The following is a 115,343-nucleotide window of genomic DNA, read 5'->3' as shown; positions in this document are numbered from 1 at the left end:
TCTGCTATTTCTGTAAATGTAGCAATACCATTAAATACTGTTGCATCTGACCATCTTTTTGAGGGATTTATTCTATGAATCTTCATTTGAATCCTTTTAAATATATCTGTATTTATTAAAAAAGATTCTATCTAATAAAAGGTTTAAGTATACTACAAAACTAAATAAAATATAAGTTTATAACTTACACTTATTTTTTTAGTGCATCATCTAAGTTGTCTAAAGCTATAACTTCACTAGGAAGTAAATTTTCAATATGTATATCTCCTATACGAACTCTAACCAATCTTAATGTAGGAAAACCAACTGCTGCTGTCATCTTTCTTACTTGACGAAATTTTCCTTCAGTTATAGTAATAGACAGCCATGAAGTTGGTCCATGCTTTGATTTTCGTATATTTCGACCACGAGAAGGAAGTGATGGTTCATCTTCTATTTTAAAAGCTTTACAAGGAAGTGTTTTATAAACTTTCCCATTTGTACTTATCTCAACACCTTTTTGTAACATAGATATTGACTCATCATTAATCAAACCATCCACTTGAACATAGTACTCTTTTTCAATACTTTTATCTCTCACTTTGTAACTAGTCATACCATCTGTTGTAAGTAAAAGTAAGCCTTCGGAGTCCATATCCAATCTACCAATAGCCATAGTATCCTCAGGGAAATCATAATGGTCACCAAGTAAAGTCTTACTCTTTTTTGGCTTTGGTTTAAACTGGCTTACACAACCATAAGGCTTGAACATTTTGAAGTGATGGTGGATTTGAGATGTCATTAAGTATAACCTATTTTAAGATGTGTGATTTTAACAATTTTTTTATAAAAGTAAAAATTAATTTTAAATAAAGAAACAAAAGAAACAAGTTTAGATGAGTTAATAAATGAACTTTAAACTTATAACCACTCCACAATTTGTAAAATCTGTTAAAAAACTTTCTAAAAATATCAACAAATAAAAATGAAAACTTAATTGATTTAAATTAAGACTTGCAGACTCATTTATTCCTACTGGTAAAAGTAAAGATTTTTAATTTACTATAAAAAATAGAAGATAAAATCTATCTTTTAGAAATTTACTCTAAAACAGAATTGGAAAATATTGATAATTCCAAAATCATTGAGATATTGAAGGATAATGATTTGTAAAAGTTGAAAGTAAACATCTGCCCCATAATTCTTTTAATAATCCTTTATTTCAATAATTAATACATCTAAACCTAAATCCTTGTTAGAAAATCTATATTCATATGTTGAAATATCAATAGGAAATTCTTTTAAATTTTCTTCATAAACTTCAATTAATTTTTCTTTTGACATAGACTTTAAAGGATATTTATCTTTTATATATTTAGGGTTTAAAGAAGAATTAGAAATTGGATTTGATTTATTAAAAAAATGTATAATATACTTTTTACACTTGTCCAATTCTTTTATCTTTAAAGTCGTTTTTATTTGTTCTGAAGCCTTTTTTGAAGAAAACTTACTAGATGAATAATCTGTAGATAAAGTACATTTAAACTCAATTGCCATTAACTCTTTACCATTATTAAATGCTAACATATCAATTTCATGATTAGCAACTCTTTTATCCATTACATAAGAATAGTTTTCATCTAAATTCTCAAAACACATTCCTAAAAAAGATTTAAGTACTTTTTCAACATTTCCATTCATTAATAAATATTTAACTGAATAATTTTCAAATATATTTTCAATTTTTTTTAAAGAATTAATAATTATTTTATTAGTCATTATATTTTCCTTTTTAAATTATTGTAACATATTAATTTAATAAATAAAATATTTTATATTTAAACTAAAAAAAGTAAAATCATTTATAAAAAATAAATACTAAGTTCATTATTTAAGTACTTTACTTACTCTTATTATTTCTTCTTCTTTCATATTAGATATAATATTCTCAATAACATCATCTGTAAATGAAAATTTATCTTTATAGTGTTTATAGTATAAATCTAATTCATTATCAACTTGAGTTGACTTGTCTATAAATTCAGAAAAAAAGTTTAACATTTCTTTTTGTCCAGTTTCAGTAAAAAACTTTTGTATATTTTCTTTAAAATATTTATGAACTAAATAATTTCTTGTGTTTAATACCTTAGACAAATCTTCTTCTAAACTATTAGGAAAATTATATTCAATCTTTATCTCTTGTATTAATTTACCCATAGTTTTTTTTGAACTAGAAGATATTTCTTTATCAATATCCTCTAAAGATGTAAGAGTTTTATTATAAGTACGATGAAGTAATAACATATTAGAAAAGGTTTCTTCTAAGCATTGACTTTTATATATGGCAAGTCCAAAATATGCATAAATTAATTTATGTTTGCCATTATCATCTTCATTTAAATACTCTTCAATTGCTATTTCATAAATCATAAACTACTCTTTGTGTAAACTATAAATTTTGTCGGAAGTTGGTGTAGATTTTAAAGAAGGCGAACAAAGGCGTACTAAAGTACGTCGAAGTTCGTATTCTTTGAAAGATGCGCCGAAATTACGGCAAAAATATTATTCCCACTCGATAGTTGCAGGAGGCTTAGAAGAAATATCATAAACAACTCTATTGATTCCATCAACTTCGTTGATGATTCTTCTTGAGATTGTTTCTAATACATCATGAGGGATATGAGCAAATGTAGCAGTCATACCATCAGTTGCTTCTACGATTCTAACACAAACAGTGTTATCGTAAGTTCTGTTATCACCCATAACACCTACAGATTTTACATTTAGAAGTACTGTAAATGCTTGCCATGTTTTGTCGTATAATCCAGTTGCATGTAATACATCTAACATAATAGTATCAGCTTTTCTTAAAAGCTCTAAGTCAGGCTTATTTACATCTCCCATAACTCTAATAGCTAATCCTGGTCCAGGGAAAGGATGTCTACCAATCATATCTTTTGGAAGTCCTAACTCTAATCCTAAAGCTCTTACTTCATCTTTAAAGATTTCTCTTAATGGCTCGATTAACTCAAAAGTCATCCAATCAGGTAATCCACCTACATTGTGGTGAGATTTGATAGTCTTAGATGGTCCTTTTACAGAAACTGATTCAATAACGTCAGTATATAAAGTACCTTGAGCTAAGAACTCAATACCATCGTGTTTTTTAGCTTCAATATCAAATACTTCGATAAATGTTTCACCGATGATTTTTCTTTTTGTTTCAGGGTCAGTAACACCTGCAAGTCTTTCTAAGAAAGTTTCAGAAGCATCAACAGTAATTAAATCAACACCTCTCATTTTGAACATAGCTTCAACTTGTTCTCTTTCATTTGCTCTTAATAAACCATTATCAACAAATACAGGTACTAATTGGTCTCCAATAGCTTCTGCTAATAATGTAGCAACAACAGATGAGTCAACCCCACCAGATACACCACATAATACTTTTTTACTTCCTACTGTGTCTTGAATCTTTTGAATTTGCTCTTTAGCAAATGAACCCATATTCCAAGTAGACTCACAACCACAAATGTGTTTTGCAAAGTTTTTAAGAAGTTTAGAACCCTCTTCTGAGTGGTATACTTCTGGGTGGAATTGGAATGCATAAATTAATCTATCCATGTCAGCAATTGCTGCGTAAGGAGAGTTTTCAGATGTAGCGATTTTTTCAAATCCTGCAGGAATGTTTTCAACTCTATCTCCGTGAGACATCCATACGATTTGTCCATCAGTTGTATCTTTGAAAATTTCAGACTCTTTTTCAAATTTTAACTTAGCTTTTCCATACTCATGATGATCAGCTGGGATTACTGAACCACCAAAGTGTTGAGAGATTAATTGCATACCATAACAAATACCTAGAATTGGAAGTCCAAGTTCAAATACTGTTGCATCTGGGTGATATGAATCTTCTGCATATACTGAAGCTGGTCCACCAGAAAGGATGATTCCTTTAGGAGTTCTTGCCATAATATCTTCGATACTCTCGCTATAAGGTACTATCTCAGAATATACACCAGATTCTCTAAGCTTTCTAGCGATGATTTGTGTATATTGACTACCAAAATCTAAAACTACTATTGGTACATGTTTCATATTTTTATATCCTCTATGTGATTAAATAAAATCATTAATAAGAGCGGATTATATCCAAAAAGTTGTAAAAGTATAGTTAAGTGAATTTTTAAAGCAAAAAAAAAGCTACCAAGATAAAATCTTGATAGCCTTTTAAAAAGTTTAGAAGTAGGACTAAATTAAGCACCTATTCCTAAGATTTGGAATTGAATATACCATACTAAACAAGATACGATGTATCCTACTAAAATAGTCCAAGCATATTTCATATGTGCACCGAATGTGTAAATTCCGTGTAATTTACCCATTACCCCAACACCTGCTGCAGAACCAAATGAAATTAAAGAACCACCAACACCAGCTGTTAATACAACTAGCATCCATTGTGAGTGATCCATTGGTGGGTTTGCTTTTAATACAGCAGACATTACAGGGATGTTATCTACGATAGCAGATAAGAATCCTACACCGATATTAGACCAAGTTGGACCTAATACATTTGGATCATATACAACTGCTGCTAACGCTAACCAACCAATAAAGTATAAAGCACCAACTGCTGCTAAGATACCAAAGAAGAACATTAATGTATTATTTTCAATTTTTGCAATTGAATGGAAAATATTAAAGTGTTCAGAACCGTATTTCTTTTTTAATCCATAAGAGTAAACTTTTAAAACAGCAAGACCGAACATCATACCCCACATTGCTGGTAAGTGTAACACTTGGTGAGATAATACAGCTGTTGCAATTGTAAAGATACCTAATACCATTACAACTTTAGCACCCTCAGCCATCTCTGGTTTCTTTTCATTTTCTGCATCAAAAAATGGTACTTCTTCTGGTACAAATCTTGATAAGATAAACGCCGTGATTAAGTAACCAAGTAAAGCTGCTGGTAATAAGAATAAGAAGTCTGCAAAAGTACCTTTTCCAGCTGTCCATGCCATAAGTGTAGTAATATCACCAAATGGAGACCATGCACCCCCTGCATTAGCCGCAACAACGATATTAATTGCACCAGGAACTAAGAAGTCTTTTCTCTCTCTTTCAATAGTGATTAAAACAGTAGCTAAGATTAGAGCTGTTGTTAAGTTATCAGCGATTGGTGAAAGGAAAAATGCGATAAAACCAGTTACCCAAAATAGTTTTCGGTATGTATACCCTTTAGTTACAAGATTGTATTTAAGTCTATCAAACACCCCCATGTGAATTAAAGACTCAATATATGTCATTGCAACAAATAAGAAGAAGAAAATACCTGCAATCTCTAAGATTAAGTGATTCACTTCATTGTGTAATAACCCGATATCTAAACCGTTTAACGCATAATAAATAGCAATTAAAATAAACATAAATGTACCAATAAATAAAGCAGGTTTTGCCTTATCAATTTCGTACTTCTCTTCAGCAGCTACAAAATAATAACCTACTGCAAAGATAAATAAACATGCAAATCCAACCCATGTCATTGTTAGATCTGGTGTTTCTGCTGTACTAGTTGCACCACCTGCAGCAAACAATGCTACTGATGATAAAAGTAAAGTCAGTAAAACTTTCAACATTAATTCTCCTTGATATAGTGTGCTCCAAGAGATTTCTCTCTATTTAAAGCAGATGTTAAAATAGATTTTGCCGTAAGCAACCTTAAAAAAAGCAGTCTACCTACATCCTGCTGTAGATATTTTTCAACCTGTGCTAGGGTTTCTTTTATTTTTTTAGGGTTTCTTACAATTGATGCACTATCCCACATCGATTTTCGTAAACAATTCTTGATTTCTTTATCAATAGTCTTGTTTCTTGTATAAGATTTTATATCTTTCGTATAATTTTTATATGATATTTTAAAATTATTTTTTAATGAATCCTCAACAGCAATTGATGAAAATACAACACCTTCAAGTAAAGAATTTGAAGCTAATCTATTTGCACCATGCACCCCCGTACAAGCTGCCTCACCAATAGCATAAAGATTTTTCATTCCCTTAACTTTTGCATCCAGTGTTGTCTCAATACCACCCATACTATAATGGAAAGCAGGGGAAATTGGCACTTTATCATAAGGTAAATCATAACCTAACTCTTTTAAATTTGCACAAATATTTGGGAACCTTTTTCTAAAAGCTTCTTTTTCAAAATTTTCAAAAGAAAGATATATTTTAGAACCAGTCTTTTTATGATAATCAAAGATTGATCTACTTACAACATCTCTTGGAGCCAATTCTCCATCTTTATGATAAGTAAATAAAAATCTATTTCCTTGTTCATCAACTATAAAAGCACCCTCACCTCTCAATGCTTCACTTAAAAGTGGTTTTCTAGCGAAATGTGTTCCTTTTACAACTGTTGGATGAAATTGCATCATTTCCATATCTTTTAAAGAAAGACCTTTTTCTAAAATAATACCTTGAATCTCTCCTGCAATTGCCGTTGAGTTTGTATGGTATCTATAAATAGAACCTACTCCACCACTTGCAATAATTGTATTATTTGCATAAGCTACTTTTTGTTCAGTTTCACTAACAAAGTATTGAACTCCATAACAAATACCATCTTCAATCAGTAAATCATTTACCACAGTATTGTTTACTATTTCATGTTTACATTGACTAAGTAAAAATGCATGAATCATTCTACCAGTTGCATCACCATCTGCATGTAAAATTCTACTTCTACTATGAGCAGCCTCTTTCGTATAAGCTAATTCGCCTTTTGCATTTAAGTCAAATTGTAAACCTGCATTTATAAGACTTTTTACAGCCTCTTGTGATTTTTTACTTAAAAGTTCTACTGCATTTTTGTCATTGTGATTTACACCTGCTGTAAGAGTATCTTGAATATGGTCTTTAATATCATCATCATTTACAGCACTTGCTATACCACCTTGAGCCCAATAAGTGTTACAATCAATTGGCTCTTTTTTACATAGAATTAGTACTTTTTTATCTTCTGGAATTAATCTAGCTGCATTTAAACCAGCAATTCCACTCCCTATAATTATATAATCATATACCATTAGTTTTTTTCTTCTTTTAAATTCTGAGTTTTAACTTCATCTTTTACATAAATTGGATCACCTTTATATCCACATCCATTAAAAGATAATATAAATCCTGCTATAATAAAGTAAATTAAATATTTCATATTTTTTTGTTACATCCTGTGTACAATATAATTTGCTTAATGCTACTAAAGAAATACTAATAAAAACCTTACTAAAGGGATATTCACTTATGCAAAATGAAGAAGTTTTGACATTTAAACAAGAGTTAAAAAAGAGTTTTTTTACTTTTGAGGACAAAAAAGTAAAAAGAGATATACCAAATTATAGTACTTTTAAAACAACAAATAACGTATTAACAAATCTTGCAAATAAAAAAGAGTTTTCTGAAGTTAGGAAAAGATATAGAGTTCATAATTTCTTGGAGAAAATACTTATCAAAAAGATATTAAATTATGTACTTTTTGCATTTTATAGAAATGATAAACTTTCAATAGCAGTACTTCACCCAGTTGCACAAAGTGAACTTAACTATCAAAAGAGAATGATAATGGACTATGCAAAAATGGTTCCCGACTTTAAAGATATAAAAGAAGTTGCTGTTTTTAGATACGATAAACTCTATTCATTTAGTAAAAATTTTGACAAAAAAAGTTTTGATGACTTTACTTCACCTTTTAAAACAGAAGAAAAAACAGAAACAAAACCTTTTTATAATGAAAGAGCCCATGGAATTTTTCAAAATAGTATAAAAGATGAAAAACTACATGAAAAGCTTGAAGAGATTAGAGAGCTTATAAGAAACTCTTAAGTAAAGCCTCTCTTCTTTTATAATCAGGACAATACTTCAAAACTAAATCCCAAAATTTTTTCGAGTGATTTTTATGTTTTATGTGAGCTAATTCATGTATTACAACATACTCCATCACTTCAAGGGGAAATTTACAAAGCATTGTATTAAAATTTAAACCATTTTTATAATTACAAGAACCCCAAGTATTCTTATTTTTTCTATATTTTATTGAAGTAGGAAAAAGATTCATTCTTTTTGAATGTTTATCAACTAGATATGGTATATACTCTTTTGCAAGTTTTTTATAGAATTCATCTACATTTTCAACTTGATAATCAGACTTTTTTTGAACTTTACCAAAATATAAAAATTCATCTTCACTTAAACTATTTTTCTTTACTTTTTTTAAACCTTGAACTATCCAGTCTTTCTTCCTTTCAATCAAATCTAAAGCATCAAATTTTGTAAAATAAGTATTGGCTTTTATTTGTATGGTATCAGAAGAAATCACTCTTAAATAGCAATGTTTCATTCTTTTTTTATTTAATAGTTCTACATTTAGGGATAAAGAATCAATATTTATTTGAAAAGTCACACTATACCTTAAGTATTATTTTTGTATAATCTGCGAATTATATCATAAAAATATAATGTAAATTATATGCGAGGAAGAAGATTTATGAAAATTGCAAAGAGAATGGAGAACCTGTCTCCATCGGTTACTATGGCAATTACTGCCTTAGGAAGAGAGCTTAAAGCTCAAGGTAAAGATATATTAAGTTTTAGTGCAGGAGAACCAGACTTTAATACTCCTGATATTATTAAACAATCAGCAATTAAAGCTATTGAAGATGGACACACTAAATACACTGCAGTAGAAGGAATTATCGAAACCAAACAAGCAATTATTAATAAACTTAAAAGAGACCATAACTTAGAGTATAAACAAGAAGACATCATTATTAGTAATGGTGCTAAACACTCTTTATTTAACCTTTTCCAAGTTTTAATTGAGGAAGGTGATGAAGTTATTATTCCTGCTCCATATTGGGTTACTTACCCTGAGCAAGTAAAGTTCTCTGATGGTGTTCCAGTATTTATTGATACAGATGATACAACTTCATTTAAAGTAACAGCTGAACAAGTTAAAGCAGCTATTACAGATAAAACAAAAGTATTATTACTTAACTCACCTTCAAATCCAACAGGTGCTGTTTATACTAAAGAAGAGTTATTAGCTATCGGTGAAGTTTTAAAAGGAACTGATATTTTAGTATTCTCTGATGAGATGTATGAAAAAATCATGTACAATGGTGAAGAGTTCACAGCAGCTGCAAGCGTTAGTGAAGACATGTTCCAAAGAACTGTTACAATCAATGGATTAAGTAAATCTGTTGCAATGACAGGTTGGAGATTTGGATATGTTGCAACTCCAAAAACTGAACTTGTAAAAGCTATGATTAAATTACAAGGTCAAGTAACATCAAATGTTAACTCAGTTACTCAATATGCTGCAATCACTGCACTTGAAGGTGAAGCAGATGCTGATATCGAAATGATGAGAAAAGCGTTTGAAGAAAGAAAAAATATTGCAGTAAAATCTTTCAATGATATTAAAGGTATTACTTGTATTGAACCTCAAGGTGCATTTTACTTATTTGTAAATATCAAAGAGGTTTCTGATAGCTCTATGAAATTTTGTGAAGAGCTTTTAGAGAAAAAAGGTGTAGCAGTTGTTCCTGGACTTGCTTTTGGTACTGAGGGTTACTTTAGATTCTCATTTGCTACTGATTTAGCAAGTATTGAAGAAGGAATTAGAAGAATCAAAGATTTTGTAGAAAATAAATAATATTATGACTCTACAAAAAAAAGCAACAGTAGTTTCAACTTCTGTTGCGGCACTTCTTACACTTATGAAGCTTGTGATTGGTATCGCAAGTGGTTCTGTAGCAGTATTGGCTTCTGCTGTAGATTCTGTTTTAGATATGTTCGTATCGATTTTCAACTATTTTGCAATTTCAAATTCAGAAAAACCTGCTGACAAAACTTTTAACTATGGAAGAGGAAAAGTTGAGGCTTTAGCTTCTGTAATTGAAGGTACAATTATTACAATATCTGGTCTTTTCTTACTTTATCAAGCAGGAAAGAAAGCTATTGAAGGTTCTGTATCTCAATATATGGATATTTCTATTATTGTAATGATTTTATCGATGATTATTACAATTTTCTTAGTTTTATTCTTAAATAAAATTGCTAAAAAAACAAACTCTATGGTTATCAAAGCAGATGCCCTACACTATAAAACAGATGTTTATTCAAACGCTGCTGTTTTAATTTCACTTTTATTAGTAAATTTTACAGGTCTTGAAATAATTGATGTAGTTGTGGGTGGTGCAATTGCACTATTTATTATCTACTCTGCCTATGAGCTTATCCATGATGGTGTTCTAGTTTTATTAGATAGAGCTGTTGATGATGAAATAGTTTTAGGTATTGAAAAGATTATTAGAAATAATAATAGAGTTAATACTTATCATTTACTAAAAACTAGAGAAGCTGGACATCAAACATTTGTTGAAGTTCATTTAGTTTTTGACTGTATCATAACACTTATGGATGCCCATCGAGCTAGTGATGATATCGAAAGAAGAATCAAACAACTTGATGAAAAAAGAGATTGGGTGATAAATATTCATATGGACCCATATGATGATTTTGAGATCAATGACAAATAGTATAAAAGTCATGTTAGGTATTTTACTTAGCATGACTTTTTTATTTTCACAAGAAATAAACTACCAAACTGCAAAACTTTATAAAGATGATATAAGTTCAAAAAAAGCTTATGAAATGCAACAAAATGGTGCTCTTTTAATTGATGTAAGAACAAAAGCAGAATTCAATGAATCAAGAGCAAAAGACTCATATAATATTCCTATTTTTTATGAAAAAAATAAACAAAGAGTTTTTAACAAAAACTTTCTAAAAGAGATTTATCTTTATTCAAATAAAAATTTAAATAGACAAATCATTCTAATCTGTAGAAGTGGTTCAAGAACTAAGCTTGCTTCTAACTTACTTGCAAGCCAAGGCTTTAAAAATATATATAATGTGAAATATGGTTTTGTTTATGATTGGTTGAAGGTAAATCTTCCTATTTCAAAATAGTATTATCAAAAAAAGATATAATATAAAATAACATGAAAATAAAGGACTTTTGTGAATTTTATAAATATTTTAGGGGCTAGTGGTAGTAAAACAAAAGATACGGGTACAACTTCATTTCAAATATTTACCGATATTTTAATAGATGCAGGAAATGTTATTAATGTTTTAGGTGAAAAAACTATTAAAATCAATCATATTTTTTTAACACATTCCCACTCTGATCATATTTTAGACCTACCTTTTATTATAGAAAGTTTCTTTGAAAGTAGAAAAGAAACCTTATATATTTATGCCTCAAAAGAGACTATAGAATCTCTTGAAAAACATACATTTAATGACTCAATATGGCCTGACTTTTCTAAAATCAATCTATTAAATAGTGATAAAAAAGCACTTGAGTTTGTTGAAATCAAACCAAACCAAACACTTATATTTGGTTCTTACCAAATCACTGCTTTTAATGCAAATCATATTGCTGGGGCTTTTGGATATGAAGTGATAAAAGACAATAGTATTGGTTATATAATTAGTGGAGATACATACGAAAATCCTGAATTAATAAACAGGATAGATAACAATGACAAAATTAAAGCAATTTTAATTGAGTGTTCTTTTCCAAATCATATGGATAAGTTAGCTTATGATAGTAAACACCTAACACCAAACCTTGTATCTAAGATATTAGGTCAACTTAAAAGAGATGATATTCAAGTATTTTTATATCACTTAAAACCTCTTTACTTTAATCAAATGGCAAAGGAAATTGAAGAGTTAGAGATTCTTAAAAATGGTGGTAAGATATTACAAGAAGGTGATGTAATTCATGTTGATAAAGGTAAATTTGAAAGAGATTTAATAAGCCAAAATAAATTTGAAAGAATTATGGAAGTAAATTTAGAACTTTCAAGCGAGATAGACAAAGATAAACTATTTGAAATGATTTTGACTCTTACTAGAGAATTGACTCATGCAGAAGCTGGTACTTTATATATTCTATCAAAAGACAAAAAACACTTGGATTTTAAGGTAATCCAAAATGACCCTCTTAAAATATTTATGGGTGGAACGAAAGATGAAATACAATGGGATGCTATTCCTTTATACTTAGAAGATGGTTCTAAAAATACAAAAATGGTAGCTACAACTTGTGCCTTAGAAAATAAAATCGTTAATATTCCTGATGTTTATGATGAAAATAAATATGACTTTCAAGGAACTAAAAAATTTGATGAAAACACAGGTTATCGTTCAAAATCTATGTTAGTTATACCTTTAGAAAATCATGAAAAAGATGTAATTGGTGTTTTACAACTTATAAATAAGACTGAATCTTTAGAAAACATAATCGCCTTTACTAAAGAAGATGAAAAAATCATTAAAGCTTTAGCCTCTCAAGCTGCTATGGCTTTAACAAATAGTTGGCTTATAAATTCACTAGAAGAGTTTTTAAATAGTTTTATCACAACAATAGGTCATGCAATAGATGCAAAATCACACCATACTATGAATCATATTGCAAATGTAGAAAAAATCTCTTTACTTTTAGCCCAAGCAATCAATGATGATCAAACAATCTATAAAGATGTAAAGTATTCAAAAAATGACTTTAAACAAATTAAAATAGCTGCTTGGATGCATGACATAGGTAAAATCTCAATGCCTGAGTCAATTATTGATAAAGCAACTAAACTCTATGCTATAACAGATAGAATTAAATTAGTTAAGGAAAGATTTGAAATTTTAAAAAGAGATAAGCAAATTGCCTACTTAAAAAAAGAAATCACAAAAGAGACTTATGAAAAACAAATCAAACAATATGAAGAAGACTATTTGTTTTTAGAAGAAGCCAATATTGGTGGAGAGTTTATGGATGATGATAAGATAAAAAGAATTGAAGATATTTCAAAGTACACATATATCAAAGATGGAATAGAACAAGAAATATTAAATGAAAATGAAAAATACAATCTTTCTATTAGAAAAGGTACTTTAACTAAAGAAGAAAAAGATATTATGAATAATCATGCAAAACTATCTTTAGAAATGCTATTAAAACTTCCTTTCCCTAAAAAATACAATAGAGTCTTAGATATAGCAGCTAATCATCATGAAAAACTAAATGGAAAAGGTTACCCAAGAGGTTTAAGTGATAAAGACCTTACTTTAGAAGATAGGATTATGATTTTATCTGATATTTTTGAAGCCTTAACATCTAGTGACAGACCATATAAGGATGCAAAAAAACTATCAGAGGTATTTAAAATATTATCATTTATGGTAAAAGATTATGAAATTGATGGAGAACTTCTTAAATTTTTCCATGACCATGAAGTCTTAAAAAAATATGCTAATGAAAACTTAAAGCCTTCTCAAATAGATAAAACTGAACTTTTATTCTAAAATGAAAAAGTCAGATTTAAAAAAACTATTTATATATATAAATGTAGCGCTAATACTTTTTGTAGTGCTTTCATCTATATATATTTTTTTTCCAAAACTTCCAGACTCAATTGATAATAGATTAAGAGATTATCTCTTTACAATAAGAGGAGAAATTCCAACTTCTCAAAATGTAGTTATTGTAGATATTGATGAAAAATCTTTACAAGAGTTAGGACAATGGCCTTGGTCTAGAAATAAAGTTTCTCACATACTTAAAAATCTTACAGATGCCCAAGTAGCAATAATAGGATTTGATGTTGTTTTTGCAGAAGAAGATAGCAGTTCACCCCACAAAGTACTAAATGAACTAAATATCAAAAGAGAAAATATTCCAAACTATGATTTAGAGTTTGCTAAAACAGTTGCTTCAACTCCAACTATTTTAGGTTACTTGTTTGAACTTCAAGATAAAAAATACATAAAAAAAGAAGCACCTAAAATACCTGCTATTTATATAGAAAAAAATAAAAAACTTGGGGATGATTATCTTATAAATGCAAAAGGGGTTGTTATGAATATTCCACTTGTTCAAGACAACTCATACTCTAGTGGTTTTTTCAATAACATTCCTGATGAAGCAGGAATAATAAGAAGTGTTCCTTTAGTAATTTCATATGATGATATGATATATCCATCTTTAAGTTTAGAGCTTCTTAGAATCTTACTTGATACAAACAAAGTTTTTATTAATTATGATGAACAAGGTGTTTCATCTATAACAGTAAATGATATACAAATTCCTACAGATAGGCATGGAAGGCTGTTAGTTAACTTTAGAGGTAAAGAAAAAACCTTTAAATATATATCTGCAAATGATATATATAATAATACCTTTGATAAAAAAGATATTGAAGGAAAAATTGTACTAATAGGAACTTCAGCAGCAGGTTTACTTGATCTTAGAGCAACTCCTTTTGAGTCTGTGTTTCCAGGGGTAGAAGTTCATGCAAATGTAATTGACAATATCATTCAAGGAGATTTTTTATATAAAGCTTCTTGGGTTGATGGTGCAAATATATTTATCATTTTTACTTTGTCTATTTTAATAGTACTTTTAATCAAATATACTCCTTTTTGGATGAATCCTATAATATCAATCCTATTTCTAACTATTACAACTTATGTTTTATATGAAGTATTATTTACCTATGGAATAGTTTTAAATATTTTCTTTCCACTTCTTACTATAGTTTTAGGAGCTATTTTAGCCACACTTTTTGACTATTTTTATGAGATAAAACAAGAAGAAGCAATAAAGAAAAAATTTGCTTCAAAAGTATCAAAAGAAGTAATGGAAAGTCTTTTAAAAAATGTACATAGCAATGAATTTGAAGCTATGGAAAAAGAAGTTACTGTATTTTTTAGTGATGTTAGAAACTTTACTAAAATCTCTGAAAAAATGGGAAATGCTAAAAAACTAATTGAGTATTTAAATCAATATATGGAACCTATGAGTAATATTATTATTAAATATGAAGGGACTATTGATAAATATATTGGTGATGCTATTATGGCTTACTGGAATGCTCCTGCTGATGTAAAAAAACATGCAGATAAAGCTTTACTAGCTTCCATTGAGCAAATTGAGTCACTTAAAACTCTAAATGAAAAACTAGAAAAACAAAATAAACCTTTGATTGATATAGGTATAGGTTTAAATACTGGACTTGCAGTTGTTGGGGAAATGGGAAGTAGTGGTAGAAGTGATTATACAGTAATTGGTGATGCCATTAACTTAGGTGCAAGATTAGAATCTTTGTGTAAGTTTTATGACTCAAAGATAAATATATCTAACTTTACAAAAGAGAGATTAAAAGAAGAGTATATTTTTAGATTTCTTGATTTAGTAAAAGTAAAAGGGAAAGAAGAACCTGTACAAATTTGGCAAGTTCATGGTAAAGGAAAAGCTTCAAAGCAAATGCAAGAAGAATTAGATACTTATAATAAAGCTATAGAACTATATCAAAACTCTATGTTTTTAGAAGCACTTGAAATATTTAAAAACTTAGATAAAAAAGAAGATAAAACAAATAGAAAGATTTATAAAATATATATAAAAAGATGTGAGGAGTTTATAAAAACTCCTCCTTCAAATTTTAATGGTATATATGAGCACTCTACAAAAGCTTAGAGTGCTATTTAGTCAAGACTTCCATTCCAAATAAGATTTAGTTTTAAAACATATTTATCATATTCTGAAGATGCATGATTTGAATCTTTTTTTGTATATGTTCCTCCAAGATTTAAATGTAAATCTTTTTTTATTGGTTTTATAATAGCAATAGAAGCATCCATCTTTTTATCTCTTTTTCTTGATTGAAAGTTTATATCTCTATCAGAGAATAAAGACTCTTTATAATTTACAGATGATTGCAATAAATAATTAGATGATAGTTCATAAATATTATTGATATAAGTTGAATAGTACTCATGTTCAACATCTGTTCTTTGAGTTCTTACTTCAAACTCTTTTCCTAAATTCAATCCAAAACTAAATAATCCATAATCTGAAGAAGCATACTTAAGTGAGTTTTCTAACTCAAGCATATTTGAATCTCTTTCATCATCCTTTACAAAAGATATTCTTCCTGCTTTAAAACCTAAAGTATAAAGAATATCTGTATTTAAAACTGTAGTATATTTAGGATTTAAATAAATATTATTTTGATAAGATTCATGTCCTAGGTTGATTTTATCAAACAAAATAGGTAATTCAAGTTTATACTCTTTTGATAAGTATGTTGGAGAGATATTTAAAGATAAAGCATGAATATCTTTTTCTTTATGATTGTTATATTTCATTAAAACTGCTGTTGCAGAACTATTTAAAATAAAGTTATCACTAAATTTATATTTATTATTTAACTGCCCTATTGTTTGATAAATTGATGCTGATTTGTCTTCACTATTATTTGACACATTTACAATACTATTTATTGTAGGGCTGTATATATCAAAAGAACCAGAAGAAGGAGTAGAGTTTATATTTGAGTCATACAAAATACCTGCAATAGCTGTTGCATTAAAAAAGCTCTTCTTTTGTAGTTTTTTTATATACTCTACTTTTTCATTTACTCTTTTTTGAACTACAAGAGGTAAGTTTTTATCTTCTAAAACCGTATTAAACTCTTTTAGTGATTGAGTAAATAACTTCATTTTAAAATAAGTTTGAGCCATTTCAAGTCTTGCTCTTGAGTTATTTGGATTTACGATAAGTATTCTATCGTATGCACTTAATGCAAACTCATACTTACCAAGTTCATATGCACTACGCCCTAAATAAAAGTTATATAAAGTATCTTGCATATTTGTTAAAAAAAGTGAATTAAACTGTTCATAAGCCTTTTGATAATTTTTCTGCCTAAAATTTTCTAAAGCAGTATTATAAAGCTTTTTTTCATTTGCAACTATAACTTGCGAAGACTCTTTTTTATTAAAAACACTTTCATTTGCAAAAGAAGACAAACAAATAAAAGGTACTAAACTATAAATAACTACTGATTTTTTCATTTTTTTATTGCCTTGAATACACCTTGTGCTTTATGTGTTACACTATCATCAGCTCCAGGGTTTTGAGTTAAACTTGAATTAAAACTTCCACCTACACTTTTAATACTATCACTTCCATAAAACTTACCTTCTAAGTTTCCTGAAATATCAGTACCTGATAAGTTTGCTTTAAATCCTGTATTTGAGATTTCAGAACTTCTATTAATATTCATATTCCATTGAGTATTTTTAGAAGAAAAGTTCATTACTCCACTACTTAAAGAGTTATCTCCAGCTCCCAAATCAAAGTTTAATGTAACTTTATTTGTAGTTGAACCATCTAAAATAATCGATTCTAATGTTCCATTATTTCCATTTAATACACTACCTATTACAGCACCTTCAAAAGTATATCTCGTATTTGAATTTGCATTTAAAACTTGATCTACAACCGATGTTGGTGTCTCAACACCTGCTACCCAAGTAGCAAAAGGAGATACAAAAAACTGACTTCCTGATGTTGAACCATCACTAAACTTTGCAGTCCAATATCCCCATGAACTATCATCATCACTTGTTAAAGGATTATCATTTGTATCAAAGATTTTAAATTCATTTTTTACAATTGCTCCATCAGGAACAGCTATTAGATATCCTGTATTATCATCTAAATCATACTCATCATTTCCAGCTTTGTATGTGCTATCACCTTTTTTTGCCATCACTCCAAAAATATCGTCATTTATATAGTATGATGTGTTACTAGCAACTTCACCATTGAAACTCATAGAAACTGTATTATCTACATCACCTACTTTGTTATCAACAGAGCCACTTCCTGTGATATTTCCTGTTTGAGCATTTACATTTAATGACAGATTATTACTAGCTTTTCTCATATGAGTATCAAAACTACTAGTACCATAAGTATCTGCAGTTATATAACCTTTTAGTGTTGAAGAACCACTTATTTTCGCATCTACTATTTTATCTTTTTGTAAAAAAGAAATACCATTTGTTTGTCCTGTAGTTGTAGTTGAACTAGTACTATTTCCATAAGTATTTGTTGTTTCACTATTTGATAAACTATAGTTTAAAGCTTGTATATCTGAACCTAAAAAATTAAGTTCAGCACTATTACTAGCAGTTATATACGAGCTTAAATTTGTTGAAGAAGAGTAAGTAAAATTATATTTATTTCTATATGATTTTACTTTTTCATTATTTCCTACAATAAATTCTTGAGCACCATTTAAATAATAGCTTTTATTTAAGTGAGTAAGAGATTTTAGATGAGAATTATAATACTCAAATCCTACAGTACTCGTATCAAGTTTTGTTTCTGTATAGTGATTTGATGAATTCTTTTTGAAACTCATACTTGCAAAATCTTTATAAACATATATTTTTGTTTTATCTTCATTCTCAACAGAACCTTTTTTACCAAAAACTATTAGTTCATTATATTCTCCTTGCCCCTGTAAAACATCAAAAACATCTCCATCATAGTAAAAAGCAAAAACTTCACCCATATTATCAGCTTGAACATTGTAATTTCCATTTATTGTTCCGCTATTTGTAGTATAAGTAAAAGAAATAGGATTACTATTATCAGTTATATTAGAATGTCCTGTATATCCTCCATCTTTAGGAGTACCTAGAGTAAATGTCTTTTCTAGTTCTTTAGAAAATGTTGTATTTTCTGTATTTGGTAATATTTTTGTAAGTGTTTCATTGAATGATATTTTAGAATCTACTCTTTTTGCAGTAAAATCACCAATAGTACCATCAGTATCTGTTTCATCTTGATAGTTAAAACCATTAGTTCTGGCATCAGAAGTTTGACTTTCCATATATGCACCTAAAGCCTTACCAGATAAATCAAAGCTTATTGTTTCATCTTTTGCTTCAACTTCAGTTTTTGTACTATCTTCTATAACTTCATCAACTTTATTACTCAATGAAGAGGAACTATTTTCAGTTGTATCAGCTTGGTTATCTAAAGTCTCTAAGTTTTCACTTGACGTTCCAGTATTTGAAAGAGAACTATCTTTTGTTGTTTCTGATTGATTATCAGTAGTATCATCACTTGTTGAATTATTAGTTGATGTAGTTATATTACTTTCTTCTTTTTTTTCAGAAGAATTATTATTTTCTGGTTCTAACTGATTTGATAAGTTATTTAAAGTCTCTTGATTATATACTACAGGTTTTGATAAGCTTCCATCATCTTGAATTATTGTCATTTGATTTTGAGGAACAATAACTTGTTGATTTTGTGCATCAACACTAATCTCACCACTTAAACAAGCAATTGTAGTTTGATTTGCTAAAATAACAGTACCTCTAATACCAATAGTAGAACTCTTTGTTCTTAATTTAAACTTTTCTTTATTAATTTTACCAATATTTCCAGTTATGGCTTTAAATGCACCTTTAAAAAAGTTCAAGTTTGCTTTTGAATTTTTTGGTGTATTAATATCATAAAGATACTCACTAACATCTAAAGCAGAATTTTTACCAAGAGTAATAACTGTATTATCCTTGAATATCAACTGTAACTTGGAATTACTACTAGTATTTATGACATCTTTTTCATAAATATCTAAACCTACATTTGCAATAATCTTTTGCTCACCTCTTAGAACAGAAGCTTCACCAACTACCGTAGAGATCTTTGCAATACTTGCAAAAGACATTGAAACAAAAAAGAAAAAAAGTAAAAAATGCTTCATGAAACAACTCTTTATTTTGATTTAATAATTATTTAGTGTACACAATATCTAAATAATATCTAATTACTTATTAAATAACATATTTTTATTTTTATTATAAGTAAAATAAAAGTTAGAACTTTTTTCCATGACACCTAGCTTATTTTTAACTATTAATTCTCTTTAACTTCTTCTAAAAATGCTATTACTTTTTCTCTTCTTTTTTCTTTTGCTATATCAAAGGCTGTTTTGCCTTCATTGTTTTTTGCATATAAGTCTACATCATACATATACAATAACCAACAAATATCAACTCTATTGCTAGATACTGCTAACATAAGAGGTGTTTCACCTTTGTTATTTGCTAAATTTACATCTGCTTTATTTTCAAGAAGAAAAGATACAACTGACAGCTGGTTTCCTCCATAAATAATAGTCCAACCTAAGGCTGTTTGTGCATCTTCACTTGAAGATAAATTATTTATATCTGCTCCTGATTTAACTAGTTGATAAATAGGAATCATTCCACAATTTATTGAAGAGAATTAATAATATGAACATAGAAAAAATTCATGAATTAGCTAATATATTTGACAAAAAAATTAATATTTTTAAAGAAGCATGTGACTTTATTTTGAAATCTGATGCAAAGCATAGTGAAGAATTATTTTTACTTTTATTAAGTATTTCAGATTCATTAAGCACACTATCTATTTTAAGTAAGATAAATAAAATGAGAGATTGCTATGCAATTTCAAGAATGATATATGAAACAAGTATTAATGTTTTATATATTGCTGCAACTGAATTTGAAGCAATGGAAGAAATAATAAAATACACAGAAGAAAAATCTAAACATGAAGCTACTCGTTCTATTTCAATTGATAAGGAAACAGTTTTTTCTGCATATGATAAAGAAAAAGGTCATGTAATTGGGTTCACTAAAAATAATCCTTTTAAAATAAAAGGAGACCCTCGAACTTGGACTAATGTTAATATTGAAAGAAGAATCAATACTATAAACAAAAAGTATGGAGACAAAGTCTCAAGATTCTTACAACTATCTCATTTAACAATTTACAGAACTTCATCAGATATTATTCATGGAACACTTTATGGTGCAAGACACATGCTTGGAATGGTTAATAAAACTGATAATACGTTCAGTATAGAAGGAATGATGGAGCATGGTTTTAATGTAATAATAACATTGATGCTAAGTATATCTCAATGTACTTATTCTATTCTATATGCATTTAGTAAAGAAATTGATGGTATGGAAAAATTTGAAAAAGAATATTCAAAACTTTTAGAAGAATATTTAAAAGTTGGTCAAAGAAATTAAAAGCCGTATATAACCAATTTTTAGATAATATATTTGCTTTAAAAATACAAAACATGTTTAGATATGTAAAGTATGTTACTACTCAAAAAAAATATATCATAGTATGATATATTAAAAAAAGTATGCTAAATTTCAAAAAACACTAAGTATTTTACTTATCTAAACAAAGTGGGGCTAAAGCCCCTATAAAATAGGACTTTAATGGCACTAATAGACTTACAAAACATAAACAAACAATACGATATAAAAACTATTTTGAAAGATGCAAACTTTACACTAACACAAGGGCAGAGAATTGCAGTTATTGGTCAAAATGGACAAGGAAAATCTACACTTTTTAAAATTATCATGGGAGATACAGAACCAGATAGTGGAGAGATTTCAATTGATAAATCTTTAAAAATCGAGATGCTTGACCAACAACCAAAGTTTAAATCAGGAATAAATGTAAGACAAGCAATCGAAGAGCAATTAACGCAGATAAAAGAAGCTAAAAAAGAGTATGAAGATATTACTTTAAAAGTTGCTTCCGATTATGAAAATCAAGAACTATTAAAAAGACAAAGTGAATTAGCAACTTTTATTGACTTTCACAATGCTTGGGATTTAGACAACACTATAGAAAGAGTATTAAAAGAGTTCCAGCTAAAACAGTATGAATTTAAAGATGTTAATCTTTTAAGTGGTGGAGAACAAAGAAGAGTTAGTCTTGCAGGACTATTACTTAAAAAGCCTGATGTACTTTTACTTGATGAGCCTACAAACCACCTTGATGTATATATGGTTGAGTTTTTAGAAAGCTTACTTTTAAAAAACAACTTCACATTACTTTTTATCTCACACGATAGATATTTTATTGATAATATTGCTACTTCAATTGTAGAGGTTGAAGGAGGAACACTTAAAAGATTTAATGGTGGGTACTCTTCTTATTTAGAGCAAAAACAACAAATGCTTGAAAATATGCAAAAAGACCATGAAAACCTTTTAAGATTAGTTAAAAGAGAAGCTCATTGGATGCAAAGAGGTGTTACTGCTAGAAGAAAAAGAAATGAAAGAAGAAAAGCAGAATATTTTGATTTAAAGAAAAAAGCAAAATCAAACCCAGCAGCTATTAGAAAAATGAGTATAGAACTACAAAGGGAACAAAAATCTTTTAATAGTGAAGAGAAGCAACAAAACAGAAAAAAGATGCTTTACGAATTAGATGATATTTGTAAAAAACTTGGAGATAAAGAGCTTATTAGAGATTTTACAACTAGAATCTTACAAAAAGACACTATAGCTATTGTAGGACCTAATGGAAGTGGTAAATCAACCCTACTTAAAATCTTTATGGAAAAAATGAATGTAGATAGTGGTAGATTTAAAAAAGGTGATTTCAACATAGGTTACTTTGATCAACAAAGAGAAATGCTTGATGATAATAAAAATCTAATGGAAACATTCTGTCCAAATGGTGGAGATAGAGTTGTTTTAGATGATGGAAGAAATCTTCATGTATATGGTTACTTAAAGAACTTTTTATTTCCTAGAGAATACTTAGACAAAAAAATTGGTGTTTTAAGTGGAGGAGAAAAAAACAGAGTTGCCCTAGCCTTACTTTTTACAAGAAAAGTTGATTGTCTTATTTTAGATGAGCCAACAAATGATTTAGATATTCCTACTATTAATATTTTAGAAGAGTATTTACAAAATTTCCAAGGTGCTTTAATATTTGTAAGTCATGATAGATACTTCGTAGATAAAATTGCAAAAAAATTATTTGTATTTAAAGGTGAAGGAAAAGTAGAAGAAAGCTTCCAACCTTATACAGAATACTTAGAGATTGAAAAAGAGTTAAAAGAGTTAGATGAATTAGAAAAAAGTAGTGAAAAAACAACTACTGCAAAACCTAAAAATTCACAAAAAAAACAGACTAAACTTTCATATAAAGACCAAAGGGATTATGATAGTTTACCTCAAGAAATAGAAGAGCTTGAAGCAAAAATAGAAGAGATAAACAATTGCCTTGCAAACCCAGCTTGTTATGAACAAAAAGGTATTGTTGCTGTTTCTAAAGAACTGGAAGAAACAGAAGCTATTTATGAAGAAAAAGTTGAAAGATTTTTAGAGATTGAAGAGTTAATTGAAAGCTTTAATTCATAAAAAGATATAATTATTAAATTTTTGATTATTAAAAAATAAAGGAATGTGATGAGTTTAAAACAGCAGTTAAAAGATGATGTAAAAACAGCAATGAGAGAGAAAAATATTGTTAAAAGAGACTCAATTAGAGCTATTAATACAATGATTAAACAAATTGAAGTTGATGAAAGAAAAGAATTAAGTGATGAAGAAGTTATCAAATTAATTCAAAAAGGTATCAAACAAAGAGAAGAAGCTGTAACTCAATACAAAGATGCAAATAGAGAAGACTTAGTAGCAAAAGAGCAAGAACAAATTGATGTTTTCAAAGTTTATTTACCAAAACAGCTAACTGATGAAGAGTTAGAAGCAGGTTTAAAAGAAATTATTGAAGAAGTAGGCGCAACATCAATGAAAGATATTGGAAAAATCATGGGACAAGCTAGCAAAAAATTTGCTGGTGTTGCAGATGGAAAAAGAATAAACGAAACTACAAAAAAACTTTTATCATAGATTATAAATAATAAGGCGAATATATGGAAATTAATGATTTTTTAGATGATTTAACTGAAAGAGAACAAAGTGAAGTTAAATTAAACAATATAGATACATTTCCAAAACTAGTATCCCTACTTCTAAGAAGAGTCTCTAAAGAGAATTTAGCACCTTTAGCTACTCTTCTTAAACAATCAGTTCTTCCTTCAATTTGTATTGAAATTGATGATGAAATAGAACATCTTTTTATAGAGATTGATGCTAATCCAGAGATTCTTTTCAAAACTGAAGTTCAAGAAAAGATTGAGGACTTTATTTATAAAAGATTTGAAGCAGATAAAAGACTTGTAGTTGAAAAAACTTCAGATATTTCTCAAGTAGTTACCCTAATGAGTCAATATCTAAATGATGCTATTTCAAGTAGTGGCAATGGTTCTAAAACAGTTGTAACAATCAAAGAAAAGATTGAAGCAATTGACCTTTCAAAAAATGGTATCACTGAATTAGCTGAACTACAAAAACAATTAGTAAGTGCTGCAAACTCAATTGAGAGTGAAATGAATAATGTTAGTACTAAATTAAAATCAGGGAAAACAAAAGTTCAAGAACTAGAAGAAAAGATCATCACTCTTGAAGAAGAACTAAAAAAATCTAGAAATGAAAGTATGAAAGACCACCTAACAGGTCTGCTTACAAGAAGAGCTTATGAAGAAGAAGTAAAAAGAATTGATAGTAATCACAAACGCAATGGAAGTGAGTATGCTGTCATATTCTTTGATATAGATCACTTCAAGAAAATCAATGACACTTATGGTCATGATTGTGGAGATGTAATTTTAAAAACATTCGCAAAAATTTTAGAAAAAGCCACAAGAGATCATGATGTTGTTGCAAGATATGGTGGAGAAGAGTTTGTAGCCTTAGTTCACTTTAATTTAACAAGAGAACTATTACAGTACTTAAAAAGAGTAAAACAAATAGTTACATCAAATAACTTTGTTTATAAAGAGCATAAAATAAAAGTTACATTCTCTGCAGGAGTTACTTTTAGAAGTAGCTATTCATGCTATGAAAATGCTATACAAAAAGCGGATATGCTACTTTATCAAGCAAAAGAAAATGGTAGAAATCAAATAAAATTAGAAGATGGGAAGACTCTAAAATAAGAAGATATTATTTTTATAATTTAGTTTTCATATAATAAAATAACCTAAAGCTTAAGTTTTTCAACTTAAGCTTTTTTTATAACAAGCTCTCACACTTATTTATTAGTTCATTGAGTAACCAATGTTAGAATGATTTTTAATTAAATCGTAGTAAGTTTTATCTCTTAAAGTTTTTACTTTATTTCTTAATGTAAATCTTGTCATGTTTTTACCTTTCCAAGCAACATTATGAATTGTATCGATAGGAACAATTTCTCCTCTATTTTCTAATAATAGAGAGAATAAAGCCTCTTCAATTCTAGTAAGCTTAACTTCATCATTAAAACTGTTGAATAATTTTGAATTAGCTTTGTTGTAGTAAAAACCATTGTCTAATTGAACAATACTATTAATATCTTTATCAATTAGTCTACTTACATACTCATCTAAAGAGACATCTAACTTTTGGATTTTGCTCTTTAACTTTTCATTATTTTCATCTGTGATAGAGATGCTGATGTTTAAATTTTCCATACATTATCCTTTATCTTTATTTTTTCTAAAATAATAATAACATTTTTCTGTGTAGTACTTATGTATAGAGCATTATATATTAATAAAAAAATAAATATATGATATTTTTTAAATAATTTAAAGGAAATTAGCATATTTTTACTAGCAAATACATGTAATTTCTATACATTTTCTACGAAAAATGCTCATAAAATAGCTATTAATAATTAAAAAACTTATATTATTTAACTTTTGTAACTTTATGAAACAAAAGTAGCATTTATAGCTATTTTTTTAGAAGTATAGCTTTTTTTGCTATAAATCTTACTAAAGAAATACAGTATTTATTGTTTTTTTATAAATTTTTATAAAAAAATTGTTCTTTTATTATGTTTACCACTTTTTAGATTATTTTATATGAAAATATATACTTATACCTCATATACTAAAAAATATAAGCCCATATTTTTCTTATATAAATCATAAAGGCTATTATTAATATACTATCTTTATCTGATTTTTTATATATTAAAACATTTTCAACTTAACTTTATTTATATTAGTATTACAAAAAAGCTATTTTAAGAGTTAGGCTAATATTTCAAGATTAAAAAGGTTTGTTTTATTTCATTTTATAGATTATTCTATTACTAGGATAAATAAAATAATTGAAGTTAAAGTAGAAGGGTTTATAATTTAGTTTTTATCTTTGTATTAAAAGCTTATATAGAAGCTTTTAATTCTTTATGTAACTCTTGTAAGTCTTTATATTCATGAGCATCATACATTTCCCTATTATAGTTTTCATCATCAGTTGTTTGTAAATGTATAGGTAAAATTCCTGCACTATGTGCACCTTTTATATCTGTTTCATAAGTATCGCCAATCATTGCAATAAACTCTCTAGGGATATTTAACTTTTTGATAGCATACTCAAAAGAGAAGTTTGAAGGTTTACCTATTATTAAAGGCTCTTCTTTTAAATGTGGTCTAAATAATTCAACCATAACCCCACACTCAAACTCAAAACCATTTATACTTGGACTATAATAATCTGGATTTGTAAATACTACTTTTTTACCATCTTGAATATGCTTCCTTATAGAAGATAAATCTGCAATTGAGATTTTAGGATCCATTCCTATTACAACAACATCTACTTCACTAACCCCTACTCTATACTCTTCATGTATAAAACTTTTTAATGCTTTTGAGCCAAAGACTTTTATATTTGCATTAGGATAGTTAGTTTTTAGATAATCTCTAACAAGAATAGAGGATGTGATAATTTGTTCTTTATCAACATAAATACCAGCACTCATAAGAATACTATGTATTTCACCAGGTGTTTTAGTAGTTAAGTTTGATAAAAATACAAAAGGAATACCTTTACTTTTTAAAATCTCTATAATCTCTTTTCCACCAGGTAAAAGATGATAGTCTTTAAAAAATACTCCTTCTAAATCAAATATATAACCACTTATGTTTTTCAAAACCAAAACAATACACCTCAAAATTTTTTGGAATTATAACAAAAAAATTAAATTTTAAAAGGGTGTTTTTGTAACCATAATGTAACTATTATGGCTACAAAAAAATTAGTTAGATAAAAGCTTAGAATATAAAGTCTGTAGTGCTGCATTTGCAACATTTTGAGAAACACCTATATGTAAAGATACTTTAGAAGGACTCATATCAAACATATCAAAAGAGATATTATTCTCTTTTAATGCTGTGATTGCATCAACAATAGCAAAAGTATTCTCTTTTAAACCAATACCAACAAGAGTAATCACAGACAAGTTATATGTAACATATATATTTCTTGTTTTTAATCTTCTTTCAATCTCTCTTCTTAGATTGTTGATATTACCTTTTAAATCTTCTTGATCAACCAAAATTGCAATATCATCTTTATCTGTAGGATAATGATAAGTATTTAATCCAAACTCGCTAAATATTTTAAGTAGTTCTGCTGTAAAACCTATCTCATCTGCAAGCATATCTTTTTGAAGATGAATTGAAGCCATATTGTCTAGTTTTGCAATACCAACTAAATCTTCCATTGGAACTCTTTCATTTAAAATAAGTGTTCCCTCATGTTCTGGATTGTTTGTATTTCTAATATTAATTGGTATTTTACTTTTCTTACAATTTAACATTGCATCAAAATGAAATACATTAAATCCTTTTGAACTTAAAAGTCTTAACTCTTTAAAAGTAAGTCTTGGAATTACATTTGCATCACTAATAACTCTAGGGTCAACTTCATAAACACCATTTGTATCAGTCCAATTTTCATAAATATCAGCATCTAAAGCATAAGCAAGCTCTCCACCAGTCAGGTCAGAACCACCCCTACTCATAACTGCTATTTCTTTTTCTTTTGTTATTCCATAAAAACCTGGAACTAAATACATTTCATCTTTTTCAAACTTAAACTTATTTGCAATATTACAATGCGTTTGTTTTTGAACTTTTCCATTTGTATAATCACTACTTAAAATAAAACCAAAATCTTCTGGAAGCATTAGTTTTACATTTAAACCATTATTCTTCATAAATTCAGTAATAATCTTTGCATTGTAGTGTTCACCTCTTGATAAAAAGAAAGCTTCTCTTTTTTTATCTTTGAAGTTATTGCTTATTAAATCTTTTTCTAAATCTTTTAAAATCTCTTTATTATTTACATTTAAATCATCACATAGTTTTTCAAACTTTGTTAATATTGCAGATAAACTCTGTTCAGTTGAAATCTCTATTTTTTGCTCACAAAAATGCTTACCATTTGTTGCAAGGTTTAGTAAATGGTCAGTAATTTTTTCATTATATTCATCATCTCTACCTGGGGCTGATACAACTACTACTCTTCTATTTTTATCACTTTTGACAATATCAAAAACTTTTTTTATCTGGGAGGAGTCTTTTACTGAGCTTCCTCCAAACTTACAAACTTTAATATTCATTTTTACCTTTCCTACTTGAAAGTTATCAACTTTATCAAACTACTTGATAACCTCTATGTCTTATTGTGCTTATAAAATTATCTTGAAAAGTTGTTCTTATACCTTTTCTAATTATATTTATATTTACTTCCACAACATTTTTTACAACCCACTCAGGGTCATCCCAAATCACATCTAAAATCTCGTCTTTTGAAATAGATGATCTATGTCTATTTTTTATTAGATACATTAAAATACTAAAAGGCTTACCTTTCATAATTAACTTATTATTGTTATGGTCAGTCACAGAGTTTTCTAAAGTATTTATCAAATACTTATCTTTAAATACAAATTTACTTTGAAAGTTTTCTCTATGTATTGATTCTAATTTTGCCAATACAAGTTCATTACAAGCTGGCTCTTTTATAATCGATAAAGCCCCACACCTAAGTAGATTTAATTCAAACTCTTTTTCATGGTTGTTTGTGATTACTACAACAGCAGTTAGTCTTGGATTTACAAATCTTAATAATCGTTTTAAAGTAGTAAAAGAATCACTTCTTACTATAATCAAATTGTAATATCTAACCTCACAATGATATATAGCATCTTCAATATCACTTGCTTTGTCGCATATGTATAATTCTTCGTTTTCAAGTTTAGTTATTAAACTATTATTAACATTCAATGATAATAAACGCATGACTTATAAATAAATCCTTTTTTTATTGTTTTCATCAAATACCAATGTTAAAACTTCACTATCTAAAAGCAATGATTGTAGTTTTTTTACATCTATTTGAGTCTCTTTTTTAAAGTACTCTTTTATTTGATTTAATGCCATATCGATATTAGAGTCATCACAAAACTCTAATATCAATGAATTGTCACTTAAAACTACTTTTTGATTTTCTAATCTACATTTTTTAAGACTACTTACAAATTTGAAAAAAAGAAGCTTTGATTCTCTTGGTATTTTTAAATAGTTTTTTATGTATATAAAACGCATGATTAATCCTCTAAAGGATATACTCCATTTTCATCATGGTGCTCTGTTCCCTTAATAGGAGGATTAAATACACAAATTAATCTCATATCTTCAGTTCCTCCATAAAGGTTATGGTCATCATGATTATTTAAAGCATACATAACTCCATCATAAATCTCATGAACTTCACCCGTTGCTAAATCTTCAATCTTTCCATTTCCAGCTACACAATATACAGCTTCTAAATGGTTTTGATAATGAATGTGTGTTTTTGTATTTGCTTTAATAATTGTTTCGTGAAAAGAGAATCCCATTCCTTCATCTTTTAAAAGCATTCTTCTACTAACCCATTGTCCACCTTCAGCAAATACTTCTCTCTCAGTACCCATTACGTCTTTTTTTATATCTTTTACTATCATACTATTAAAACTCCTGTGATAATTTAGTTTTTTTATCTTCAAACAGTTTATCAATTGCTGTTTCTAATCTATCTAGACCTTTATTTAATGTATCTTCATCAATAATTAATGGTGGTAGAAATTTAACAATTTGGTCTTCACTACCACAAGTCTCTACAATTAGATTTTCTTTAAATGCATAAGATGAAATATCACCAGCAATAGAGTTGTCATTTTTAAACTCTAATCCATAAGCAAGACCTCTACCTCTTACTTCAATATCATTATCAACACCATGTTTTTGAGCAATTTTTTCTAATCTCTCTTTTAAGATTTTCTCTTTATAAAATACTGCATTTGTAAGCTCTTCACCTTGCCAGTAGTTCTCTAAAGCAGTTTTAGAAGCAACAAAGGCTAAGTTATTTCCTCTAAATGTTCCTGTGTGCTCACCTGGCTTCCATTGGTCTAAATCTGGTTTGAATAATAATAATGACATTGGTAATCCACCACCAATTGATTTAGAAAGTGTTACCATATCCGGGTTAATCCCTGCAAACTCAAATGAGAAGAATTCACCACTTCTTCCATTACCAACTTGAATATCATCAATAATTAGTAAAATATCATACTCTCTACATAAAGACTCTAACTCTTGTAACCACTCTTTTGAAGCAACATTTATCCCACCTTCACCTTGAATAGTCTCTAAAATTACAGCAGCTGGGATATCAACACCACTACTACTATCTTCTAAAAACTTTCTAAAGTATGTTAATGTATTAAAATCGCCAAAATAACCATCAAAAGGCATAAATGTTGCATTTGATCTACTGATATAACTTTCATCTCTATACTCATTATTTCCAGTAACAGCTAATGCTCCTTGCGATAATCCATGATAACCATTTGTAAAAGCAACAATATTACTTCTACCTTTTACTAATCTTGCAAGCTTTAAAGCAGTTTCTACTACGTTTGCACCTGTTGGTCCAGTAAACTGTAACTTATAGTCTAAGTTTCTTGGCTTTAAAATAAGACTTTCAAAAGTCTCAATAAACTCTTTTTTTGCAGTAGTTGCCATGTCTAAACCATGTACAACTCCATTTCCTTGAAGGTACTGTATTAACGCATTTGTAATATGCTCATTATTATGTCCATAATTTAAAGTCCCAGCACCTGCAAAGAAATCTATATACTCTTCACCTTGTTCATCTGTTAGTATACATCCTTTACTTGACTTAAATATGGTCGGGAAACTTCTAATATAACCTCTTACCTCTGACTCTAAATTTTCAAAAATTCTCATTGTGTTTTTTTCCTTAATTTTTTTATTCATATTATTTAAATGGTCCTATTTTATATAGTACTTCTTCTTCGTGTTCATTAGCAAAATCATTTGCGACAAAAAACTGTGCACTTTGCATATTTGTTTGAAAGTGTTGTGCAACTTTTTCAAATACTCTAATTGAAGCATTATTACTTGGAGAAACAGTTGTATGTAAATAATTTATATTCAACTCTTCTCTATTTATAATTTCCATAATAAGTCTTCTTGCAAGATCATTTCCTCTAAAGTTATCATCAACTGCAACTTGCCAAATAAATAGTGTATTAGGCTCATTTGGTATCATATAACCAGAAACAAAGCCAATAACTTTATCCTCATATGTAGCAACTGAACATAAATCTTGAAAATGAGTAGATTGTAATAAATATAAATACTCAGAATTTACATCTAAAACCTTTGTACTCTTCACAAGACCATGAATCTTTTTGCCATCACTTTTTCTTGGTTTTCTCAATATTATGTTACTTTTATCCAAAAGTTTTCCTTTTAGACTTTATGCTTGGAATAAATTTTTACACTAAAAATGTAAATATTTTACATAAAGTATGTATATTTATAACATATGAAACTTAATTAATTCTTAGAATTTAATATTTTACTTGCTATTTTTGAGTAAAATTTGGGAGTTTTTACATGACATGTGTTAATTTTTTACATATTTTGTGTTTTATTTTAATATGATTTATTGATTATAAAAGTAGATACAAGGTACAAAGGTACCTTGTAAAAAAAGTATTATATTTTAGAAGCTCTCGCCAATATCTTCATTTTTAAGTAGTTCTGTTGAAAATTTAACAACTCTATTTCTTCCAGTTTGTTTAGCTTCATATAAACACATATCTGCAAACTTGATACATTTCCAGATACTATCGCTATCTTTTGGGAACATAGAACATCCAACACTTAAGGTTTTAGAGAAAGTCTCTCCATTTGCTGAGATTTTCTCTTTTGCAAATGCTTTTCTAATATTTTCTGCAATTTTTAAAACATGGCTTTCTTCACAGTTATATAAAAGAACTAAAAACTCTTCACCACCATATCTAATAGCAATATCTGATTTTCTAATATTATTTTTGATTACACCTGATACGATTCTTATAGCATCATCACCAACATCATGACCATATGTATCATTTATCATTTTAAAGTAATCAATATCAATCATCAACACAGAATAACTAACTTTTGCCCGAACTGCTTGAGGTATAGATACATCTACAAATTCATCTAAAAATTTTCTGTTATACATACCAGTTAACTGATCAACTCTTGCCATTAAGTTTAACATTTGCATTAATTTCTTACTAACGATTGCTGGTCTAGCTGTTGTTATATAATCTTCAATATCAGTGATAATCTCTCTTACTTTTTTAGTTTCTGTTTCTGATTTTGTAACTATTGTTAAAACTAAAGTTAATTCATTTGAAATAGTATAAGGAATACAAATATAATCTTCACCATCTTTATGATTGTATAAAGAACAAGATTTAGCAAAAATATTAGAATCCACATTTGCATGAGTTCTATTTGCTCTACACTCTCCTTCTAAAATCCTACAATGACAATCATTTTTACTATAAACAATCTTTTTTGTTTTTGAGTTATTGTCTATTTCTGTTAAAGTAAAATCATCCAACATAAAGTTATGCTCTAATACATAAGCAATTCGATTATATATATCTTCAAGCTCTTTATCATTTTCGATTGTTTGTTTAAACTTATAAATATCAGATAATCTATCTATTGTATTATTTACATTTTTTAAAGGATCAGGTTCTTTTACATAGTTCTTATTTTTTATAAAAATATATACTTTTCTATCTAATTCCTCTAAAGTATGTTGTAGTTTTTCTAAAAGAGTATTCAATAAATCAGATACATTTTTACTCTCTGGATTACTATAAGTTTTAACTCTTTGTGAATAATCACCCCTATATGCAGCTTTCATAACATCTTGTATTGAATAAAAAATACTAACATATGGTTTAATAAATCTATTTATTAAAAGGAATATCAAACTTATTAATATCAAAGTCAAAACTATGTTATACATCAATGTTTTAAAACTACTAGTTCTTACATCTGTAATATCCATAACCATACTAACTGTTCCTAATACTTCTCCCTCTTTAGCATTATGACAGTTCATACAATTTGGGTTACCAAAAGAAGAAGCTTCAAAAGGAATAGTAACTCGCATAAGACTCTTTTGTGCAGTCTCAGTTATTTTAGTTATTTCTTTTCCTGTTTTTAGAACATCCCTATCGATTTTATCCCTTGGAATCTCATTATTAAACCCTTCTCCATACTGTTTAATAACTGTTGGTGACCTAGATAACCAAAGCTGATTTATATTTTCAGCTTGTTCTATTTGCTTTAAAAAAAACTCTCGCTCATTCATCATTCCATTTACCATATGAGCTGTAAGACCAGATTTTATAACTTCAGCTGTCAAATGCGCTTTTTTTTCTGCTGATTTAAGCCCGTATTCACGGAAGTTATAAAGAGTACTTATACTCATAGCAATAAAGAATGAAACCAGTAATACAATAAGTGAGATTATCACTTTTTGCTTTGAATTCATTTATTTCCCCTACTATATAAATAATTTGACAAAATAATATCAGAATTAAGATTTTATGTAAAATAACTAAAAATACTCCTAAAATAAACTTTTTCTTATAATTCATAATTTAATTACAAAATCATTACCATTAGTTATAACTTTTATATGTTTGTAACCTTTTGTGTTATATTATATTTAAAACCAATATTAAAGTAGTCTATCATGAAACAAAAATACTACATTCTAACTCTTGTAGCTATATTTTTCTCTATTATTTATATAGCTTTTTCGCCTGTTGTAAAAAATAAAGCTCAAACAAATAAAGAAGAAAAACTCCAAGCAAAAGATGACACTATCTATCTAAGATTTGGCCACAACATACCAACATCAAGTGTTTTACATAAAGCAAGTACTCTTTATGCACAAAAAGTGGAAGAAAAAACCAAGGGAAAAGTAAAAATTGAAGTTTTTCCTGCACAAAAACTTGGGAATGACCATCAAATGGTAGAGTTAGCTAGAGAGGGAAAACTTGATATTATTTTGACACCTACTGCTAAACTAAGTGTTGCTATGCCATCTATGCAATATGCTGATTTACCTTTTTATTTTCCGACAAAAGAGGATTTGTACACTCTATTAGATGGAAAACCAGGTCAAATATTATTAGAGAATCTAACTAAAATTGACTTAATAGGTGTGACTTTTTGGGAAAATGGATTTAAACATTTTACTGCAAATAGTAAACTTGAAAGACTTGAAGATTTTAAAGATAAAAAGTTCAGAATAATGAAAAGTAAACTTATCAAAGACCAGTTCACTGCTCTTGAAGCCACTGCTATTCCTATTGATTTTCATTCAACAAAAAAAGCTTTAGAAAATGGGGTAGTTCATGGTCAAGAAAATCCTTTAATTGCTATTACAAGTATGAAGTTCCATGAAGTTCAATCGAATCTTACATTAACTAACCATGCATATTTAGGATATGTTTTTTCAATTAGTGCAAAAGTTTTTAAAACTCTTCCTAGTGAGATACAAGATATCCTAATAAATACAGCAAAAGAAATTACAAACTATGAAAGAGAAGAAACAGCAAAAAAAGAAAAAGAACTTTTAAAAATTATTGAAGATGCAAAACTTGATATTCATACATTAACAGATTATGAGAAAGATAGAATTGCTAATAAAATGAAAAATATTGCAAAATCATATGAGGAGATAATTGGTACAGATGTTATATCAAAAACTGAAGAGTATCTAATAGAAAAATATAAAAGCGATGACAACTACATAATTTTAGGACTTGACGCTGATTTATCTATGGCAGCTAAAGTTTCAGGATTAGCTATAAAAAGAGGTATTGAGTTAGCAATAGAAGATATAAACAAAAATGGTGGTCTTTTAGGAAAAGAAGTTGTTTTACTTGCTAGAGACCATAGTGCAAGAGCTTCTAAAAGTTTAAATAATATTGAATATTTTGAACAAAAAAATAATCTAGTTGGATTAATCGGTGGTTTACATAGTGCAGTAATTTCAAGTAATCTTGAAAAAATAAAAGAGACAAATTTACCATACTTAATACCTTGGGCAGCAGCTCCAACTCTTACAGAAAGTACAGATAATAATATCTTTAGAGTCTCTGCAAATGATAAATATGCTTCTACTTATATCTTAAAAGAGGCATTAAAAAAATTTAAAAATCCTGCTATTTTAGTTGAAAACTCAATATGGGGTAGAAGTAGTTTAGAGATTATGAAAAATGGATTAAATAAAAAGTCTAAACATTTTGCCAAAATTATAAATTTTAATAGGGGTGAAAAAAACTTTACAGATGAAATAAATGAAATCGTAAAATCAAATGCTGATGGAATAATTATGGTTGCGAACCCAATTGAAGGTGGAAAAATATTAGAAGCAGTTTACAAAACAAAAAAACTTCCTATTGTATCTCACTGGGGAATATTAGGTGGTAACTTCTATGAGAATCAAAAAGAGAGATTAAAAGAGATTGATTTGAGTTTTATTCAAAGCTTTTCTTTTATTAATAATAAAAGAGTTCAAGCAAAAAACTTAGCATTAAAATATATGTCAAAATATAATATAGCAACAATTGAAAAAATCAAAGCACCAGCAGGAGTAGCACAAGCTTATGATGCAACAATGATTTTAGCAAAAGCAATAAAAAATGCAAATAGTCTAAAAAAAGAAGATATCAAAAATTCACTAGAGAATATAAGTGAGTATAAAGGTGTAATAAAAGACTATATTAATATATTTAATAGCAAAAATCATGATGCTTTAGAAAAAAATGACTTTTTTATGGCAAAATACAACAAAGATGGACTTATTATCAAAGTAGGAAAATAGTATATGAATTTAAGAAAAATTTTTGCTCCTTTTGATAAAAGTATAAAAACTAGAGTTGTTATACAAGTATCGGGGCTAATTGCAACTGCTATTATATTAATAATTTTAATGATCAGTTTTATGATGGTAAATAATATCAATACAGAACTTGATAAATTACTAGAAAATAAAACACTGGATTCACAAAAAAGATTAGAACAAAGACTATCATACCTTATTGAAAGCTCTATAATTCTTTCTAAAAATGAACTTATTATAAACTCTTTGATAGACAAACAAACAAAAGAAAGAGTACTTGATATACTAGTTAGAAACTATATGCAAGATAAAAGTGTAGTATCTTTAAGTGTAGTTGATTTTGATGGAAATGCCATATTTAAAACTCAAAATAAAATACCTAAATACAATTCTTCATCAAAATTAAGAGCTAGTTTAGCTTTAGGTCAAACAACTACTTATCTTCAAGAATCAACAAATAATATTATTGTGATTGCTCCAATTACATACTATGATACAACACAAGGTGCATTAATATCTGTATTTGATATAAATCACTTGGGAGAAAATATACTTCTTGAAAACAATGAATATGACTATCTAAAACTAACAAATCAAGAAAAAGTAATTTTTTCTACAAACTTTGATAAGAACAAAAAATACTACAGTTACAAAACTAGTTCTTTTAATAAAAATACTTATATTGAAAAACTTGGTATTCATGTAGAAGTAGGAACTCTTAGTTTAAAATATGAAGAACCAATAAAAGATGCACTTATAAGACTTATTTTTATTGGTATATTATTTATTTTTGCTGGGTTGATTATTTCTCAACTTTTAGCAAAAGAGATAACTCAACCAATTTTAAAACTTTATGATAGAGTAAAATCTTCAAATAAAGATATTTTATGTTCACCAATTGGTACAAATGATGAGTTAGAACAATTAGCCCAAGCCTTTGATGAAAAGTCTTTAAAACTTCAATATCAAGTGGAACATGATAGTCTAACAGACCTTCCAAATCGACTACTTTTACATGATAGAATAAATCAAGCCATAATACATGCTAAAAATATCAATAGAAGATTTGTTGTATTTTTTATTGATTTAGACCACTTTAAAGAGATTAATGACTCTTTAGGACACTCTGTTGGTGATGCTTTATTAAAAAAAGTATCTATACTTTTATCAAATGCCACAAAAAACCACCTAAGTACAGTTGCAAGACTAGGAGGTGATGAGTTTATAATCTTTATTGAAGATATAGAAAGAAATGAACAAATTATTGATATAGCAGAAAAAATAATGGGATGTTTTTCTAATTCACAAGAAGTAAAATATTACGAACTTTTTGTGTCTTGTAGTATTGGTGTTAGTATTTTCCCAGAAGATGGTCAAACAACAGAAGAGCTAATCAAAAATGCAGATGCTGCTATGTATAAAGCAAAAGAGCTTGGAAGAAACAATTATCAATTCTACTCAAAAGAAATGACACAAAAAGCTATTGAAAGAATAGAAATAGAAAAAGAGCTTAGAAATGCTATTTCAAATGAAGAGTTTGAAGTATTTTTTCAACCACAAGTTGAGATTAAAAGTTCAAAAATTATTGGGGTTGAAGCTTTAGTTAGATGGTATCACCCAACAAAAGGGATTATCTCTCCTGCTTTATTTATTCCTTTAGCTGAAGAGATAGGTTTAATTGAATCTATTGATAAAATTGTGATGAAAAAAGCTATGAATAATTTTGTTGAAATACAAAACGAAGGTTTTGATTTAGGTACTTTATCTTTAAATGTATCAATGCTTCAAATAAACAAAGACAATAGTTTTATAAAAGACCTTAAAATAATTATAGAAGAATCAAAGATTGATATTACAAAAATTATAATAGAAATCACAGAAACTCAAGTAATGAAAGATATAAGTAAGACAATACATATTTTAGAAGAGATTAGAAATCTAGGAATGAAAATTGCTGTTGATGATTTTGGAACAGGACAATCATCTCTTTCTTACTTAAAAAAACTTCCTATTAATAAAATAAAAATTGACCAATCTTTCATTAGAGATTTACCACAAGATAAAGGTGATTTTGAGCTAACAAAAGCAATTATTGCTATTTCAAAAAGTATGCATATGAATTTAATTGCTGAGGGAGTTGAAACAAAAGAACAAGCAAAACTTCTTTTAGAAGAAGGATGCTTTGAAGCACAAGGGTATTACTACTATAAACCTTTAGATATTAACAGTTTAAAAGAAGTTATTAAAGACATAAAAAAAGCCTAGTGAAAACACTAGGCTTTTTTATTTTTATAAAACTCAAATATTACTTTAGTTTTTCTGCCACTAATTGATTTACAATTTGCGGATTTGCTTTTCCGCCTGTTGCTTTTAGAACTTGTCCTACAAAGAAACCTAAAAGCTTATTATTTCCTGCTTTAAATTTTTCTACATTATCAGGATTTTTAGAGATAACCTCATCAATAATAGGTATTATTACATCTGGGTCGCTTATTTGAATTAAGCCTTTATCTTCTACTATTTGTTTAGGTTCATTTCCTGTTTTTGCCATTTCTTCAAATACTTGTTTTGCAATCTTAGAAGAAATAGTTTCATCATCAAGCATAGCCACTAAAGAAGCAACTTGTTTAGCATCAAACTTCACTTCACTTGCATCTTTCTCTTTTAATACTCTTGCAACTTCTGTTACAACAATATTTGCTAAACTGATTTTACTATTTGGTATTTGCTCTAAAGCACTTTCATAAAAAGATGAAAGTTTTTCATCTCTTGCTAAAGTATTTGCAACTGCATTATTTAAACCATAACTAGTAGTGTACTTTTCATAAAGTGCTTTTTGCTCATCAGTCATAGGAGCTTCAACTCCGTCAATCTGTACTTTCTTCTCTTGTACTTTAGGTTTTACTTGTTCTTGTGGTTTTTCTTTTTGCGTTTTTTTACCCCAAGAGTCTTTTAATCCTACGATTTTATTAAATACAGGTTTTTCATCTGTATAGTCAATAGGATCAGCATAGAAATAACCTTGTCTTTCAAACTGGAATCTCTCATCTGGTTTATCAGTAATTACAGCAGGTTCAACTAAAGCATTTTTTATAATCTTTAATGAATTAGGATTTAAATCATCTAAGCTTTCTGGTGCTTCATTTTGATAAAGTCTATCATAAAGTCTTACTTCAACTCTCGCTGCTTCTTTTGCACTTACCCATTGAATTGCACTTTTTACTTTTATACCACTTGTATCGCTTCCACTTTTTGAGTTAGGATAATATTGAGCTTTTATTTCTACAATATTACCTTGCTCATCTTTTATAACTTCTTTACAAGAGATAATATATCCATGTCTTAATCTTACAGGTTGTTCAGGTGTTAATCTATAGAAACCCTTTGGAGGATTTTCACTAAAATCTTCTCTTTCTATATAAAGTTCACTACTAAAAGGAATTTTTCTAGTTCCTTCTTTTGGTACATCATGAGGATAATATGAAGCTTCAAGCTCTTCACTTCCTTCATAGTTTTCAATAGTTACTTTTATAGGGTCAAGTACAGCCATAACTCTTGGAACTTTTGTATTTAAATCATCTCTAATTGAAAACTCTAATTGAGCTACATCTACCATAGAGTTTGCTTTAGCAATACCTATTTGATCACAGAAGTTGATAATAGACTCTTTTGTATACCCTCTTCTTTTGTATCCAGCAATAGTTGGCATTCTTGGGTCATCCCAACCACTTACATATCCACCATCAACTAACTCTAAAAGTTTTCTTTTACTCATAACAGTATAGTTTATACCAAGTCTTGCAAACTCATGTTGATATGGTCTTGGAGGCGTAAGTTCTAAAGTATCTAAAACCCAATCATAAATATCTCTATTATTTTCAAACTCTAAAGTACAAATAGAGTGAGTAATACCTTCAATATAATCAGATAAACAATGAGCAAAATCATACATAGGATAAATACACCACTCATCACCTGTTCTAAAGTGATGTGCATGTCTAATTCTATAAAGAAGTGGGTCTCTAAGCTTCATATTAGCAGCACCCATATCAATCTTAGCTCTTAATACGTGTTCACCATCTTTGAACTCACCATTTTTCATTCTCTCAAAAAGGTCTAAATTTTCTTCAATACTTCTATTAGCATATTCACTTCTTTTTCCAGCTTCTGTAACAGTTCCTCTAAGCTCTCTCATTTGCTCTTCATCTATACTATCAACATAAGCCTTACCCATTTTGATAAGTTGTACTGCATAATCATATATCTTTGGGAAATAATCAGAAGTAAAATATACACTTTTCCCCCAATCAAAACCAAGCCATTGTACTGCATCTTTTAATGCTTCAACATATTTAGTATCTTCTTTTGTTGGGTTTGTATCATCCATTCTTAGGTTACAATGACCTTCATAGTCATTTGCAATACCAAAATTGATACAGATTGATTTAGCGTGTCCTATATGTGGGAAACCATTTGGCTCAGGAGGGAATCTTGTAACTACCTTATCATATTTGCCATTTTTTAAGTCTTCTTCTACTATAACACGTAAAAAATCTTTGCTTTCACTCATTATTATTAAACCTTTTGATTTTGTAACTTTTATAAGGGATGTATTCTAGCAAATTTGTGCTTATAGCATCTTGGTTTAGATTATTGTTTTTGCTGTTCTTTTTTAAACTCTAAAGGAGTCTTCTTTTCAAACTTTTTGAAAAACTTTATTAAGTTAGTTATTTCATCAAACTCTAATTTATTTGCTATTTCTTGCAAAGTAAGACATTCATCTAAAAGATACCTTTTTATCTTAATCAATAAAAACTCATCAAGATAGGCTTTTGTAGTTCTATTTGTATATTTTGTCAAAACTCTTGTCAAGGTTTTACTTGAAATATCAAGTTTTCTTGCATAATCCTCAACTCTTAAAGTGTATTTATGTGTGTTTCTTAGCATATATGTAAAATCATTATAAAGTTTTTCATCTTTTGATTTTATAGTAATTGAACCTTTTACTCTTTGTCGTTTTAACTGAATAAGTAAAGATTGAAATAATGATTGTATGATAGCTTTTTTATACTCATCAGTTGGTTGCTGCAACTGATGAGTTAGAAGCTTGATATTACTAATAATTGCGTCAAATGTCACTTCGTCTAACTGTAGAGTAGGAGAATACCTCATATAGTCAAACATATCAGTGATTGTTTCTTTTATCACGCTACATAAAAAACCTTCTGTAAACTCCAAAATATAACAATTCATATTTGGATTTAATTTAAAAGAGCTTACTTGATTTTTGGCTATAAATAAAACTGTTCTTTTTTTATAAGACCATGTTTTAAAATCAATATTATGTTCACCCTGCCCTTGGGTAATAATCATAATAGAATTGAACTTAATTCGATGATAGTTTTCAAGTTGCTCGTAAAACTTAGTTGTATTTAGAAGCTCTTTCATGTCTAATATTTGAAACTCTAAATGTTCATCATTAAGTTTTTGAAAAGGTATCTCTATAAGTTCATTTTTCTCTTTCATTTTTTCTTCTTTGTTTTAAGCTTTTAAAACTGTAACATAAGACTCTTTATTTTTAAACATAACTACTAATATTAAAAGTAAAATAACTAAAGAACCACCAATACCAGCTGGGTCTAAAAATAAGTGAGCTAACATGGCATTTAACATAACTGGCACAATAACAATTGCCATTAAAGGAACAAATCTATTTAAGACAAAAGATAAACCAGCTATAAACTGAATAGCTCCAACTAAAGTAAACATATATCCTGTTTTTCCTAATGCTTGCATAAACATTCCCATTTCTTGAGAAACCTCTGGATTTGGCATAAAGTGTAAGAATTTGTTTAAACCAAATACTATTAAACCTATACCTACAAGTATTTGAACTGCTAATAAAATTTTTGTTTGAATTGAATTTTTTTCCATTTTTTTAACCTTTTTTGTTTTTGTTAATTCTAACAATTCGTCCAATATTTATAAAGGTAAAAAACGGACTATTTAAAGTAAAAAATGGACAATTATAGTTTTACTTGTTTATTCATAATTTTAAGTACTAATTTTCTCAAGCTTTTAATAAAAGGATAAACAATACTCCTAAAAAAATAGTTATCCCAAAAGAAAACTCTGTTTTGACTTAAGTCATTTAAAAACAGTATAGCATCCACACCTTGATAAATATCACTATTTTCTACTCTGATTATATAACCATCATTTATATCAAAACCTAAACTTTTAAAAGTCTCAATTTGCTCTTGATTTTCTCTTGCATTTAAAAGTATAAGTTCATGTTTGTTTTTTAATTTTATGTAGTTTGCATATGAGTTACAAAAAGGACACTCTTTATCATAAAACATTTCTATTTTCATATAAGTCCTTTCTGTTTTTGTCTTTTTTATATATCAAAAAGTAGTTTTTCTATTTGTTTATTTTCTTTAGTTTTTCCATTTGCAATATCAAAACATTTGTCCTTATTATCAATTGCTATTTGAACTATATCCTTATCAACCTTACCAATATCTGCAAATTCATTTAGTATCTCAAGAATTTTTTCTAGACTCATTCCTTTTCTATATGGTCTATCTTGAGCTAAGGCTTGAAAAATATCCGCAACAGCAATAATTCTTGCTTCTATTGAAAGTTCATTTTCATTTGGTTGAAAGGGATAACCACTTCTATCTAAATGTTCATGATGATAAGCAGCCCAAACAGCAATATCTTCTAAACCTTGAATATGTCTTAGAATTTGAAAAGTCTCAAAACTATGTTGGTTCATAACACTTCTTTCAAAATCAGTAAGTTTTCCTTTTTTTTCTAAAATATAATCAGGAGTATGAAGCTTTCCAATATCATGTAAAAAACCTGCTATTTGTATTTTTTGGCATTGAAGAGTTGATAGGTTTATTTTTTGGGCTAAATAGTAAGCTAAACAACCTACTCGTGTTGAATGTTGAGCGGTAAATGGACTTTTTTGGTCAACAATATAAGATAGAATCAATGATAACTGTTTTATTTGTTCAATAGTCAAATTTAAATTGTTTTTATATCTTCCCATATCCCAAGTGTATCTTGTAATATGTCTATCTTCTAAGGAAATCCAAAAAGCTTCTGATTTTTGAACTTCATAAAAAGCTTCTACAAATGTAGGATTAAAAAAACTATCTTTACATCGAAGAATGTTTTCAACTATTTCTTGTTTTGCAAATAAAATATCATTTTCATAATGAAGAGCTGACAAAATATCAATTCTATCTGCTAGAAAAATAAGATTTGCCATCATCTTATCTTTTTGTTCAAGCTGTAAATCTTTTAATTCCTCATATTTTGTATGATGATGAAAGATAGGCATTGCAAACTTTTTTAAAGGTTCAAAACTACTTAATAATTTATAGCCTATTTCACAGTGAATATGGGCATCTTCCCAGTCAAAGTGATTTACTAAACTACTATGCATTTGTTCTGTTGAAACTCCACAGTCATGCAATAATCCTAATTCAAATACAAAATGAATATCATCTTCACACCAATTTAAAGCATTTGCAATTTGTGTAGCAATAAAAGCAACTCTTTTCCCATGATTTGTGTCATTCATTCCCACTAAATCAACTGTTGTTTCTATGGCTAATATCATTTGTTTTAAATCAACATGAAAGTTTGAATCAGTTTGCATTGATTTATCCTTTTGGTAATAATTATTTTATGTTCTTATTATAGACAAAAATAATACCATAATTGTATTGTTATTAAAAGAAAAAATATATGGTTTATATAATTGGATTTATAAATATCTAACTGTCTATATCATATAATCCCATTCTTAAAAAACTGCAAAAAAGAGAATTATGATTGAATTAATAAATATATCGAAAAGTTACCCAACAGGTGAGTTATATAGTGACTTAAATTTAAGACTAAATCAAGGAAATAAAGTAGGACTAGTAGGAAGAAATGGTACTGGTAAATCAACTTTATTTAAATTAATCTTAGGAGAAGAACAATACGACTCTGGTGAGATTAAATTTCCAAAAGGTTATAGGATTGGTGCTTTAAAACAGTATTTTGATTTTACTGAGAAAAAACTAATAGATGAAACAGCCTTAGCTTTAAGTGAAGATGATAAATATGATATTTATAAAGCTGAAAAAATGCTATTTGGTTTAGGATTTTCAGAAGATGATTTACAAAAAGACCCTAAATCATTCTCTGGTGGTTATCAAATTAGAATAAACCTTGCAAAACTTTTACTTACTGAACCAAATATGCTTTTACTAGATGAGCCTACAAACTACTTAGATATTTTATCTATTAGATGGCTAAAAGCTTTCTTAAAGTCATTTCAAGGAGAAGTTATTCTAATCACTCACGATAGAGAGTTTATGGATAGCGTTTGTACTCATACTTTAGGTATTGTAAGAAAAAGTGCTTTTATGATTCAAGGTGGTACTAGAAAGTTTTATGAGCAAATTTTAGCAAATGAAGAACATCATGAGAAACAAAAAATTGCACAAGAGAAAAAAATCAAAGATTTAGAAGAGTTTATTGCTAAAAACAAAGCAAGAGCAGCTACAGCAACACTGGCTCAATCAAAAATAAAAATCTTGGAGAAAATGGAAATTCTAGAAGATTTAGATTATGATGCTAACTTAAAATTTGATTTTAACTATAAAGATACAGCAGCTAAATTCTTACTTGAAGTAAAAGATTTAAGTTTTGGATATACTCCTGATAATATACTATTCAAAAATATAACTTTTGCACTAAATAGAGGTGAAACAATAGGTATCATAGGTAAAAATGGTAAGGGTAAATCAACTTTATTAAATACAATTGCAGGTGAACTTGAAGCTTTAAGTGGAAGTGTAAACTATCATCCTTCATGTGTTTTTGGACACTTTGGACAAACAAATATCTCTCACCTAAACAAAAAAAATACAATTATGGATGAAATATATAGTGTTAACCATAAACTTCCTGAAGCAGTTATCAGAAGTATTTGTGGACTTATGATGTTTAGTGGAGATAATGCAAAGAAAAAAATCTCACTTCTTTCAGGTGGTGAAAAATCAAGAGTTATGCTTGGGAAAATCATCGCACAAGATGTAAACTTACTTTTCCTAGATGAGCCTACAAACCACTTAGATATTGACTCTATTGATGCTCTTACAAATGCTATTAAAGCTTTTGAAGGGTCTTGTATGATTGTAACTCACTCAGAAGAGTTACTAAGAGCTGTATGTGATAGACTTATTATCTTTACAAATGATGGAGCTGATTACTTCAACGGAACATATGATGAGTTCTTAGAAAAAGGTGGTTGGGATGATGGTCAAGATGAACCAAAGAAAAAAGTTGCAAAACCTAAAAGAAATAAAAAAGAGATTAGAAAACTAAGATCTATTATCGTAGCTGAAAAAAGTAAAGTTACAAAACCAATTAAACTTGAAATTGAAGAAATTGAAGCTTTAGATGGAGTTGAAAAACAAAAAAAACAAGCAAGACTAATTGAACTTCAAAATGAACTTGATAGACTAAATGCCGAGTTTGAAAAAAGAATGGATGAAGTCTAATAACTAAAAAATAATAAAATTATTTGTCATATTGTATATTTCTTATTCTTCAATTTTTCTGATATAATAGGAGATATACTATGACAAAGAATAAATATGAAAACTATATCTTCAAACTTTAAAATAATTTTTGCATATGCATTATTTGGCTCTTTATGGATTTTTTATTCTGATAAAATCTTAGCTAATCTTGTAAATGATATTGATACTTTAAACTCTATTCAATCATATAAAGGTTGGTTTTTTATATTTATTACTTCTTTACTTTTATACTATCTTGTAAACCGTTATGAAAAGCAAAGAAACAAGATAGAAAAAGAGTTGAGAGAAAAAGATATTTTACTTATACAACAATCAAAAATGGCTGCAATGGGAGAAATGATAGATAATATCGCTCATCAATGGAAGCAACCTTTAAATACTATCTCAACTACAGCATCAGGAATAAAACTTCAAGAAGAACTAGATATTTTAAATAATAAAACTTTAGTAAAAGAAATGGATAACATAACAACTTCAACTAAGTTCTTATCTGAAACGATAGATGACTTTAGAAATTTTTTTAATACAAATAAAACAAAGAGAGAATTTTCTTTAGAAAACTGTATAAATAAAGTTTTATTACTTGTAAACTCAAAACTAAGAAATAGATACATAGAAGTAATAAAAGATATAAATGAGTATAAGGTTACTGGTGTTGAAAACGAGATAGTTCAAATACTTATGAATATAGTAAATAATGCAATTGATGCTCTTGATGACTCAATAAATGATAATAAATATATTTTTATAGATACAAAAATAGAAGAAGATAAAATCTATATTACGATAAAAGATAATGCAGGTGGTATAGACAAAAATATAATAAATAAAATATTTGAATCAAGATTTACTACAAAAAAAGAAGGAAAAGGAACAGGAATAGGACTTTATATGAGCAAGATTATTATCAACTCATATAAAGGCTCTATATCTGCTAAAAACTCTAAATTTAAATATAAAAATAAAGAGTATATAGGTGCAGAGTTTGAAGTTTGTATACCTATAAAATAAGAAGTTTTTTTAGCTATTTATTTCAAAACTACTTTAAAACAAATATTACTTATATTCAACCCTATTTCTTCCTTTTTCTTTTGCTTTATATAACAATTCATCTGCTTCTTTATAAATGCTATCATCATCTTTAATTTTTGATGCATTTTTACAAACAAGTCCTATAGATGCTGTTATATATTTACTTGCACTATTACTTGTATGCTCAATTTGAAGGTTTTCTATATTTTGTCTAATCGTATTTGCAAACTGTATTGCTTTTTCTTTATTATCAGCTTTAAATATTACCCCAAACTCTTCTCCGCCAAGTCTAAAACAATAGTCATCTGCTCTATGTAGTGAATCTTTAATACAAGTAGCTACACTTTTAAGTACAGTATCGCCCTTTTGATGACCATAAGTATCGTTGCATTTTTTAAAGTAATCTATATCGATTATAACAAATGACAACAACTCATTTTTTCTTTTTGCTGAGTTTATAATCTTGGGAAACAATTCATTAAAATATCTTCTATTGTAGATATTTGTAAGTCCATCTGTAATTGAAATTTGTTTAAGTTGAGTATTTAGTTTATTAATATAATATTGTCTATATAACAAAATGGCAATTATCACTGTTGATCCAATTAAGACATACCATAATAGTGTATAATCCACAGCTCTATCATATTTTACAGAAACCCATTTGTTTAATATTTCATTACGAGTCTCTTGGGTTAATGAATTTATAGCTTTTTGCAAAATATTGAGTAAAACCTCATCATCATTTCTAACACCAATACCTAGTTCCCAATTATCTTTTACTTTACCTGTGATTTTAAGTTCCCCTAGATATTCTTTCTGGATGACTTGACCAATACTAGTTAAAGTACCTATATAGGCATCATATTTATTTTCACTAAGCCCTTTTAAACCTTCATGAATATTCTCTACATCTATAATTTGAATTTTAGGATACTTATTTCTTGTAAGCTCAGCGAAGGCATACCCTTTTGGTATAGCAACTCTCTTACCCGTGAGTTCATTTATATCATTTATAAACGTTACATCAAATTTTGTAGCAACTACCAAAGGAATACTTAAATATGGAGCTGTAAAATTAAGATACTTACTTCTATCAGGAGTTTGCATAACTAAAGATAGAATATCGCATTGTCTATTTTGTGCAAAATCTAAAGACTGTGTCCATGTATCAGACTTAATAACTTTAAAGTTTACTCCCAAACGACTAGAAATTACTTTATAATAGTCTGCTGTCATACCTATATGCTTACCTGTTTTGTCAAAAGCTTCTAAAGGCATCCAATTTGGGTCAATACACATAGTTATTACATTGTTTTTACTTTGTAGATAGTTTTGTTCATCTTTAGTAAGCAATAGTTTTGAATTTGTATTTATTTGATCAATGGAAGTTTTTACATTTATCCAACGATTTAACATTTCAATTTTTTCACTTTCATTTATAGATGCAAGTGCTTTTTTGATGATAGTATAAAGTATTGGCTTTTGTGGATTTACTCCAAAGTGTAGGTCATTTTTAGATATATTTGGTAAAAGAAGTTCATCTACAAGCTTTATATTAGAATACAAATTTTTTTTAATAATATCATTCATAGTAGTAAGTGAACCAATTGTTGCATCTATTTGATTGAAAACAAGTGCTTTAGCAAGGTCTACTTCAGATTTATATTCAATGATATTTAAATAGCCGAATTTTCTTAGCTCCTCTTCATAAAAAACATCTTGTACAATTCCAACTTTTTTTCCTTTTAGACTTTGAATTCCTTTATAGTTTTTGAAATCATCTCTTACAAATATAACATTTGGTATTTCATAATAACTATCTGTAAAAAGGGTAAAATCCTCTCTTTCTTTTTTGTATGAAATTGAACTAATCATATCAACTTTTTTAGATTTAAAACTATCTAGATTGTCACTCCAATTTCCAGAGATTATTTTAAACTCTAAGCCAGATTTTTGTGAGATGAGATTTAATAAATCGATTTCATAACCAATGTTTTTTCCATTTTCCTCAAAAGAAAAAGGTGGAAATTTAATCATTTGAGCGATTGTAACTGTTGGATTATCTTTAAGCCATTGTTTCTCTTTTTTTGTAAGATTTATGAGTGCGTTTTGTATTACTTTTTTTTGAGGAGCAAAATATTTATTTATAAGTTGAAGTTTTTCTGAGGGAGTGATTAAAGCTGTTGCTTTTTGTATAATTGAATATAAAATAGTATTTTCTTTAGTGATACCTAAACGCAAATCTTCCTTTTTAATAATATTTTCACTAATCTCATCTAATATTTCAAGATTAGTGTATGCACCTTGTAAGATATATTTCTGACCACTTGTAAGGTTATTAAATGCTGCGTCTATATTTCCAAAAGCAAGTGCTTTTATTTTTTCTCTTGAATTTTCAAATGCTACTAATTCAAAAAGATCTAAATTTTTAATATTTTCATAGTAATAGATCCCTTTTGTTATACCTATTTTTTTGCCTTTAAGTGACTCTAAACCTTTATAGTTTTTAATACTATCTTTTTGAGCAAATATTACATTGGGAATACTAAAATAAGGCTCTGTAAAAGTTGTAAAAGCTTCTCTTTCTTTTGTATATGATATAGCATCAATAATATCTGTTTTTTTATTTTTAAAATTTTCAAGAGTTGTTGACCAATTATTTATATCTATCTCATATTTTAAATTTACTTTTGAAGCGAGTAATTTAAAATACTCATAAGAAAAGCCATTGATTTTACCATTTTGTTTAAAACTAAAAGGATAATACTCTTTTACCATTCCTATTTTAATAGTATTATTTTTTATATACTCTTTTTCTGTAGTTGTTAGTTTTTGGGCATTTAATGCATACATGCAAGTTATTAATAATAAAAATAGTTTAATTATAGACTTCATTGTTATCCATTTTTAGCTAGTTATTAAATTTTATCAAAATAAATGTTTTATTAGTGTTAATTTATATATACATATTAGTCCTAAACTCAGTATTGATACGATAAAAGCCTATATTAAGATTCAAACTAGTTTTTCTTGCCCAATTCTATAGGATCAAAATTCATGAAAATAGTTTTAAAGTTTAAAACCATATACGAAAAACTTTTAGTTAGCTATTTTCGTACAAAGAAGTTTTCCGACATTACTTTTTGTATATTTATCAGGATATTACAACACTATTTTAAAAAGTGTCGGAAAACAGATGTTTTTCATATATTTATATTTTTTAGATGTTAAAATTCAAAAGCAGTTAAAGTCAAAATGTAAAATTTTTGCATCTGTATAGATACTTATTAAAATCATATTATAATTTAATTACTGATTCTTATTTGAAGAATGTTCCAAATGTTACAGGTTTTTGAAAAGTACTGTCACATCAATAACTAATTAAATATATTCTCCTTTAAACTGTGCGATATATGTACAATTCAATTGAGAATATACCTTTTTATAAACTTTATGTAATTTATCCTCTTTTTATTCAAAAATATAATTTATTTCAATTAAGCTATTGCAATTTCAAAATATATATTGTATTATTTGTTATCTTTTTAAGATTTGCACAAACTAGAGTGCAAAAGTTAATTGTGTGAGGAACTCTCCTTTTTAACTTAAAGTACAAGGCTGATAGTTAGCTTTTTATATCTTAACATTTGAAAATGATAAGTAATACTTTAAGTGAATACAAAATAAAAATCTCTTCGTTTAAATCATTACTTATTTTTTGATATTTAAAGGATAAAAAATGATTAATAAAAAAATAGCTGTTTTCTTTGATTGTGAGAATATTAGTTATAAATATCTTGATGAGATATTTGATGAATTAGCAAAAATAGGTGAAGTTAGTATAAATAAAGCTTACCATGATTGGAGTAATGAAGACTCTAATCAATGGAAAGAAAAATTAAGTGAGTATGCAATTGAACCCATAACAATCTTTAGAAGTACTTCAGGTAAAAACTCAGCTGATATTAAAATAGCAATTGATGTTACTAATACTACACATATATCTAATATTGATATTATAGTTTTAGTATCAAGTGATAGTGATTTTACAAACCTTGCTATTGACATCAAATCAAAAGGTATAATTAGTATTGGTTTCGGAGAAGAAAAAACACCTAATAAATTAAGAAAGGCATTTTCAGAGTTTTTTGAGTTACCAAGATTAAGACAAAAACAAAAGCCTATAAATATAATATTAAAAGAAGCAATTAATAATACAATGTATGATGATGGATTTGCAAATGTTGCAGTAATCTCACAATATTTAAAAAATAAAGACTCATCTTTAATTCCTCAAAACTATGGATATGAAAGATGGAGTGATATTTTTAAAGAGGAAACTAACTACTTTATTACTGATTACAGAAAAGATAAAAGTATGTTGGTAGTTAAAATTAAAGATTAAATCTATTAATTATTTTTTAGCCTTTTTCTTTTTTTATTAATATTATAAAATCAATTGGAAAAGGCTACTTCTAGAGCAGTTTTTGATAATAAAAATTTTTTCTCAAAAAGACTTGAGATTTGGAATATGTTCAAAAGTACAGGTTGTTGAACTTATTTTCAAACTCATAATTATAATAGTTTGTCTATTATCTTTTGAGTCCTATTTAATGTTGACAGATCAAACTTCTAGTGTATCATTTGCATATAGTGAAGTTGTTATTAGTGTTAAATATAGAAATATTATTTTAGTTGTCATTATATATCCTAATTAAATATATAAATTATACTTAATTTATTTAATAATATTATTATGTTAATTAATAAAACAATTAATTATTATAAAATAGGTTTGACTTTAGTTAATAATTGTGGTCTATTTTTTATAATACTATGTTTATAAGCTTAGATGCTTCTTTCATAGTTAATCCAGATTTTGAACAAGCATCTTCAAGCTTTTCTTTTTTCTTTAGTAGTTTTAAAAAAACTATATATTTATATTCCATTGTTAGTATGGTCAATTTTATCCTTTATTGTATTTGTGGATAGAACCTTTGAATTCTTTATCAGAATATTTCAATGTATCTATCTTTTTATATTTAAACCCAAAATTTATCATCTCTTTTTTAAATTTTGAATGATTACCTCTACTTGGGTCAACAATTATTACTTCACATTTATTATTTGCATATTGATTAATAAAATGAGAAAGTAACTCTCCATGATTTTGTTCGTAAAGTAAATCACTTCCTATTATTAAATCAAATTTTCCAATTTTTGTTAAAAATTTATCTTCCCAGTCTAGTCTATGAAAAGGAATATCTGTATCATTATTTAAATTTGAGTTATTTACAAGAAAAGCTTCTACTTCTGGATGATAATCGGTTGCTGTAATGTCTTGATGTAAATGATTTAAAAGTAAACTACTTAAACCAATACCACATCCAACTTCAAGAATTCTTTTTGAAGTAGTATCAGATTGATAAATATAGTTAGCTAAAATGTGACTTGAAGGCCATAATACTCCAAACAAAGACCAAGACGAAGAATTTATCCCTAAGTCTTGAGCTTCATTGTTTTTATCATAGAATTGCTGAGTATTTTTAAGTGTTTTTAAATGTATATCAACATTATCAAATACTATTGTTTGATATTTATATCGTATATTAGACAAAACATTTATAGAGTTTCTACACTCGTTGCATGTTCACCTTTTTGATTTACACCAATATTAAAAGTAACTTTTTGTCCATCTTTTAAAGAAGTTCTTCCATAACCTCTATTATTAATCTCATTATGGTGAACAAATATATCTTTGCTATTATCTTCTAATTGGATAAATCCAAAACCTTTTTCATCATTGAACCATTTTACAGTTCCATTGTATCTATTTGACATAGAAATCCTTTTATATATATTACTTCATTTAAGAAGTTTTAGTAAAGTTAAATCAGGGTTTTAAATTTTAGAGAGATAAGTGTTGACATTGAAGTCAATAAAAAGCAAACAATAAATAAGTACTAATTTTTTCTTTAAGTACCACACTATATCTGAAATAAATAAAAATAGCAAGTTTTTATTCATAAAGTTTGAAATAGTTCTAATTAACAATTGATTCTCAAAAATTTTAAGTGATAGCATAAAACTAATTTTATATATTTATTACAAGTATCTGCATTTCAAAGTAAGATTTAAAATTGAAATTAGTAGATGAATATCTTGTTGTCTATATTTGTATTCTTAAGCCTCAAATAAGTATTTAAACTACTGAAAATATTTGAATAAATATAAGTACTAAATTTACAATTATTCCAAGTGTAGGTATCCAAAAAGGAATATTGATAATACCTTCAGGTGTAGGACTTTTAAGTTTGATTTTAATTAATGCAAGATTTATTAATGTAAATACTATAAATATAAAAAAATTTGTTAGATTAGCTAGAATTAAAATTGGAAGCTATAAAGTAAAAATTGTTGGAAATTTTACTGATTTCCAAATTCCTAGTATTGCAACAACTGTTAAAACAATTAGTAGTAGAGTCGCTGTTAATGTGGAATGTAAATTAAAATAATTAGAGATGTATCCATTGAACTCCTAAATAATTATTTCACTTGATAATAGTAAACTATCTTTATAGTTTTGTTTGAAAATATTCATTAAATAAGTTATACTCTAATATGAAACATCGAATTGAAAACAAATTATTCTCTGTTATTAATACTATACCAAACCCTATCATTATAATAAGTAGTGATAAATTACAAAGTGTTAATAATGCTTTTTTAAATTTTTTCAATGTTAAATCTATTGAAGAATTTACTAAGATTAATGGCTGTATTGCTAAGCTTTTTATACAAAACAATGGGTTTTTTACACTGTCAGATGTAAAGGATAATAGCTACTGGAGTGATTATTTGTTTTTTCATACTGAAATAAATCGTATTGTTTCTATTCAAAATCAAGATAATAAAATATTTGATTTTGAGCTTACTATAAAAAAGATAGAAAATGATTCAGAATATATTATTGTATTTAATGATATTACTAAATATATTGCAGAAAAAAATGAATATAAATATTTTGCTTATCATGATCATTTAACTAAAATATATAATAGGCAAAAGTTTGATGAATTATTTTTAAAAGAAATTGAAAATAAAGAAAGATATAAAGATCATATATCTTTACTTTTAATAGATATTGATCACTTTAAAGTTGTAAATGATACTTATGGTCATTATATAGGAGATTTGACACTTATAGCATTAACTAAACTTATTAGTAAAGATCTTCGTATTAATGATATTTTTGCACGTTGGGGTGGTGAAGAGTTTATTATCTTACTTCCAAGAACAGATATTGATGCAGCATATATTAAAGCTCAAGAAATACGTTCTTTAGTTGAATCTCATGTAGATAAAGAACTTCCTTCGATTACAATAAGTATCGGTGTTACTGAAATGAACAATTCTGATACAACTAATACATGCTTACAACGTGTTGACAAAGCTCTATATCTATCAAAAGAAAAACGTAATGATGTAGTAAAGGTAATTTAATTATTGATTCATAAAATCTGTTTTTCAAAACCTCTTACTTATTGAGCAGTTTTTATAAAATAAAGCCTGTTCCAAAAAAAGTTGAATTTTTGAACAGATGAAGTAGTCAAATTGACTACTTCTTTTTAGCTATATCTTTAATTGCTCTATAGATAGTATTACGTGCTACATGAAAAAGTTTAGATAATAAAGAAACAGACTTTCCTTTTTCATGTTGCTTATATATAATATTCTTTTGTTTTGTACTTAGTATAGCTTTTCTACCAAACTGAACACCTTTTTTCTTTGCAGCTTCAATTCCTTCTCTAACACGTTCATTTATCAAATCACGTTCAAACTCTGCAATAGCACCTAACATTGTAAATAACAGTCTACCTGCTGGAGATGTTGTATCAATATTTTGATGTAATACTTTTAGGTTTACCTCTTTATTTTGTAAAAACTTTGCAATATTATGAAGATCTATTACAGACCTTGCTAATCTGTCAAGTTTTGTAATATAAAGTACATCACCTTCTCTTATAAAATCCATCATTATCTTAAACTGTTCACGATTTGATTCATTCTTTCCTGACTTTTTTTCTGAGAAAATCTTTTCACATCCAGCATTTTTGAGTTGATCAATTTGATTCTCAAGATTTTGGCTTGAAGTTGAAACTCTTACATAACCTACATTCATAATAAATCCTTTGTATTGAACTTACTATTTATCTCATATATTAGAATGATTGTAAAGTAATGTCTATTTTCCTAAAAGAACAGGTTGTTGAACTTTTTTTATTAATCATCTTTATAACAATTCTTTACCCACATTTCATCTCCCAATATATTAACATTTTGCAGGTTTATCATGATATCACCCTAATATACATATATTAAAACTATAGTGAAAGATTAAAATTGCTTGAAATAATATTTTTTACTAAAAAGTTTTACATCTACCTTATCTAAGGTGATTATTGGTGTTTTAATACATAATTTTTTTATATGTTATTTATTAATTTTTAGGCCATGTTGTATATAATGCATATTTAATAAATAGTTATAGGAAATGTAAAAGTAGATACTTTAGATGTAATATTAGAACGGAAAAGAAAACATGCAATTAAAATTAAAAATATGAGATATAAAGATGCTGATGAAGGTAATCTTAAAAACTGAAGAAAAATTATGTGTGACATCATTTTACTAAAGCTAAATAAAGGATAAAGAATGAATAAGTTTAAGAAGGGAAGTATAACTATTATTTTATTATTTATTGTCTTGAATATATGGATATATTCAGTAACATATAAAGATTATGTGATTAAAGCACCTGAAGTCTTAAAGGAGGCAAGAAAAGATTTTGTAAGTGCTTATGTTATACACATATATTATGCTTTTTTTGTAAAAAGTTTAGGGATAGATTTTCAGAGTAAATTATTATCTCCCATAAAAGAATCAAGAGATTATTTCTATCATAAAGCTTTAAAGAAACTCCCTAAAAATGAATCAGAAGCAGCAGTATGGTTCTCTTTATTTGAGGCAAATTTATATAATTTTTCTATGAGAGGTGTTTATGGTAGACTTGCTAAAAAATATGGAAAAGATTTTGCAGAACAATTTATTGAGAAATTGTATAAAAATATTGAATTATTCTCTCTTAATAATTTTAATGATAGAGATTCCAAGTTAAATAAAAACATACTAGAAGAGTATTTAAATTTTATATATATTTACACAGGTGATTTTCATTTAAATGAAAAAAAATTACTTTTCTCAAAAGAAAATATGAAGAAAGTTAGTACTAATAAAAAATTACATGAAAGATTTATAAATATATATAAATGGTATGAACAAATACTTAACTATTATAAAGTTGATCATTCTGTTGAATATGAAAGAATAATAAGTAGCCATAATTGGAATACCCCTTACATGAGAAATAAACAAAATATTTCTTATATAGCATCTTTTATACTATTTTATAAAATAACAAATAATATATTTGATTGTGAAAAAGATAAAATTTATCTAAATAAAATTGATGAGTTGCAAACGGAACTTTTAAATCATACAAAAAAATATAAAATAACAAAAAAACAAATGAATTCTTTAAAATATACTATTTCTTATACTTTAATTAAGAATACTAAAAAAGAACAAAAATTTAAATCTAATAATCCATTAAATCTAACTATAAATTGTGAGTAAATTTTAATTAAAAGGAGTTAAAATGTCAAGATTACATAGAACATTAGATGCTATTGAAAGAATGGCTGTTTTAAAAAAAGATTAGAAGAACAATCTTTTGAGGGTACAGCAGAACTATCTATTCCAACAAATTTAAAATCATCATTATCATATGAATCCAAAGTTATCAACGAAGTTAGGCTATCGAGGTAGCTTTTACAATTTCTCCTGCTAAAGTTGATGTCCCAACTCTTTTTATATTAATACTTGCATTTAAATCTCTATCTAAAATATTATCACAAGTATCACATTCAAATATTCTTATATTTAGAACACGAAGTACTGAAGTGAGTTTTTCGTATTCCACAAAGTGTTCAAAAAATAAAAACTGCAAAGTTCCACAAACCTTATGGGATTAAGGAACAAAAAAAATACACTTTAAATTATATATTTAAATTATCATCCAATTATATTTACTAATCTTCATAAAGTTAAATCACGTAATTCATTTAGTAAAAATATAAGCGAATAGATTTAAATAAAAAGACAATTGATTTTACAAAAAAATAGAATTTAAAACCATGACAGAATAAAATAAGTGAACTTAATATTTCAAGGACTTTTTAAGGACTTAGTAAAATCATGAATATGCATATTCATCTAAGTTTATATACTATATCGATGTTTATAAATGATTTGCTCAAAAAATAAATGAGACACCTAATCCCAATAGTAATATTATACATTAAGATTAATTTTTCATACAAAGTGTGCCTAAAGTGTGCTTTTATGAAAACACAAAATTGACAAAGCCCTTATTATAAGGCTATACAAGTTTTTCTTGTCCAATTCTATATAGTGCAAAATCATACTTTATAGGGTCTTTCATATCAAAATCTTTTAGTTTCTCTGTTATCAGTAAAGCCGATTTCAAATCATAAGTTTTTCTATCAAGTAAGCCTAGTTTTTGTGATACTTTAAAAGTATGAGTATCAAGAGGAAGGATTAAATCTTTTTTATTTATACTTTTCCACAATCCCATATCAAGTTCATCACTTCTTACCATCCATCTAAGATACATATTCCATCTTTTATATGGTGCATTTCCGATTTCTTTTATATTTCCTTGTTTATCTCTTTTAAAAGGACTTGAAACTAAAAAAGTAAAACCTTGAGATTTATAATTAGCTGTTTCATGGATTTTTGTAATTAGATTATCTAATCCCTCAAGTACACTATTTTGTTTTTTATAACCTTCATAAAAAATGTTTTCTAAGCTATTTTCTTGTCTTAATCTTCTAAAAGTTTTAAAGATAGTTTTTACATCTTCACTATTTTGAAATCTATAATAAAACCCATCTAAAGCTTTGTCTATTTCTTCTTCACTTTTATCTAGAAGTGAAAAATCAAGGGAATCCAAAAACTTAACTATTAATCTTGCATTTCCATATGCAAAAAGTGCGCATAAAAGTATTATATATTCATCATCATATCTACTTGCCACTAGTAATGGATCTGGTTTATCATATGAAAGTTCACAATCACTGTTTCTTTGGCATACTTCTTTATCTAAAAGCTCTTTTATATCTTGCATAATCCTACCTATTTTTTTCATTTGGTATAATATCAAGAAATTAAAAAAAAGAGTTTAAAAAATGAACTACCAAGAATTAAAAACTTTAATCCAAAATGCAAGAACTACAAGAAGATTTATAAAAAACAAAAAGGTAACTATTGAAGATTTAAAAGAGCTTATAGATTTAGCTCGTATTACTTCAAGTGCTAAAAATATGCAACCTATAAAATATATCTTAGTTACAAAAGAAGATGATGTTCTAAAGTTAGCAAGAAGTGCTTCATGGGCAAGTCATTTAGAAGACTGGACACAAGGCGAAGAGGAAAGACCTAGTGCTTTTATCTTGATGTTAAATGACCAAATGATAGATGGTTTTCCTATGTTTGATGCTGGTGCTTCTTTTACAGCTATTAGTTTAGCTGCAAAAGCAAAAGGTTTAGCTACTGCACCTCTTGCTTCTATAGATAAAGAGTTATGTCGTAAACTTTTTGTTATTCCAGACTGTTATGATGTGATGATAGGTATAGCAGTAGGAGTAAGTGATGAAAAAATCAAACTAGTTGACACTAGTAACTTTGATACAAGTTATTACAGAGAATTAGATGAAACACATTGTGTTCCTAAAAGAGCTTTAGAACAAATCATTGCAGGGGAGTATTAAATCTCCCCATTTTTTATAAAATTTTCTATATCTTCTTCTATTTTTTTATAAGCTGTATTTGCATCTTCATAATAGATTTTAGTAAAACAATCCTCTACAATAGCTTCACTTTTTTCCAAATTATTTAAAATTGCAAAATCAGCATACTGAGTTAAAAAGCTAACATCAATTACATAACCACTAGTACCTATTACAACTAAAAGTCCACATCCATTTAAAGCTTCATACATTTTTTGATACATAGGAGCACTCTCACCAAAAAAAACTATATTTGGTCGCATTTTATTTCCACAAGATTTACAAGTACTATTTGATTCATCTTGGTTTTCATACTCTATATTTACTACTTCATCACAGTTCATACATCTAAGTTCTTTTAGGTATCCATGCAAATGCTTTACATCTTTACATTGGGCTTTTTCAAGTAAATCATCAACATTTTGAGTAATTATTTCTATTTTATCACTATACTTTTCTTTAAGCCTTGCACACATTTTATGAGCATTATTAGGAAGTTTATCTTTTATATCTTCTCTTCTTAAGTTATAAAATTTTATTGTATTATCATAATTCCAATCTAGACATCCAACATTACAAATATCTTTTATATCATGTTTTTCCCAAAGTCCATCTTCATCTCTAAAAGTAGATATTCCACTACTTGCACTAAGACCTGCTCCACTTAAAATCACTACTTTTTCATCCATATCAACTCTTTTTTCCATGTAAAATATTCTTAAAATAAGTATTATAATTGTATTATAAAGTATATTTTAAAAAGATAGGAGAAGTATTATGAAATCTATTTTTTCACACATTTTTTTATTACTTCTTTTTTCATATAGTTTAAATGCAACAGAGTTTAGAATTCTTACAAATGAAGAACCGCCAACAAACTATCTTGATAAAAACAATAAACTTACAGGTATTACAGTTGATGTAGTACAAGAGTTACTAAAAGAGTTAAATATCAAAACTGATATTGAGTTTATGACATGGGCAAGAGCTTTTACAATAGCTCAAAAAAATCCAAATATTGCACTATTTACTGCAGGAAAAACATCATATAGAATGCAGCAAGGTTTCTATTTTATTGGACCTGTTATTACAAAGAAACATATGCTTTACTCAAAAACTTCAAGAGATATAAATATAAATTCTTCACTTGATATAAAAACGAAAAATCTAAAAATTGCAGCAATGAGAGGAGACTGGAGAGCTAGGTATTTTAAAGATAAAGGTTTTGAAGTTTATGAAACTGCAAACCATGTACAAAATATAAAAAAACTTATGCTAGATAGAGTTGACTTATGGACTTCTTCTAATATTGAAGCTGCTTTTATTGCAAGAAAAGCAAATATCAATAGTAAAGATATAAAAGCTTCATATGAATTCCAAGAGATTCCTAGTTATATAATGCTTTCAAAACATACTTCAAAAGAGGATATAAGAAAGTGGGAAAAAGCCTTTTCCGATTTACAAAAAACAGACTTTTTTGAAAAGACTGCAAAAAAATGGAGTATGATTCTAAATATAGATTTAGAGTACTCAAAAAGCAAAGGTTTTTATAAAAAACAATAAAATTTTTATTTTGATATAATGTCCACTTTAAAATTGAATAGATTATAAAATAGGACAATAAATGCAAAATATTTTAATAACTGGCTGTTCTACTGGTATAGGGCTACAAACAGCAAAAACCTTAAAAGATAATGGATACAAAGTCTATGCAAGTGCTAGAAGTATTGAAGATGTGAATATATTAAAAAACTTAGGTTTTGATGCACTTAAAATAGATGTTACTAAAAAAGAAGAAATCACACAAGCTTTTGAATATATCATGCAAAAAGATAAAAAACTAGATGCAGTGTTTAACAACGCAGGTTATGGTCAACCAGGAGCAGTAGAAGATGTAAGTGTTGAAGCACTAAAAGAACAATTTGAGACAAACTTCTTTGGACTACATGAAGTTACTCTTCAAGCTATGAAGATTTTTAGAACTCAAGGATATGGAAAAGTTATTCAGCACTCATCAGTTTTAGGAATAATCTCACTAAAATTTAGAGGGGCTTACAATGCTTCAAAATATGCTATTGAAGGTTTAGCTGATACGATGAGACAAGAGGTTATGGGAACTGATATCTTTATTTCATCTATAAATACAGGTCCCGTTACTTCAAAGTTTAGAGAAAATGCTCTTAAAAAATTTAATAAAAATATAGATATAGAAAATAGTTTTTTCAAAGATACATACAAAAAAGAGTTAAAAGCTAGACTTGAAAATGATAAAGATAATACACCTTTTAATCTACCTGCTACATCAGTTGCAAATGTGATTTTAGAAATTATGAAAAGTAAAAATCCAAAGCCAAGATATTATGTAACAAAAGCTACATACATATTAGGCTTCTTCAAAAGAGTTTTATCTACAAGACTTTTAGATAAGCTTTTAAATAGAATCTAAAAGAAGAAAACTCTTCTTTTAGTTTGTGATATAAGGTTTCCCGTAAAATCTTATCACTAAGAATACTACAATCAATCCAAGAGGTAGTAAGTAGTATACTGGTACTCCAAACGCTGCTGGAATATATCCACAAATAACTGCAACAGAACCTACAAATAATGCGTACGGTAACTGTGTTGAGATGTGATCCATATGATTACAAGATGATGCCATTGACGATAAAATAGATGTATCAGAAATAGGAGAACAATGATCTCCAAAGATAGCACCTGTTAATACAGCCCCTACATTTAATACAATATAGTTATGTAACTCAGTTCCTTCTAAACCTGTATGAATACCAACTGCATTTGCTAAAGGAATAGTTAAAGGCATTAAAATTCCCATTGTTCCATAAGAAGTTCCCGTTGAAAAAGATATGATAGAACCCAAGATAAAAATCACCGTAGGTAAGATAAACTGAGGTGTACTATTTGATAAAAGTGTTACTAGATATTGTGCAGTTCCTAACTCTTTCATAACAGAAGATAAAGACCAAGCAAGTATTAAAATTACAGCTGTAATAACTAAAGCTTTAACACCATATACCCAAGTCTCAATTGCTTCATGTAATGAGAAGATCTTTTGTTGTAAACCCATACCAATAGCAACAAGTGAAGCCAATAAGGCAGCTTCAAAGATTACGATAGAAGCATCAGCAGCACCAAAAGCCTCTCTAATTGATGCAAAAGAGTACGGATTTGCTTCAACAGCTTTTAAAGTTTCACCTTCTAAACCTGAAACACCATTTATATAAAATCCTACAATAGAAACTACAATTAGCACAAAAATAGGAATAATTGCATTATAAATAGAGTAAGTAACTCCTTCTTTTGGCATCATAAATGAATTTTCTTGATTCATTAAAGTACTATCTGTTTTAGGATTTGTTAATTCACCTTTTTCATATGCTCTTTTTGAAGCTTTATACATAGGTCCAAAATCTCTAAGTGTAAAAGCAGTAAAGAAAACAAAAGCAAGCATTAAGATGTTATAAAATCTATAAGGAAGTGTTTCAACAAAAATTGCAAAGGCATTTACTTCTGGCTGTCCAATAGCCACATAAGCATCCTTAATAAGTGATAATTCATACCCAACCCAAGTAGAAATAAGTGCAAGACCAGCAATAGGTGCGGCAGTTGAGTCAATAATAAAGGCTAATTTTTCTCTAGCAACTTTTAGTTTATCAGTAACAGGTCTCATAATAGGACCAACAACTAGAGAGTTTGCATAGTCATCAAAAAAGATAAAAAATCCCATTACCCAAGTATAAAGTTGTGCAGTAGCTGGAGTTTTTGCTTTAGAAGCAAGTTTTATAGCAATAGCTCTTGGCCCTCCCATTTTTGTAATAACTGCAATCATACCACCAATTGTTAGAACTTGAAGAACAATACCTGCATTCCATGAATCAGCAAGCGAACCAACCATTTTTGATGACATATCAACTAAAGCATTAAAGAAAGTTGCGAAAATATTCGCTCCTGTAATATTTACCATAAAAGTTCCAGTAAATATTCCCATAAATAAAGAAAAGATTACATTTCTTGTTACAAATGCTAATATAATAGCAACTAACGGAGGAAGTAAGGTTAGAGCTCCAAATGTAACAGAATTATCTTTTGTATCTGCTAGTAAAGCTATAGGAAGAATAGCTACTAGTAAAAAAGTTTTTAAAAAACTAGTCAAAATAATCCTTTAATAAAAAATCAAAGCAAATATTATACTCTTAAATTTCTTTAAAGTTACAAAATAGTTACAATAAATTAGTTTTTTATAGTCTTTATTGTTGTTTCATACTTTCAATATGTTTGGAGATTAGGTTATTAATAGAACTATTTAAAAGTTCTAAAAATTTTGTTTTATTAATAAAAATATCTGTTAATCTATAAGTTTTTAAAGACACGTTTGTTTCATTTACTAAATCTTTTGAGTATAACTCTTCTCCATTTGTATTTACAATTCTAACTTGCATATAGATTTTCATATAAGCATCCTTTGTAAAAAAGCTCTCATCTATCTCATATCTTTTTACATAAAGATTTATAATTGTGTTAGCTCCAAAAGGAACATATCTGTGTTTGTAAAAACTATCTTGCTTTAATTGAGTTTTAAACCCTTCTTTTATAACTTCATCTAAAGAAATGTCAAACTTTTCTAATGCCATCTTAAAGTTTAAACCTTCACTATTTTTAATATCTGGTCTAACACTACTTCCAACATGAACACCTACATGCTTAGATACATATCCTCCAAACCCAAGATTTAAGGATACAGGAGATTTAACAGTTTTTGGTGGATTTGAAATCACTACATAGTCATTTAAAGATATTGATTTGATTTGTTTATTAAAACTTACTTGATTTTTTGATGAACAAGCTGTAAAAAAAGTAATTGTTAGTATTAAAATAGAGTATTTAAAAAAAGTCATAATAATCCTTATATTTATTTTTCATATTTTATCATAATAAATAAAAAGGATTATAAAGTATTAAAAGAAGAGAATTCTCTTCTTTTAAGTTTATCTGAAAACGTCAGCCATTTGGTTTTGATACCAAGCTACAGCATATTCTGCTTCTAAATTTCTAAAAGACATATCTGCATTACTTGGACTTAAACCACCAGCCCCTTCAACTTTTTCAATTTTATCTTCATGTGCTTCATAAACAGCAGCAACTGAGATACCATATTTTGGTCCTACTAAACTATAACAAGTATTTGCAAGTTTTGGAGGATTTACTACAGCTTGTTTTCTAAGAAGTCTTGAAATCTGTAAAGCTGCAATTTTTGCTTGTGAATTTGCTGAGAATCCAGATTTTGGCATTTTTGTAGCAATTGAAGCATCACCTATTACATGAACATTTTTAACAAGTCTTGATTCAAATGTCTTAGTATTTACAGGACACCAATCACCTTTTGTTAAACCAGAATCAAATGCTAACTGTCCTGCTTTTTGTGATGGAATATAGTTTAAAACATCTGCTTTAACTACTTCATCTTCTGTAGTAATCTCAAGTTTTTCTGGATTTACTTTTAGAACTTTACCACCAAATTCTGCACTTCTCCACTCAATCATATCACCATAAAGTCTTTCCCAACCCTCTTGAAATAAACCTTGTTTTGAGAATTTATTTTTTTGATCTAAAATTATAATCTTAGAGTTTGGTTTATGAGTTTTTAAATAGTGAGCAACTAATGAAATTCTTTCATATGGTCCAGGAGGACATCTAAATGGATTAGCAGGAGCTACCATAACATAAGTCCCACCATCTTGCATACCTTCAAGTTGTTGTCTTAAAAGTGTCGTTTGAGGTCCAGCTTTATATGCATGAGGTGCATACATTTCAGAACCTTCAACATAACCTTTTTCATATTTGAAGTCAATTCCTGGAGAAACAACTGCTCTATGATAAGGTATTACATCTCCATTTTCAAGTATTACACTATTAGTTGCACCATCAACTTTTTTAACTTTTGCATGGATAACTTTAATTTGATATTTACTCTCTAAAGTTTTATAATCATGCTTAATATACTCAATATCATTTAAACCTGCAATTACAGTATTCCCAAATGGACAAGTATAATAATCTTTATTTTGCTCAATTAAAATAACTTCAGTTTCAGGGCTAAATCTTTTTAGATATTTCGCAGCAGTAGCACCACCAAAACCACCACCTACAACAACAACTCTTTTTCTATCTTTTGGTAAAGAAACACTTGTTAAACTACTACAAGCAGTAAAAGAAAGTGCAATTGAACCAATAAGTAATTTATTAAAATTTCTTCTATTCATCATAACTTATCCTTTATCTCTTTACTTTTGAAAAATAGTAAGCTATTTGTTCTAGTTCAGCATCAGTAAAACCTTTAACATGCTTCTGCATCATAGTACCTTCTTTTTTACCATACTTGTAATCAAGTAAAGTTTGGTACATACTAGTTTTACCCATACCAGCAATATAAGGTGTAATCATTTTAGATTTACCATCTGTTCCATGACATGATGCACATGACAGTGACAACATTTTCCCTTGTAGTTCATCATACTCCACTCCAAATGATAAACTATAAAGAGACACAAGAATAACTGCTATCCTTTTCATCTTAACCCCTTTGTGCTTTTTATTTTGTTGAGTTTTTCACTCAACAATTAAATTATAAAATATAAACATAACAAAAAAATAGCATTTAACTATGTTTTTTGAATTTCTTTTTGATTTGCTTTTGATTGAAGATAATCAGAGATTTGCATTAGGCAAAAAGTGATTATAAAAATCATAAGACCTGGGAAGAAACTAACCCACCATGCGATATCTATAACAGCCTTCCCATCGCTAAGTAATGACCCCCAAGACATATCAGGTGGATTTATTCCTAAACCTAAAAAAGAAAGCCCTGATTCTGCTAATATAGACCCACCTACTCCAAAGGTAAATGAGATTAAAAATATTGGTGCTAATAATGGAGCAAAATATTTAAAAATAATTTTAAAAGTAGATACATTTGCAAGCTTTAATATCTTTATGAAAGGTCTATTGCTTATTGCAAAACTTTCACTTCTAATAAGTCTAGCCATTCCCATCCAACCTGTAATTGATATTACAATTATCAAAATAAGTGCAGATGCTTGAATATAAGAAACTAATGCCAAAAGTAAAAAGAAAGTTGGAAATGTTAGGAATAAATCAATTATTATTGTGATAGATTTATCAATATTTCCTTTAAAGTACCCTGCATTTATTCCAATAAAAAGACCTATTAAAGATGAAATTCCAGCTGCTAAAAAGCCAATAATTAATGAAGTTTGACCACCTTCTAAAACTCTTGCTAAAACATCTCTTCCTAATCTATCTGTACCAAAAAGATGTTCTAAAGAAGGGCCTTGAAGAATTTTATCAGGATTTAATTCATAAGGAGAAACAGTATAAATAAAAGGCAATAAAAATACTAATAGAATAGTTAAAATTAGTAAATATAAAGCCCCTTTAAACATATCTTAATTCTCATCCTTATATGAATAGTATGAAAGTGAACTTTTACCAAATTTCTTAGTTTTATTTAAAGCAAATTTACCTAAAACTTCTGGTATTTCTAAAGTTGAAACATGTTCTATTATAACAATATAAATATTGTCATTTTCAATCTCTTCAATCATTTTAAATGATTTTTTATAAATATCTTCCATCCCATCTCTATAATCAAATGGAGGATCAACATATAAAATAATCTCATCTTCTGAGTTTTTTAAACTATTTAAAATAGTTGGTGTTTGAACAAAAGTATCACCTTGCATTGTTTGACATGAGTTCATATCAAGTGATTTACAGTTTCTAACTAAAATATTATAAGAATTTTTATTCATCTCAACAAAATATGCTCTTTTTGCTTCTCTACTTAAAGCTTCTAAACCAATAGAACCTGAACCAGCAAATGATTCAACAAAAATTTTATCTATAATATCAAATTGTAAAACATTAAATAATGACTCTTTTAATCTAGCTTTTGAACTTCTTGTTACTTCTAATGAAGGAAGTTCTAAAGCTTTACCTTTATATTTTCCTGCAATAATTTTAGTTGTTGGTTTACTATTTTTCATTTTCTCTTTTTATTTTAAAATTTATCTAGCGTAAGATTCAGCTCTAATTTCTCTAATTACATTAACTTTAATTTCACCTGGATATTGAACTTTTTCTTCAATCTCTTGGGCAATTTCAGTTGCTAAAATCACAGCTTCATCATCATTTACAAGCTCTGCTTGAACTATAACTCTTACTTCTCTACCCGCATTAATTGCATAAGCATTTAATACACCAGTTTTTGAAGTTGATATTTTTTCAACCTCTTCTACTCTTTTTAGGAAGCTCTCTAAAACTTCTCTTCTTGCACCTGGTCTTGCTGCACTTAAAGCATCAGCAGCACATACAGCAGCACTTTCCACATTTATAGGCTCTTCATGTCCATGGTGAGCATAGATTGCATTTATAACTGTATCACACTCATCATATCTTTTACAAATTTCAGCACCTAAATGTACATGAGATCCAGGCATTTCATGAGTTAATGCTTTTCCAATATCATGTAAAAGACCTGCACGTCTAGCTAAAATAGCATCTCCACCCATTTGAGCTGCTAATAAACCAGAAAGGTGTGCTACTTCTAAAGTATGAGCTAAAGCATTTTGACCATAAGAAGCTCTATATCTTAACTTACCTACAAGTTTTATAAGCTCAGGATGCATTGATTTAATACCAAGTTCGATAACTACATCTTCACCCTCTTTTTGGATGTTTCTATCAAATTCAGCTTTTACATTTTTATAAACTTCTTCAATTCTTGCAGGCTGAATTCTTCCATCTTCTAATAACTCTTTGATAGTTTTTGTAGCAACTGCTCTTCTGTAAAGATTAAAAGAAGAAATAGTAATAGTATTTGGAGTATCATCAATGATAATATCAACCCCCATTAACATTTCAAGGGCTTTGATATTTCTTCCTTCTTTACCAATAATCTTTCCTTTTGTTTCTTCATCACTTAAAGGAATATTATTAATAAGTCTTTCAGCTGCAAATTCACCTGCATATCTTGTAACAGCATGAGATAACATATTGTTAATTTCATTTTTACAGTTTTGTTCTGCAAGTTTATATTTTTTTCTAAAGATAGAAGCAATTTTAGCTCTTGAATCTTCTTTTACTTTTTTTATCATTAAATCAGTAGCTTCATCTTCTGTAAGCCCAGAAGCATTTTCTAAAATCTTAATAGCTTCAGCTGTTTTTTCTTCATAAGTTTTCTTTTGCTTTTGAAGACCTTCTTTTAAAGTACTAAGTTTATTATTTTTCTCAACAATTTGAGCTTTTTCTTCTTTTATAGCATTTAACTCTTTTTCTAAATGCTCGTTTAATTCTTTCTCTTTTTTCTCAATTTTTGAAAGCATTGCATCATAATCTTTTTTTGCATTTTTAAACTCTCTATCACAATCATTTTTTGCTTTTAACTGTGCTTCTTTTAATGCAACTTCCGCTTCATGTTCAATCACTTTTGCTTTTGCTTTTGCTTGTTCAATAAAAACTTGAAGTTTAGCCTTATCAATTTTTCTTACTACAAAAGTACTTATAGCAGAACTAATAACAGCTACAACTCCCCCTACGATAATATATTCCATTTTTTAAACCTTAACTAGTAATTATATAATCTGCTTGAATATCGTGGTCTTCTGAGAGTATTTTATCGCTTTTACAAAGTGTCAATTGAGTAAAGACTATTGTTGGTTTGTATCCCAATCTATCAAAAAATCTATCATACATTCCTTTACCAAATCCAATACGCTTACCTATAGAATCAACCCCTACAACTGGAACTATAGCCATATCAATTTTTTGTGCTTTGAAAAAAGAATTATTTGGTTCTTTTATTCCAAACTTTTTTCCATGTAAAGGTAATCTATATTTAACAATTTTAAAACTATCTTCATGCATATATGGAACATAAATATTCTTATTTATATCTTTTCTTAATCTATTTATTAAAGGTTTTGTATCAACCTCTGTTCCTAAAGGTATATACAATAATATATTCTTTGCTTTACTCTTATCAATTAAGTTTTCTAACTTTCTAATAATTATTTTGTCTTTATAAAACTTTGAAAAACGACTCGAAAACTCTAATCTTTTAATACACGATTTTCTAAAATCACTTTTGTGATTTACATTCATATTTAAGCCTCACTTGGGTAAAATTCCAACCCAACAAATAATTTTACCCAAAGGAATTAAAATGCAGTTTAAAACCTTGGCATTTTTGTCTATTTTATCTATTTTATTCTTTACTGGTTGTAGTTCTGAAGAGAAAAAAACATCTGAAGTTACGCAAAAAGAAACAGTTAGTAAAAAGTCAAATACGATTAACCTTACGACAATTGATAATAAAACAATAACAATTTTAGATGAACAAAATAGTTACAAAATCAAAGAGTATCCTAATCAAATTGTACTATTAAACTTCTTTGCAACTTGGTGTCCACCATGTAAAGCAGAGATTCCAAATTTAATTACATTACAAGAAAAATACCAAGGTCAGTTCAAAGTTATTTCTGTTTTACTAGAAAAAGATAAAACAAATGAAGAAATATCTAAATTTGCAAAAGAGTTTAACATAAACTATGATGTTACAAACTCAACTGAAAACTTTAAACTGTCAGATAAAATAGGTCCTATAAAGTCTATTCCTACTATGTTTATGCTAGATAAAAATGGCGAAGTTTTTCAAAAATATGTGGGTATTGTTCCAGTTGAAATGATGGAACTTGATATAAATAAATTATTAAAGAAATAAAAAGGTAACTAATGTTTAGTTTTTTTAAAAAGAAGAAAAAAGAAGAACCTAAAAAAGAAGAAGAGCAACAACTTCAAGAAGTTCAAGAAAAAGAAGAAGCTCAAGAAGTAAAAGAAGAACAAACTGAGATTATTGAAAATGCAACTTCTAAAGAGGATGAAATAGTAAAAGATGAAACTATTGAAGAAAAAATAGTTGAATCTGTTCAAGAGATTCAAGAAGTTGAAGAAATAAAAGAAGAGCCTATTAAAGAGGAACCTAAGAAAGAAGAAAAGAAAAGCTTCTTTTCAAGAGCATTAGAAAAAACATTTGGAAATATCAAATCAGTAATTCCTCAAAAACAAGAAAAAATTGCATTTGAAGATATCGAAGAGATGCTTATTGAAGCAGATATGGAATACGAAATCATTGAAAAAGCAATGGATGGATTACCAGAAGAAATTACTAGAAAACAACTAAGACATAGATTAGTAATGTTATTTGAACACGCACCTGATGTTGATTTATCTAATCTTCCAAGACCATTTACAAGACTTATTATTGGAGTGAATGGTGCAGGTAAAACTACAACAATTGCAAAACTTGCAAATAGAGCTAAAAAGCAAGGTGAATCTGTAATTTTAGGAGCAGGAGATACATTTAGAGCTGCTGCTATTGAGCAACTTGCAACTTGGGCAGGAAAATTAGATGTACCGATTATTAAAACAAAACAAGGTCATGATTCATCTGCTGTTGCCTATGATACAATCTCATCTGCTGTTGCAAAAGGTATTGATAATGTAATTATTGATACAGCAGGTAGACTTCAAACACAAACAAACCTAAATAATGAGCTTAAAAAAATTGTAAAAGTTTGTGGCAAAGCACTAGATGGTGCACCTCATCAAAAACTTATGATTTTAGATGGTACACAAGGTAATACAGCAATTGCTCAAGCAAAAGCCTTCAATGAAATTGTTGGTATTGATGGAATTATTGTAACTAAACTTGATGGTACTGCAAAAGGTGGTGCATTGTTCTCTATCTCAAATCAACTTGAATTACCTATTTTCTTTGTTGGTATTGGTGAGAAACAAGATGACTTAATCGAATTTAGCCCTGATGCTTTTGTAGATAGTCTTTTAGATGAAATCTACACTCCAGAAGATAATTAAAGAGAAACTTCTCTTTAATTATTAAAAAAGCTATCTATTTTTCTAAAATATCTTTCAATTCCCTCAAAAGAGTGATTTCCACCCTCTTCTATTTCTAAATTTGTTTCTTCTAATTTAGAAGCAGCCTCTTCATAATCTAAAACTTCATCTTCCATTTGTAATAAAGTCATAAAATTTGTTGGATTATCTAAATATGAAACATCATAATTTTCAAGAGACATTATATGTTCATGAGTAAATTCAAATCGACTATTATCATAATAGTTCTCAACCATTTCTACTTCTTCATATCTATTTAAAGTTTCCATTGGATTTACTGCTGGATTTATCAAAACAGCTTTTAAATTATATTTATTTGCTAAGTATATTGAATAAAAACCTCCTAAAGAAGATCCTATTAAACTAACTTTTTCTCCTTTGTTTAAAAAAGCTTCTATTAGCTGTTCTAAGGTATTAATAGCTAAATTTGGGATATTAGATAAACTTGGTGTTATTATATCTTCTTCAAAATACTCAACAAACTTCTGTGCTTTTGAACCAAACCCACTACTTGCAAATCCATGTATATAAATAATCATTTATTTTCTCCTTTAATATACTCTCTTAAAGCTTTTCTTGAACTTTTGTCTACAAGATTAAAAGCTTTATCAATTTCATCTTTTTTACTTGATTTTTTATGACCTTCGACTTTGATAAACTCTATATTATTTTTATCTAGCATTGAATAAAATTCTTTATATAAAATTCTATTATTAACTATTTTATTTGTAGCTGTTTTAAAATCATTTTTTTCAAGCTTATCTCTTCTTTTTAATAAACTCAAAATATTTTGACAATCCGTATAAACTTTAATTGGATTATCTTTTATATTTTCATCTTTTAAAGCCCATAACAAAACTTCTAATTCTAGTTTTGTTGATGATGTATCTTCAAATTTTTTTATTTTAATATCTTGAATAGAACTTGCCTCATCTAAAATAAAATAAGCCCCAAAGCCTATTTTCATTTGAGGATTAACACTACCATCACAAAAAAGTTCCAAAACAAGCCTTTTTACTAAAATCAAATGGGATTTTATCATAATTTATTACATTCTGATATATTTTTTTATATCTTAAATTTTTTTGATTATAATTGCATTAATATTTAAATAGGAAAAAATATGGCTAAAAAGAAAAAAACACTATTTGAGTGCCAACACTGTGGAGAACAATCAACAAAATGGTTAGGAAAATGTCCTAATTGTGGAGGTTGGGATAGCTTTATAGAGTTGAATCAAGAACAGCAAGAGGTTATAAAGCAAACTTCAAAAGTAATAAATACGGCTTCAAAAGCAAAGCCAATTACAGAGATTGTTCAAGATGATGTTACAAGATTTAGTTCATATAATGAAGAGTTTGATTTAGTTTTAGGTGGAGGTATTGTTCCTGGAAGTTTAACATTAATTGGTGGAAGCCCAGGAGTAGGAAAATCTACTTTACTTTTAAAGGTTGCAGGAAGTATCGCTTCGTCTGGGAAAAAAGTTTTATATGTTTCAGGAGAAGAGAGTGCTGGTCAAATAAAACTTCGAGCTAATAGACTTGAAGCTAATAATGCCAATATGTTTTTACTAAGTGAAATCAAACTTGAAGAGATACAAGATGAACTTCTTAGACAAGATTATGAAGTATGTATTATTGACTCTATTCAAACTATTTATTCATCAAACCTAACATCAGCCCCAGGAAGTGTAAGTCAAGTTAGAGAGATTACTTTTGAACTTATGAGAAAGGCAAAAGAGTCTGATATAGCTATGTTTATTATTGGACATATTACAAAAGATGGAAGTATTGCAGGACCTAGAGTATTAGAGCATATGGTTGATACAGTTTTATATTTTGAAGGAGAGGCTTCAAAAGAGCTTAGAATGCTAAGAGGTTTTAAAAATAGATTTGGTTCAACTTCTGAAATTGGTATTTTTGAGATGACACAAGAAGGACTAGTTAGTGCAAAAGATATTGCCTCAAAATTCTTTGATAAAACAAAAGCCCAAAGTGGTTCAGCCCTAACTGTCTCAATGGAAGGCTCTCGTGCTTTAATTCTTGAAGTTCAAGCATTAGTTACAGAATCAACATACCCAAATCCAAAAAGAAGTGCAACTGGTTTTGATGTAAATAGATTAAATATGCTTTTAGCCCTACTTGAAAAGAAAATTGATTTACCATTAAATCATTATGATGTATTTATAAATATAAGTGGTGGTATTAAAATCAAAGAAAGCTCTGCTGATTTAGCAGTTGTTGCAGCTATTATTTCCTCTTTTAGAGATAGACCTATTTCAAAAGAGTCTGTATTTATTGGAGAAGTTTCACTTACTGGTGAAATCAAAGATGTATACTCTATGGATATGAGACTAAAAGAAGCCCAAGCCCAAGGTATTAAAAAAGCTGTAATCTCCCAAAAACCTAACTTAGCTTTAAAACTAAAATGCTTCCCTGTTGATGAAGTACCAAAAATGATAGAACTATTTTAAACTAATTTTTTTCTTTTATCTTTTAATTTGCAAAACTTAGATACAATCGCGCAAATTAAAAGGGAAAAGAATGATAGATATTGAAAACAACTCCTCTTTAGAGTTTGACTTATCAAAACTTGAAGAGATAGCCTCATGTGTAACATCAAAAGACATTGAACTAATTATTACAAACAATGATGAGATTCAAGAGCTAAATAATGAACATAGAAATATAAATAAACCAACAGATGTATTAAGTTTCCCTTTAGAGTTTGATATGCCTAATATGCCAGTTGGTTCTATTGTTATTTCAGAAGAGTTTGTTATAGATAAAGCTAATGAATATGGTCATACAAAAGAAGAAGAGTTTTTCCTTCTTTTTATTCATGGATTACTACATTTAGTTGGATTTGACCATGAAGTTGATAATGGTGAGCATAGAGATAAAGAAGAGGAACTGATTAATAAATTTAATCTACCAAAAAGTTTAATAGTAAGGAATTCATAAATGGATTTTATAATTTTTACAGTAGCAATGGCTGCACTTATTTATGGTGCTGATTTTATTATCGAACAAAGTGAAAAGATTGCACTTCATTATAATATTTCACACTTTGTAATTGGTGCAACTTTAATTGCACTTGGAACATCACTACCTGAAATGGCAGTATCTATGTCAGCATCTATGAAAGGAAGTGCAGATATTGCAGTTGCAAATGTAATTGGAAGTACAATTTTTAATATTGCTTTAGTTTTAGGAGCAGTATTTTTACTTGCCAAAAAAATCTCACCGGAAAGAGACCTTTTTGCAAAAGATTCAGCATGGGCTTTATTCCCAATATTAGTGTTTATTCTTATGGGATTAGATGGTCAAATAAATATTGTTGATGGTGTTTTATTCTTATTATTAATGGCTGCATATTTAATCTTCCTAATTAGTTCAAATCAAGTAGAAGAGATTGATGAAGAGTTAGCAAAAGAGAAATTTGCATGGGGAAAAACATCTGCATTACTTCTTGTAGGATTTGTATTTGTAGTTGGTGGTGCTGATTTTGCAATTGACAGTGCAGGAAATATTGCAAGAGAGTTTGGAATAAGTGAATGGATTATTGGACTATTCCTTGTAGCATTTGGTACATCGTTACCAGAACTTACTATTTCTATTAAGTCAGCTATGAATAATAATGCTGATTTAGCAATTGGTAATATTATTGGATCAAATGTTGCTAACTTTACAATGGTGTTAGGACTAGCTTCAATTTTAAACCCTTTAAATGTAGATTTAAATTTAAACTTCTTTGATATAGCAGCAGCAGTTATATTATCTTTAATGTTAGTATTTATTACAGCAAATAAACTTTATAATAAAAGTGCAGGAATTGTTTTACTAGTTGTATTAGGATTAGTAATCCAAAATAGTTTAGCTTAAGCTAAACTATTTTGAACATTTTGGACAAAGTCCACTTAGCACTATTTCAGCGCTTTGAATTTTAAAATTACTCTTTACAGTAGCTTCTTCTAAAATATTAGAGCTATTTACTATCACATCTTCTATATGACCACATGATGAACAAACCATATGGGCATGTTCTTCTTTAACTAATTCATAAACTGATTTAGCATTTGGTATTTTTACTTCTGAAAGAAATACTTTTTCAACCATTGCATTAATATTTTTATAAATAGTTGCTAGAGATATAGATGGAAATTTTTCTAATAGTTTTTTATATAAATCATCAATATTCATATGACCATTCATATATAGTTCTTCCACTATAGCTACTCTTTGAGGAGTAACTTTTAAATCATAATCTTTTAATAAACTTGTATAATTTGTCATAGTTTCTCTTCCTTTCGTGAAATAATACAATATATATCATTTAATTTCACATAATTTACATATATAATCTTGTCAAAACTATATACATATTTTTTATTAAAGAAATTATATCATAAAATTTATTAAACGAGAATAATTTTCCTTTAAGGTTAATTGTACTATAATTTCTTCAACGGAAAAAAATTTTCCATAGAAAAATTATATTAACTAAAGGATTTAAATTATGAGACAATACGAAACTTACAAATGTAACACATGTGGATGTGAAGTAGAAGTACAAGAAACAGGAACAAATGCAAAATTATCTTGCTGTGGAACTGAAATGGAAATGATTACAGAAAATTTAACAGCTGTTAACTTAATGAAAGCTTTTGCTGGAGAATCACAAGCTAGAAATAAATATGAATTTTTTGCCGAAGTTGCATTTGAAGAAGGATTACATAGAATTGCAAGATTCTTCCAAGAAGCTGCTGATAATGAAAAGTACCATGCAATGGCAGAATTTAAAGCATATAATAAATTAGTAAATAATGTAGAATTAGATTCAACAAAGAAAAACATTCAATATGCAGCAGATGGTGAAAAATACGAGCATGAAGAGATGTACCCTAACTTTGAATCAATTGCAAAAGAAGAAGGATTAAAAGAGATTGCTAGAATGTTTAAAGCTATTGGAAAAGTAGAAGTTGAACATGAAAATGAATACTTAGAGTTAAAACAAGCTTTAATTGATGAAGGTTTCTTAGAATCAGATACTGAAGAAGAATGGGTATGTGAAGTTTGTGGTCATGTTCATAGAGGGAAAAAACCTCCAGGTGCTTGTCCATTATGTAGAGTTGAAAAAGAGTATTTCAAAAAAAGAAATAAAGACGTAACTGTAGGATAAAAACTCTTTTAGTTAATAACAAATTAAATTTTAAATGTTAGAATAATACCAATTAAAATTTCAAGGAGATACAAATGAGACAATATGAAAGTTATAAATGTAGTGTATGTGGCAATGAGGTTGAATTATCAAAAGTTGGTGGAGGAGAACTTCACTGCTGTGGTAAAAAAATGGACTGTATTACAGAGGACTTAACTTCTGTTGTCTTAATGAAAGCTTTTGCTGGTGAGTCAATGGCAAGAAATAAGTATGAATATTTTGCAAAAATTGCTCAGAAAGAAGGTTATAGAGATATTGCTGAACACTTCCAAAGAGCAGCTAATAATGAGAAAAAACATGCTCAACTAGAATTAAAAGCTTATAATGTTCTAAACTATGACAAAGAGTTTGGAGATACAGTTGAGAATCTTCAAATTGCAATAGATGGTGAAAGCTATGAAAACATTACTATGTATCCAGACTTTGCAAAAGTTGCAAAAGAAGAAGGTCATAAAGACATTTCAAGAATGTTAGATATGATTGGAAAAATTGAAATTGAACATGAAAACATGTATAGAAGACTAAAAGATAGACTTGAAAGTGGCAAAGAGTTTGAAAGTGAAGAGGAAGAAGAGTGGATCTGTGAAGTGTGTGGTCATGTTCACAGAGGTAAAAAAGCCCTAAAAACATGTCCTGTTTGTAAACATCCTCAAGAGTATCAATCAAGACTTAACTCTCAAAAATAAGTAAAAAGAAGCAATTTATCATTGCTTCTTTTAGTTTTACCTCTTAAACATAATATATTTGATAATATTATAAAAAATATTGGAGATTATATTTGTTTAAGATTTTTTTTCTTTTCTTTTTAACATTTGGCATTTTTTTAAATGCAAAAGAGTTTTGTGTTGCTTCTTATAATGTAGAAAATCTATTTGATTTAGAGTATCAAAAAACAGAATACAAAGAGTATATACCTTTTAAAAACAACAACTGGAATAAAAAAGTTTTTAATACAAAACTTAATAACACCATAAATGTAATCAAAGATATTGATTGTGAAATTATAGCCTTACAAGAAATAGAAAATAAAAAAATATTAGAACTACTAATAAAAAAAATTCCTTCTTACAAATATTACTCTTTTTCAAAATACAAAAACTCGGCAGTTGGACTTGGTTTTATCTCAAAAATAAAAATAACAGATTCAAAAGAGATTAATGTAAAGTTTTCAAATAAAACTTTCAGACCCATTTTAGAGACTACTTTTAATATAGAAAATCATGAATTTAAGATTTTTAATAATCACTGGCCTTCAAAAAGAGTAAAAGAGTCTTATAGAATCAAATTTGCAAAAAAACTTTTTGATAGTGTAAAAGAGCTTCCAAGGGATTATGATTATATTTTACTTGGAGATTTTAATTCAAACTATAATGAAGAACAATCATTTAAATTTGATAAAAAACTAAATGATACCTATGGAATTACAGGGATAAATCAAGTTTTAAATACAAAAACTCAAAAAGAGTTTAATACATATGATGATTTAATGGAAAAAGAAAAAACTGTGCATTATAACTTATGGTTAGATTTACACAATCATGAACGATTTTCAAATAAGTTTAGAAAGCAAAATCAAACTCCAGATAATATAATTCTACCCCAAGCACTGTTTGATAATAAAAAAATTTCATACATTCCTTACTCTTTTAATGTTTATAAACCCTCATATTTATACAAAAACAAAAATATTTTAAGATGGCAAGTTAAAAATGGCGTACATTTAGGAAAAGGTTATTCAGACCACCTTCCTATAATTGCAAAATTTAGTACAAAAAAGGAATTAAGAAACAGTTTATCAAAAAATAAAATAGTAAATAAAGAGCATGAAAAAATCTCATATTTATATAAAAAAGAGCAACTAAAAGAACCCATCATTTTAAAAGATGTACTAGTTATCTATAAAAATAGAGATAGTGCTATTTTAAAACAAGAAAATGATAAAGCCATACTCTTTTATAAAAATGCAAAAAATTTAGATTTAGGTTTTGTATATGACTTAAAAATAATGAAAACTGAAAACTTTCATGGACTAAAAGAAGTAAAAGAGTTTGAGTTAATTAAAAAGAAAAAATATCTCAGTTCCTATAAAGAGTTTTACATAGATGCAAATAAAATCGATATTTTGAATCCGACATATCAAAATGAAATAATTACTAATCTAAAAGGTTTTGTAAAAAATAATAGGTTATACTTTCAAAATCAGGAAATAAGACTGTATAGTCAAAATAAAAATATATTACCTCCAAATAACCATAAAATAGAGATACTTTCAGGTCATCTATCAACTTTTAAGGGTAATATTCAAATTAATATCCACAAAAAATCAGATTACAAAGTAGAGTTTTAATGTTAATAAAATCAATTTTTACAAATAGTACAGGTATTCTAACCTCAAGAATTTTAGGTTTTTTAAGAGACCTTTTAACTGCTTCAATTTTAGGAGCAAATATATATTCGGATATTTTCTTCGTTGCATTTAAACTACCAAATTTATTTAGAAGAGTTTTTGCAGAAGGAGCATTTACTCAAGCTTTTATTCCTGCATATGCAAAATCAAAACATAAAATTAGATTTTCTTCAGTTGTATTTTTACAACTATTTGGTTTTTTGATTATACTATCATTACTTGTAACTGCATTTTCTCATCTTGTAGCAAAAGCAATTGCAATAGGTTTTGATGATAAAACTATAGATTTAGCTGCACCCTTATTTGCTATAAATTTCTATTATTTACCTATGATATTTATAGTTACGTTTATGGCAGCTCTTTTACAATATAAAAACCATTTTGCGACAACTGCTTATGCAACAGCACTACTTAATTTAGGGATGATTGGTGCTTTATTAATTGCACAAGATATGGAAAAGTATGATATTACTTTTTATTTATCTTATGGTGTTTTAGTTGGTGGACTTTTACAAATAATAGTTCATTTAATAGCTATAAAAAGACTTAATTTATGTAAAATATTTCATTTTAAAAAACATGAGAAAAAAGAAGAAAACAAATTTTATAAAAATTTCTTTTCTGCAACACTTGGTTCTTCAACGGCACATATTTCTGCATTTTTAGATACTTGGTTAGCTTCATTTTTAGTGTCTGGTTCTATTTCATATTTATATTATGGAAATAGAGTTTTTCAGCTTCCCTTAGCTTTATTTGCAATAGCTACATCAATAGCACTATTTCCTATGATTGCAAGGGCAATAAAAAATAAAGATGAAGATAAAGCATTAAAGCTTATGAAAAAATCTTCTTTAATTTTATTTGCTTTGCTTAGTGTAGCAACTTTTATAGGAATAGTATTTGATGAGTTTATTATTTGGCTTTTATTTGAAAGAGGTGCTTTTAATCAAGAAGATACTATAAATACTGCTTTAATTTTAACAATGTACTTAATAGGATTACTTCCTTATGGTATTGCAAAAATCTTCTCACTTTGGTTATATGCAAAAGAACAACAGTTTTTAGCCGCAAAAATTGCAATGAAAAGTTTAGGATTTAATATAGTTTTTTCACTACTTTTAATACAACCATATGGTGCTGCTGGACTTGCATTTGCTTCAACACTTAGTGGTTTCATTCTATTTTATTTAACATTAAAAGAGTTCGGTTTCAATAAGTTTTATCTTATGTTTAAAAAGCCTATTTAGCTATTAAATATCTTTTAGATATAATAATAGCTTATTTATAAAAAACTAGGATAATAATGAGAGAGTTTTACAGACACTATTTACCTTATATAAAAAACTATAAACTAAAATTCTTTTTTGCTGTAATTGGTATGATTATGGTAGCAGGAGGAACTGCTGGAACTGTTTATATAATAGAACCATTACTTGATGATATTTTTATAAACAAAGATAAAAACTTATTATATATTATGCCTTTTATTGTTGTAGGTATTTATGCTATTAAAGGTATTGGTGGATATATCCAAAAATACTATATATCATATATTGGTCAAGATATTGTAAGAATTATTAGAGATAAACTTCTAAAACATATGTTAGAGCTTGACATGTCTTTTTTCCAAAAAAAGCATGGTGGTGAGTTAATCTCAAGAATTACAAATGATATCAATAGAATTCAGCAAGCAGTATCAAACTTTGTTGCTGATATGATTAGAGAAATCTTAACTATAGTTGGACTAGTTGCAGTTGCAATTTATCAAAGTGCTGAACTTGCATTTTATGGATTAGTAGTACTTCCAATAGCTATTATTCCTTTATCAAAACTTGCAAAAAAGATGAAAAAATTATCTTTTAGATCGCAAGAATCGATTTCAGATATCACTTCTCACTTGAGTGAGACATTTAACAATGTAGAATTAATTAAAGCAAATTCAACAAATAAAATTGAACTTGATAGTTTCAAAGAACATAATCTAAATTTTTTTAAAGTTACAATTAAAACAGTTAAAACAAATGCTTTAGTATCTCCTATTATGGAAATTATTGGCTCTATTGGTTTTGCTGTAGTTATTATTGTAGGAGGAAGTCAAGTTATTAGTGGAGAACTTACTACTGGTTCTTTTTTATCATTTACAACAGCCCTTTTCTCTTTATATACACCAATTAAAAGACTTTCATCTTTATATAACCAAATGCAAGATGCAATAGCTGCGGATATTAGAATAAAACAAATATTTGCCCATGAAGCTGAAATTAAAAGTGGTGTTAAAACTTTCCCTTCACAAATAGAAAATATTGAGTTTAAAGATGTTGAATTAAAATATGATGATTTTACAGCTCTAAAAGATATTAGTTTTAAAGTTAAAAAAGGTGAAAAGTTTGCACTAGTTGGAGATAGTGGAGGAGGAAAATCTTCTGTTATTAATCTTTTAATTAGATTTTATGATATTAGCAAAGGTTTCATAAAATATAATAATGAAAACATTCAAGATATAAATATTGATTCCCTTAGAAACAATATTTCAGTAGTAACACAAAGAGTTTACATATTCAATGACACAATAGCTGCAAATGTAGCTTATGGTTATGAAATAGATGAACAAAGAGTAATTGAAGCTTTAAAACAAGCTCATGCATATAATTTTGTGAGTGAACTTGAAAATGGAATTTATACAAAACTTGATGAATCAGGAACAAACTTAAGTGGAGGTCAAAGACAAAGAATTGCTATTGCAAGAGCCTTATATAAAAACCCTCAAATACTTATCTTAGATGAAGCTACATCTGCTCTTGATAATGAAAGTGAATCTATTATCTCAGAAGTGATAGATGATGTATCAAAAGATAGAATTACATTTGTAATTGCACATAGATTAAGTACTATCAAAAATGCTGATAAAATTGCTGTATTTAAAGAAGGGAAAATAGTAGCAATTGATAATGAAAAAAATCTACTAGATACTTGTGAAGAGTATCAAAGACTATATAATTTAGCAAATATTTAAAAAAATATTTGCTAAAAATACTTTTAAAATTACGTTAAAACTAATATTTAACGATTTTTCGATAAAATATCTAAATTTTAAAAAAGGATTCACTTGTTAAGTTACGACACAATAAAAAAAGTTCTATTCAAATTTGAGCCAGAAACAGCTCATAATATTGCTGAATTAGGTTTAAGAGCAGTAGGTTCTTGTAAACTTATTAAAAAACCTATGGAAAAAGAGAATTTTATATGTGATGAAAAACTTACGCAAGAGATTTTTGATGTTAAGTTTGTAAACCCTGTTGGACTTGCTGCTGGATTTGATAAAAATGCAACAATGGTTAAAGCAATGCCTGCTATGGGATTTGGTTTTACTGAAATTGGAACAATGACTCCAAGACCACAAGATGGAAATGCAAAACCAAGAATGTTCAGATACCCTGAACATAAATCAGTTCAAAATGCTATGGGATTCAATAATGAAGGTGCTCATACAGTTTTAAAAAACTTGAAAAAAGTTTACCCTTTTGAAATCCCTGTTGGTGCAAATATTGGTAAAAACAAGACAACTCCTGAAGAGTTTGCTTTAAGTGATTATAAAACACTTATCAAAAAATTTGAAGGAACTAGTGATTATTTAGTAATAAATATTTCAAGTCCAAATACACCAAATTTAAGAGATTTACAAAATGAAAAGTTTATTACTGAGCTTTTCACAATGGCAAAAAGCTTAACTGATAAACCAATTTTATTAAAAATTGCTCCTGATATGGAACCAAAGCAGGCAATTGAGTTATGTAATTGTGCAGTAAATGCAGGAGCTGCTGGAATCATTGCAACAAATACAACTATTGATTATAGTTTAGTTCCAAATTGTCAAGATTTTGGTGGATTAAGTGGAGCATGTTTAACAGAAAAGTCTTATAATTTATTCAAAGAACTTGCAAAAGAGTTATTTGGAAAAACTGTTTTAATCTCTGTTGGAGGTATTATAACAGGTGAAGACGCATACAAAAGAATTAAAGCAGGTGCTTCATTAGTTCAAGTATATTCAGGTTTAGTTTTCGAAGGTCCTTCAATGGTTAAAAACATCAATGAAGAGATTTTAGAACTTCTAAAAGAAGATGGTTATTCACATATTAGTGAAGCAATAGGTGCAGATTTAAAATAAAAAAGGAAAGAAAAATGAGAAGTATGTACAAACTTTTACTAATTCATTTTTCATTACTAATTATAGTTTCGGGAGAATTAATGAGTAGTAGCTTACCAAAATATTATACACAAACTTTAGAAAATGGACTACAAGTTGTTGCAATCCCAATGGATAATGGCTCAAATGTTGTATCAACAGATATTTTCTATAAAGTAGGAAGTAGAGATGAAAAGATGGGTAAAAGTGGAATAGCTCATATGCTTGAACACCTAAATTTCAAATCTACAGAAAATTTAAAAGCTGGTGAATTTGATGAAATAGTAAAAGGTTTTGGTGGCGTTAATAATGCTTCAACATCTTTTGACTATACGCACTATTATATCAAGTCTGCTTCTAAAAACATGGATAAATCTTTAGATTTATTTGCAGAACTTATGGAAAACTTGACACTTAAAGATGAAGAGTTTCAACCAGAAAGAGATGTAGTTGCAGAAGAGCGAAGATGGAGAACTGATAATAATCCAATGGGATATTTACAGTTTAGACTTTTTAATAATGCATACATTTATCATCCATATCACTGGACACCTATTGGATTTATGAGTGATATTAAAAACTGGACTATTGAAGATATAAAAGATTTCCATAGTACATATTATCAACCAAAAAATGCCATAGTTGTAGTAGCTGGTGATATTACAAAAGAAGAAGTTTTTAAAGCAGCTAAAAAGCATTTTAAAAAAATTGAAAATACAAAAGAAATTCCTAATTCTATTCATACAGTAGAACCAAAACAAGATGGAGCAAAAAGAGTTACTATAAATAAAGACTCTGCAGTTGAAATGTTAGCAATTGCATACCATTTACCAAACTTTGAACATAAAGATCAAGTTGCACTATCTGCACTTAGTGAACTTTTAAGTTCAGGGAAAAGCTCTATTTTACAAAAAAGACTTGTAGATGAGAAAAGATTAGTAAACTCAATTTATGCTTATAATTTAGAACTTAAAGATCCAGGTTTATTCTTATTTGTAGCAGTTGCAAATGAAGGTGTAAAAGCTAAGAAAATAGAAAAAGAGATTTTAGAGATTATTGATGAAATAAAAAAAGGTAAAGTTTCAAACAAAGATATTGATAAAATAAAGATCAATACAAAAGCTGATTTTATATTCTCTTTAGAGAGTTCATCATCTGTTGCTAATCTTTTTGGTTCATATTTAGTAAGAGATAATATAAAGCCTTTACTTCAATATGAAAAAGAAGTTGAAAAATTAACTAAAAAAGAGTTAATAAAAGTTGCAAATAAATATTTAACAAAAAATAACTCAACTACAGTAATTTTAAAACAGGAAAAATAGTATGGATTATCATGTAAGCAAAACAGAGTTTGGTGAAAAACCAGACTTTGAATATCCTAAGCCAATATTTATTGAAGAGCTTGGAGAAGAAGGATTAAAAAAACTATTTAACGAATTTTATGATTTAATCGTAGATAGCGATATTGGTAATTTCTTTCCCCAAGAGGAAGAAGAGTTAGAAAAAGTTAAAGCTCATAATGTAAAGTTTTTTATAGAAGCAGCAGGTGGACCTAAACACTACAGTGAAACTGTAGGACACTTTGATATGGTTAAAGCTCATGAACCATTCTCAATTACAGAAAAAGCAAGAAGAGAATGGCTTGGAACAATGGAAGAAGTTCTTAGAAAAACAGACATTTCAGATGAAGCGAAACAAAGCTTCTGGGATTTTTTAGAAAAGTTTTCAAAACATACAGTTAACACTGCTGTAAGTGAAGATTTTAAGATTTAGTAGTAGGAAAGGATTAAAAAATATGGAAAATATTACAGGTGCAATGACTGCACTAATTACCCCATTTAAAAATGGAAAAGTAGATTTAGAAAAATATGAGTCTTTAATCAAAAGACAAATTGAACAAGGTATGGATGCAGTAGTTCCAGTTGGAACAACAGGTGAAAGTGCAACACTATCTCATAAAGAACATAAAGATTGTATTTCAGTTGCAGTTGAAGCTTGTAAAGGAACAAATGTTAAAGTAATTGCAGGTGCTGGATCAAACGCTACACATGAAGCTTGTGATATTGCAAAACACGCTCAAGATGTAGGAGCACATGGATTATTATCTGTAACTCCATACTATAATAAGCCTACTCAAGAAGGTTTATACCAACACTATAAAGCAATTGCAAATGCTGTTGAAATCCCTGTAATGCTTTATAATGTTCCAGGAAGAACGGGTGTTGAAATTGAAACAGATACAATTGTTAGATTATATGATGATGTAGAGAACATCTATGCAATTAAAGAAGCTAGTGGTTCAATTGGAAAGATAGTTGAACTTCAAGCACAAAGAAAAGATTTAGTAATTGTTTCAGGTGAAGATGCAATTGATTTTCCTATTTTAACAGCAGGAGGTCATGGTATTATTTCGGTAACATCAAACCTTCTTCCTAACTTAAAATCAGAACTTGTACATTCAGTAGAAAAAGGAGACTTAGGTGTAGCAAAAGAGATTAATGAAAAACTATTTGAATTAAACTCTGTACTTTTCTGTGAAAGTAATCCTATTCCAATTAAAGCAGCAATGTATATAGCTGGATTATTAGATACATTAGAGTATAGACTTCCTTTAACTGCTCCAAGTGCAGAAAACATGAAAAAACTTGAAGAAACATTAAAAAAATATGAGGTAATAAAATAATGAGTAACGAAATGCAAGGTAAAACTTTAGTAATCACTGGTGGTACAAAAGGTATCGGTAAAGAGTGTGTTTATAAATTTGCTAGCAATGGTGTAAATGTTGCATTTACATATAATTCAAATGGTCAGATTGCAGAAGATATCTGTAAAGATGTTGAAGAAAAATTTGGTGTTAAATGTAGAGCTTACCCTTATAACATTTTAGAGCCAGAAACAGCTAAAGAATTATTTGCTGAAATTGACAAAGATTTTGATAGAGTGGATTTCTTTATTTCAAATGCTATGATTTATGGAAGAGCTGTTGTTGGTGGATATGGTAAATTTATGAAATTAAAACCAAGAGGTTTAAATAACATCTATACTGCGACAGTTAATGCTTTTGTTTGTGGTGCACAACAAGCAGCAAAAAGAATGCAAAAAATCGGTGGAGGAGCAATCGTTTCTTTATCTTCAACTGGTAACTTAGTATATATTGAGAACTACTCAGGTCATGGTACAAACAAAGCAGCAGTAGAAGCTATGGTTAGATATGCAGCAACTGAGCTTGGGGAGTTTAATATTAGAGTAAATGCAGTTTCAGGTGGTCCTATTGATACTGATGCATTAAAAGCATTTACAAACTATGAAGAAGTAAAAGCAAAAACTGCTGAATACTCTCCATTAAATAGAATTGGTCAACCAGAAGATTTAGCTCAATCATGTTACTTCTTATGTACAAGTGATGCTTCATGGGTTACAGGTCACACATTAATTGTTGATGGTGGGACAACATTTAAATAATGACAAAAACTTTAAACCTTCCAAATGCACTTGCACTTTTTCGAATAGCATTAGCTCCGCTAATGCTATGGTTTTTAATAGATAGAGACAATACAATCTTTTCAACTTGGCATCCCTCATGGCTTGATTATTTTGCCGGACTTATTTTCGTAATTGCTTCAGTAACAGACTTTTTTGACGGATTTATAGCAAGATCTTGGAATCAAATGACAAAACTTGGAGGAATACTAGACCCTCTTGCAGATAAAATGCTTATGTTAGCTGGATTTTTAGGACTTATGGCTATAGATAGAGCTAGCGCTTGGGCTGTATTTTTAATACTTTCAAGAGAGTTCTTTATTACAGGTCTAAGAGTTGTAGCAATTGGTGAAGGGAAAGACGTAGCTTCAACAATGGCTGGTAAAATAAAAACTGTTGTACAAATGATTGCTATTGGATTTTTAATAATGAATTGGCCTTTTGCAACTGCCCTACTTTGGTTAGCAGTAGCACTTACACTTTACTCTGGATATGAATATACTAGAGATTATTTCAAAAACTAAATAATAACTGGAGATTATCTTGGGTGCTATTACTTTTATACTAGTACTATCTTTTTTAGTATTTTTTCATGAACTAGGACACTTTTTAGCTGCTCGTTACTTTGGTGTAAAAGTTCATGTATTCTCGATTGGCTTTGGAAAACAACTTTTCTCAAAAGAATGGAAAGGTACAACTTGGCAATTTGCATTAATTCCTCTTGGAGGATATGTAAGAATGAAAGGTCAAGATGATTCACGACCAGGACTTGAAGAACAAGGTGATGATTCTTATAATAATAAAAAACCATGGCAAAGAATCATAATACTTTTTGCAGGACCATTTGCTAACTTTATTTTAGCAGCTGTATTATACTTTTTTATTGCTATCTTAGGAGCTAGTGCACTTGCACCTCAAGTTGGTAAAGTATTAGATAATTCTCCAGCACAACAAGCTGGAATATTAGCTAAAGATGAAATATTAAAAATAAACAATACAGATATCACTACTTGGAGTGATATAGGAAAAGTAATTACAACAACTCAAGGACCTCTTAAATTTTATATACAAAGAGATGGTAAATATTTTGCGAAAACAATAAATCCTTATATTTCAGACTCTGAGAATATGTTCAAAGAAAAAATCAAAAAAAGAATGATAGGTATTTCTCCTTCAGGAAAAGTTATCAATCTTGATTTATCATTTACTGACTCTTTAGTTTTTGCATATGAGAAAACTGTTTTTGCTTCAACTATGATATTCCAAGGGGTTCAAAAACTTATTCAAGGAATAATTCCAAGTTCTGAAATTGGTGGAGTTATCACTATTGGAAAAGTAATTTCTGATGCTAGTGAATCTAGTATTATTGCTCTTTTAAGTATTACTGCTTTAATCTCAGTAAACCTTGGAGTACTAAACCTACTTCCAATTCCAGCACTTGATGGTGGTCATATAATGTTTAACTTATATGAAATGATATTAAGAAGAAAACCAAGTGATCAAGTATTTATGTTCTTAACAATCATGGGATGGGTAGTACTTGCAAGTTTAATGTTACTTGGAATATATAATGATATTAATAGAATTTTTTTAAATGAATAAAGGTAAATAATGGATAAGAAAATAGCTACTAGAAATTTAGATGATATTATCACAAGAGTTGAAGGGGCAAGACTTAGAGTTTCAGAGCACCATATCGTAAAAGTAATTGGTATTAGTAAATACTCAAGTTCTGATGATGTTGCTACTCTTTATGAAGCAGGACAAAGAGCTTTTGGTGAGAATAAAGTTCAAGACTTAAGAGAAAAAAGTGAAGCATTAGATGAATTACCAATTGAATGGCATTTTGTGGGAAGATTACAAAAAAATAAAATCAATAATCTTATTGATTTAAATCCTTCACTTGTTCAGTCAATTGACTCATTAGAACTAGCACAAGAGTTTGATAAAAAGCTTGAAGCAAAAGGTAAGAAAATCAATGCCCTACTTCAAATAAACTCAGCAAAAGAAGATACAAAAGCTGGTGTTGAACCAGAAGATGCTGTATCAATTTATAAAGAAATTTTAGAGACATGTCCTAATCTAAAACTTAAAGGTGTTATGAGTATTGGAGCACATGTTAATGATGAAAAAGTTATAAAAGAGTCTTTCAAAACTACAAAAAAGATTTTTGATGAATTAAAGCCTTTTGGAGCTAAATACTGTTCTATGGGTATGAGTTCTGATTATGAGCTTGCAATTGCATGCGGTTCAAATATGATTAGAGTGGGTTCAACTTTATTTAAAGACTAAACTTAGTCTTTAAATAAGTCATTTTTACTAAGCTTCTTTAGCTTTTTTGAATTTTTGTAGTTCTTCTTCAATAGAAGGAACTCTCATAAAATGCTCACCTATTAGGAACGCATCAGCTCCAACATCACTTAATCTAGCAATTATTTCTGTATTAGAAACTCCAGATTCAGCTACAATAATTTTTCCATTTGGAATCATTGGAATTAACTTTTCACATAAAGTCATATCCATTTCCATAGTTTCTAAATTTCTATGATTTATTCCTACAATATGAGCACCACACTTCATCGCTTTTGTTAAGTCTTCTTTATCATGAACTTCAACTAATACTTCTAAGCCTAAATGTAAAGCATACTCATATAACTCTTTTAAATCTTTTGTACTTAAACTCTTTGCAATTAATAAAATAAAATCTGCACCGTAAACTAAAGCTTCAACAATTTGATATTTATCTAAAATAAAATCTTTTCTTAAAAGTGGTGTTGGCACATATCTTCTAATCGCAGTTAAATACTCTAAGTTTCCTTGAAACCAATGAGGCTCTGTTAATACAGAAATAGCATTTGCTCCATTGTTTGAATATTCTTGTGCAATAGCTATTGGATCAAAGTCATCTTTAATAACACCTTTTGAAGGACTTGCTTTTTTTACTTCAGCAATAATTCTAATAGGTTCTTCTTTTGTTGCAGTTAAATATGGTTTAACATCTCTTGGCGTATAAGGATTTGAAGAAAGTGTTCTTCCTAATAAATCCAATGGCAAATCTTTTTTTCTTTTCTCAACATCTTCTAAAGTTCGTCTGTTAATTTCATCTAATATCACTTAATACACTCCTTAATTTTTTCCCAATGAAATTTTATTTCTTTATCTTCAAGTCCTGCTTTATCAACAACTTTTTTCATTTGTTCATAAGCAGTTGCACAATTATTTAATTTATATTCACCCCATGCTAAAGTATCAATATAAGCCAAATTATCAGGCTCTTTCTCTAAAGCTAGTTTTACTAAAGATAAACCTTTTTTTACATCTTTATCATAATCAATTAAAATATAAGCTAAGTAGTTTTGATAAACATGATTATCTACTTCTTCTAAAGCTTTTGTAAACTTAGCAATTACACTATTTACAACTAGATTTTTATCTTTTGCTAATTCAAATTCTAATATTGCAATTTGTGCTAAATAATCAGAATTTTTTGTTTTTGTATATAACTCATTTAGAATACTTAATGCTTTTTGTGGTTTATTTGCACTTTGATATAAAGCAAGTAAAACTTTTGGGTCTTTATCATTTTTCTCAAAAAACTTTATAGCTTCATTTAAATCTTTTTTCGCAAGATATCTTAAAAGTAAACCTTTTATTCTTTTCAATAATTCTTCATTTTCATCTTGTCTATATTCAAAATACATCTTTTTAAGAAGTTCAATTATTTTTTCATCACTCTTACTTTTTTCATAAAAAGTTAAAAGTTGTATAGCAACTCCATATTCCAGACCATTTTTTTCAATAAAGTTTTCAAGTAATTCAACAGATTCTTCTTTTTCATCTAAATAGTAAAATTTTACATTTGTTAAAGAAAATAGAGTTCTAGAATCACCACTTAATTTATAAGCTTCTTCAAAAATAGATGATGCTTTAGCATAATCTTTTTTTTGTAAATAAATAGTTCCAAGTAATTCTAAATTTACATCTTTATAAAATCTTTTAGTTAAATCTTTTGCCCAACTAATTGCATCGTCATACTCTTTTAATTTAAAAAGACTTAAAATATAAAAACGAAGAATTTGTTCTTCTTCTTTTATTCCTAATACAAGATTTTCAGATGCATATTTTTTTATTGTTTTTAAATCATTTAATAAAAAGTTTAAAGATAAAAATTTTAGAAAGTATTCATATTTATTTGTTTTAGAAAAAAGTTTATAATATATATCTCTTGCTATATCAAACTTTTGTTGATGTTCATTTTCAAGTGCATATATTATGTATTGATCTTCAAGAATAAACTCATTATGTTTAACAGTTATAAACTCTTCTTTATTATTTGTTTTAATATCTAAGTTTTGACTTTGTACACTACATCCTAATAAAGTTGTAGCTAATACAATAGAACCTAGATACTCTTTACAGCTGGGCACTCTTTAAAAACCTCTTCTTTGTTCTGCTTAAAATAGTCCCAAAAAGGGAAAGTTCTACATTGACTTGGTCTAGCTTCATAAATACTACACTGTTTTTTTTCTAAATCAAAAAACACACATGCATAATTATCTTTTTCTAATTGTATCTCTTTTATACTGTATTTATACCCTATTTTCATTAAAAACTTTTGCCCTAATTCATTTAAAGAAATATTTAAATGTTTTGCTAAGTTTTCTATTTCATTTTTATTAATCCAAATATAACCACTCTCACCAATACAACACTTTCCACCACAAGTATCACATCCACTTGGGTCAAAAGAGTAATCAAATCCATCTTTTTTCAAAATATTACTCATAATCAACCTTTATACTATGAGTTGAAGATTTTTTATATATCTCTTGAACTTCATTAGTAAACTCACTATTTTCAAATACAAATAAAGGAGGTAGAATTTTAGTTAAAGATTTAGAGTTTTTTCTTGCATATACCAATATAAGTGTTGCATCTTTTTCTTTTTTAGGATGAACAAATTGTAAACTCTCTAAATTCAGATTATACTTTTTTAAGCAGATAAGTATCTCATTAATCTGTTTCACATCGTAACAAAAGAAGAACTGACCTGAATCTTTTAGTATTGAAGATACCTTAGAAATAAATTTTTCTAAAGGCATTGAATCATTATATCGTGCAATTTTTATTATTTCATTTTCACTTTTTATTACATTTGTATGATAAAAAGGAGGGTTAGAAACACAAATATCAAACTTTTTTTCAAAATTCATCTCTAAAAAAGAGCCTTTATGCATTTCAGCATCAAGCTTATTACAAAAAGCGTTCTTTTGTGAGAAGAACTGAAACACTTCTTGTATCTCACATTGATTTAACGAAAGCTTTTCATACTCTCTAGATACTAGCAGTCCTAAGATACCACTACCACTTCCAATATCTAAAAGCTCACCTTTGACATTTTTAAATTTTGCTAGATTGCTACATATAAAATTATATAAAAAATGAGTGTCACTATTGTAGCAATAGCCGTCTTTAGGCTGATATAAAACCAAATCTATCCTTTAATATTTTAGATATTATATCAAAAAATTCATAGATAAATTTTAAATATAAATTAACTACATCTTTTAATAAAAAACTAGTAATATAAATTAAGGTTAATTATAGTTTCAAAGCCACTTATTATACACTTAAAAAAATCATGTAGCGAAATGTAACAATAGAAAAATTAAGAATTTAATTTGCCGTTTTTAATTAATTTTTAGATGTGATATAGGTTATCATTCAACAATAATAATTGAGATTTATTCAACTATTGATAAACAAAAAATAATAAGGGGAAATTATGTCTAATATGGAAGCTCCTGCAAACACTCCTGTTTGGGTGAATGAAGATAGATGTAAAGCATGTGATAAGTGTGTTTCTGTTTGTCCAGCTGGTGTACTTGCTATGAGACAAGAGGTTACTTCAACTTTAGGGTCGATGATTAAAGTAGTTCATCCTGAAGCATGTATTGGTTGTACTGACTGTGAACTTGCATGTCCAGACTTTGCTATTTACGTAGCAGATAGAAAAGAGTTTAAATTTGCTAAGTTAAGTGATGAAGCAAAAGAAAGAAAAGAAAAAGTTATTAAAAATAACTATAGAATTTTAGATGAAGATGCTTAAGGAGAATTGATGGCAAGAGAACTAATTTCAACTGGTAATGAATTAGCAGCTAAAGCTGCACTAGACTCTGATGTTGAGTTTTTTGGTGGGTACCCTATTACTCCTTCAAGTGAAATAATGCACGTTTTATCTTCAGCTTTACCTGCAAGAGGAAAAGCTTGTATCCAAATGGAAGATGAGATTTCTGGAATTTGTACTGCATTAGGTGCAGCAATGTCTGGAAAAAGATCTATGACAGCTTCTTCAGGACCTGGTATTTCATTAAAAGCAGAAAACTTAGGTGTAGGATACATTTCAGAAGTTCCATTAGTAGTTGTAAACGTAATGAGAGGTGGTCCATCAACTGGTCTTCCAACAAGAGTTGCACAAGGGGATTTATTACAAGCTAAAAACCCAACTCACGGAGATGTAAAATCAATTACTTTATGTCCAGGTAACTTAAATGAGTGTTATACAGAAGTTGTTAGAGCATTCAACTTAGCTGACAGATTTATGCAACCTGTATTCGTATTATTAGATGAAACTATTGGTCACATGAGTGGTAAAGCAACTATTCCTGATTTAGAAGATGTACAAGCTTCAAAAATTTCTAGAAAGAAATTTGAAGGTGATCCAAAAGAGTATAAACCATATGGTGTTGGTGAAGATGAACCAGCAGTATTAAATCCAATGTTCGAAGGTTACAGATACCACTTCACTGGATTACACCATGGACCAACTGGTCACCCAACAGAAGATGCAGATACTTGTGATGCATTAATGAAAAGATTATTTAAAAAAGTTGATGCGCATACTGATGAATTAGAATTAAATGAAGAGTATATGTTAGACGACGCTGATATTATGATTGTTGCATATGGTTCAGTATCATTAGGTGTAACTGAAGCAATCAATAGATTAAGAGCTGAAGGAATTAAAGTTGGTATGTTTAGACCACTTACAATTTGGCCAAGCCCAGCTGAAAGAATTAAAGAATTAATGAACAAATTTGATAAAGTATTAGTTACTGAATTAAATATGGGTCAATTTGCAGATGAAGTACAAAGAGTATCTGGAAGATCTGACTTTGATACATTATTTAAAGTAAACGGAAGACCTTTATCTCCATTAGAGATTATTGAAAAAGTGAAAGGAATGTAATCATGGCATTTAATTATGATGAATATTTAAGAACAGACAAAATGCCAACACTATGGTGTTGGGGATGTGGTGATGGAGTTATTTTAAAATCTGTAATTAGAGCCATTGAAAAAACTGGTTGGAATATGGATGATGTTTGTGTTGTTTCTGGTATTGGTTGTTCAGGAAGATTCTCTTCTTACATCAACTGTAACACAGTTCACACTACTCACGGTAGAACATTAGCATATGCTACAGGTATTAAATTAGCTAACCCAGATAAAAAAGTTATCGTAGTTGGTGGAGACGGTGATGGACTTGCAATTGGTGGTAACCACACAATTCATGCTTCAAGAAGAAACATTGACCTTAACTACATTATTATCAATAACTTCATTTATGGATTAACAAACTCTCAAACTTCTCCAACTACTCCTCAAGGTATGTGGACAGTTACAATGAGTAGAGGTAATATTGACCCTACATTTGACGCTTGTAAATTAGTTGAAGCTGCAGGAGCTTCTTTTGTTGCAAGAGAAACAATGTTAGATCCTAAGAAACTTGAGAGAGTTTTAGTTAAAGCATTCCAACACAAAGGATTCTCTTTTGTTGAAGTATTCTCTAACTGTCACGTAAACTTAGGTAGAAAAAATAAAATGGCTACAGCTATGGCTAACTTAGAGTGGATTGATTCTATCTCATTAGCAAAAGCTAAATTTGATAAATTAGAGCCAGAAGAGCAAACAGGTAAATTCCCTACTGGTATCTTAAAACACGATGCTGATGCTCAAGAATATTGTGAAGCTTACGAAAAAGTAAAAGAAGCTCACGCAAATAAAACAGCAGTACAACTATAAGGAGTAACATCATGGCAGCTAATAGAACTTTAATGAGATTTACAGGTGTTGGTGGACAAGGTGTTCTTCTTGCAGGTGCGATTTTCGCAGCTGCAAAAATTAATGATGGTGGATACGGATTAAAAACTGCTACATATACTTCTCAAGTTAGAGGTGGACCAACAGTTGTTGATATCACTATTCAAGATGAAGAGATTTTATATCCATATGCAAATGATGGTGAAATTGATTTCATGTTATCAGTTGCAAATGTATCTTACAACCAATTCAAAAATGGTGTTAAACCAGGTGGAACAATTGTTATTGAGCCAAACCTAGTAACTCCTACTGAAGAAGATAGAAAAAAATGGAATATCATTGAGATTCCAATTATTACTATTGCAAAAGAAGAAGTTGGAAATGTAATTACTCAATCTGTATTAGCATTAGCAATGGCTAACTACTTTACAGGTGAAACAATTCCAGCAGAAAAACTAAGAGAGACTATGCTTTCTAAAGTACCTGCAAAAGTACATGATATTAATAATAAAGCTTATGACTTAGGTTATAAGTATGCTAAAGAAGCAGAAGCTGCACAAGCTTCTTAATAGACTTTACAAGCAAACAAAAAAAGGGGAAGTTTAAAAACTTCCCCTTTTTTTATATATCCAAAGTCTAATCTATAAACTTACTATAATCTTTTATCTTTTCTTCAAGTCTAATTGATAAATGTATATTAGAATTTTTTAAACATGACAAAATAAACTTTGCCTCATCTAAATATGATTTTTTCTTTTCACTGTCCCAATGATTAGGAGGAGTAGAAAGATTTGTTATTCTATCAGCTAGTTTTACCATTTGTACTTCATATGGTTGATTCATTAATTTTTCTAAGCTATCCTGCATTTGTTCTTTTTTGGTTTTTAGAGTTTTATCTTTTGTTAATGCTTCGACACCCTCTGCAACCTCAGGAGAAAAATCTGTATATAAATCATCATAAGTAATATCTGTATCTTCAATTGTATCATGTAATAAAGCACAAGATACAGCTAGATTACTTTTTTCTATATCAAGTTGCGATTTTTCACAAGCTACAATAACTTCCATAGCAACAGCTGTAATGTGTACAACATAAGGGTGACCTTTTGGTGTTTTTTGTTCACCATGGGCTTTTGAAGCATAAGATAAAGCTTTTAAATAAACTTCTTGCGAAAACATGAATTACTCCTTATTATCTTGTTGTTTACTCTTTTGTTTAACTTTTGAACTTTTTGAAAAACTTATTAACTCTTCACTAGTAATATCTTTACTAAATAGTTTATCAATACACTCTTTTAAAATATAAGTAGTTGCTAAGGCATCATAATAAGCCCTATGATGATTATCTACATCAATGTTTAATGTCTCTTTTAAAGCTCTTAATCCATACTTTTCTGATTCGATACATCTTCTTGCTAAATCAATAGTGCAAAGCTTTCTATTTCTTAGTTTTCCTAGGTCATACTTTTCAAATGAATCTGAAATAAATCCATAATCAAATTTAATATTATGAGCGACAAAAAGATCATCACCTAAAAAAACTTTAAACTCTTTTAACACTTTTTCTAAAACAGGTGAATTTTCTAACATAGAAGGATTGATTTGAGTAACTTCTTGAATATATTCTGGGATTTTTGTTGCATGAACTAAAGACTCATATTTATCAATTATTTCACCATTTTTATATTTGATTGCACCAATTTCTATAACTTGAGCACCTTTTTTTACACACGAACCATTTGTTTCAATATCAACAATACAAAAAGTTTGTTCACTTATTTTTGATTGACTTGTCTTTAGATATATAAAATTGTCTTCATCTAATTCTAACGGTAAACCATTTGAAAGTAATAACTCAAACTCTAATTCTGGTGTTTGAAAGAAAGTATCACTAGCTTTATCTAATAGTTCTAAAAACTCATTATACTCTATTCTATTTTCTTCAAGTTTTGTAATTATATTCTCTATTTTTAAAGAGGGTTTTGGAATTATTCTTCTTCTAGATTTCATTACTAGCTTTTAAGAAATTTATCATTTTATATTTATCTTTTTTACCTTTAGATGCCTCAACCCCACTACTAACATCTATTGCAAAAAAGTTATATCCTTTAAGCTCTTTTAAATTATCTTGAGTTAATCCACCTGCTAAAATAAATTTTGAGCAGTCAACCTCATCAAACCAATCTAAGGCAACTCTTTTTCCAGCACCACCAAAGCTTTCAACAAAAGCATCAACTAAATAATACTTATCATTAGATAGGTTTATTAAATCTTCTTTACTTTTGGCTCTTACTACTTCAAGATATTTTACATCTAAAGTCTCTAACTCTGTATAATTATCATCGTCAATTATTTGTGCTAATTGCATCTTTGCATTTGTACATACTTGATTAATAAAACTTGTTGATTCATTTACAAAAAGCCCAACTGTTTGAATAAAAGGAGGAAGTTTTTCTACTATTTTTTTAGCTTCAAAAGGCTCTATATATCTAGGGGATTTTTCATAAAAAACAAAACCAAGGGCACTAGCCCCTGCTTCTATTGCATTTAATGCATCTTCAAGATTTGTGATACCACAAATTTTAACTCTCATATTTATACCTGTAAACTTTTTATTGCTTTTGAATAGTCTTCATTTCCAAATACATAAGATCCAGCAACAACTACATCAACACCTGCATCTTTTAATTCATGGATATTTTTATCATTTACTCCACCATCAACTTCAATTAGACAGTTTGGATTTCTTTTATTAATTAACTCTTTTAATTTTTTTGCTTTTTCAACAACACTTGAAATAAACTTCTGACCACCGAATCCTGGGTTTACAGACATTAATAAAACCATATCTAAATCTTCTAATAAGTATTCAATTGATTCAGGAGTAGAATGTGGATTTAAAACAATCGCTGGTTTAATTCCATAAGATCTGATTTTTTGAATAAGTCTATGAGGGTGTTTTTCACTTTCAATATGAAAAGAGATATATTCAGGTTTTAAAGGAGCAAATAATTCTACAAAAAAAGTATTATTCTCAACCATTAAATGAACATCAAGTGGTTTTGTAGCAGCTTTTGCTACTGGATTTACAACAACAGGACCAATTGTCATATTTGGAACAAAGTGACCATCCATAACATCAACATGAATCAAATCACATCCACCATCACAAATTGCTTTTATTTCTTCATCTAATTTTCCAAAATCAGCAGATAAAATTGAAGGTGCAACAAGCATATATTAACCTTTATATAAATTTTTAGGGATTATATCATTATCTCTCTTTTATCCTGCGAAAAAAGATATTTACATAATAGTTTTTATTAAAAATAGAAACATAATAACTATTATTGTAAAATTCAAAAAACAAAAAAGAGATAAAATGTTAAAACCTATAATTCTATTTATATTTGCTCTTACTTGTCTTTATGCAAATAAGAGTACAGAACTTTACAAACAAGCACAAGAGTATGAAAAAAAAGATGATTTCAAAAATGCAATGATTTTGTATAAACAAGCATTTGAACTTTCAAATAGTAGCGATGATTACTTAGTTGATAAATCAAAAAACAATGAATATAAAGTTCAAACCTTTACTAAACTTAAAACAGATTTCTATGAAGATTTAATTAATAAAACAGAAGATAAAGAAACAAATAAAGCTGTAAAGCAAATATTAACAAAGAGCTTTGGTTTATACCCATATAAGATGAATTACTTACTTCCTGTTACATTTGATGATAATAGAAAAGATGATAGAGATAGATTTGAAACAAAATTTCAATTTAGTATTGAAAAGCCAATAAGTTATAACTTTTTAGGACTTGATGAATCTATATCTTTTGCATATACTCAAAAATCATTTTGGCAAACAAATGTTGATTCAGCTCCATTTAGAGAAACAAACTATGAACCTGAAATCTTTGTTCAATTTCCATATAAAAATAGTAAAACACTTAAAGGATACAAAATTGCTTTAAATCATCAATCAAATGGTAGAAATAATGAAAACTCTAGATCATGGAATAGAATCTATTTAGAGAGTTACTTACAATTATCAAAACTTTTTGTAATTCCTAGAGTTTGGTATAGAATACCTGAGAAAACTGATGATGACAACCCAGATATAAATAACTATTATGGATATGGTGACTTAAAACTTATTTATCCATATAAAGAACATGTATTTGAAGTAATGGTAAGAAATAATATGAAATTTAACTCTGAGAATAAAGGAGCGATGCAACTAGATTGGACTTTCCCTCTTCCAAATTTCATTTCTTCATCTAACTCATATGGTTTTATCCAAATGTTTTCAGGATATGGTGATAGCTTAATAGATTATGATAAAAAAATAAACAAAATAGGATTTGGTATAGCTCTATCAAGATAGAGCTTTACTTAAGATTCTTCACATAATAATAAATTGCAGCAATTTCTTCTTCTACTAAGAAATATGTAGGCATAACATTTGCATAATAAATTAACTTTTCACAAACTTCTTCTTTAGCAAACTTCTTAGAAGGATTTCTTTTTGAATTAATCTTTTTTGAGAAAACTTTATAATCAGCTTTTTTTATGCTAGGCGCAACTAAATCACACTCATATGTTTTCTTTCTGTAAGTATGAGAAAAAGATACTATTTTTTTCCCCTTAGCATCATCACCATGACAAGTATTACACCCTATTCCTCTTGGATTATTATAAAGCATCTTACCATACTCATATTTTGTAATAAAAGTATTATCTACTTTTATTAACTCATCTACAGCAAATAAATAAAAAGGAACTATTAAAAAGATATAGACTATTAATTTTTTCATTTCACTCCTAAAGAATCTTTATTTTTCATAAACCAATAAAAAGAGAACATAAGCCCTGGTGTTTTAGCTTTACTCTCGTCAAAAATAAATTCATCACTTTTTTCTAAAGGAAGATACATAAGTTCAATCTGCTCATCATTGATTCCCCCTCCACTATGGCAAAGCATAGAATCATTAATTTTTGAGAAAAATAGATGTTGTTTAGAGCCACTAACCCCTACATTTGTATAAAAAGATGTAACTTTTATAATATCTGCTACCTCAACTTTATATCCACACTCTTCATCTATTTCTTCTTTCGCAATTTCGGCTAATGAAATATCTTTATCTACTATTCCTGCACAAAGTTCATAAGTACATAATTTACTACTATCATTTAAATATACAGGTGGTCTAAACTGTTTTACTATTAAAAAAGCGTTTCTTTCTTCATGATATAAAAGTACTGCTACACTATCATGACTCTTTACTGCCTCCCAAGCCTTATCTTTTCCATTTTGATTATATGTTAACTTTAAAGGATGTACAAACTTCGTCTCTTTTAAACTACTTGTTCTAAAATTTTTTATAATATTTTTCATTGTACCTCTTTTATTTTTTGTATTTTAGTGCTTTTATAATAAAAAACTTTTTAAATTTCTTTATCTTTTATATCACATTTTGCACCAACAATTACTGATGAAAAGTCAATATAAAAAGTTGTACCTTCATTAATTTTAGATTCTAAACTTAATTTTAAACCATACTCACTAGATATTCTTTTCACAATATCAAGACCTATTCCAAAACCACCCTCAATGTTATTGCTTCCTCTTTTATATCTTTTAAAAATATCTTTTTGTTCTTTTTTATTAATTCCTATACCAAAATCTCTTACACTTAAAATGTTATCTTTAATTTTTACTTCTATAGTAGAATTATTATGACTATATTTAACTGCATTTGAAATCAAATTATTAACAATTTTTTGAGTTTTTGTCTTATCCATAAATAAAACAGATTCTTCTAAAAATGCTTTTATTTCAATATTTTTTGTAATAGATATATCGTTGAAATACTCAACACTCTCTTGAACTAATTGTTTAAAATCAAACTCTTCGATAACATCTTCATTTGAAGCATTGAAAGCAGAGAAATGTATGTCATTATATATTTGCGAAATCTGCTTAGAACTACTTAAAATATATTTCATCATTTTCTCAGGATTTTTACCTTTTTTTAACATTGAGACAGATGTTAACAACACAGAAATAGGAGTATTTAACTCATGAGCTGAATCTTTTATAAAATTGTCCATATGCTCTACTTTTTCTCTAACAGGCTTTAATAAAATTTTTGCTAATAAATAAGCAATTATCCCTATAAAAACAGAACTTAAGATAAGAACTACAATAATATAAATTTTAAGTTTATTCGTATTTTCATACTCTCTACAAGACTCTAAAACTATATACTCTGTTGGAACTGAGGGTTCATTTAACTTTACTATATAAAAATCATAGATATCTTCTACATATTTACTTTTTGATAAGTCTACATATTTTTCACCTTGCAAGCTAGAATATAGTAACTTTTTATCTTTATCATATAAAGCATATCTTATATGTTCACCTCCAAAGTCTTTGGGGATAAACCTTTTATTTTTCATATAACTATCTAAAATTTCACTTTTAATTTCCATTGAAGCACTTGTTATTTCCATACTACAACTATCTTTTAACATTCTAACTTCATTGTTGTAATATAAATAAAGCATTATACTTATTAAAAATATTGCTGAACCAATATAAATACTTAGAAAACTAATAAGAGCTTTTTTCTCATTTTTATTCAAATTTATATCCTATTCCTCGTATAGTTATAATTCTATCTTTTCCAATAATTTCTCTTAAGTTTTTTATATAAACTCTAATTGTAGCATCTGTTGGCATATCTTCATATGCCCAAATATTTTGAAGTAATTCCTCACTTGAAACTACTCTATTTTTATGAGTGCAAAAATATTTTAAAATATCTCTTTCTTTTTGAGCAATACTTATTGTTTTAGAAGGGGTATTAATTAAACACGAGTCTGGTTCAAACGATATATTGTTATCTATTAAAATTGAGCTATTTTGTTCAATAGAGAACTGTCTACAAAGTTTCATTATTCTTTGATCTAATTCTTCTAAATCAAAAGGTTTTTTTATATAATCATCAACACCACTTTCAAATGAATCTTTTAAATGCTTTGTATCTTGATAAGCAGTTAGAATAATAGTAGGAGTACTATTTTTATAATCCTCTCTAATAGTCTTTAATACTTCAATTCCACTCATAATTGGTGTATTTATATCTAGTAAGGCAAAATCAAACTTTTCATCAATTAAATACTCTAGTGCTTCTTGCCCATTTGTACATAATGTAACTTCATATCCCTTATCTTCTAGATGGTCACTTAACAAATCATTTAAAGCTAAATCATCTTCTAATAACAATACTCTCATATAAATCCTCTTTATAAATATGAGATATTATAATATAAGTTTGTTTATTTCTTGTAAATTAGATTAGTTTTAAAACTTTCATTATTTTTGTTTGAATTAAAACATATAAAACAGAACAAACTAAGGCTAATAAAGTTCCAATAAAAATTCCATATAATTCATATGTATGGAAAACTACAAGTGAGTAAATAACAACTGAACTTAAACCAAAAGGTGTGTTTTTGATAATAGTTCTTGCTTGTAAATTACTATGTCTAAAATGAATTATTAATAATAATGGTAAAAGTATTGTAGGAAATGCAGAAAAAATTCCTGCTAAATTTGGATCAACATATTTAGGAAGGCTTGAAACAATTAAAAAAATACCAATTGTAAGCATAGATCTAAATAATAAATCACTTAAAGATATTTTACCTTTTTTCTCAATTGCATGGTTCTCTTTTTTTGCAAAATATACAGATGATATAAGCATTAATACTATAACTATTAAAGGTGTTAAAACTATATGTGGAGGAATAAAAGATATAATATATGCTATAAAAAGATAAGAAACGAAAGAGATTAAAATACTTATAGTAATCTCTAATTTACCTTTATAAAATGTACTAAAATAATAACCTATACAAAAAGCCAGTGCTGCAAATAGTCCATGAATATTGTATAAAGCTACATTAGTTACATAATCTACACCATTCTCAATTGCAAAAAATAAAAGAGTAATAGAACTACCCACAGGAAGTCCAGATAAAATACCTGATATCTTAGGGCTTAATTTCTCGGCAATAAGACTTAAAGATAAAACTAACACTACAACAGATATAGATTTAATTATTAAAAGTTCCAAGCTAATTTCCTTAGTTTAATGAAGTAAAGACTATGTAAGGCGGTATATTAAAGAGTATTAGGTCACTACAAAAGAAAGAAGAATTCATATAAAGTATTATATAATAACCTATTTGGCGTTGTAGTAAAAGTATGAAAACTACAACTAAATTTACATAGTCCACTTCATTACAATAGCAAAAAAGATAGATAGAAGTGGATTAAAATATTAAGTTTATTAACAGAAAACTAAGGGTTAAGTCTTAATTCCAAAACTATTTCTTCAGGAGTCTTCTATCAACTATCCTTTTTGAACTTTGTAATTATATATAAATTACAATAAATTTCAGATTAATTACATAAAAATTTCATAAATTTATCTAAAATTATCAAAAACTAATGGTGCTTTTAGTTCTAAACCTTTTAAATGCTTCATTACAGCTTGTAAATCATCAATATTTTTTCCAGAAACTCTAATCTCATCACCTTGATTAACAGCAGTTACTTTTAGTTTTAACTTTTTAATTTCAGTTTGAATAGTTTTTGCTTCATCTTTTTCAATACTATCAATAATCTTATAAGTAAACTTTCTATTAGCTCCACTTGAATCTTCTGATTTTAACTCTTCTAATGAATTAATAGAAATACCTCTTTTATTCATCTTTGAAATAAGGATATCTTTCATAGCATCAATTTTATTATCACTTGCACTAACTAATGTTAAAGTTTTTGCACCTTGGTTAAGATCAATCTCTTTTGTAATACCTTTAAAATCGTATCTATTATCAATCTCTTTTTGAGCTTGTATTACTGCATTTTTCATCTCTTGCATATCAAGTTTTGCAGAAATATCAAATTGATGTTCTTTAGCTTTTGCCATAAATGTTCCTTTGATTTTAAAATAAAGACAGATTATATCAAAGAAAGTATTTGTTTATAATTTAAGTAGTTTTAAATATATAGCTAAAACTTAGCTATATATTTAATAAATGAAGTTTATGATTCGTTATTTTCAACTCTTGGTTGAGGAAGAATAAGATTTAAGATAATTCCAACAATAGCACCAAGACCAATACCAGAGAAAGGAACACCACCAAAGTTAAATGTCATTCCACCAATAGAAAATACTAAAATCATTGAAACAATTACCATATTTCTAGGACAAGTAAAATCTGTTTTTGCTTTAACTAATGTTGAAATACCTAAAGTTGCAATGATTCCAAATAATAAAAGCATAATTCCTCCCATTACAACAGTAGGAATTGTTGCAAGTAAACCACCTAATTTTCCAACAAATGCAAGTGCTATTGCACAAAGCGCAGCCCAAGTCATAATAGCAGGATTGTAAGCTTTAGTTACAGTTACAGCACCTGTAACTTCAGAATAAGTAGTATTTGGTGGTCCACCAAATAATGATGCAACAGATGTAGCTAATCCATCACCTAAAAGTGTATTCTTTAAACCTGGCTTTTTTAAATAATCTTGTTTAGTTACATTAGAGATTGCTAACATATCACCAATATGCTCAATCGCAGGAGCAATTGCAATAGGAAGAATAAAGATAATTGCTTGCCAGTTAAACTCTGGAGCTGTAAAATTTGGAATTGCAAACCATGCAGCATTTTCAAAAGCACTAAAATCAACTATTCCATAAATTAGTGATAAAACATAACCTACTACAATACCACATAAAATTGGAACAAGTTTAAACATACCTTTAGCAAGTAAAGATACAAAAACAGTAACTAATAATGATACCATTGAAATAATAATCGCAGTATTAAAATCAACTAATACCATCTCTCCATCACCTGTTTTTCCCATAGCTAAATTTACAGCAACAGGAGATAAGATAAGTCCAATAGACATAATAACAGGACCTACAACAACAGCAGGAAGTAGTTTATGTAAAAAGTTATCACCTTTAAGTCTAATTAAAAAACTAAGAAAAACATAAAGCAAACCAGCGGCTACAAGTCCTGACATAGTTGCTGCTATACCCCATGTTTTAACTCCATGTGAAATAGGAGCAATAAAAGCAAAAGAAGAAGCTAAAAAAATAGGTGGAATAGCTCCTTTATTTACAAATTGGAATACTAATGTTCCAATACCCGCAGTAAAAAGTGCAACACTTGGGTCAAGTCCTGTTAAAATAGGAACAAGCACAAGTGCACCAAAGGCTACAAATAAAAATTGTAAACCTAAAATTGAATCCTTGACTCTAAAATTATAATCAGTGGCGTTCATAAGACCTCTTTATAAAAAAATTAACCTGAAATCATAACAAATTAATAGTTAATAAAAATTAAATTTATATGCAATTTATAAGCAACTTTTCAGTATTATGTAAATTTTAAAACTAAAAAATGGGGATTTTATATGTATAAAGAAAGCTCTAATGTTGTTGTTAAACACTTAGTAAATAGATTAAGAGACACAAGAACTGCATCAAATGAATTTAGATTAACAATTGAAGAAATTTCAAGAATTATTGCAGCTGAAGCTTTAAGTGATTTTGAAACTGTTACACAAAATATTAATACTTGGCAAGGTTCACTTGATGTTGAGATGATTGAAGTACAAAAACTTGTACTAGTGCCTATCTTAAGAGCAGGTGAACCAATGCTTACAGGTATTTTAAGAACATTACCATATGCAAGAAGTGGTTTCTTAGCAATGAAAAGAGATGAAGAGACAGCTTTAAGTAAACTATTTTATGAAAATATTCCAGATATTGAAGATAAAACTGTATTACTTTTAGATCCAATGATTGCAACAGGTGGTTCATTAATAGATGGAATTGATTACTTAAAGTCAAAAGGGGCTAAAAGAATAATTTCATTAAATATATTAGGTTGTCCTGAAGGTATTAAAAATGTTCAAGACGCTCATCCTGATGTGGATATTTTTATTGCTCAAATTGATGAAAGATTAGATGAGAATAAATATATAAGACCAGGATTAGGTGATGCTGGAGATAGAGCCTTTAATACTAATGGCTAATCATAATTCATAGGGTTTTGGTATTTATACCTAAATCCTAAACTCTCAATTTTACTTCCATCTATTATTCTATTTAAAATCTTTTTATCTTCATATTTTAATATAGGTTTTTCAAATTTATATTTTTTTGCATTTGATTCATACAAATCATCTCTTAAAGGATGCTGTTTTGAGCAAAGATTAAAAATACCATTTATGTCATTTTTAATTGCAAAAATTGTTGCTAAAATCACATCGTCCCTATGAATATGATTTATTTTTTTATTAGAACTCTTTAAAACCTTTCCACTAAAATACTTTCCTGCAACTCTATCATATCCCATAAGACCAGAACATCTAAAAATAACATGACTTTTTTTAGCTACTTCTTCTGCTTCATAAACTATAAGTTTAGAGTCCTCTTTTTTTATATTATAATCTTCGGTAAAACTATTCTCAAAAGTTGGATAAATCGAAGTTGAACTAATAAAAAATATCTTTTTTACATTTGAGATTTTAGGGTGATTATAAATTTTTTCTAAAAAAGAAAGGTAGTCTTGAAATTTTGAAGGAGGATAATTGATAAAAACGTAGTCGCTACTAAGTAAAGAATCTAAAGAATGTGTTTCTTTTTCATTTAAAACATAAGGAGTAAATCCCTCATGTTTTAAACTCTCAAATTTTTTATCATCTTTTACAGATACTCTAACTTCATAATCACTTTTTAAACTTGAAGCTAAAGCATAACCTAACCAACCTGTTCCTAGAATTGAGAATGATTTTTTCATGAATCTTTTTTCTTTAATTCATTTATTTCTTGTCTTAAACTTTTTACTTCTTCAAGTAAAATATCAAGTTTTAAACTATCTTCATGTATTTCTTCTTTCATTTCTGCTTCTTGAAGTTTTTGCATTTCTCCAATAATAACAGCAACAAAAAGGTTGAAAAATACAAATGCAGCAATAATTACAAATGATACAAAATATATCCAAGCCCAAGGATATACTTCCATTGCTTCATACATAACATCTGTCCAGTCTTCAAATGTTAAAACTCTAAATAGTGTAAGCATTGAAATTAAGAAGTCTTTCCATAAACCAGATGGTAAATCAACAAAGAAGAAACTTCCAATAATTGCATATATATAGAAGATAATAAACATTAGAATAACAATATCAATGATTGATGGTATTGCTTTTATAAGCATATCAATTATTGCTTTTAATTCAGGTCTTGCAGTAAATAGTCTTAATATTCTAAATACCCTCATAAGTCTTGCAATTGCAGCAAAACTTGATGACTCTAAAGGTAAAAGAGTAATAACAACAATTACAAAGTCAAAAACATTCCAACCTGATTTAAAGAAGTTTACAAACTTCTTTTCAGCAACCATCTTAATAGCTAACTCAAAAACAAAATATACTGTAACAAAATAATCAGCAACTCTTAAAAAAAGATCATAATGACCTTCGACTTCATCTAATGTTTTGAAACCTAAAATTGAAGCATATGCAATAATAATAAATGTAGTAAGATTTGAAAACCATCTAGCATCTCTTATTTCTTGTATTTTTTCAATAGCTGTCATTTAGTTAATCCTTTAAGATTGCATAAGTTGTAAGCAACCATGCTATTATCAATAAAGTTCCACCTATAGGTGTAATTGCACCTAAAATAGGCATATTTAATAATACCAATGCATATAAAGAAAATGAGAAAATTAATAGTCCAGCTAATACTAACCAAGCAGAAACTATTAGTTTTTTTGAATTCTCTTTAAAACTAATAAGTAAAGCAATAATAAAAAGCCCTATAGTATTATAGAAATGATATTCAACACCAGTGTTGTAAGTAGTTAGCATCTTTTCAGATACTATTGATTTTAAACCATGAGCACCAAAGGCACCTATAGCTATAGCTAAAGCAAACAAAAAACTCGCAATAGCAAGAAATTTCTTTGAATTTTGATTAAGCGACATTATACTTCCCAATAATAAATTTTGCGAAGTATATCAAAAAAACGTTAATAGATTGTTATTCTTCAGGTTCTTTCTCTTTTTCCTCTTTTTTCTTAGAGAATCCAGCACCTTTTTTTTCTTTCTTTTTTAGTTCTAAATCATTGATTAATGTTTTATAGTCAATACCTTCTTGATTCATTTTAGCAAAACAAGCAGCAACAGCAGCAATTGCATTAGGTACTTCTTTTTTCTTTTTGTAAGCTTGAATATTTTTTTCGCTTACTTTTATTAAAGCTGTAAATTTTGGGATTGTAAGTTCAGCATCTAAAAGTAGTTTTTTAAATTCGATAAATGTCATTTTTTATGTCCATTAAATTTTTTTTTAGATTATACAGAGAAGTATGTAAAAATTAGCTAAATCTTTTATATTTTATTTATAAAAGTAATATTTTATATAGATTTTAGCCTAAAGTAAAATTACTTTAGACTATGTTTTGTTACTTTACATCAACTTCCCAGAAGAAGTCAATCCACTCATTAGCTTCTCTTACTGTATAGTCTGGTTGTAATACAGCACTCTTTTTATAAAAAAGTGTTGCTAATTTAAATTCTACATTTGGGAACTTTTCATTTAATAACTTTAAAATCTCTTGCATTGTTTCACCTGAGTCAACAATATCATCAACTACTAAAACTCTTTTTGCATGAGAAACATCAGGAATATTAAAAATATTGAATGTATCAAGTTTTAAATCACCCTCGTAATGAATAGAGTTTAATGAATATAAATTTCTCATATCTAATGCTTGTGCCATTAAATGAGAAAGAGTTAATCCACCTCTTGCAACTGCAAGTAAAATCTCAGGTTCATAATCTCTACACTTATCAACTAACTTTTGAGTATCCTCTTTAAATAACTCGTAACTATAATAAAGTTTTTCCAAAAAATATCCTTATAAAATGAATGCTAATGCACTTATGAATGTAATAACTAATATACCTAAATTTAAATCTTCAAACTGTTTTTTACCAATTTTTATAATAGTGTATACTAAAAAACCTGCTGCAATACCATTTGTGATTGAGAATGTTAATGGCATTAAAATTACAATTAAAAATGCCCCCGCACTTGTAGCTAAATCAGAATCTTCAAAATTGATTTTCCCAAGTTCAGTAAACATTAATACCCCAACAACAACTAAAACTGGATAAATTGCATTAGATGGAATTGATTTAAATATTGGTAACATAAATAGTGTAGCGACAAAGAACATTGCTGTAAAAACTGCAGTTAATCCTGTTCTTCCACCCTCTTCAACACCTGAAGCACTTTCAATAAATGCTGTAGTAGTTGAAACACCAATCATAGATCCAGCAGTAGTAGCAATAGCATCTGCCTCTAATGTTTTTTGTAAAGATTTATCATCTTTACTATTTTCTTGGAAAAGTTTAGCTCTTGTTCCAACTCCAGTTAAAGTACCTAATGTATCAAACATATCAGTAATTAAAAAAGTAATGATTACAGGTAATAAAGACAAGCTTACTGCACTCATAATATCTAATTTAAAGAAAATTGGTTCAATTGAAGCAGGTGCAGAAACAATAGCTTTTGGAAGTTCACCTAAACCAAAAGTCCAAGCAACAATAGATGTAATAGATATTGATAAGATAAATGCACCTTTTATTCTATATGCATAAAATAAAAAAGATAAGATTAACCCTAATACTCCTAAAAGTACATTAGGATTTGAGAAATCCCCAAGAGATACAAGTGTTGCTTCATTTGCGCTAATCATTCCCATTTGTTTTAAACCAATAAATGCAATAAAAGATCCAATACCAGCACTGATTGCTCTTCTTAAACTCATTGGAATTGAAGTCATTATCCAAACCCTAAAATTAGTTAGAGATAAAATTACAAAAAGAAGACCTGATAAAAATACAATACCTAGTGCAGTTTCCCATGGCAATTTCATACCAAGTACTAAACCATAAGAGAAGTAAGCATTAAGTCCCATTCCAACACTCATTGCAATTGGAGTATTAGACCATAATCCTGAAAAAAGTGTAGCAAGAATTGTAATTAGTGCAGTTGCTGTAACAACTGCATCCATTGGTAATCCAGCATCAGCTAAGATAAAACCATTTACAGGAACTATATACATCATTGTCAAGAATGTTGTAAAACCAGCAGAAAGTTCAGTACCAACTGTTGTATTATGCTCTTTTAGTTTAAAAAAGTTCATAAGCTTGTCCTTATTTTAAAATTAAGGCGAAATTATACTAAAATTTAAGTAAAACTTAATATAAAAATATAGTTTTTATATATAAAAGTTGTAAAATATTAGTAAAAAAGTATCTAAACTTGATAACAATCAATAATAAAAGAGCAACTAATAATTAAAAAAACTATATTATTTTAGAAAATCAGCTAATTTTTAATGATTCAAAAATAGATAAAAAAACAGTTTTTTTACTTATCTTTAATTCTTCTGCAAGTTCACTTAAAATTTTAACACCTTTTTCTATTTCACTGTTTGTTGAGTTAGTAAAATTTAATCTTACTTCATTTGATTTCTTATTTAAGTAAAAAACCTCCGCTGGAACAATAGCTAATTTCTTTTCTAAAGCTTCTTTTGCAAGTTCCATACTATCGCATTCTAATTTACCATAAATAAACATTCCACCTCTAGGTCTTTCAAATTCAAATGAAGGTAAATATTTTTCTAAACAATCTGCCATATAATTCATTTTTTCTTCATAATTTGCATTTATAAACTCTATATGCTTAAAAATATCATTTTTATTTAAATACTCATCTAAAATCATTTGATTTAAAGTTGCTGTATGTAAATCTAAAGACTCTTTTATAAATAATAACTTCTCAATTAAGTTTTTACTAGCTCTAATCCAACCTACTCTAAGCCCTGGTGCAATAATTTTTGAAAACGAACCTAAATGAAAAGAGTTTTTTACATTTTTTGAAATAGGCGTTTTAAAATCATTATCAAAATCTAAAAATGTGTAAGCTCCATCTTCAATTAAAAAACAATCCGTCTTATTTATAATAGAACTCATAGCTTGTCTTTGAGTAGTATTATACGAAGATGTTGAAGGATTTTGGAAATCACTAATTAAATATAAAAAACTTTTATTATCTATTTTATCTTTTAAATTTGATAATTTAGAAAAAGAATCAATCTTTTTATTTAAAACTCTAAATGAAGCTAAGGCTCCAATATAAGATGGTTCTTCAACAACAACTTTTTTATCAAAAGCTTTTAATATAATATCAAAAGCTTGTTGACTTCCACTAGTAATTAATATTTCATCTTCTGAAGTTGGAAAGTCTAATTTTTCATTATAAAAATTTGCAATTTTTTTTCTTAAAGACTTTAATCCATAAGAAGATGAATATTGTAATGACTTATTATTACTTATTGCTTCTAAAGTCGCTTCTTTCAAATCATTTTTAGGGAAAAGTGTCTCATCAGGTAATCCACCTGCAAAAGATATAAAATCATCATCAATTACATCTAAAATCTCTCTTATATATGATCTTTTAAATTTTTTACTCATTATAATCCCTTTTTTTGTTTGAATTATAAAAAAAATAAAGAATTAAATCTTTATTCTATTTTGCAAAAAAATTGTTTTAGATTGCTCTTTTTTTTGTTATAATAACACATGAAAAAAGAAACAATTCAAGAACGAGCTGATATAGTAAATAAAAGTTTATCATTTATGTATAGAAATATTGAACATGAAATAACATTAGATGATTTAGCAAAACTAAATCATGTCTCAAAATTTCACTTTCATAGAATATTTAAAGAAGAAACAAGTGAAAATTTTTCTGAAATGTTAACTTCAATTAGATTACAAAAAGCTGCAAATCTTTTAATTTCCAATAAACATAGTACAATATCAGAAATACTAAATTCATGTGGATATAAATCTTCATCTTCTTTTATTAAAGCATTCAAAAAAAGATTTATTTATACTCCAAAAGAGTGGAGAAATGGAGCATTTAAAAGATATAGTGATGAATTAAATATTGACAACATCTCTAATAAAATAAAAAATTTAGAGTATGAAATAAAAGTAAATGAAGAAATCTATTGTGCATATATTAGACATAAAGGTTATGATAAGAGTATAAAAAATACTTGGCAAAGATTAAGAGCATTAGCCTATCAAAACAATATAAACAATTATCAAGAAATTGGACTTCATCATGACAATCCATCAATTACACCACTTAACAAATGTAAATATATTGCAGCAATAACAATAGATAAAGAAAATAAAATAAATTCAAATATTTCAACATTTGTAATACCAAAGTCATTATGTGCTGTATTCAAATTAGATGGTAAATATGGAGATATATTAGACTTAATAAGATATATTCATCAAGAATGGATATTAAATGAAGGTAAAGGTTATGAAATCACTACATTACCAATTTATATCAAATATATAAAAAACCATCTAGTAGATAATACAGACTTTGAAATAGAAGTTAATATTCCAATTAAGGTAATTTAATGATTAATATAAAAAAATATAGTTTATTACTTATGATATCTATCATAGCATCAGGTTGTAGTAAAATTAAAGAACCAGACTACTATTCGCAAAAAGGTTATTGTATTGTAAATACAACAGAACAAAGAGCAATAGGTTTAAATAGATTTAATACAAAAGAAGAATTTGCTGATAAATGTAATTCAAAAATGATTTTTCTTTTCCCAAAAGATGAATGTAGATTATTTACAATGAAACAAATGAAATTTGATATTTATATAAAAGATAAAAATAAATCACAAAAATTTAGAATAGGTGAAGAGAAAATCATGTGTGGGGAAGAAGTAATAGAATACCTAAAAGAATAATAAGGGAAAAAAATAGCTAAAAAAAAAGCTTAGTTAAAAACATGTGAAAAATGTTTTGAACTAAGCTTTAGATAAAAACTCAAGAGCTGGCAGCGGCCTACGTTTCCACAAGTGAAACCTGCAGTATTATCAGCGATGAAGTGCTTGACTTCCAGGTTCGGAATGGGGCTGGGTATTTCCACTTCTCTATAACCACCAGCAATATGAGTAAAGAAGATACTGTAAAAAGTATACTCTTTACTCACATTAGGTAATGAGTGTAAAGATAATGTTAAAGTCTTATTGATTCTTAAAAAAATTAATATTTTTTCAAAGAAACTTTGTTAACACATTTATTAAATTTTAATAAACTTAATAAGATAGTAAACCAAGAAATTGATTAAAAAAAAGCCAAACGATCTATTAGTACTAGTCAGCTAAACGTCTTACAACGCTTACACACCTAGCCTATCAACCAGTTAGTCTTACTGGGATCTTCAGGGAAAGTTCATCTTGAAGTTGGCTTCGAGCTTAGATGCTTTCAGCTCTTATCACATCCGTACATAGCTACCCAACGATGCCCTTGGCAGAACAATTGGTACACTAGTGGTACGTTCATCCCGGTCCTCTCGTACTAGGGACAAATCTCCTCAACTTTCCTACGCCCACGGAAGATAGGGACCGAACTGTCTCACGACGTTCTGAACCCAGCTCGCGTACCGCTTTAAATGGCGAACAGCCATACCCTTGGGACCTGCTCCAGCCCCAGGATGCGATGAGCCGACATCGAGGTGCCAAACCTCCCCGTCGATGTGAGCTCTTGGGGGAGATCAGCCTGTTATCCCCGGCGTACCTTTTATCCTTTGAGCGATGGCCCTTCCACACAGAACCACCGGATCACTATGACCGACTTTCGTCTCTGTTCGACTTGTATGTCTCACAGTCAAGCTAGTTTATGCCATTATACTCAACTGGCGATTTCCATCCGCCATGAACTAACCTTTGTAAGCCTCCGTTACTTTTTAGGAGGCGACCGCCCCAGTCAAACTACCCACCAGACATTGTCCTGAATGAGGATAACTCATCCCAGTTAGTAACTCAAATATTCAAGGGTGGTATCTCAAGGATGGCTCACTATGTACTGGCGTCCATAGATCAAAGCCTCCCACCTATCCTGCACAAGAATATCCAAGCTACAGTGTCAAGCTGTAGTAAAGGTGCACGGGGTCTTTCCGTCTTTCCGCGGGTAGGAGGAATTTTCACCTCCACTACAATTTCACTGGATCCCTGGTTGAGACAGCTCCCATCTCGTTACGCCATTCATGCAGGTCGGTATTTAACCGACAAGGAATTTCGCTACCTTAGGACCGTTATAGTTACGGCCGCCGTTTACTCGGGCTTCGATCAAATGCTTCGCATACGCTAACATCATCAATTAACCTTCGAGCACCGGGCAGGCGTCACACCTTATACATCCACTTACGTGTTAGCAAAGTGCTGTGTTTTTGGTAAACAGTCGGGAGGGACTCTTTGTTGCAACCTCTTTAGCTTTCTGGAGCAAGTCCATATACCAAAGTAGGCACACCTTATACCGAAGATACGGTGCTAGTTTGCAGAGTTCCTTAACCAGGGTTCTTCCACGCGCCTTAGAATACTCATCCCACCCACCTGTGTCGGTTTACGGTACGGGCAACATATAATAAACTTAGTGGCTTTTCTTGGCACGACAGTATCATCGATTCCGAATCGTCCCCGAAGGGCGTCAACGGCCTGTAAGATCTCGGTCGAATGTATCCCGGATTTGCCTAAGATACAACCTACATCCTTCGACCCACTATTCCATCAGTGAGCTCGATTAACTCTATGCGTCCCCACATCGCGCTTATATGTTGGTATTGAAATATTAATCAATTTGCCATCGTCTACCCCTCTCGGACTCGACTTAGGTCCCGACTAACCCTACGATGACGAGCATCGCGTAGGAAACCTTGGGTTTTCGGCGTTGAGGATTCTCACCTCAATTCTCGCTACTCATGCCTGCATGCTCACTTCTATCCGCTCCAGCGCTCCTCGCCGGTACACCTTCAACGCTGAATAGAACGCTCTCCTACCACTCAAGTAAACTTGAGTCTAAAGCTTCGGTGCATATCTTAGCCCCGTTATATTTTCCGCGCAGAATCACTAGACCAGTGAGCTGTTACGCTTTCTTTAAAGGGTGGCTGCTTCTAAGCCAACCTCCTGGTTGTCACAGTAACTCCACATCGTTTTCCACTTAGATATGACTTTGGGACCTTAGCTGTTAGTCTGGGTTGTTCCCCTCTCGACATAGGATTTTATCACCCTACGCCTGACTCCTGTGATTACACATATAGTATTCATAGTTTGATAGGGTTTGGTACCGCGGTAAGCAGCCCTAGCCCATTCAGTGCTCTACCCCTATATGCTACTACACAAGGCTATACCTAAATATATTTCGGAGAGAACCAGCTATCACGAAGTTTGATTGGCCTTTCACCCCTATCCACAAGTCATCCGAGGACTTTTCAACGCCCACCGGTTCGGTCCTCCACTGGCTCTTACACCAGCTTCAACCTGCTCATGGATAGATCACTTCGTTTCGGGTCTGCAGCATCTGACTTAATCGCCCTATTAAGACTCGCTTTCGCTACGGCTTCGTACTTGACTTAACCTTGCCAGATACCACAACTCGCAGGCTCATTATGCAAAAGGCAGTCCGTCACCCTGATAAATCATAGGGCTCCGAATGATTGTAAGCTAATGGTTTCAGGTTCTATTTCACTCCCCTCACTGGGGTACTTTTCACCTTTCCCTCACGGTACTTGTTCACTATCGATCTGTAAGTAGTATTTAGGGTTGGAGGGTGGTCCCCCCGGATTCAGTCAAAATATCACGTGTTCCGACCTACTCAGGATACCATTAGAGCTATTGAAAATTTCGAATACAGGAGTATCACCTTCTATGCTGTAGCTTTCCAACTACTTCTTCTATCTTCTTTAGTCTCATATTATGGTCCTACAACCCCCTATGCAAGCATAGGGTTTGCCCTAATCCGCGTTCGCTCGCCGCTACTAACGGAATCTCATTTGATTTCTCTTCCTGTGGTTACTGAGATGTTTCACTTCACCACGTTCGCCCACTTTCGTGTAACATATGTCTCCATATGCTGGGTTGTCCCATTCGGAAATCTCTGGATCAATGCCTCTTGACGGCTCCCCAAAGCTTATCGCAGTCTAGTACGTCCTTCATCGCCTCTTACAGTCTAGGCATCCACCATTAGCCCTTAATAGCTTAATTTTTTATAATTAACTCTTTCGAGTTAACTACCTTGAATAATTATTCCTTGGCTACTATCTTATTAAATCTATCGCTAAATCTAATAAAAAAGTTGTGTTTAAATTGTTTCTTTTTAGTTTCATATAAATAAATTTATATTCGCTAGAAAAATTTTAAGACTTTAACATTATGTTTTTAAATAACT

Annotated in this window: 114 protein-coding genes and 2 rRNA genes (1 of these 116 running past the window's edge); 47 read left to right on the top strand and 69 right to left on the bottom strand. The window is 28.4% G+C overall.

Features of this window, described 5'->3' with window-relative positions; translation table 11 throughout:
- From ACH5BF_RS00580 to ACH5BF_RS00545, 8 genes are all read right to left on the bottom strand, one after another.
- Window positions 1-86, bottom strand: the beginning of a protein-coding gene (locus tag ACH5BF_RS00580) for a RidA family protein (RefSeq protein WP_423272025.1). The gene continues 277 nt to the left of window position 1, outside the view; the window shows 86 of its 363 coding nt (coding positions 1-86); its start codon is at window positions 84-86; its stop codon lies beyond the left edge, outside the window.
- A gap of 104 nt (window positions 87-190) precedes the next feature.
- Window positions 191-781, bottom strand: coding sequence for a pseudouridine synthase (locus ACH5BF_RS00575; RefSeq protein WP_423272024.1), 591 nt, complete (start codon window positions 779-781; stop codon window positions 191-193).
- Window positions 782-1,185: 404 nt separating this feature from the next.
- Window positions 1,186-1,758, bottom strand: coding sequence for a hypothetical protein (locus tag ACH5BF_RS00570; protein WP_423272023.1), 573 nt, complete (start codon window positions 1,756-1,758; stop codon window positions 1,186-1,188).
- Between the two features lie 108 nt (window positions 1,759-1,866).
- The gene (locus tag ACH5BF_RS00565; RefSeq protein WP_423272022.1) at window positions 1,867-2,409 is read right to left on the bottom strand and encodes a hypothetical protein; all 543 of its coding nucleotides are present in this window, start codon (window positions 2,407-2,409) and stop codon (window positions 1,867-1,869) included.
- A 132-nt stretch (window positions 2,410-2,541) separates the two neighbouring features.
- A complete protein-coding gene (guaA, locus tag ACH5BF_RS00560) occupies window positions 2,542-4,077 on the bottom strand; it encodes a glutamine-hydrolyzing GMP synthase (RefSeq protein ID WP_423272021.1) in 1,536 nt (511 codons plus the stop codon).
- A gap of 158 nt (window positions 4,078-4,235) precedes the next feature.
- Window positions 4,236-5,621 carry a sodium:proton antiporter NhaD gene (gene nhaD / locus ACH5BF_RS00555; protein ID WP_423272019.1) on the bottom strand — a complete coding sequence of 462 codons (1,386 nt, stop codon included), beginning with the start codon at window positions 5,619-5,621 and terminating at the stop codon, window positions 4,236-4,238.
- Window positions 5,621-7,072 (bottom strand): L-aspartate oxidase, encoded by a 1,452-nt coding sequence (gene nadB, locus ACH5BF_RS00550; protein ID WP_423272017.1) that lies wholly within the window; start codon window positions 7,070-7,072, stop codon window positions 5,621-5,623. Before nadB ends, nhaD begins: the two co-directional genes overlap by 1 nt.
- Window positions 7,072-7,200, bottom strand: a complete 129-nt coding sequence (locus ACH5BF_RS00545; RefSeq protein ID WP_423272016.1) for a lipoprotein — start codon at window positions 7,198-7,200, stop codon at window positions 7,072-7,074. The genes nadB and ACH5BF_RS00545 overlap by 1 nt, the downstream gene beginning before the upstream one ends.
- Window positions 7,201-7,289: 89 nt before the next feature.
- Here ACH5BF_RS00545 and ACH5BF_RS00540 point away from each other — a divergent pair, with 89 nt between their 5' ends.
- Window positions 7,290-7,868: a hypothetical protein gene (locus ACH5BF_RS00540; RefSeq protein WP_423272014.1), complete on the top strand. Its 579-nt coding sequence runs from the start codon at window positions 7,290-7,292 to the stop codon at window positions 7,866-7,868.
- On the opposite strand, the gene ACH5BF_RS00535 is transcribed toward ACH5BF_RS00540, so the two are convergent.
- Entirely contained in the window at window positions 7,852-8,445 is a 594-nt protein-coding gene (locus ACH5BF_RS00535) for a M48 family metallopeptidase (RefSeq protein WP_423272012.1), read from the bottom strand. The two genes, ACH5BF_RS00540 and ACH5BF_RS00535, sit on opposite strands and share 17 nt — an antisense overlap.
- A gap of 84 nt (window positions 8,446-8,529) precedes the next feature.
- On the opposite strand from ACH5BF_RS00535, the gene ACH5BF_RS00530 reads away from it, so the two are divergent.
- From ACH5BF_RS00530 to ACH5BF_RS00510, 5 genes are read left to right on the top strand one after another with little or no spacing between them, the layout of a single operon-like run.
- On the top strand, window positions 8,530-9,699 hold the full coding sequence (locus tag ACH5BF_RS00530) for a pyridoxal phosphate-dependent aminotransferase (protein WP_423272011.1): 1,170 nt from the start codon (window positions 8,530-8,532) through the stop codon (window positions 9,697-9,699).
- A 4-nt stretch (window positions 9,700-9,703) separates the two neighbouring features.
- Window positions 9,704-10,585 carry a cation diffusion facilitator family transporter gene (locus ACH5BF_RS00525; RefSeq protein ID WP_423272010.1) on the top strand — a complete coding sequence of 294 codons (882 nt, stop codon included), beginning with the start codon at window positions 9,704-9,706 and terminating at the stop codon, window positions 10,583-10,585.
- Window positions 10,557-11,018, top strand: a complete 462-nt coding sequence (locus ACH5BF_RS00520) for a rhodanese-like domain-containing protein (RefSeq protein ID WP_423272009.1) — start codon at window positions 10,557-10,559, stop codon at window positions 11,016-11,018. The genes ACH5BF_RS00525 and ACH5BF_RS00520 overlap by 29 nt, the downstream gene beginning before the upstream one ends.
- Window positions 11,019-11,069: 51 nt before the next feature.
- Window positions 11,070-13,418: an HD domain-containing phosphohydrolase gene (locus ACH5BF_RS00515; protein ID WP_423272008.1), complete on the top strand. Its 2,349-nt coding sequence runs from the start codon at window positions 11,070-11,072 to the stop codon at window positions 13,416-13,418.
- Window position 13,419: 1 nt separating this feature from the next.
- Entirely contained in the window at window positions 13,420-15,591 is a 2,172-nt protein-coding gene (locus ACH5BF_RS00510) for a CHASE2 domain-containing protein (RefSeq protein WP_423272006.1), read from the top strand.
- An 8-nt stretch (window positions 15,592-15,599) separates the two neighbouring features.
- Here the strand turns inward: ACH5BF_RS00510 and ACH5BF_RS00505 are convergent, their stop codons facing one another.
- The 3 genes from ACH5BF_RS00505 to ACH5BF_RS00495 form a co-directional block, all read right to left on the bottom strand.
- Window positions 15,600-16,970, bottom strand: a complete 1,371-nt coding sequence (locus tag ACH5BF_RS00505) for a surface lipoprotein assembly modifier (RefSeq protein ID WP_423272005.1) — start codon at window positions 16,968-16,970, stop codon at window positions 15,600-15,602.
- Window positions 16,967-19,684 carry a FecR domain-containing protein gene (locus tag ACH5BF_RS00500; RefSeq protein WP_423272003.1) on the bottom strand — a complete coding sequence of 906 codons (2,718 nt, stop codon included), beginning with the start codon at window positions 19,682-19,684 and terminating at the stop codon, window positions 16,967-16,969. The genes ACH5BF_RS00505 and ACH5BF_RS00500 overlap by 4 nt, the downstream gene beginning before the upstream one ends.
- Before the next feature lie 152 nt (window positions 19,685-19,836).
- Window positions 19,837-20,187, bottom strand: a complete 351-nt coding sequence (locus ACH5BF_RS00495) for an ankyrin repeat domain-containing protein (protein WP_423272002.1) — start codon at window positions 20,185-20,187, stop codon at window positions 19,837-19,839.
- 29 nt (window positions 20,188-20,216) lie between these two features.
- Here ACH5BF_RS00495 and ACH5BF_RS00490 point away from each other — a divergent pair, with 29 nt between their 5' ends.
- The 4 genes from ACH5BF_RS00490 (at window position 20,217) to ACH5BF_RS00475 (ending at window position 24,796) form a co-directional block, all read left to right on the top strand.
- Window positions 20,217-21,008, top strand: coding sequence for a DUF5677 domain-containing protein (locus tag ACH5BF_RS00490; protein ID WP_423272001.1), 792 nt, complete (start codon window positions 20,217-20,219; stop codon window positions 21,006-21,008).
- 201 nt (window positions 21,009-21,209) lie between these two features.
- Entirely contained in the window at window positions 21,210-23,156 is a 1,947-nt protein-coding gene (gene abc-f, locus ACH5BF_RS00485) for a ribosomal protection-like ABC-F family protein (protein ID WP_423272000.1), read from the top strand.
- A 48-nt stretch (window positions 23,157-23,204) separates the two neighbouring features.
- Window positions 23,205-23,648, top strand: coding sequence for a GatB/YqeY domain-containing protein (locus ACH5BF_RS00480; RefSeq protein WP_423271999.1), 444 nt, complete (start codon window positions 23,205-23,207; stop codon window positions 23,646-23,648).
- A gap of 23 nt (window positions 23,649-23,671) precedes the next feature.
- Complete coding sequence (locus ACH5BF_RS00475) at window positions 23,672-24,796, top strand: GGDEF domain-containing protein (RefSeq protein WP_423271998.1); 1,125 nt, start codon at window positions 23,672-23,674, stop codon at window positions 24,794-24,796.
- Window positions 24,797-24,898: 102 nt separating this feature from the next.
- On the opposite strand, the gene ACH5BF_RS00470 is transcribed toward ACH5BF_RS00475, so the two are convergent.
- The 9 genes from ACH5BF_RS00470 to ACH5BF_RS00430 all read right to left on the bottom strand — a co-directional run bounded on the left by ACH5BF_RS00470 (window position 24,899) and on the right by ACH5BF_RS00430 (window position 33,551).
- Window positions 24,899-25,309, bottom strand: coding sequence for a winged helix-turn-helix domain-containing protein (locus tag ACH5BF_RS00470; RefSeq protein WP_423271997.1), 411 nt, complete (start codon window positions 25,307-25,309; stop codon window positions 24,899-24,901).
- A 701-nt stretch (window positions 25,310-26,010) separates the two neighbouring features.
- Complete coding sequence (locus tag ACH5BF_RS00465) at window positions 26,011-26,781, bottom strand: HAD-IIA family hydrolase (protein WP_423271996.1); 771 nt, start codon at window positions 26,779-26,781, stop codon at window positions 26,011-26,013.
- Between the two features lie 105 nt (window positions 26,782-26,886).
- Window positions 26,887-28,254: an aspartate kinase gene (locus ACH5BF_RS00460; protein ID WP_423271995.1), complete on the bottom strand. Its 1,368-nt coding sequence runs from the start codon at window positions 28,252-28,254 to the stop codon at window positions 26,887-26,889.
- A 34-nt stretch (window positions 28,255-28,288) separates the two neighbouring features.
- Window positions 28,289-28,936, bottom strand: a complete 648-nt coding sequence (locus ACH5BF_RS00455; protein WP_423271994.1) for a response regulator transcription factor — start codon at window positions 28,934-28,936, stop codon at window positions 28,289-28,291.
- Window positions 28,937-28,939: 3 nt separating this feature from the next.
- Window positions 28,940-29,242 carry a hypothetical protein gene (locus ACH5BF_RS00450; protein WP_423271993.1) on the bottom strand — a complete coding sequence of 101 codons (303 nt, stop codon included), beginning with the start codon at window positions 29,240-29,242 and terminating at the stop codon, window positions 28,940-28,942.
- A gap of 2 nt (window positions 29,243-29,244) precedes the next feature.
- The gene (locus ACH5BF_RS00445; protein WP_423271992.1) at window positions 29,245-29,640 is read right to left on the bottom strand and encodes an ectoine synthase; all 396 of its coding nucleotides are present in this window, start codon (window positions 29,638-29,640) and stop codon (window positions 29,245-29,247) included.
- 4 nt (window positions 29,641-29,644) lie between these two features.
- Window positions 29,645-30,925 carry a diaminobutyrate--2-oxoglutarate transaminase gene (gene ectB / locus ACH5BF_RS00440; protein WP_423271991.1) on the bottom strand — a complete coding sequence of 427 codons (1,281 nt, stop codon included), beginning with the start codon at window positions 30,923-30,925 and terminating at the stop codon, window positions 29,645-29,647.
- Window positions 30,926-30,956: 31 nt separating this feature from the next.
- Window positions 30,957-31,442 (bottom strand): diaminobutyrate acetyltransferase, encoded by a 486-nt coding sequence (ectA, locus tag ACH5BF_RS00435; protein WP_423271990.1) that lies wholly within the window; start codon window positions 31,440-31,442, stop codon window positions 30,957-30,959.
- A gap of 267 nt (window positions 31,443-31,709) precedes the next feature.
- Window positions 31,710-33,551 (bottom strand): GGDEF domain-containing protein, encoded by a 1,842-nt coding sequence (locus ACH5BF_RS00430; RefSeq protein ID WP_423271989.1) that lies wholly within the window; start codon window positions 33,549-33,551, stop codon window positions 31,710-31,712.
- A gap of 204 nt (window positions 33,552-33,755) precedes the next feature.
- Between ACH5BF_RS00430 and ACH5BF_RS00425 the strand changes: the two genes are divergently transcribed.
- Together ACH5BF_RS00425 and ACH5BF_RS00420 are read left to right on the top strand one after the other, a co-directional pair.
- The gene (locus tag ACH5BF_RS00425; RefSeq protein WP_423271988.1) at window positions 33,756-35,897 is read left to right on the top strand and encodes a DctP family TRAP transporter solute-binding subunit; all 2,142 of its coding nucleotides are present in this window, start codon (window positions 33,756-33,758) and stop codon (window positions 35,895-35,897) included.
- A gap of 3 nt (window positions 35,898-35,900) precedes the next feature.
- Window positions 35,901-38,180, top strand: coding sequence for a bifunctional diguanylate cyclase/phosphodiesterase (locus tag ACH5BF_RS00420; protein ID WP_423271986.1), 2,280 nt, complete (start codon window positions 35,901-35,903; stop codon window positions 38,178-38,180).
- Between the two features lie 40 nt (window positions 38,181-38,220).
- Here the strand turns inward: ACH5BF_RS00420 and ACH5BF_RS00415 are convergent, their stop codons facing one another.
- From ACH5BF_RS00415 to ACH5BF_RS00395, 5 genes are all read right to left on the bottom strand, one after another.
- Window positions 38,221-40,485 carry a glutamine--tRNA ligase/YqeY domain fusion protein gene (locus tag ACH5BF_RS00415; RefSeq protein WP_423271985.1) on the bottom strand — a complete coding sequence of 755 codons (2,265 nt, stop codon included), beginning with the start codon at window positions 40,483-40,485 and terminating at the stop codon, window positions 38,221-38,223.
- A gap of 80 nt (window positions 40,486-40,565) precedes the next feature.
- Entirely contained in the window at window positions 40,566-41,441 is an 876-nt protein-coding gene (locus ACH5BF_RS00410) for an AraC family transcriptional regulator (RefSeq protein WP_423271984.1), read from the bottom strand.
- Window positions 41,442-41,456: 15 nt separating this feature from the next.
- The gene (locus tag ACH5BF_RS00405) at window positions 41,457-41,849 is read right to left on the bottom strand and encodes a DoxX family membrane protein (protein WP_423271983.1); all 393 of its coding nucleotides are present in this window, start codon (window positions 41,847-41,849) and stop codon (window positions 41,457-41,459) included.
- Window positions 41,850-41,941: 92 nt separating this feature from the next.
- Window positions 41,942-42,289: a DCC1-like thiol-disulfide oxidoreductase family protein gene (locus tag ACH5BF_RS00400; protein WP_423271982.1), complete on the bottom strand. Its 348-nt coding sequence runs from the start codon at window positions 42,287-42,289 to the stop codon at window positions 41,942-41,944.
- A gap of 26 nt (window positions 42,290-42,315) precedes the next feature.
- Entirely contained in the window at window positions 42,316-43,590 is a 1,275-nt protein-coding gene (locus ACH5BF_RS00395) for an HD-GYP domain-containing protein (RefSeq protein ID WP_423271981.1), read from the bottom strand.
- A gap of 172 nt (window positions 43,591-43,762) precedes the next feature.
- Between ACH5BF_RS00395 and ACH5BF_RS00390 the strand changes: the two genes are divergently transcribed.
- Complete coding sequence (locus tag ACH5BF_RS00390; RefSeq protein ID WP_423271980.1) at window positions 43,763-45,487, top strand: ABC-F family ATP-binding cassette domain-containing protein; 1,725 nt, start codon at window positions 43,763-43,765, stop codon at window positions 45,485-45,487.
- 96 nt (window positions 45,488-45,583) lie between these two features.
- Window positions 45,584-46,540, top strand: a complete 957-nt coding sequence (locus ACH5BF_RS00385) for a sensor histidine kinase (protein ID WP_423271979.1) — start codon at window positions 45,584-45,586, stop codon at window positions 46,538-46,540.
- A 45-nt stretch (window positions 46,541-46,585) separates the two neighbouring features.
- Here ACH5BF_RS00385 and ACH5BF_RS00380 read toward each other — a convergent pair whose 3' ends face one another.
- Entirely contained in the window at window positions 46,586-49,459 is a 2,874-nt protein-coding gene (locus ACH5BF_RS00380; RefSeq protein ID WP_423271978.1) for a transporter substrate-binding domain-containing diguanylate cyclase, read from the bottom strand.
- 844 nt (window positions 49,460-50,303) lie between these two features.
- Here ACH5BF_RS00380 and ACH5BF_RS00375 point away from each other — a divergent pair.
- The gene (locus ACH5BF_RS00375) at window positions 50,304-50,969 is read left to right on the top strand and encodes an NYN domain-containing protein (RefSeq protein ID WP_423271977.1); all 666 of its coding nucleotides are present in this window, start codon (window positions 50,304-50,306) and stop codon (window positions 50,967-50,969) included.
- A 421-nt stretch (window positions 50,970-51,390) separates the two neighbouring features.
- On the opposite strand, the gene ACH5BF_RS00370 is transcribed toward ACH5BF_RS00375, so the two are convergent.
- The 3 genes from ACH5BF_RS00370 to ACH5BF_RS00360 are packed head-to-tail and all read right to left on the bottom strand — an operon-like array spanning window position 51,391 to window position 52,405.
- The gene (locus tag ACH5BF_RS00370) at window positions 51,391-51,528 is read right to left on the bottom strand and encodes a hypothetical protein (RefSeq protein WP_423271975.1); all 138 of its coding nucleotides are present in this window, start codon (window positions 51,526-51,528) and stop codon (window positions 51,391-51,393) included.
- A 2-nt stretch (window positions 51,529-51,530) separates the two neighbouring features.
- Window positions 51,531-52,181, bottom strand: a complete 651-nt coding sequence (locus tag ACH5BF_RS00365) for a class I SAM-dependent methyltransferase (RefSeq protein ID WP_423271974.1) — start codon at window positions 52,179-52,181, stop codon at window positions 51,531-51,533.
- 5 nt (window positions 52,182-52,186) lie between these two features.
- Window positions 52,187-52,405 carry a cold-shock protein gene (locus ACH5BF_RS00360; protein WP_423271972.1) on the bottom strand — a complete coding sequence of 73 codons (219 nt, stop codon included), beginning with the start codon at window positions 52,403-52,405 and terminating at the stop codon, window positions 52,187-52,189.
- A gap of 440 nt (window positions 52,406-52,845) precedes the next feature.
- Here ACH5BF_RS00360 and ACH5BF_RS00355 point away from each other — a divergent pair, with 440 nt between their 5' ends.
- Complete coding sequence (locus tag ACH5BF_RS00355; protein ID WP_423271971.1) at window positions 52,846-53,079, top strand: hypothetical protein; 234 nt, start codon at window positions 52,846-52,848, stop codon at window positions 53,077-53,079.
- 106 nt (window positions 53,080-53,185) lie between these two features.
- Complete coding sequence (locus ACH5BF_RS00350) at window positions 53,186-54,067, top strand: GGDEF domain-containing protein (RefSeq protein WP_423271970.1); 882 nt, start codon at window positions 53,186-53,188, stop codon at window positions 54,065-54,067.
- 115 nt (window positions 54,068-54,182) lie between these two features.
- Here the strand turns inward: ACH5BF_RS00350 and ACH5BF_RS00345 are convergent, their stop codons facing one another.
- On the bottom strand, window positions 54,183-54,746 hold the full coding sequence (locus ACH5BF_RS00345; RefSeq protein WP_423271968.1) for a recombinase family protein: 564 nt from the start codon (window positions 54,744-54,746) through the stop codon (window positions 54,183-54,185).
- 533 nt (window positions 54,747-55,279) lie between these two features.
- Between ACH5BF_RS00345 and ACH5BF_RS00340 the strand changes: the two genes are divergently transcribed.
- Entirely contained in the window at window positions 55,280-56,260 is a 981-nt protein-coding gene (locus ACH5BF_RS00340; protein WP_423271966.1) for a hypothetical protein, read from the top strand.
- 175 nt (window positions 56,261-56,435) lie between these two features.
- On the opposite strand, the gene ACH5BF_RS00335 is transcribed toward ACH5BF_RS00340, so the two are convergent.
- Entirely contained in the window at window positions 56,436-56,633 is a 198-nt protein-coding gene (locus ACH5BF_RS00335; protein ID WP_423271965.1) for a zinc ribbon domain-containing protein, read from the bottom strand.
- A gap of 432 nt (window positions 56,634-57,065) precedes the next feature.
- Window positions 57,066-57,833 carry a TIGR02757 family protein gene (locus ACH5BF_RS00330; RefSeq protein ID WP_423271964.1) on the bottom strand — a complete coding sequence of 256 codons (768 nt, stop codon included), beginning with the start codon at window positions 57,831-57,833 and terminating at the stop codon, window positions 57,066-57,068.
- A gap of 61 nt (window positions 57,834-57,894) precedes the next feature.
- On the opposite strand from ACH5BF_RS00330, the gene ACH5BF_RS00325 reads away from it, so the two are divergent.
- Complete coding sequence (locus ACH5BF_RS00325) at window positions 57,895-58,476, top strand: nitroreductase family protein (protein ID WP_423271963.1); 582 nt, start codon at window positions 57,895-57,897, stop codon at window positions 58,474-58,476.
- Here the strand turns inward: ACH5BF_RS00325 and ACH5BF_RS00320 are convergent.
- On the bottom strand, window positions 58,473-59,201 hold the full coding sequence (locus ACH5BF_RS00320; protein WP_423271962.1) for an SIR2 family NAD-dependent protein deacylase: 729 nt from the start codon (window positions 59,199-59,201) through the stop codon (window positions 58,473-58,475). The genes ACH5BF_RS00325 and ACH5BF_RS00320 overlap by 4 nt on opposite strands.
- A 70-nt stretch (window positions 59,202-59,271) precedes the next feature.
- On the opposite strand from ACH5BF_RS00320, the gene ACH5BF_RS00315 reads away from it, so the two are divergent.
- Window positions 59,272-60,057 (top strand): substrate-binding periplasmic protein, encoded by a 786-nt coding sequence (locus ACH5BF_RS00315; protein ID WP_423271961.1) that lies wholly within the window; start codon window positions 59,272-59,274, stop codon window positions 60,055-60,057.
- Between the two features lie 61 nt (window positions 60,058-60,118).
- On the top strand, window positions 60,119-60,940 hold the full coding sequence (locus ACH5BF_RS00310) for an SDR family NAD(P)-dependent oxidoreductase (RefSeq protein WP_423271960.1): 822 nt from the start codon (window positions 60,119-60,121) through the stop codon (window positions 60,938-60,940).
- An 18-nt stretch (window positions 60,941-60,958) separates the two neighbouring features.
- Here ACH5BF_RS00310 and ACH5BF_RS00305 read toward each other — a convergent pair whose 3' ends face one another.
- The 8 genes from ACH5BF_RS00305 to ACH5BF_RS00270 form a co-directional block, all read right to left on the bottom strand.
- The gene (locus ACH5BF_RS00305) at window positions 60,959-62,665 is read right to left on the bottom strand and encodes a Na+/H+ antiporter NhaC family protein (protein ID WP_423271959.1); all 1,707 of its coding nucleotides are present in this window, start codon (window positions 62,663-62,665) and stop codon (window positions 60,959-60,961) included.
- Window positions 62,666-62,759: 94 nt separating this feature from the next.
- Window positions 62,760-63,407: a hypothetical protein gene (locus ACH5BF_RS00300; RefSeq protein ID WP_423271958.1), complete on the bottom strand. Its 648-nt coding sequence runs from the start codon at window positions 63,405-63,407 to the stop codon at window positions 62,760-62,762.
- Window positions 63,408-63,497: 90 nt separating this feature from the next.
- Window positions 63,498-64,775: an FCSD flavin-binding domain-containing protein gene (locus ACH5BF_RS00295; protein WP_423271957.1), complete on the bottom strand. Its 1,278-nt coding sequence runs from the start codon at window positions 64,773-64,775 to the stop codon at window positions 63,498-63,500.
- A gap of 10 nt (window positions 64,776-64,785) precedes the next feature.
- Window positions 64,786-65,082, bottom strand: coding sequence for a c-type cytochrome (locus ACH5BF_RS00290; protein ID WP_423271955.1), 297 nt, complete (start codon window positions 65,080-65,082; stop codon window positions 64,786-64,788).
- Window positions 65,083-65,171: 89 nt separating this feature from the next.
- Window positions 65,172-65,972 carry an ABC transporter permease gene (locus tag ACH5BF_RS00285; protein WP_423271954.1) on the bottom strand — a complete coding sequence of 267 codons (801 nt, stop codon included), beginning with the start codon at window positions 65,970-65,972 and terminating at the stop codon, window positions 65,172-65,174.
- Between the two features lie 3 nt (window positions 65,973-65,975).
- Window positions 65,976-66,575 carry a 16S rRNA (guanine(966)-N(2))-methyltransferase RsmD gene (gene rsmD, locus ACH5BF_RS00280; RefSeq protein WP_423271952.1) on the bottom strand — a complete coding sequence of 200 codons (600 nt, stop codon included), beginning with the start codon at window positions 66,573-66,575 and terminating at the stop codon, window positions 65,976-65,978.
- A 21-nt stretch (window positions 66,576-66,596) separates the two neighbouring features.
- Window positions 66,597-68,141 carry a ribonuclease Y gene (gene rny / locus ACH5BF_RS00275; RefSeq protein ID WP_423271951.1) on the bottom strand — a complete coding sequence of 515 codons (1,545 nt, stop codon included), beginning with the start codon at window positions 68,139-68,141 and terminating at the stop codon, window positions 66,597-66,599.
- 10 nt (window positions 68,142-68,151) lie between these two features.
- Window positions 68,152-68,691 (bottom strand): 5-formyltetrahydrofolate cyclo-ligase, encoded by a 540-nt coding sequence (locus ACH5BF_RS00270; protein ID WP_423271950.1) that lies wholly within the window; start codon window positions 68,689-68,691, stop codon window positions 68,152-68,154.
- 61 nt (window positions 68,692-68,752) lie between these two features.
- Between ACH5BF_RS00270 and ACH5BF_RS00265 the strand changes: the two genes are divergently transcribed.
- Together ACH5BF_RS00265 and ftsY are read left to right on the top strand one after the other, a co-directional pair.
- Window positions 68,753-69,310, top strand: a complete 558-nt coding sequence (locus tag ACH5BF_RS00265) for a TlpA family protein disulfide reductase (RefSeq protein WP_423271949.1) — start codon at window positions 68,753-68,755, stop codon at window positions 69,308-69,310.
- 245 nt (window positions 69,311-69,555) lie between these two features.
- Window positions 69,556-70,464, top strand: a complete 909-nt coding sequence (ftsY, locus tag ACH5BF_RS00260; RefSeq protein WP_423272439.1) for a signal recognition particle-docking protein FtsY — start codon at window positions 69,556-69,558, stop codon at window positions 70,462-70,464.
- Window positions 70,465-70,478: 14 nt separating this feature from the next.
- On the opposite strand, the gene ACH5BF_RS00255 is transcribed toward ftsY, so the two are convergent.
- Window positions 70,479-71,042 carry a YqiA/YcfP family alpha/beta fold hydrolase gene (locus ACH5BF_RS00255; RefSeq protein ID WP_423271948.1) on the bottom strand — a complete coding sequence of 188 codons (564 nt, stop codon included), beginning with the start codon at window positions 71,040-71,042 and terminating at the stop codon, window positions 70,479-70,481.
- Complete coding sequence (locus ACH5BF_RS00250; protein WP_423271947.1) at window positions 71,039-71,506, bottom strand: RNase H family protein; 468 nt, start codon at window positions 71,504-71,506, stop codon at window positions 71,039-71,041. Before ACH5BF_RS00250 ends, ACH5BF_RS00255 begins: the two co-directional genes overlap by 4 nt.
- A 120-nt stretch (window positions 71,507-71,626) precedes the next feature.
- On the opposite strand from ACH5BF_RS00250, the gene radA reads away from it, so the two are divergent.
- The 3 genes from radA (at window position 71,627) to ACH5BF_RS00235 (ending at window position 74,387) form a co-directional block, all read left to right on the top strand.
- Window positions 71,627-72,976, top strand: a complete 1,350-nt coding sequence (radA, locus tag ACH5BF_RS00245; protein WP_423271945.1) for a DNA repair protein RadA — start codon at window positions 71,627-71,629, stop codon at window positions 72,974-72,976.
- Window positions 72,977-73,046: 70 nt separating this feature from the next.
- On the top strand, window positions 73,047-73,466 hold the full coding sequence (ybeY, locus tag ACH5BF_RS00240) for an rRNA maturation RNase YbeY (protein WP_423271943.1): 420 nt from the start codon (window positions 73,047-73,049) through the stop codon (window positions 73,464-73,466).
- Window positions 73,467-74,387, top strand: coding sequence for a calcium/sodium antiporter (locus tag ACH5BF_RS00235; RefSeq protein WP_423271941.1), 921 nt, complete (start codon window positions 73,467-73,469; stop codon window positions 74,385-74,387).
- A gap of 6 nt (window positions 74,388-74,393) precedes the next feature.
- Here ACH5BF_RS00235 and ACH5BF_RS00230 read toward each other — a convergent pair whose 3' ends face one another.
- On the bottom strand, window positions 74,394-74,798 hold the full coding sequence (locus ACH5BF_RS00230; RefSeq protein ID WP_423271940.1) for a Fur family transcriptional regulator: 405 nt from the start codon (window positions 74,796-74,798) through the stop codon (window positions 74,394-74,396).
- 223 nt (window positions 74,799-75,021) lie between these two features.
- Between ACH5BF_RS00230 and ACH5BF_RS00225 the strand changes: the two genes are divergently transcribed.
- The 13 genes from ACH5BF_RS00225 (at window position 75,022) to ACH5BF_RS00165 (ending at window position 88,085) form a co-directional block, all read left to right on the top strand.
- Window positions 75,022-75,684, top strand: a complete 663-nt coding sequence (locus ACH5BF_RS00225; RefSeq protein ID WP_423271938.1) for a ferritin family protein — start codon at window positions 75,022-75,024, stop codon at window positions 75,682-75,684.
- 74 nt (window positions 75,685-75,758) lie between these two features.
- Window positions 75,759-76,409, top strand: a complete 651-nt coding sequence (locus tag ACH5BF_RS00220) for a ferritin family protein (protein ID WP_423271937.1) — start codon at window positions 75,759-75,761, stop codon at window positions 76,407-76,409.
- Window positions 76,410-76,501: 92 nt separating this feature from the next.
- On the top strand, window positions 76,502-78,070 hold the full coding sequence (locus ACH5BF_RS00215; RefSeq protein ID WP_423271935.1) for an endonuclease/exonuclease/phosphatase family protein: 1,569 nt from the start codon (window positions 76,502-76,504) through the stop codon (window positions 78,068-78,070).
- Window positions 78,070-79,377, top strand: coding sequence for a murein biosynthesis integral membrane protein MurJ (murJ, locus tag ACH5BF_RS00210; RefSeq protein WP_423271934.1), 1,308 nt, complete (start codon window positions 78,070-78,072; stop codon window positions 79,375-79,377). The genes ACH5BF_RS00215 and murJ overlap by 1 nt, the downstream gene beginning before the upstream one ends.
- A 56-nt stretch (window positions 79,378-79,433) precedes the next feature.
- Complete coding sequence (locus ACH5BF_RS00205; protein WP_423271932.1) at window positions 79,434-81,143, top strand: ABC transporter ATP-binding protein; 1,710 nt, start codon at window positions 79,434-79,436, stop codon at window positions 81,141-81,143.
- Window positions 81,144-81,236: 93 nt separating this feature from the next.
- Complete coding sequence (locus ACH5BF_RS00200; RefSeq protein ID WP_423271930.1) at window positions 81,237-82,295, top strand: quinone-dependent dihydroorotate dehydrogenase; 1,059 nt, start codon at window positions 81,237-81,239, stop codon at window positions 82,293-82,295.
- Between the two features lie 23 nt (window positions 82,296-82,318).
- Window positions 82,319-83,635 (top strand): M16 family metallopeptidase, encoded by a 1,317-nt coding sequence (locus ACH5BF_RS00195; protein ID WP_423272438.1) that lies wholly within the window; start codon window positions 82,319-82,321, stop codon window positions 83,633-83,635.
- 1 nt (window position 83,636) lies between these two features.
- Window positions 83,637-84,086 (top strand): globin domain-containing protein, encoded by a 450-nt coding sequence (locus ACH5BF_RS00190; RefSeq protein WP_423271928.1) that lies wholly within the window; start codon window positions 83,637-83,639, stop codon window positions 84,084-84,086.
- 22 nt (window positions 84,087-84,108) lie between these two features.
- Complete coding sequence (gene dapA, locus ACH5BF_RS00185; protein ID WP_423271926.1) at window positions 84,109-84,996, top strand: 4-hydroxy-tetrahydrodipicolinate synthase; 888 nt, start codon at window positions 84,109-84,111, stop codon at window positions 84,994-84,996.
- Window positions 84,996-85,775, top strand: coding sequence for an enoyl-ACP reductase (locus tag ACH5BF_RS00180; RefSeq protein ID WP_423271924.1), 780 nt, complete (start codon window positions 84,996-84,998; stop codon window positions 85,773-85,775). Before dapA ends, ACH5BF_RS00180 begins: the two co-directional genes overlap by 1 nt.
- Entirely contained in the window at window positions 85,775-86,317 is a 543-nt protein-coding gene (pgsA, locus tag ACH5BF_RS00175; RefSeq protein WP_423271923.1) for a CDP-diacylglycerol--glycerol-3-phosphate 3-phosphatidyltransferase, read from the top strand. Before ACH5BF_RS00180 ends, pgsA begins: the two co-directional genes overlap by 1 nt.
- A 19-nt stretch (window positions 86,318-86,336) precedes the next feature.
- Window positions 86,337-87,395 carry an RIP metalloprotease RseP gene (gene rseP / locus ACH5BF_RS00170; RefSeq protein ID WP_423271922.1) on the top strand — a complete coding sequence of 353 codons (1,059 nt, stop codon included), beginning with the start codon at window positions 86,337-86,339 and terminating at the stop codon, window positions 87,393-87,395.
- 9 nt (window positions 87,396-87,404) lie between these two features.
- Entirely contained in the window at window positions 87,405-88,085 is a 681-nt protein-coding gene (locus ACH5BF_RS00165; RefSeq protein WP_423271921.1) for a YggS family pyridoxal phosphate-dependent enzyme, read from the top strand.
- Window positions 88,086-88,112: 27 nt separating this feature from the next.
- Here ACH5BF_RS00165 and trpC read toward each other — a convergent pair whose 3' ends face one another.
- Genes trpC through ACH5BF_RS00145 form a run of 4 tightly spaced genes read right to left on the bottom strand, consistent with a single transcriptional unit; the run spans window position 88,113 to window position 91,285 of the window.
- Complete coding sequence (trpC, locus tag ACH5BF_RS00160) at window positions 88,113-88,907, bottom strand: indole-3-glycerol phosphate synthase TrpC (protein WP_423271920.1); 795 nt, start codon at window positions 88,905-88,907, stop codon at window positions 88,113-88,115.
- Complete coding sequence (locus ACH5BF_RS00155; protein ID WP_423271918.1) at window positions 88,904-90,220, bottom strand: tetratricopeptide repeat protein; 1,317 nt, start codon at window positions 90,218-90,220, stop codon at window positions 88,904-88,906. Before ACH5BF_RS00155 ends, trpC begins: the two co-directional genes overlap by 4 nt.
- On the bottom strand, window positions 90,196-90,579 hold the full coding sequence (locus ACH5BF_RS00150; protein WP_423271917.1) for a YkgJ family cysteine cluster protein: 384 nt from the start codon (window positions 90,577-90,579) through the stop codon (window positions 90,196-90,198). Before ACH5BF_RS00150 ends, ACH5BF_RS00155 begins: the two co-directional genes overlap by 25 nt.
- Complete coding sequence (locus ACH5BF_RS00145; protein WP_423271915.1) at window positions 90,572-91,285, bottom strand: tRNA1(Val) (adenine(37)-N6)-methyltransferase; 714 nt, start codon at window positions 91,283-91,285, stop codon at window positions 90,572-90,574. The genes ACH5BF_RS00150 and ACH5BF_RS00145 overlap by 8 nt, the downstream gene beginning before the upstream one ends.
- 293 nt (window positions 91,286-91,578) lie before the next feature.
- Here ACH5BF_RS00145 and ACH5BF_RS00140 point away from each other — a divergent pair, with 293 nt between their 5' ends.
- Genes ACH5BF_RS00140 through ACH5BF_RS00125 form a run of 4 tightly spaced genes read left to right on the top strand, consistent with a single transcriptional unit; the run spans window position 91,579 to window position 94,465 of the window.
- Window positions 91,579-91,902, top strand: a complete 324-nt coding sequence (locus tag ACH5BF_RS00140) for a 4Fe-4S dicluster domain-containing protein (protein ID WP_423271914.1) — start codon at window positions 91,579-91,581, stop codon at window positions 91,900-91,902.
- A gap of 9 nt (window positions 91,903-91,911) precedes the next feature.
- On the top strand, window positions 91,912-93,042 hold the full coding sequence (locus ACH5BF_RS00135) for a 2-oxoglutarate synthase subunit alpha (protein ID WP_423271913.1): 1,131 nt from the start codon (window positions 91,912-91,914) through the stop codon (window positions 93,040-93,042).
- A 2-nt stretch (window positions 93,043-93,044) separates the two neighbouring features.
- Window positions 93,045-93,878, top strand: coding sequence for a 2-oxoglutarate ferredoxin oxidoreductase subunit beta (locus ACH5BF_RS00130; protein WP_423271912.1), 834 nt, complete (start codon window positions 93,045-93,047; stop codon window positions 93,876-93,878).
- Between the two features lie 11 nt (window positions 93,879-93,889).
- Entirely contained in the window at window positions 93,890-94,465 is a 576-nt protein-coding gene (locus ACH5BF_RS00125) for a 2-oxoacid:acceptor oxidoreductase family protein (protein ID WP_423271911.1), read from the top strand.
- A gap of 67 nt (window positions 94,466-94,532) precedes the next feature.
- Here ACH5BF_RS00125 and ACH5BF_RS00120 read toward each other — a convergent pair whose 3' ends face one another.
- From ACH5BF_RS00120 to rpe, 4 genes are read right to left on the bottom strand one after another with little or no spacing between them, the layout of a single operon-like run.
- The gene (locus ACH5BF_RS00120) at window positions 94,533-95,075 is read right to left on the bottom strand and encodes an HD domain-containing protein (RefSeq protein WP_423271909.1); all 543 of its coding nucleotides are present in this window, start codon (window positions 95,073-95,075) and stop codon (window positions 94,533-94,535) included.
- 3 nt (window positions 95,076-95,078) lie between these two features.
- Window positions 95,079-95,906 (bottom strand): 3'-5' exonuclease, encoded by an 828-nt coding sequence (locus ACH5BF_RS00115; RefSeq protein WP_423271908.1) that lies wholly within the window; start codon window positions 95,904-95,906, stop codon window positions 95,079-95,081.
- Window positions 95,896-96,489 carry a phosphoribosylanthranilate isomerase gene (locus ACH5BF_RS00110; RefSeq protein WP_423271906.1) on the bottom strand — a complete coding sequence of 198 codons (594 nt, stop codon included), beginning with the start codon at window positions 96,487-96,489 and terminating at the stop codon, window positions 95,896-95,898. Before ACH5BF_RS00110 ends, ACH5BF_RS00115 begins: the two co-directional genes overlap by 11 nt.
- A gap of 2 nt (window positions 96,490-96,491) precedes the next feature.
- Complete coding sequence (rpe, locus tag ACH5BF_RS00105; protein ID WP_423271904.1) at window positions 96,492-97,133, bottom strand: ribulose-phosphate 3-epimerase; 642 nt, start codon at window positions 97,131-97,133, stop codon at window positions 96,492-96,494.
- A gap of 145 nt (window positions 97,134-97,278) precedes the next feature.
- On the opposite strand from rpe, the gene ACH5BF_RS00100 reads away from it, so the two are divergent.
- Window positions 97,279-98,289 carry a phospholipase A gene (locus tag ACH5BF_RS00100; protein ID WP_423271903.1) on the top strand — a complete coding sequence of 337 codons (1,011 nt, stop codon included), beginning with the start codon at window positions 97,279-97,281 and terminating at the stop codon, window positions 98,287-98,289.
- A 4-nt stretch (window positions 98,290-98,293) separates the two neighbouring features.
- On the opposite strand, the gene ACH5BF_RS00095 is transcribed toward ACH5BF_RS00100, so the two are convergent.
- The 7 genes from ACH5BF_RS00095 to ACH5BF_RS00065 all read right to left on the bottom strand — a co-directional run bounded on the left by ACH5BF_RS00095 (window position 98,294) and on the right by ACH5BF_RS00065 (window position 104,274).
- Window positions 98,294-98,719, bottom strand: a complete 426-nt coding sequence (locus tag ACH5BF_RS00095) for a c-type cytochrome (RefSeq protein WP_423271902.1) — start codon at window positions 98,717-98,719, stop codon at window positions 98,294-98,296.
- The gene (locus ACH5BF_RS00090) at window positions 98,716-99,300 is read right to left on the bottom strand and encodes an NUDIX hydrolase (RefSeq protein WP_423271900.1); all 585 of its coding nucleotides are present in this window, start codon (window positions 99,298-99,300) and stop codon (window positions 98,716-98,718) included. The genes ACH5BF_RS00095 and ACH5BF_RS00090 overlap by 4 nt, the downstream gene beginning before the upstream one ends.
- A 50-nt stretch (window positions 99,301-99,350) precedes the next feature.
- Window positions 99,351-100,553, bottom strand: a complete 1,203-nt coding sequence (locus tag ACH5BF_RS00085) for a sensor histidine kinase (protein WP_423271899.1) — start codon at window positions 100,551-100,553, stop codon at window positions 99,351-99,353.
- A complete protein-coding gene (locus tag ACH5BF_RS00080; RefSeq protein ID WP_423271898.1) occupies window positions 100,546-101,205 on the bottom strand; it encodes a response regulator transcription factor in 660 nt (219 codons plus the stop codon). Before ACH5BF_RS00080 ends, ACH5BF_RS00085 begins: the two co-directional genes overlap by 8 nt.
- 58 nt (window positions 101,206-101,263) lie before the next feature.
- Window positions 101,264-102,049 (bottom strand): hypothetical protein, encoded by a 786-nt coding sequence (locus tag ACH5BF_RS00075; RefSeq protein WP_423271897.1) that lies wholly within the window; start codon window positions 102,047-102,049, stop codon window positions 101,264-101,266.
- A gap of 354 nt (window positions 102,050-102,403) precedes the next feature.
- On the bottom strand, window positions 102,404-102,907 hold the full coding sequence (locus tag ACH5BF_RS00070; protein ID WP_423271896.1) for a YajQ family cyclic di-GMP-binding protein: 504 nt from the start codon (window positions 102,905-102,907) through the stop codon (window positions 102,404-102,406).
- Window positions 102,908-103,023: 116 nt separating this feature from the next.
- Window positions 103,024-104,274, bottom strand: coding sequence for a uracil-xanthine permease family protein (locus tag ACH5BF_RS00065; protein WP_423271895.1), 1,251 nt, complete (start codon window positions 104,272-104,274; stop codon window positions 103,024-103,026).
- Window positions 104,275-104,406: 132 nt separating this feature from the next.
- Between ACH5BF_RS00065 and upp the strand changes: the two genes are divergently transcribed.
- Window positions 104,407-105,030, top strand: coding sequence for a uracil phosphoribosyltransferase (upp, locus tag ACH5BF_RS00060; RefSeq protein ID WP_423271894.1), 624 nt, complete (start codon window positions 104,407-104,409; stop codon window positions 105,028-105,030).
- On the opposite strand, the gene ACH5BF_RS00055 is transcribed toward upp, so the two are convergent.
- From ACH5BF_RS00055 to ACH5BF_RS00025, 7 genes are all read right to left on the bottom strand, one after another.
- Window positions 105,027-105,797: a Rossmann-fold NAD(P)-binding domain-containing protein gene (locus ACH5BF_RS00055; protein WP_423271893.1), complete on the bottom strand. Its 771-nt coding sequence runs from the start codon at window positions 105,795-105,797 to the stop codon at window positions 105,027-105,029. The two genes, upp and ACH5BF_RS00055, sit on opposite strands and share 4 nt — an antisense overlap.
- On the bottom strand, window positions 105,794-106,597 hold the full coding sequence (locus ACH5BF_RS00050) for an ion transporter (RefSeq protein WP_423271891.1): 804 nt from the start codon (window positions 106,595-106,597) through the stop codon (window positions 105,794-105,796). The genes ACH5BF_RS00055 and ACH5BF_RS00050 overlap by 4 nt, the downstream gene beginning before the upstream one ends.
- A 4-nt stretch (window positions 106,598-106,601) precedes the next feature.
- A complete protein-coding gene (locus ACH5BF_RS00045) occupies window positions 106,602-106,988 on the bottom strand; it encodes a DUF423 domain-containing protein (protein WP_423271890.1) in 387 nt (128 codons plus the stop codon).
- Between the two features lie 55 nt (window positions 106,989-107,043).
- Window positions 107,044-107,325, bottom strand: coding sequence for a hypothetical protein (locus tag ACH5BF_RS00040; RefSeq protein WP_423271889.1), 282 nt, complete (start codon window positions 107,323-107,325; stop codon window positions 107,044-107,046).
- Between the two features lie 139 nt (window positions 107,326-107,464).
- Entirely contained in the window at window positions 107,465-107,911 is a 447-nt protein-coding gene (locus ACH5BF_RS00035) for a phosphoribosyltransferase (protein ID WP_423271888.1), read from the bottom strand.
- 9 nt (window positions 107,912-107,920) lie between these two features.
- On the bottom strand, window positions 107,921-109,213 hold the full coding sequence (locus ACH5BF_RS00030; RefSeq protein WP_423271887.1) for an NCS2 family permease: 1,293 nt from the start codon (window positions 109,211-109,213) through the stop codon (window positions 107,921-107,923).
- 181 nt (window positions 109,214-109,394) lie between these two features.
- Window positions 109,395-110,546 carry an aminotransferase-like domain-containing protein gene (locus ACH5BF_RS00025; protein WP_423271886.1) on the bottom strand — a complete coding sequence of 384 codons (1,152 nt, stop codon included), beginning with the start codon at window positions 110,544-110,546 and terminating at the stop codon, window positions 109,395-109,397.
- Between the two features lie 108 nt (window positions 110,547-110,654).
- On the opposite strand from ACH5BF_RS00025, the gene ACH5BF_RS00020 reads away from it, so the two are divergent.
- Complete coding sequence (locus tag ACH5BF_RS00020; RefSeq protein WP_423271885.1) at window positions 110,655-111,518, top strand: AraC family transcriptional regulator; 864 nt, start codon at window positions 110,655-110,657, stop codon at window positions 111,516-111,518.
- A complete protein-coding gene (locus tag ACH5BF_RS00015; RefSeq protein ID WP_423271883.1) occupies window positions 111,518-111,865 on the top strand; it encodes a DUF192 domain-containing protein in 348 nt (115 codons plus the stop codon). The genes ACH5BF_RS00020 and ACH5BF_RS00015 overlap by 1 nt, the downstream gene beginning before the upstream one ends.
- Window positions 111,866-111,949: 84 nt before the next feature.
- Here the strand turns inward: ACH5BF_RS00015 and rrf are convergent.
- Window positions 111,950-112,065: ribosomal RNA gene (gene rrf, locus ACH5BF_RS00010) — 5S ribosomal RNA — on the bottom strand.
- 181 nt (window positions 112,066-112,246) lie between these two features.
- Window positions 112,247-115,159: ribosomal RNA gene (locus ACH5BF_RS00005) — 23S ribosomal RNA — on the bottom strand.
- Window positions 115,160-115,343: the final 184 nt, after the last annotated feature.

This window comes from Arcobacter pernae, assembly GCF_049472135.1.
In the GTDB taxonomy this organism is placed as follows: domain Bacteria; phylum Campylobacterota; class Campylobacteria; order Campylobacterales; family Arcobacteraceae; genus Arcobacter_B.
This window is presented reverse-complemented; position numbering and strand designations above follow the sequence as displayed.

What these genes read in the sequence shown, in the direction of transcription:
- ACH5BF_RS00575 (WP_423272024.1), bottom strand. Translation starts at nt 781, where the DNA reads ATGACATCTCAAATCCACCATCACTTCAAAATGTTCAAGCCTTATGGT.
- ACH5BF_RS00570 (WP_423272023.1), bottom strand. Translation starts at nt 1,758, where the DNA reads ATGACTAATAAAATAATTATTAATTCTTTAAAAAAAATTGAAAATATA.
- ACH5BF_RS00565 (WP_423272022.1), bottom strand. Translation starts at nt 2,409, where the DNA reads ATGATTTATGAAATAGCAATTGAAGAGTATTTAAATGAAGATGATAAT.
- guaA (WP_423272021.1), bottom strand. Translation starts at nt 4,077, where the DNA reads ATGAAACATGTACCAATAGTAGTTTTAGATTTTGGTAGTCAATATACA.
- nhaD (WP_423272019.1), bottom strand. Translation starts at nt 5,621, where the DNA reads ATGTTGAAAGTTTTACTGACTTTACTTTTATCATCAGTAGCATTGTTT.
- nadB (WP_423272017.1), bottom strand. Translation starts at nt 7,072, where the DNA reads ATGGTATATGATTATATAATTATAGGGAGTGGAATTGCTGGTTTAAAT.
- ACH5BF_RS00545 (WP_423272016.1), bottom strand. Translation starts at nt 7,200, where the DNA reads ATGAAATATTTAATTTACTTTATTATAGCAGGATTTATATTATCTTTT.
- ACH5BF_RS00540 (WP_423272014.1), top strand. Translation starts at nt 7,290, where the DNA reads ATGCAAAATGAAGAAGTTTTGACATTTAAACAAGAGTTAAAAAAGAGT.
- ACH5BF_RS00530 (WP_423272011.1), top strand. Translation starts at nt 8,530, where the DNA reads ATGAAAATTGCAAAGAGAATGGAGAACCTGTCTCCATCGGTTACTATG.
- ACH5BF_RS00525 (WP_423272010.1), top strand. Translation starts at nt 9,704, where the DNA reads ATGACTCTACAAAAAAAAGCAACAGTAGTTTCAACTTCTGTTGCGGCA.
- ACH5BF_RS00520 (WP_423272009.1), top strand. Translation starts at nt 10,557, where the DNA reads ATGATGATTTTGAGATCAATGACAAATAGTATAAAAGTCATGTTAGGT.
- ACH5BF_RS00510 (WP_423272006.1), top strand. Translation starts at nt 13,420, where the DNA reads ATGAAAAAGTCAGATTTAAAAAAACTATTTATATATATAAATGTAGCG.
- ACH5BF_RS00505 (WP_423272005.1), bottom strand. Translation starts at nt 16,970, where the DNA reads ATGAAAAAATCAGTAGTTATTTATAGTTTAGTACCTTTTATTTGTTTG.
- ACH5BF_RS00500 (WP_423272003.1), bottom strand. Translation starts at nt 19,684, where the DNA reads ATGAAGCATTTTTTACTTTTTTTCTTTTTTGTTTCAATGTCTTTTGCA.
- ACH5BF_RS00495 (WP_423272002.1), bottom strand. Translation starts at nt 20,187, where the DNA reads ATGATTCCTATTTATCAACTAGTTAAATCAGGAGCAGATATAAATAAT.
- ACH5BF_RS00490 (WP_423272001.1), top strand. Translation starts at nt 20,217, where the DNA reads ATGAACATAGAAAAAATTCATGAATTAGCTAATATATTTGACAAAAAA.
- abc-f (WP_423272000.1), top strand. Translation starts at nt 21,210, where the DNA reads ATGGCACTAATAGACTTACAAAACATAAACAAACAATACGATATAAAA.
- ACH5BF_RS00480 (WP_423271999.1), top strand. Translation starts at nt 23,205, where the DNA reads ATGAGTTTAAAACAGCAGTTAAAAGATGATGTAAAAACAGCAATGAGA.
- ACH5BF_RS00475 (WP_423271998.1), top strand. Translation starts at nt 23,672, where the DNA reads ATGGAAATTAATGATTTTTTAGATGATTTAACTGAAAGAGAACAAAGT.
- ACH5BF_RS00470 (WP_423271997.1), bottom strand. Translation starts at nt 25,309, where the DNA reads ATGGAAAATTTAAACATCAGCATCTCTATCACAGATGAAAATAATGAA.
- ACH5BF_RS00460 (WP_423271995.1), bottom strand. Translation starts at nt 28,254, where the DNA reads ATGAATATTAAAGTTTGTAAGTTTGGAGGAAGCTCAGTAAAAGACTCC.
- ACH5BF_RS00455 (WP_423271994.1), bottom strand. Translation starts at nt 28,936, where the DNA reads ATGCGTTTATTATCATTGAATGTTAATAATAGTTTAATAACTAAACTT.
- ACH5BF_RS00450 (WP_423271993.1), bottom strand. Translation starts at nt 29,242, where the DNA reads ATGCGTTTTATATACATAAAAAACTATTTAAAAATACCAAGAGAATCA.
- ACH5BF_RS00445 (WP_423271992.1), bottom strand. Translation starts at nt 29,640, where the DNA reads ATGATAGTAAAAGATATAAAAAAAGACGTAATGGGTACTGAGAGAGAA.
- ectB (WP_423271991.1), bottom strand. Translation starts at nt 30,925, where the DNA reads ATGAGAATTTTTGAAAATTTAGAGTCAGAGGTAAGAGGTTATATTAGA.
- ACH5BF_RS00430 (WP_423271989.1), bottom strand. Translation starts at nt 33,551, where the DNA reads ATGAATTCAAAGCAAAAAGTGATAATCTCACTTATTGTATTACTGGTT.
- ACH5BF_RS00425 (WP_423271988.1), top strand. Translation starts at nt 33,756, where the DNA reads ATGAAACAAAAATACTACATTCTAACTCTTGTAGCTATATTTTTCTCT.
- ACH5BF_RS00420 (WP_423271986.1), top strand. Translation starts at nt 35,901, where the DNA reads ATGAATTTAAGAAAAATTTTTGCTCCTTTTGATAAAAGTATAAAAACT.
- ACH5BF_RS00415 (WP_423271985.1), bottom strand. Translation starts at nt 40,485, where the DNA reads ATGAGTGAAAGCAAAGATTTTTTACGTGTTATAGTAGAAGAAGACTTA.
- ACH5BF_RS00410 (WP_423271984.1), bottom strand. Translation starts at nt 41,441, where the DNA reads ATGAAAGAGAAAAATGAACTTATAGAGATACCTTTTCAAAAACTTAAT.
- ACH5BF_RS00405 (WP_423271983.1), bottom strand. Translation starts at nt 41,849, where the DNA reads ATGGAAAAAAATTCAATTCAAACAAAAATTTTATTAGCAGTTCAAATA.
- ACH5BF_RS00400 (WP_423271982.1), bottom strand. Translation starts at nt 42,289, where the DNA reads ATGAAAATAGAAATGTTTTATGATAAAGAGTGTCCTTTTTGTAACTCA.
- ACH5BF_RS00395 (WP_423271981.1), bottom strand. Translation starts at nt 43,590, where the DNA reads ATGCAAACTGATTCAAACTTTCATGTTGATTTAAAACAAATGATATTA.
- ACH5BF_RS00390 (WP_423271980.1), top strand. Translation starts at nt 43,763, where the DNA reads ATGATTGAATTAATAAATATATCGAAAAGTTACCCAACAGGTGAGTTA.
- ACH5BF_RS00385 (WP_423271979.1), top strand. Translation starts at nt 45,584, where the DNA reads ATGAAAACTATATCTTCAAACTTTAAAATAATTTTTGCATATGCATTA.
- ACH5BF_RS00380 (WP_423271978.1), bottom strand. Translation starts at nt 49,459, where the DNA reads ATGAAGTCTATAATTAAACTATTTTTATTATTAATAACTTGCATGTAT.
- ACH5BF_RS00375 (WP_423271977.1), top strand. Translation starts at nt 50,304, where the DNA reads ATGATTAATAAAAAAATAGCTGTTTTCTTTGATTGTGAGAATATTAGT.
- ACH5BF_RS00360 (WP_423271972.1), bottom strand. Translation starts at nt 52,405, where the DNA reads ATGTCAAATAGATACAATGGAACTGTAAAATGGTTCAATGATGAAAAA.
- ACH5BF_RS00350 (WP_423271970.1), top strand. Translation starts at nt 53,186, where the DNA reads ATGAAACATCGAATTGAAAACAAATTATTCTCTGTTATTAATACTATA.
- ACH5BF_RS00345 (WP_423271968.1), bottom strand. Translation starts at nt 54,746, where the DNA reads ATGAATGTAGGTTATGTAAGAGTTTCAACTTCAAGCCAAAATCTTGAG.
- ACH5BF_RS00340 (WP_423271966.1), top strand. Translation starts at nt 55,280, where the DNA reads ATGAATAAGTTTAAGAAGGGAAGTATAACTATTATTTTATTATTTATT.
- ACH5BF_RS00330 (WP_423271964.1), bottom strand. Translation starts at nt 57,833, where the DNA reads ATGCAAGATATAAAAGAGCTTTTAGATAAAGAAGTATGCCAAAGAAAC.
- ACH5BF_RS00325 (WP_423271963.1), top strand. Translation starts at nt 57,895, where the DNA reads ATGAACTACCAAGAATTAAAAACTTTAATCCAAAATGCAAGAACTACA.
- ACH5BF_RS00320 (WP_423271962.1), bottom strand. Translation starts at nt 59,201, where the DNA reads ATGGAAAAAAGAGTTGATATGGATGAAAAAGTAGTGATTTTAAGTGGA.
- ACH5BF_RS00315 (WP_423271961.1), top strand. Translation starts at nt 59,272, where the DNA reads ATGAAATCTATTTTTTCACACATTTTTTTATTACTTCTTTTTTCATAT.
- ACH5BF_RS00310 (WP_423271960.1), top strand. Translation starts at nt 60,119, where the DNA reads ATGCAAAATATTTTAATAACTGGCTGTTCTACTGGTATAGGGCTACAA.
- ACH5BF_RS00300 (WP_423271958.1), bottom strand. Translation starts at nt 63,407, where the DNA reads ATGACTTTTTTTAAATACTCTATTTTAATACTAACAATTACTTTTTTT.
- ACH5BF_RS00295 (WP_423271957.1), bottom strand. Translation starts at nt 64,775, where the DNA reads ATGATGAATAGAAGAAATTTTAATAAATTACTTATTGGTTCAATTGCA.
- ACH5BF_RS00290 (WP_423271955.1), bottom strand. Translation starts at nt 65,082, where the DNA reads ATGAAAAGGATAGCAGTTATTCTTGTGTCTCTTTATAGTTTATCATTT.
- ACH5BF_RS00285 (WP_423271954.1), bottom strand. Translation starts at nt 65,972, where the DNA reads ATGTTTAAAGGGGCTTTATATTTACTAATTTTAACTATTCTATTAGTA.
- rsmD (WP_423271952.1), bottom strand. Translation starts at nt 66,575, where the DNA reads ATGAAAAATAGTAAACCAACAACTAAAATTATTGCAGGAAAATATAAA.
- rny (WP_423271951.1), bottom strand. Translation starts at nt 68,141, where the DNA reads ATGGAATATATTATCGTAGGGGGAGTTGTAGCTGTTATTAGTTCTGCT.
- ACH5BF_RS00270 (WP_423271950.1), bottom strand. Translation starts at nt 68,691, where the DNA reads ATGAATGTAAATCACAAAAGTGATTTTAGAAAATCGTGTATTAAAAGA.
- ACH5BF_RS00265 (WP_423271949.1), top strand. Translation starts at nt 68,753, where the DNA reads ATGCAGTTTAAAACCTTGGCATTTTTGTCTATTTTATCTATTTTATTC.
- ACH5BF_RS00255 (WP_423271948.1), bottom strand. Translation starts at nt 71,042, where the DNA reads ATGATTATTTATATACATGGATTTGCAAGTAGTGGGTTTGGTTCAAAA.
- radA (WP_423271945.1), top strand. Translation starts at nt 71,627, where the DNA reads ATGGCTAAAAAGAAAAAAACACTATTTGAGTGCCAACACTGTGGAGAA.
- ybeY (WP_423271943.1), top strand. Translation starts at nt 73,047, where the DNA reads ATGATAGATATTGAAAACAACTCCTCTTTAGAGTTTGACTTATCAAAA.
- ACH5BF_RS00235 (WP_423271941.1), top strand. Translation starts at nt 73,467, where the DNA reads ATGGATTTTATAATTTTTACAGTAGCAATGGCTGCACTTATTTATGGT.
- ACH5BF_RS00230 (WP_423271940.1), bottom strand. Translation starts at nt 74,798, where the DNA reads ATGACAAATTATACAAGTTTATTAAAAGATTATGATTTAAAAGTTACT.
- ACH5BF_RS00225 (WP_423271938.1), top strand. Translation starts at nt 75,022, where the DNA reads ATGAGACAATACGAAACTTACAAATGTAACACATGTGGATGTGAAGTA.
- ACH5BF_RS00220 (WP_423271937.1), top strand. Translation starts at nt 75,759, where the DNA reads ATGAGACAATATGAAAGTTATAAATGTAGTGTATGTGGCAATGAGGTT.
- murJ (WP_423271934.1), top strand. Translation starts at nt 78,070, where the DNA reads ATGTTAATAAAATCAATTTTTACAAATAGTACAGGTATTCTAACCTCA.
- ACH5BF_RS00205 (WP_423271932.1), top strand. Translation starts at nt 79,434, where the DNA reads ATGAGAGAGTTTTACAGACACTATTTACCTTATATAAAAAACTATAAA.
- ACH5BF_RS00195 (WP_423272438.1), top strand. Translation starts at nt 82,319, where the DNA reads ATGTACAAACTTTTACTAATTCATTTTTCATTACTAATTATAGTTTCG.
- ACH5BF_RS00190 (WP_423271928.1), top strand. Translation starts at nt 83,637, where the DNA reads ATGGATTATCATGTAAGCAAAACAGAGTTTGGTGAAAAACCAGACTTT.
- dapA (WP_423271926.1), top strand. Translation starts at nt 84,109, where the DNA reads ATGGAAAATATTACAGGTGCAATGACTGCACTAATTACCCCATTTAAA.
- ACH5BF_RS00180 (WP_423271924.1), top strand. Translation starts at nt 84,996, where the DNA reads ATGAGTAACGAAATGCAAGGTAAAACTTTAGTAATCACTGGTGGTACA.
- pgsA (WP_423271923.1), top strand. Translation starts at nt 85,775, where the DNA reads ATGACAAAAACTTTAAACCTTCCAAATGCACTTGCACTTTTTCGAATA.
- ACH5BF_RS00165 (WP_423271921.1), top strand. Translation starts at nt 87,405, where the DNA reads ATGGATAAGAAAATAGCTACTAGAAATTTAGATGATATTATCACAAGA.
- ACH5BF_RS00150 (WP_423271917.1), bottom strand. Translation starts at nt 90,579, where the DNA reads ATGAGTAATATTTTGAAAAAAGATGGATTTGATTACTCTTTTGACCCA.
- ACH5BF_RS00140 (WP_423271914.1), top strand. Translation starts at nt 91,579, where the DNA reads ATGTCTAATATGGAAGCTCCTGCAAACACTCCTGTTTGGGTGAATGAA.
- ACH5BF_RS00135 (WP_423271913.1), top strand. Translation starts at nt 91,912, where the DNA reads ATGGCAAGAGAACTAATTTCAACTGGTAATGAATTAGCAGCTAAAGCT.
- ACH5BF_RS00130 (WP_423271912.1), top strand. Translation starts at nt 93,045, where the DNA reads ATGGCATTTAATTATGATGAATATTTAAGAACAGACAAAATGCCAACA.
- ACH5BF_RS00125 (WP_423271911.1), top strand. Translation starts at nt 93,890, where the DNA reads ATGGCAGCTAATAGAACTTTAATGAGATTTACAGGTGTTGGTGGACAA.
- ACH5BF_RS00120 (WP_423271909.1), bottom strand. Translation starts at nt 95,075, where the DNA reads ATGTTTTCGCAAGAAGTTTATTTAAAAGCTTTATCTTATGCTTCAAAA.
- ACH5BF_RS00115 (WP_423271908.1), bottom strand. Translation starts at nt 95,906, where the DNA reads ATGAAATCTAGAAGAAGAATAATTCCAAAACCCTCTTTAAAAATAGAG.
- ACH5BF_RS00110 (WP_423271906.1), bottom strand. Translation starts at nt 96,489, where the DNA reads ATGAGAGTTAAAATTTGTGGTATCACAAATCTTGAAGATGCATTAAAT.
- rpe (WP_423271904.1), bottom strand. Translation starts at nt 97,133, where the DNA reads ATGCTTGTTGCACCTTCAATTTTATCTGCTGATTTTGGAAAATTAGAT.
- ACH5BF_RS00100 (WP_423271903.1), top strand. Translation starts at nt 97,279, where the DNA reads ATGTTAAAACCTATAATTCTATTTATATTTGCTCTTACTTGTCTTTAT.
- ACH5BF_RS00095 (WP_423271902.1), bottom strand. Translation starts at nt 98,719, where the DNA reads ATGAAAAAATTAATAGTCTATATCTTTTTAATAGTTCCTTTTTATTTA.
- ACH5BF_RS00090 (WP_423271900.1), bottom strand. Translation starts at nt 99,300, where the DNA reads ATGAAAAATATTATAAAAAATTTTAGAACAAGTAGTTTAAAAGAGACG.
- ACH5BF_RS00080 (WP_423271898.1), bottom strand. Translation starts at nt 101,205, where the DNA reads ATGAGAGTATTGTTATTAGAAGATGATTTAGCTTTAAATGATTTGTTA.
- ACH5BF_RS00070 (WP_423271896.1), bottom strand. Translation starts at nt 102,907, where the DNA reads ATGGCAAAAGCTAAAGAACATCAATTTGATATTTCTGCAAAACTTGAT.
- ACH5BF_RS00065 (WP_423271895.1), bottom strand. Translation starts at nt 104,274, where the DNA reads ATGAACGCCACTGATTATAATTTTAGAGTCAAGGATTCAATTTTAGGT.
- upp (WP_423271894.1), top strand. Translation starts at nt 104,407, where the DNA reads ATGTATAAAGAAAGCTCTAATGTTGTTGTTAAACACTTAGTAAATAGA.
- ACH5BF_RS00055 (WP_423271893.1), bottom strand. Translation starts at nt 105,797, where the DNA reads ATGAAAAAATCATTCTCAATTCTAGGAACAGGTTGGTTAGGTTATGCT.
- ACH5BF_RS00050 (WP_423271891.1), bottom strand. Translation starts at nt 106,597, where the DNA reads ATGACAGCTATTGAAAAAATACAAGAAATAAGAGATGCTAGATGGTTT.
- ACH5BF_RS00045 (WP_423271890.1), bottom strand. Translation starts at nt 106,988, where the DNA reads ATGTCGCTTAATCAAAATTCAAAGAAATTTCTTGCTATTGCGAGTTTT.
- ACH5BF_RS00040 (WP_423271889.1), bottom strand. Translation starts at nt 107,325, where the DNA reads ATGACATTTATCGAATTTAAAAAACTACTTTTAGATGCTGAACTTACA.
- ACH5BF_RS00030 (WP_423271887.1), bottom strand. Translation starts at nt 109,213, where the DNA reads ATGAACTTTTTTAAACTAAAAGAGCATAATACAACAGTTGGTACTGAA.
- ACH5BF_RS00025 (WP_423271886.1), bottom strand. Translation starts at nt 110,546, where the DNA reads ATGAGTAAAAAATTTAAAAGATCATATATAAGAGAGATTTTAGATGTA.
- ACH5BF_RS00020 (WP_423271885.1), top strand. Translation starts at nt 110,655, where the DNA reads ATGAAAAAAGAAACAATTCAAGAACGAGCTGATATAGTAAATAAAAGT.
- ACH5BF_RS00015 (WP_423271883.1), top strand. Translation starts at nt 111,518, where the DNA reads ATGATTAATATAAAAAAATATAGTTTATTACTTATGATATCTATCATA.